The 111,750-nt window shown below is 58.9% G+C and carries 88 protein-coding genes, 2 tRNA genes and 1 other RNA gene (1 of these 91 cut by a window edge); 45 read left to right on the top strand and 46 right to left on the bottom strand.

From position 1 onward, the window contains the following. Positions 1–321, top strand: a 321-nt coding sequence (locus tag NPS46_RS21580; RefSeq protein WP_274110819.1) for a DUF4124 domain-containing protein, incomplete at its 5' end; no start/stop codon positions are given. 17 nt (positions 322–338) lie between these two features. On the opposite strand, the gene NPS46_RS21575 is transcribed toward NPS46_RS21580, so the two are convergent. Genes NPS46_RS21575 through mrcB form a run of 3 tightly spaced genes read right to left on the bottom strand, consistent with a single transcriptional unit; the run spans position 339 to position 3,739 of the window. After that, positions 339–668, bottom strand: coding sequence for a YqcC family protein (locus tag NPS46_RS21575; protein ID WP_274110817.1), 330 nt, complete (start codon positions 666–668; stop codon positions 339–341). Continuing rightward, positions 668–1,399, bottom strand: coding sequence for a tetratricopeptide repeat protein (locus tag NPS46_RS21570; RefSeq protein WP_274110815.1), 732 nt, complete (start codon positions 1,397–1,399; stop codon positions 668–670). The genes NPS46_RS21575 and NPS46_RS21570 overlap by 1 nt, the downstream gene beginning before the upstream one ends. Before the next feature lie 15 nt (positions 1,400–1,414). Further along, positions 1,415–3,739, bottom strand: coding sequence for a penicillin-binding protein 1B (mrcB, locus tag NPS46_RS21565; protein WP_274110813.1), 2,325 nt, complete (start codon positions 3,737–3,739; stop codon positions 1,415–1,417). Between the two features lie 116 nt (positions 3,740–3,855). On the opposite strand from mrcB, the gene NPS46_RS21560 reads away from it, so the two are divergent. The 4 genes from NPS46_RS21560 (at position 3,856) to NPS46_RS21545 (ending at position 7,130) form a co-directional block, all read left to right on the top strand. Continuing rightward, positions 3,856–5,412 carry a bifunctional aminoglycoside phosphotransferase/ATP-binding protein gene (locus NPS46_RS21560; protein ID WP_274110811.1) on the top strand — a complete coding sequence of 519 codons (1,557 nt, stop codon included), beginning with the start codon at positions 3,856–3,858 and terminating at the stop codon, positions 5,410–5,412. 89 nt (positions 5,413–5,501) lie between these two features. After that, a complete protein-coding gene (locus NPS46_RS21555) occupies positions 5,502–5,846 on the top strand; it encodes a pentapeptide repeat-containing protein (protein WP_274110809.1) in 345 nt (114 codons plus the stop codon). A 195-nt stretch (positions 5,847–6,041) separates the two neighbouring features. Then, positions 6,042–6,314 (top strand): TfoX/Sxy family protein, encoded by a 273-nt coding sequence (locus NPS46_RS21550; protein ID WP_274110808.1) that lies wholly within the window; start codon positions 6,042–6,044, stop codon positions 6,312–6,314. 15 nt (positions 6,315–6,329) lie between these two features. Then, positions 6,330–7,130 carry a Crp/Fnr family transcriptional regulator gene (locus NPS46_RS21545; protein ID WP_274110806.1) on the top strand — a complete coding sequence of 267 codons (801 nt, stop codon included), beginning with the start codon at positions 6,330–6,332 and terminating at the stop codon, positions 7,128–7,130. A gap of 214 nt (positions 7,131–7,344) precedes the next feature. Here the strand turns inward: NPS46_RS21545 and NPS46_RS21540 are convergent, their stop codons facing one another. Genes NPS46_RS21540 through NPS46_RS21530 form a run of 3 tightly spaced genes read right to left on the bottom strand, consistent with a single transcriptional unit; the run spans position 7,345 to position 10,030 of the window. Then, positions 7,345–8,112 carry a heme ABC transporter ATP-binding protein gene (locus NPS46_RS21540; protein ID WP_274110804.1) on the bottom strand — a complete coding sequence of 256 codons (768 nt, stop codon included), beginning with the start codon at positions 8,110–8,112 and terminating at the stop codon, positions 7,345–7,347. Beyond that, the gene (locus NPS46_RS21535; protein WP_274110820.1) at positions 8,112–9,095 is read right to left on the bottom strand and encodes a FecCD family ABC transporter permease; all 984 of its coding nucleotides are present in this window, start codon (positions 9,093–9,095) and stop codon (positions 8,112–8,114) included. Before NPS46_RS21535 ends, NPS46_RS21540 begins: the two co-directional genes overlap by 1 nt. A 47-nt stretch (positions 9,096–9,142) precedes the next feature. Continuing rightward, positions 9,143–10,030, bottom strand: coding sequence for a heme/hemin ABC transporter substrate-binding protein (locus NPS46_RS21530; RefSeq protein ID WP_274110802.1), 888 nt, complete (start codon positions 10,028–10,030; stop codon positions 9,143–9,145). Between the two features lie 199 nt (positions 10,031–10,229). Between NPS46_RS21530 and NPS46_RS21525 the strand changes: the two genes are divergently transcribed. Beyond that, a complete protein-coding gene (locus tag NPS46_RS21525; protein WP_274110800.1) occupies positions 10,230–10,547 on the top strand; it encodes a Rieske (2Fe-2S) protein in 318 nt (105 codons plus the stop codon). On the opposite strand, the gene sfsA is transcribed toward NPS46_RS21525, so the two are convergent. Both sfsA and NPS46_RS21515 read right to left on the bottom strand, forming a co-directional pair. Next, on the bottom strand, positions 10,544–11,251 hold the full coding sequence (sfsA, locus tag NPS46_RS21520) for a DNA/RNA nuclease SfsA (RefSeq protein ID WP_274110798.1): 708 nt from the start codon (positions 11,249–11,251) through the stop codon (positions 10,544–10,546). The genes NPS46_RS21525 and sfsA overlap by 4 nt on opposite strands. Beyond that, a complete protein-coding gene (locus NPS46_RS21515; protein ID WP_274110797.1) occupies positions 11,251–12,423 on the bottom strand; it encodes a pyridoxal phosphate-dependent aminotransferase in 1,173 nt (390 codons plus the stop codon). Before NPS46_RS21515 ends, sfsA begins: the two co-directional genes overlap by 1 nt. 296 nt (positions 12,424–12,719) lie before the next feature. Between NPS46_RS21515 and dksA the strand changes: the two genes are divergently transcribed. The 17 genes from dksA to NPS46_RS21430 all read left to right on the top strand — a co-directional run bounded on the left by dksA (position 12,720) and on the right by NPS46_RS21430 (position 34,528). Then, complete coding sequence (dksA, locus tag NPS46_RS21510) at positions 12,720–13,163, top strand: RNA polymerase-binding protein DksA (RefSeq protein WP_274110795.1); 444 nt, start codon at positions 12,720–12,722, stop codon at positions 13,161–13,163. A 102-nt stretch (positions 13,164–13,265) separates the two neighbouring features. Then, positions 13,266–14,162 (top strand): tRNA glutamyl-Q(34) synthetase GluQRS, encoded by an 897-nt coding sequence (gene gluQRS, locus NPS46_RS21505; RefSeq protein WP_274110793.1) that lies wholly within the window; start codon positions 13,266–13,268, stop codon positions 14,160–14,162. Between the two features lie 113 nt (positions 14,163–14,275). Further along, a complete protein-coding gene (locus tag NPS46_RS21500) occupies positions 14,276–14,452 on the top strand; it encodes a hypothetical protein (RefSeq protein WP_003176118.1) in 177 nt (58 codons plus the stop codon). Continuing rightward, positions 14,436–17,390, top strand: a complete 2,955-nt coding sequence (locus tag NPS46_RS21495; RefSeq protein ID WP_274110790.1) for a sensor histidine kinase — start codon at positions 14,436–14,438, stop codon at positions 17,388–17,390. Before NPS46_RS21500 ends, NPS46_RS21495 begins: the two co-directional genes overlap by 17 nt. Before the next feature lie 22 nt (positions 17,391–17,412). Next, positions 17,413–18,846 carry a sigma-54-dependent transcriptional regulator gene (locus tag NPS46_RS21490; protein ID WP_274110788.1) on the top strand — a complete coding sequence of 478 codons (1,434 nt, stop codon included), beginning with the start codon at positions 17,413–17,415 and terminating at the stop codon, positions 18,844–18,846. A 746-nt stretch (positions 18,847–19,592) separates the two neighbouring features. Further along, complete coding sequence (locus NPS46_RS21485; protein ID WP_274110786.1) at positions 19,593–20,987, top strand: polynucleotide adenylyltransferase PcnB; 1,395 nt, start codon at positions 19,593–19,595, stop codon at positions 20,985–20,987. 4 nt (positions 20,988–20,991) lie between these two features. Then, positions 20,992–21,483 (top strand): 2-amino-4-hydroxy-6-hydroxymethyldihydropteridine diphosphokinase, encoded by a 492-nt coding sequence (folK, locus tag NPS46_RS21480; protein ID WP_274110784.1) that lies wholly within the window; start codon positions 20,992–20,994, stop codon positions 21,481–21,483. 247 nt (positions 21,484–21,730) lie between these two features. Continuing rightward, positions 21,731–22,531, top strand: coding sequence for a 3-methyl-2-oxobutanoate hydroxymethyltransferase (panB, locus tag NPS46_RS21475; RefSeq protein WP_274110782.1), 801 nt, complete (start codon positions 21,731–21,733; stop codon positions 22,529–22,531). Further along, complete coding sequence (gene panC, locus NPS46_RS21470) at positions 22,528–23,388, top strand: pantoate--beta-alanine ligase (protein WP_274110780.1); 861 nt, start codon at positions 22,528–22,530, stop codon at positions 23,386–23,388. The genes panB and panC overlap by 4 nt, the downstream gene beginning before the upstream one ends. 107 nt (positions 23,389–23,495) lie before the next feature. Beyond that, the gene (gene panD / locus NPS46_RS21465; protein WP_274110778.1) at positions 23,496–23,876 is read left to right on the top strand and encodes an aspartate 1-decarboxylase; all 381 of its coding nucleotides are present in this window, start codon (positions 23,496–23,498) and stop codon (positions 23,874–23,876) included. A 203-nt stretch (positions 23,877–24,079) separates the two neighbouring features. After that, positions 24,080–25,744, top strand: coding sequence for a glucose-6-phosphate isomerase (gene pgi / locus NPS46_RS21460; RefSeq protein WP_274110777.1), 1,665 nt, complete (start codon positions 24,080–24,082; stop codon positions 25,742–25,744). A 121-nt stretch (positions 25,745–25,865) separates the two neighbouring features. Beyond that, a complete protein-coding gene (gene acs / locus NPS46_RS21455; RefSeq protein ID WP_274110775.1) occupies positions 25,866–27,803 on the top strand; it encodes an acetate--CoA ligase in 1,938 nt (645 codons plus the stop codon). A gap of 48 nt (positions 27,804–27,851) precedes the next feature. After that, a complete protein-coding gene (locus NPS46_RS21450) occupies positions 27,852–28,724 on the top strand; it encodes an oxygenase MpaB family protein (protein WP_274110773.1) in 873 nt (290 codons plus the stop codon). A gap of 137 nt (positions 28,725–28,861) precedes the next feature. Beyond that, complete coding sequence (locus NPS46_RS21445; RefSeq protein ID WP_274110771.1) at positions 28,862–30,043, top strand: acetyl-CoA C-acetyltransferase; 1,182 nt, start codon at positions 28,862–28,864, stop codon at positions 30,041–30,043. Between the two features lie 130 nt (positions 30,044–30,173). Beyond that, on the top strand, positions 30,174–31,190 hold the full coding sequence (locus NPS46_RS21440; protein WP_274110770.1) for a class I SAM-dependent rRNA methyltransferase: 1,017 nt from the start codon (positions 30,174–30,176) through the stop codon (positions 31,188–31,190). Between the two features lie 105 nt (positions 31,191–31,295). Further along, positions 31,296–34,229, top strand: coding sequence for a DUF748 domain-containing protein (locus NPS46_RS21435; protein WP_274110768.1), 2,934 nt, complete (start codon positions 31,296–31,298; stop codon positions 34,227–34,229). Then, positions 34,226–34,528: a DUF2845 domain-containing protein gene (locus NPS46_RS21430; protein ID WP_274110766.1), complete on the top strand. Its 303-nt coding sequence runs from the start codon at positions 34,226–34,228 to the stop codon at positions 34,526–34,528. The genes NPS46_RS21435 and NPS46_RS21430 overlap by 4 nt, the downstream gene beginning before the upstream one ends. A gap of 170 nt (positions 34,529–34,698) precedes the next feature. Here NPS46_RS21430 and NPS46_RS21425 read toward each other — a convergent pair whose 3' ends face one another. The 16 genes from NPS46_RS21425 to rlmE form a co-directional block, all read right to left on the bottom strand. Next, on the bottom strand, positions 34,699–35,052 hold the full coding sequence (locus NPS46_RS21425; RefSeq protein WP_274110764.1) for a BON domain-containing protein: 354 nt from the start codon (positions 35,050–35,052) through the stop codon (positions 34,699–34,701). 310 nt (positions 35,053–35,362) lie between these two features. Then, positions 35,363–37,468 carry a polyribonucleotide nucleotidyltransferase gene (pnp, locus tag NPS46_RS21420; protein WP_274110763.1) on the bottom strand — a complete coding sequence of 702 codons (2,106 nt, stop codon included), beginning with the start codon at positions 37,466–37,468 and terminating at the stop codon, positions 35,363–35,365. Between the two features lie 178 nt (positions 37,469–37,646). Further along, positions 37,647–37,916 (bottom strand): 30S ribosomal protein S15, encoded by a 270-nt coding sequence (gene rpsO, locus NPS46_RS21415; RefSeq protein ID WP_002555121.1) that lies wholly within the window; start codon positions 37,914–37,916, stop codon positions 37,647–37,649. Between the two features lie 117 nt (positions 37,917–38,033). After that, the gene (truB, locus tag NPS46_RS21410; RefSeq protein WP_274110728.1) at positions 38,034–38,951 is read right to left on the bottom strand and encodes a tRNA pseudouridine(55) synthase TruB; all 918 of its coding nucleotides are present in this window, start codon (positions 38,949–38,951) and stop codon (positions 38,034–38,036) included. A 3-nt stretch (positions 38,952–38,954) separates the two neighbouring features. Further along, positions 38,955–39,341: a 30S ribosome-binding factor RbfA gene (rbfA, locus tag NPS46_RS21405; RefSeq protein WP_274110726.1), complete on the bottom strand. Its 387-nt coding sequence runs from the start codon at positions 39,339–39,341 to the stop codon at positions 38,955–38,957. A 158-nt stretch (positions 39,342–39,499) separates the two neighbouring features. Further along, positions 39,500–42,016, bottom strand: a complete 2,517-nt coding sequence (gene infB / locus NPS46_RS21400) for a translation initiation factor IF-2 (RefSeq protein ID WP_274110725.1) — start codon at positions 42,014–42,016, stop codon at positions 39,500–39,502. A gap of 27 nt (positions 42,017–42,043) precedes the next feature. Beyond that, on the bottom strand, positions 42,044–43,525 hold the full coding sequence (gene nusA / locus NPS46_RS21395; RefSeq protein WP_274110723.1) for a transcription termination factor NusA: 1,482 nt from the start codon (positions 43,523–43,525) through the stop codon (positions 42,044–42,046). A 47-nt stretch (positions 43,526–43,572) separates the two neighbouring features. Beyond that, the gene (rimP, locus tag NPS46_RS21390) at positions 43,573–44,031 is read right to left on the bottom strand and encodes a ribosome maturation factor RimP (RefSeq protein ID WP_274110721.1); all 459 of its coding nucleotides are present in this window, start codon (positions 44,029–44,031) and stop codon (positions 43,573–43,575) included. A gap of 130 nt (positions 44,032–44,161) precedes the next feature. Beyond that, a tRNA-Met gene (locus tag NPS46_RS21385) sits at positions 44,162–44,238 on the bottom strand. Positions 44,239–44,335: 97 nt separating this feature from the next. Continuing rightward, positions 44,336–44,421: transfer RNA gene (locus tag NPS46_RS21380), tRNA-Leu, on the bottom strand. A 28-nt stretch (positions 44,422–44,449) separates the two neighbouring features. Next, a complete protein-coding gene (gene secG, locus NPS46_RS21375) occupies positions 44,450–44,833 on the bottom strand; it encodes a preprotein translocase subunit SecG (RefSeq protein ID WP_274110719.1) in 384 nt (127 codons plus the stop codon). Positions 44,834–44,837: 4 nt separating this feature from the next. Beyond that, entirely contained in the window at positions 44,838–45,593 is a 756-nt protein-coding gene (gene tpiA / locus NPS46_RS21370; protein ID WP_274110718.1) for a triose-phosphate isomerase, read from the bottom strand. Positions 45,594–45,659: 66 nt separating this feature from the next. Further along, positions 45,660–46,997 (bottom strand): phosphoglucosamine mutase, encoded by a 1,338-nt coding sequence (gene glmM, locus NPS46_RS21365; protein ID WP_274110717.1) that lies wholly within the window; start codon positions 46,995–46,997, stop codon positions 45,660–45,662. A 16-nt stretch (positions 46,998–47,013) separates the two neighbouring features. Further along, positions 47,014–47,865, bottom strand: coding sequence for a dihydropteroate synthase (gene folP, locus NPS46_RS21360; protein ID WP_274110715.1), 852 nt, complete (start codon positions 47,863–47,865; stop codon positions 47,014–47,016). Between the two features lie 8 nt (positions 47,866–47,873). Further along, on the bottom strand, positions 47,874–49,778 hold the full coding sequence (gene ftsH / locus NPS46_RS21355; RefSeq protein WP_274110713.1) for an ATP-dependent zinc metalloprotease FtsH: 1,905 nt from the start codon (positions 49,776–49,778) through the stop codon (positions 47,874–47,876). Positions 49,779–49,987: 209 nt separating this feature from the next. Beyond that, on the bottom strand, positions 49,988–50,614 hold the full coding sequence (rlmE, locus tag NPS46_RS21350) for a 23S rRNA (uridine(2552)-2'-O)-methyltransferase RlmE (RefSeq protein WP_274110711.1): 627 nt from the start codon (positions 50,612–50,614) through the stop codon (positions 49,988–49,990). 106 nt (positions 50,615–50,720) lie between these two features. Here rlmE and yhbY point away from each other — a divergent pair, with 106 nt between their 5' ends. Beyond that, positions 50,721–51,029 carry a ribosome assembly RNA-binding protein YhbY gene (yhbY, locus tag NPS46_RS21345; protein WP_274110709.1) on the top strand — a complete coding sequence of 103 codons (309 nt, stop codon included), beginning with the start codon at positions 50,721–50,723 and terminating at the stop codon, positions 51,027–51,029. A 12-nt stretch (positions 51,030–51,041) separates the two neighbouring features. Here yhbY and NPS46_RS21340 read toward each other — a convergent pair whose 3' ends face one another. The 8 genes from NPS46_RS21340 to grpE all read right to left on the bottom strand — a co-directional run bounded on the left by NPS46_RS21340 (position 51,042) and on the right by grpE (position 61,531). Then, complete coding sequence (locus tag NPS46_RS21340; RefSeq protein ID WP_274110707.1) at positions 51,042–51,446, bottom strand: MFS transporter; 405 nt, start codon at positions 51,444–51,446, stop codon at positions 51,042–51,044. Between the two features lie 28 nt (positions 51,447–51,474). After that, the gene (gene greA, locus NPS46_RS21335) at positions 51,475–51,951 is read right to left on the bottom strand and encodes a transcription elongation factor GreA (RefSeq protein WP_274110706.1); all 477 of its coding nucleotides are present in this window, start codon (positions 51,949–51,951) and stop codon (positions 51,475–51,477) included. After that, positions 51,948–55,169: a carbamoyl-phosphate synthase large subunit gene (gene carB, locus NPS46_RS21330; protein ID WP_274110704.1), complete on the bottom strand. Its 3,222-nt coding sequence runs from the start codon at positions 55,167–55,169 to the stop codon at positions 51,948–51,950. The genes greA and carB overlap by 4 nt, the downstream gene beginning before the upstream one ends. 121 nt (positions 55,170–55,290) lie before the next feature. Beyond that, positions 55,291–56,427 carry a glutamine-hydrolyzing carbamoyl-phosphate synthase small subunit gene (gene carA, locus NPS46_RS21325; RefSeq protein WP_274110702.1) on the bottom strand — a complete coding sequence of 379 codons (1,137 nt, stop codon included), beginning with the start codon at positions 56,425–56,427 and terminating at the stop codon, positions 55,291–55,293. Between the two features lie 258 nt (positions 56,428–56,685). Then, positions 56,686–57,492 (bottom strand): 4-hydroxy-tetrahydrodipicolinate reductase, encoded by an 807-nt coding sequence (dapB, locus tag NPS46_RS21320; RefSeq protein WP_274110700.1) that lies wholly within the window; start codon positions 57,490–57,492, stop codon positions 56,686–56,688. A gap of 10 nt (positions 57,493–57,502) precedes the next feature. Beyond that, positions 57,503–58,627 carry a molecular chaperone DnaJ gene (gene dnaJ / locus NPS46_RS21315; RefSeq protein WP_274110698.1) on the bottom strand — a complete coding sequence of 375 codons (1,125 nt, stop codon included), beginning with the start codon at positions 58,625–58,627 and terminating at the stop codon, positions 57,503–57,505. A gap of 319 nt (positions 58,628–58,946) precedes the next feature. Further along, positions 58,947–60,863, bottom strand: coding sequence for a molecular chaperone DnaK (gene dnaK / locus NPS46_RS21310; protein WP_274110697.1), 1,917 nt, complete (start codon positions 60,861–60,863; stop codon positions 58,947–58,949). Between the two features lie 101 nt (positions 60,864–60,964). Next, positions 60,965–61,531 carry a nucleotide exchange factor GrpE gene (gene grpE / locus NPS46_RS21305; protein ID WP_274110696.1) on the bottom strand — a complete coding sequence of 189 codons (567 nt, stop codon included), beginning with the start codon at positions 61,529–61,531 and terminating at the stop codon, positions 60,965–60,967. Positions 61,532–61,782: 251 nt separating this feature from the next. Here grpE and recN point away from each other — a divergent pair, with 251 nt between their 5' ends. Next, positions 61,783–63,456: a DNA repair protein RecN gene (gene recN / locus NPS46_RS21300; RefSeq protein WP_274110694.1), complete on the top strand. Its 1,674-nt coding sequence runs from the start codon at positions 61,783–61,785 to the stop codon at positions 63,454–63,456. A gap of 88 nt (positions 63,457–63,544) precedes the next feature. Here recN and fur read toward each other — a convergent pair whose 3' ends face one another. Then, the gene (gene fur / locus NPS46_RS21295; RefSeq protein WP_274110692.1) at positions 63,545–63,949 is read right to left on the bottom strand and encodes a ferric iron uptake transcriptional regulator; all 405 of its coding nucleotides are present in this window, start codon (positions 63,947–63,949) and stop codon (positions 63,545–63,547) included. A gap of 98 nt (positions 63,950–64,047) precedes the next feature. Here fur and NPS46_RS21290 point away from each other — a divergent pair, with 98 nt between their 5' ends. Next, entirely contained in the window at positions 64,048–64,575 is a 528-nt protein-coding gene (locus NPS46_RS21290; RefSeq protein ID WP_274110690.1) for an outer membrane protein assembly factor BamE, read from the top strand. Positions 64,576–64,637: 62 nt separating this feature from the next. Here NPS46_RS21290 and NPS46_RS21285 read toward each other — a convergent pair whose 3' ends face one another. From NPS46_RS21285 to NPS46_RS21275, 3 genes are read right to left on the bottom strand one after another with little or no spacing between them, the layout of a single operon-like run. Next, the gene (locus tag NPS46_RS21285; protein ID WP_274110688.1) at positions 64,638–64,952 is read right to left on the bottom strand and encodes an RnfH family protein; all 315 of its coding nucleotides are present in this window, start codon (positions 64,950–64,952) and stop codon (positions 64,638–64,640) included. Then, the gene (locus tag NPS46_RS21280; RefSeq protein ID WP_274110686.1) at positions 64,945–65,379 is read right to left on the bottom strand and encodes a type II toxin-antitoxin system RatA family toxin; all 435 of its coding nucleotides are present in this window, start codon (positions 65,377–65,379) and stop codon (positions 64,945–64,947) included. Before NPS46_RS21280 ends, NPS46_RS21285 begins: the two co-directional genes overlap by 8 nt. 7 nt (positions 65,380–65,386) lie before the next feature. Continuing rightward, positions 65,387–66,790 (bottom strand): sodium-dependent transporter, encoded by a 1,404-nt coding sequence (locus NPS46_RS21275; RefSeq protein WP_274110684.1) that lies wholly within the window; start codon positions 66,788–66,790, stop codon positions 65,387–65,389. A 118-nt stretch (positions 66,791–66,908) separates the two neighbouring features. Between NPS46_RS21275 and smpB the strand changes: the two genes are divergently transcribed. Then, positions 66,909–67,391: an SsrA-binding protein SmpB gene (gene smpB / locus NPS46_RS21270; protein WP_274110682.1), complete on the top strand. Its 483-nt coding sequence runs from the start codon at positions 66,909–66,911 to the stop codon at positions 67,389–67,391. Positions 67,392–67,452: 61 nt separating this feature from the next. Here the strand turns inward: smpB and NPS46_RS21265 are convergent, their stop codons facing one another. Continuing rightward, the gene (locus NPS46_RS21265) at positions 67,453–68,220 is read right to left on the bottom strand and encodes an FCD domain-containing protein (protein ID WP_274110680.1); all 768 of its coding nucleotides are present in this window, start codon (positions 68,218–68,220) and stop codon (positions 67,453–67,455) included. A gap of 260 nt (positions 68,221–68,480) precedes the next feature. Here NPS46_RS21265 and NPS46_RS21260 point away from each other — a divergent pair, with 260 nt between their 5' ends. The 8 genes from NPS46_RS21260 (at position 68,481) to NPS46_RS21225 (ending at position 78,564) form a co-directional block, all read left to right on the top strand. Next, positions 68,481–70,175 (top strand): lactate permease LctP family transporter, encoded by a 1,695-nt coding sequence (locus tag NPS46_RS21260; RefSeq protein ID WP_274110678.1) that lies wholly within the window; start codon positions 68,481–68,483, stop codon positions 70,173–70,175. A gap of 258 nt (positions 70,176–70,433) precedes the next feature. Continuing rightward, positions 70,434–71,258, top strand: a complete 825-nt coding sequence (locus NPS46_RS21255; RefSeq protein WP_274110676.1) for a (Fe-S)-binding protein — start codon at positions 70,434–70,436, stop codon at positions 71,256–71,258. Further along, positions 71,255–72,712: a LutB/LldF family L-lactate oxidation iron-sulfur protein gene (locus NPS46_RS21250; protein ID WP_274110674.1), complete on the top strand. Its 1,458-nt coding sequence runs from the start codon at positions 71,255–71,257 to the stop codon at positions 72,710–72,712. The genes NPS46_RS21255 and NPS46_RS21250 overlap by 4 nt, the downstream gene beginning before the upstream one ends. After that, positions 72,712–73,383 (top strand): LutC/YkgG family protein, encoded by a 672-nt coding sequence (locus NPS46_RS21245; RefSeq protein ID WP_274110672.1) that lies wholly within the window; start codon positions 72,712–72,714, stop codon positions 73,381–73,383. The genes NPS46_RS21250 and NPS46_RS21245 overlap by 1 nt, the downstream gene beginning before the upstream one ends. After that, positions 73,380–76,190 carry an FAD-binding and (Fe-S)-binding domain-containing protein gene (locus tag NPS46_RS21240; protein WP_274110670.1) on the top strand — a complete coding sequence of 937 codons (2,811 nt, stop codon included), beginning with the start codon at positions 73,380–73,382 and terminating at the stop codon, positions 76,188–76,190. The genes NPS46_RS21245 and NPS46_RS21240 overlap by 4 nt, the downstream gene beginning before the upstream one ends. 179 nt (positions 76,191–76,369) lie before the next feature. Continuing rightward, positions 76,370–76,642, top strand: a complete 273-nt coding sequence (locus tag NPS46_RS21235) for a hypothetical protein (RefSeq protein WP_274110668.1) — start codon at positions 76,370–76,372, stop codon at positions 76,640–76,642. A 95-nt stretch (positions 76,643–76,737) separates the two neighbouring features. After that, positions 76,738–77,126, top strand: a transfer-messenger RNA (tmRNA) gene (gene ssrA, locus NPS46_RS21230). Between the two features lie 184 nt (positions 77,127–77,310). Then, the gene (locus NPS46_RS21225) at positions 77,311–78,564 is read left to right on the top strand and encodes an integrase domain-containing protein (RefSeq protein WP_274110666.1); all 1,254 of its coding nucleotides are present in this window, start codon (positions 77,311–77,313) and stop codon (positions 78,562–78,564) included. 31 nt (positions 78,565–78,595) lie between these two features. On the opposite strand, the gene NPS46_RS21220 is transcribed toward NPS46_RS21225, so the two are convergent. Both NPS46_RS21220 and NPS46_RS21215 read right to left on the bottom strand, forming a co-directional pair. Next, positions 78,596–78,886 (bottom strand): hypothetical protein, encoded by a 291-nt coding sequence (locus NPS46_RS21220; protein WP_274110664.1) that lies wholly within the window; start codon positions 78,884–78,886, stop codon positions 78,596–78,598. Between the two features lie 84 nt (positions 78,887–78,970). After that, positions 78,971–79,318 (bottom strand): DUF1413 domain-containing protein, encoded by a 348-nt coding sequence (locus tag NPS46_RS21215; RefSeq protein ID WP_274110662.1) that lies wholly within the window; start codon positions 79,316–79,318, stop codon positions 78,971–78,973. A gap of 274 nt (positions 79,319–79,592) precedes the next feature. Between NPS46_RS21215 and NPS46_RS21210 the strand changes: the two genes are divergently transcribed. The 4 genes from NPS46_RS21210 to NPS46_RS21195 are packed head-to-tail and all read left to right on the top strand — an operon-like array spanning position 79,593 to position 83,350. After that, positions 79,593–80,198 (top strand): hypothetical protein, encoded by a 606-nt coding sequence (locus tag NPS46_RS21210; protein ID WP_274110660.1) that lies wholly within the window; start codon positions 79,593–79,595, stop codon positions 80,196–80,198. Continuing rightward, positions 80,198–81,571 (top strand): 7-cyano-7-deazaguanine synthase, encoded by a 1,374-nt coding sequence (locus NPS46_RS21205; RefSeq protein WP_274110658.1) that lies wholly within the window; start codon positions 80,198–80,200, stop codon positions 81,569–81,571. Before NPS46_RS21210 ends, NPS46_RS21205 begins: the two co-directional genes overlap by 1 nt. After that, entirely contained in the window at positions 81,568–82,737 is a 1,170-nt protein-coding gene (locus tag NPS46_RS21200; protein WP_274110656.1) for an XRE family transcriptional regulator, read from the top strand. The genes NPS46_RS21205 and NPS46_RS21200 overlap by 4 nt, the downstream gene beginning before the upstream one ends. Next, positions 82,712–83,350 carry a hypothetical protein gene (locus NPS46_RS21195; protein ID WP_274110654.1) on the top strand — a complete coding sequence of 213 codons (639 nt, stop codon included), beginning with the start codon at positions 82,712–82,714 and terminating at the stop codon, positions 83,348–83,350. Before NPS46_RS21200 ends, NPS46_RS21195 begins: the two co-directional genes overlap by 26 nt. 49 nt (positions 83,351–83,399) lie before the next feature. On the opposite strand, the gene NPS46_RS21190 is transcribed toward NPS46_RS21195, so the two are convergent. The 5 genes from NPS46_RS21190 to NPS46_RS21170 form a co-directional block, all read right to left on the bottom strand. Then, a complete protein-coding gene (locus tag NPS46_RS21190) occupies positions 83,400–85,499 on the bottom strand; it encodes a UvrD-helicase domain-containing protein (protein ID WP_274110652.1) in 2,100 nt (699 codons plus the stop codon). Next, on the bottom strand, positions 85,496–91,828 hold the full coding sequence (locus NPS46_RS21185; protein ID WP_274110650.1) for a DEAD/DEAH box helicase: 6,333 nt from the start codon (positions 91,826–91,828) through the stop codon (positions 85,496–85,498). Before NPS46_RS21185 ends, NPS46_RS21190 begins: the two co-directional genes overlap by 4 nt. A gap of 2 nt (positions 91,829–91,830) precedes the next feature. Continuing rightward, on the bottom strand, positions 91,831–93,504 hold the full coding sequence (locus tag NPS46_RS21180; RefSeq protein WP_274110648.1) for a DUF262 domain-containing protein: 1,674 nt from the start codon (positions 93,502–93,504) through the stop codon (positions 91,831–91,833). Positions 93,505–93,689: 185 nt separating this feature from the next. Further along, positions 93,690–98,357 carry an Eco57I restriction-modification methylase domain-containing protein gene (locus NPS46_RS21175; RefSeq protein ID WP_274110645.1) on the bottom strand — a complete coding sequence of 1,556 codons (4,668 nt, stop codon included), beginning with the start codon at positions 98,355–98,357 and terminating at the stop codon, positions 93,690–93,692. A gap of 305 nt (positions 98,358–98,662) precedes the next feature. Continuing rightward, a complete protein-coding gene (locus NPS46_RS21170; RefSeq protein ID WP_274110644.1) occupies positions 98,663–101,527 on the bottom strand; it encodes a DEAD/DEAH box helicase in 2,865 nt (954 codons plus the stop codon). A 655-nt stretch (positions 101,528–102,182) separates the two neighbouring features. Here NPS46_RS21170 and NPS46_RS21165 point away from each other — a divergent pair. Both NPS46_RS21165 and radC read left to right on the top strand, forming a co-directional pair. After that, positions 102,183–102,512 carry a hypothetical protein gene (locus tag NPS46_RS21165; RefSeq protein ID WP_274110642.1) on the top strand — a complete coding sequence of 110 codons (330 nt, stop codon included), beginning with the start codon at positions 102,183–102,185 and terminating at the stop codon, positions 102,510–102,512. 118 nt (positions 102,513–102,630) lie between these two features. Next, a complete protein-coding gene (gene radC, locus NPS46_RS21160; RefSeq protein ID WP_274110640.1) occupies positions 102,631–103,128 on the top strand; it encodes a RadC family protein in 498 nt (165 codons plus the stop codon). Positions 103,129–103,227: 99 nt separating this feature from the next. Here radC and NPS46_RS21155 read toward each other — a convergent pair whose 3' ends face one another. After that, entirely contained in the window at positions 103,228–103,884 is a 657-nt protein-coding gene (locus NPS46_RS21155) for an inovirus Gp2 family protein (protein ID WP_274110638.1), read from the bottom strand. A 358-nt stretch (positions 103,885–104,242) separates the two neighbouring features. Next, on the bottom strand, positions 104,243–104,437 hold the full coding sequence (locus tag NPS46_RS21150) for a helix-turn-helix transcriptional regulator (protein WP_274110636.1): 195 nt from the start codon (positions 104,435–104,437) through the stop codon (positions 104,243–104,245). A gap of 398 nt (positions 104,438–104,835) precedes the next feature. Between NPS46_RS21150 and NPS46_RS21145 the strand changes: the two genes are divergently transcribed. The 4 genes from NPS46_RS21145 to NPS46_RS21130 all read left to right on the top strand — a co-directional run. Then, positions 104,836–105,675: a hypothetical protein gene (locus NPS46_RS21145; RefSeq protein ID WP_274110634.1), complete on the top strand. Its 840-nt coding sequence runs from the start codon at positions 104,836–104,838 to the stop codon at positions 105,673–105,675. A gap of 286 nt (positions 105,676–105,961) precedes the next feature. After that, positions 105,962–108,235: a dynamin family protein gene (locus tag NPS46_RS21140; protein WP_274110632.1), complete on the top strand. Its 2,274-nt coding sequence runs from the start codon at positions 105,962–105,964 to the stop codon at positions 108,233–108,235. A gap of 20 nt (positions 108,236–108,255) precedes the next feature. After that, complete coding sequence (locus NPS46_RS21135) at positions 108,256–111,519, top strand: ATP-binding protein (protein ID WP_274110630.1); 3,264 nt, start codon at positions 108,256–108,258, stop codon at positions 111,517–111,519. Between the two features lie 101 nt (positions 111,520–111,620). Next, on the top strand, positions 111,621–111,750 hold the 5' portion of the coding sequence (locus tag NPS46_RS21130) for an HNH endonuclease (RefSeq protein ID WP_274110628.1). The gene runs 620 nt beyond the window's last position; only the first 130 of its 750 coding nucleotides appear in the window; its start codon is at positions 111,621–111,623; its stop codon lies off the right edge, out of view.

Raw genomic sequence — 111,750 nt, 5'->3', positions numbered from 1 at the left:
GACGCCCAACCGCCCGCCGGGGGCCAGGCCGCCCAGGTGACGCTGCCGGCGCCGCCGCCCACCGCAGCACCCACGCCCAAACCTGCAAGCACGGTCGACCGCGAACAGTTGGCCGTCGATGCCAAGGTGAAGCAGCAGGTTGCCGAGCAGGAGAAACAACGCAAGGCCTACTGCGACAGCGCCCGGACCAACCTGGCGCAACTGCGCAATAACCCACGGGTCATGGAGAGTGTGGCCGGTGAACTACGGCGCATGAGCGAAGAGCAGCGGCAAGCGCGGATCAACGAAATGCAGAAAGCCATCGATCAGAACTGCCGCTGATGCGAGCGTGACAGGCCTCAGACCGCCTGTGCGATCAGCCGATCGAAGTGCGCCAGCAACACTTGCAGTTGCCGGCCTTCTCCCGGGCGCGCCGCATAGACCATTTCGGCCATGGCCAGGATGCCGGAGGCATTGGGCAGCGGTAGGTCCTGCTCGAGAATGACCTTCATCCGCGGCAGAAAAATCCACTGCAACCACTGCTCGAAACCCAGCGTATCGACACTGAACGGCTCTTGACTGGCCAGGGCCTCGGCGCTTGGCGGCACCTCGTCCCACCAGCCCTGCTGGCGCAGTTCACGCTCGATCAGGAGCAACTGTTCGGCTACCTGGGAGAAACGCGCATCCATCAGAGACTCACCTTGGCTTTCTGTCGAGCCAGTGCGGCACCGGCGGCATCGCCCTGACGCTCACGCGCTTGCGCAATCAGCTCCCACAGGCTCGCCTGCAACGCCGGACGACCACTGGCAAAGCCCAGTCCGCGTCGTGCCAACTGCTCGGCCTGAGGCGCATCGCCCTGAGCCATGCGCACTTGCGCCAGGCGGTAGAGCACCTGCGGTTCGCGCGGCGCAACACGCTGGGCACGCTCAAGGCTCGAGGACGCACCGTTCAGATCGCCCCCGGCTTGCTGCTGCTGGGCAGTGGTCAGCAAGGCCAATACCGGACCATCGAGCTGTTCATCCGCGGACAAACCACCACTGCTGGCCGATGGAATACCGCTCGGCGCGCTCGGAATGCTGTAGCTGTCCTGGGTAATCGGCGCCGTCTGGATCGGCGCGTTGTTATAGGGGCCAGGCGTAATCGGCCCCGGAGTAAAAGGCTCGCTGCTGATCGGAGCGGAAGTGGCGGCGCCACCGCCTGGCACCATGACCACAACACCTGAGTCCTGAGGGATTGTCTGGGCCTGGCTAGCGGCCGGACGCGTGACCGTCGTCTGGCGAAATCCGCCATTGGCCGACACCCGCTCGCTATTGGAAACCGCTGTGCCCGAGTCGACCACCGGGATCGAGCCGCGCGGCACACTGGCGCAACCGTTGAGCAAAGCCAGAGACGTTAACGCTGGAATCAACCACTTGTTCACTGCACACCTCATTGCTTAATTCAGCCAGCCCTTGACCCAATCCATGACTTCTTCGCCAGGCGTGGGGGTCGCACCACCACAGGCAGCGCCCGGGGCCGGTTCGCTGCCGCGAATATACGGCATCTGCACGGCACCCGGGCAATTGGCATCGGAACCCTGCCCGGTATGGGGATCGATCCAGGCCTGCACCACGTTATCCGGCATTGGCATGTCCAACGGCAGCGGATCGGCCTTGCTCATAAACTGGGTCCACACCTGCAACGCACCGGTGGCACCGGTAAACGGCGTCTTGCCGTTATCGTCGCGGCCGAGCCAGACCACCGCCAGCAAATCCTGGCTGAAGCCGGCAAACCAACTGTCGCGTGAATCGTTACTGGTCCCGGTCTTGCCCGCCAGCACCAGACTGCGCGGCAACACGTTGTAGACCGAACTGCCGGTCCCCTCGCGCATGACCCGCTGCATGGCCGTCTGGATCAGGTAGATGGAGCCCGGATCAAAACGCTGCTGGATCTGGAACGGATAGCGCTTGAGCGGCTCGCCCTCGGCGGTCAACACGCTGCGAATACCGCGCATCGGCGTATTGAACCCACCATTGGCCAGGGTCTGATACATGGTCGCCACTTCAATCGGGCTCATGCCCCCGGCCCCCAGCAGCATCGACGGGAAGGCTGGGAACTCTCGATTGACCCCGAGGCGCCCGAGGGTCTTGAGCACATTCGGCACACCGACCTCCAACCCCAGGCGCGCGGTGGACAAATTGTAGGAGCGCGCCAGCCCCTGATACAGGAAGACCGTGCCATGGGAGCGGCGGTCGTAATTCTGCGGTTTCCAGACCTGGCCATCGGCACCCTTGACCGAAAGCGGCTCATCCGACAGCCAACTGGTCAATGTGTACTGGCTCGGTCTCTCCAGCGCCGTCAGGTAGACCGCCGGCTTGATCAGCGACCCGATGGGCCGCACGGCGTCGAGCGCCCGGTTGAAACCGGCAAAGCCGGCCTGCCGGCTACCGATCATGGCCTGGACTTCTCCGGTCTCCGGATTGGTCACGACCATCGCCGCCTCGACCTCGTCCGCCCCCTTGCGCCCGGAGAGGCGCTTGAACGTCTCATTGACCGCCGCTTCGGATTTCATCTGCAGGATCGGGTCGAAACTGGTGAAGATCCGCAGCCCTTCTTCGGTCAAGTCTTCGTCGCGGTAGTCTTCACGCAGTTGGCGCTTGACCAGGTCGAGGAAGCCGGGGAACGAGCTGTCGGCCAGACTGCCGCGCTTGGTCACGCCCAGCGGCATCTTCTTCGCGGCGGCAACCTGCTCGGCGCTGGCTACGCCTTGCTGCTCCAGCAGGTCGAGGACCAGATTACGCCGCACCAGGGCCCGCTCCGGATAACGACGCGGATTGTAGGCCGACGGCCCCTTGACCATACCGACCAGCAACGCGATCTGATGCAACTTGAGCTCGGACAACGGCTGGCTAAAGAAGAACTGACTGGCCAGGCCGAAACCGTGTACCGCACGTTGGCCGTCCTGCCCGACAAACACCTCGTTGAGGTAAGCCTCGAGAATCTCGCGCTTGTCGTAATGCAGCTCCAGCAGCAACGCCATCATCGCTTCGGTCAGCTTGCGGCTGAGACTGCGCTCGTTGGTCAGGTAGAAGTTCTTCACCAACTGCTGGGTCAGGGTACTGCCGCCCTGGCGCATCTGGCCGGAGGAAGTATTGACCCAGATGGCACGCGCAATGGATTTGGGTGACACACCGTGGTGCTCATAGAAATCCCGATCCTCGACCGTCACCAGCGTTTCGAGCAGGTAAGGCGGCACCTGATCAATCTTGATCAGGATACGATCTTCAAGGTTCTTCGGATAAAGCCCACCGATCAGCAATGGCTCCAAGCGTACCACCGCCAACTTGGCACCGTTGAGAGCACTCAACTGCGCGACATAGTCGCCGGAGAAACGCACGCGCACCGGCTGCGCCTTTTCCATGCCCTCATAAAACTGGAAGCCACGCGTATTCAGATCAACGGTATTACCGTTAACCGAGGCCGCGCCCGGGCCATTGGCCACGCTTTCGCGGCGATAGCCAAGGGCATCCAGTTCAGTGAGGAAATCCTGCCTCGAGAGTTTTTGTCCGACGAACAGCTCCAGCGGACGGGCATAGACCTTGGCCGGGATGGTCCAGCGCTTGCCGGAGAACTTCTCCTGAACGATGGCATCGAGGTACACCGCGAAGCCGGCGAGCAGCACAAAGCCCACCAGGCTGAGCTTGAGAATCCAGCCTAGCCAGGGGCGCACGCGGCTAGCAGGGCGTTTGGAACGGGAACGGGGGGATCGGGTACGAGTCATGGCGGCGGATTATACGCACTTTGCTCATGATCAACATGTGCCCCCGGCGGTTTGCACTGGGGGCAACAGTCGCCATAATGGCCGCCATGAAATTCCCCGACTCCGAAGGATCGTCCGTGAGCCAGTCCCTGATCGCCGCCCTGCAAAACCCCGCCCTCTACCCGCACCCGGTCGATGGATTCCAACTGATCGAGACCCATATTTCCTGGGTCCTGCTGACCGGTCCTTATGCTTACAAGATCAAGAAGCCGGTCAATTTCGGCTTCCTCGACTTTACCGAGCTTTCCGGTCGCGAGCATTTCTGTGGCGAAGAGCTGCGCCTGAACCAGCGGCTGACCGATGATCTGTATCTGGAAGTCCTGCCGATTACCGGCAGCGCAGACGCGCCCCAACTCGGCGGCGAAGGCCCGGCAATCGAATACGTGCTGAAAATGCGCCAGTTCCCGCAAAGCCAGTTGCTCAGCACACTGCAAGCCAATGGCGAACTGACTGCCGAGCATATCGACGCGATGGCCGAGCAGATCGCCCGTTTCCACCTCAACGCCCCCAAAGTCGCACAAGAACACCATCAAGGTACGCCGCAGGCGGTGATGGAGCCGGTACTGCAGAACTTCGAGCAGATTCGCCCGTTTCTCAGCGACAAGGCCGACCTGCTGCAACTCGACGCCCTACAGGCGTGGGCGCAAAGCAGCTTCGATCGCCTCGAACCACTTTTCGCTCGCCGCAAGGCCGAAGGCTTCATTCGTGAGTGCCATGGCGATATCCACCTGGGCAATGCCACGATCATCAATGGCAAGGTGGTGATTTTTGACTGCATCGAGTTCAACGAGCCGTTCCGCTTCACCGACGTCTATGCCGATACCGCGTTCCTGGCCATGGACCTGGAAGACCGCGGCCTCAAAAGCCTGGCCCGGCGCTTCCTCAGCCAGTACCTGGAGCTGACCGGCGACTACCAGGGCCTGGAACTGCTGAACTTCTACAAAGCCTACCGCGCCCTGGTGCGTGCCAAGGTCGCCCTGTTCAGCATGCCGGCCGAAGCCAGCCCGGTGCAGCGTGCCACTACCCTGCGCCAATACCGCAACTACGCCAACCTGGCCGAAAGCTACAGCACCATTCCTTCGCGCTTCATGGCGATTACCCACGGCGTCTCGGCGGTGGGTAAAAGCCGCGTGGCCTTGCGCATGGTCGAGGCGCTGGGCGCGATTCGCCTGCGCTCCGATGTCGAGCGCAAGCGTCTGTTCGGCGAGCAACAAGGCAGCAACAACCTGGGCGACGGCATCTACAGTGCCGAAGCGAGCGTGGCCACCTACGAGCGCTTGCATGAGATCGCCACGACGATCCTGCGCGCCGGTTTCCCGGTCGTGATCGACGCCACCTACCTCAAGCGCGAACAACGCGACGCCGCCGCCAAGACCGCAGAAGCCACTGGCGTGCCGTGCCTGATCCTCGACTGCAACGCGCCACAAGCCGTCATTGCCAGCTGGCTGGCACAGCGCCAGGCCGATGCGACCGATCCGTCCGACGCCACCCTGGCCGTTATCGAAGCCCAGCAAGCCAATCGTGACCCATTGAGTGCCGAGGAAGTACTGCGCAGCAAGCGCGTGCAGACCAACGAAAGCGGTAGCGTGGATACCCTGATCGAGCAAATCCGGCGCCGCCTGCCAGGCCTGTGAGAAGTATTTCGGCCGTGAAGCATTAAGCACTTCACGGCCGAAAAACAGTGGCACTATACTGGCGTCATAAAACCAGCAGGAGACGCGACATGAGCCAGCCGAAACTTCTCGATAGTCCGCTATATGCACTCCTGCGCAAGGACGACATTGCCGGTTTCAACCAGCAACGCCCCAAGGACGGCATCATCGACATGCGCGGTGGCGACTTCCGCGGGCTGGACTTGCGTGAACTCAACGCCGAGGGCATCGACTTTACCGACGCCTACTTCCGCTCCGCGGATCTGCGCGGTGTCGATTTGCGCCACAGCACGCTGGAAGGCGCCAGCGTCGCCCATGCCCAGATCTCCGGGGCTTATTTCCCTGCCGAGCTGGGGGCTGCCGAGATCCTGATGTCCATGCAGTTCGGAACACGCCTGCGCTACAACGTCCGCTGAATCCCGCTGTCTCTCCGCCAGGTCAGGTCCTGCACGACTCCTGGCGGCTTCCCCACGCCCTCTTCAAGCTTTGTCTTAGAAGCATTTGGTTCTGTTCGTAGCAAAGAACTACGTTTTTCCTACTGAGCGCTACACTCCTTCCAACGCTGCCATATTCAAGGTTTTCGCACCGTTCGGCCGTCGCAAGGAGGCTCAATGAACGATGAACTGCAACACCTGAGAAACCTGGGGAAGACTTCCGCCCAATGGCTGCATGCCGCCGGGATCCACAGCGCGTCGGATTTGCGCCGGCTAGGCGCTGTAGATGCCTATCGGGCCGTGCGCACCCGCGGCTTTCGGGCATCCAAGGTGTTGCTGTACGCCATTGAGGGGGCGTTGCTGGACATGCACTGGAACGACATTCCGTCGGAGCGCAAAGAGGCTTTGAATAAGCAATTGGAAGCGATATCGTCACGGCACAAAAACTGATTTGCAGGCTTGCATATGTATCTACTTGGGGAGCAACCGGCCTACGCCGACGAACTGATCAACCGTTTGCAGAGTATCCCCGCGCAGTTGCTCGATGGATTAAACCCCAGCGGCGAGCCTGTGGAACTGGAGGAAAGCCAGGACCTGGCGGCGCAACTACTCGGCAGCCACTTGTATCTGCTGGAAAACGGGTTGATCCACGGCCGTATTGACGACCGCGAGCTGTTCTTTCTCCATGAAGGCGACCTGGTGGGCCTGCGCCAAGGCATCGACCTGCCCCGTTGCCTACTCAGCTGTGACGCGCCCTTGCGCCTGATCCCCTACCGACGCAGTGAAGTCTTCCAGCATATTTATGCCAGCGAATCGCGCGCCGAGTTATTCCTGCAATACCTGGTGGGCCAAACCGCGCTGCTTTCGGATGCAGTCACGCGCCTCAAGCAGCCGGAATTTCGCAGCACCAATGGCTTCCAGCAAGTCGCGGCCGGCGATGTGCTGATTCGCCAGGGCGACGATGCCGACCATGTCTTCATCATTGTCGAGGGCCATGCCGAAGCTTTCGTCGACGGCCATAAGGTCGGCGATGTGCCCAAGGATGAGATCTTTGGCGCCATGGCCGTGTTTACCGGCGAGAAGCGCAGCGCCAGCGTGATTGCCAATGTCCCCAGCACCGTGGTGCTGATTCCCAAGGACCAGTTCCTCAGCCTGACCCAGAGCAACCCGCGCATCGCCCACAGCCTGATCGAAAGCATGGCCCGGCGCATTGAACTGCTGAACAAGGAAGTCACGCGGTTGAGCGCCCAGCACAACCCGACATAGCCCAGCGAAGCGTTTGCCACCCGGTCTCGATTTTTTTTTGTGAAACGCCTGTTGACTTAGAAATGAGAATCGTTATGATTATCACAACTGGTCGCGAGATCAGCCGATATCTGAAAGGCCCTTGGTTCGGACTCTCAGATTATCTCCTCATCAGGCTAATCACGGTTATTTGACCCGGCTAATCGCCGGGTCTTTTTTTGCCTGTAGAAAAGCCCTAGCGGGCAATGATCAAGGGATGCCCGCGCTCCGGGTGCGCCTGCACCAGCACATCAAGACCGAACAGCGCCTTGAGTGGCTCAGGGCGCAGGACGGCGGCCGGGCTATCCAGGGCCTGGGGGCGTCCGTTGTGCAACAACAGCAGGCGGTCGCAATAGCGCGCAGCAAGATTCAGGTCATGCAGGATCACCAGGACCGCCGCCCCCCGATCGGCAAATTCGCGCACCGCCTGCAAGGTGGTGTGTTGATGCAACGGGTCGAGCATTGAAGTCGGCTCATCGAGCAGTAACGTTTGCCCGCCCTGCCCCGGCCAGAGCTGCGCCAGGACGCGCGCCAGATGCACACGCTGACGCTCGCCGCCCGAGAGGGACAGATAGCCGCGCCCCTGTAGATGCCCGACATCTGCCGCCGCCAATGCCGCTGCAATGATTTCCTCATCGCGCACCCGGCCGCTTTGGTAGGGCAAACGGCCCATGCCCACCACTTCTTCGACCAGGAAAGCAAAGTCGAGGGTTGAAACCTGCGGCAATACTGCCAACCGCTGGGCACGCTCGACACCGCTCCAGTCGGCCAACGCGCGCTGCTCCAGCCACACCTGCCCGCTACTGGGCTGTAAGTCCCCGCACAACGCCCCCAACAGGGTGCTCTTGCCCGCGCCATTGGGGCCCAACACGCCGAGCACTTCACCAGGGCGCACATCAAGATTGATCTCGGCCAGCACGACTTTCTGCCCGCGACGAATCTGCAGGTTTTCCACACGCAGCATCAGGTACGCCCTCGGACCAGCAAATAGAGAAAGAACGGGGCGCCGATAAATGCCGTGACGATACCGATCGGCAATTCGGCGGGCGCCAGGACCAGACGAGCAATCAAGTCGGCAAATAGCAGCAGGGCGGCACCGGCCAGCAGGGAAGCCGGCAGCAGTACGCGGTGATCCGGCCCGACCAACAGGCGTACCAGATGCGGTACGACCAATCCGACAAAACCGATCAATCCCGCCGCAGCCACCGCCGCCCCCACGCCAAGGGCGGTGCAGAACACCAGTTCGCGCTTGAGCCCTTCGACATTGATGCCCAGGTGACCCGCCTCCGACTCGCCCAGCAACAGCGCATTCAACGCCCTCGCCCGACGCGGCAGCCATAGCGCGACGGCCAGGCTGACCAGCAGCAACGGCCAAAGCCGCGCGTAGCTGGCGCCATTGAGGCTCCCCAGGTTCCAGAAGGTCAGGCTGCGCAACGTGGCGTCATCCGCCAGATAGGTAAACAGGCCGACCGCCGAACTGGCCAGGGCAGTGAGCGCGATCCCCGCCAGCAACATCGTCGCCACGCTGGTCTGACCATTACGGCGGCCCAGGCGATACACCAGCGCGGTCACCCCCAGCCCACCGAGAAACGCACACAGCGACAACAGGTAGGGTTGGATAAAATCCGGCACGCCGCCCCAGGCGGAGCCGCCGACAATCGCCACTGCCGCCCCCAGCGCAGCGCCGCTGGACACACCGACCAGCCCCGGGTCTGCCAGCGGGTTGCGAAACAGCCCCTGCATCGCGACCCCGGACAACGCAAGCACGGCCCCGACCGTCAGCCCCAGCAGCGTACGCGGCAAACGAATCTGCCCAAGAATCAGCTCGGCCTGCTCCAGGCCTTCGCCCGAAATGGGCAGGCCCAGCAGCCGCAAGCCGGCCCGCAGGGTATCGAACAGCGGCAGGCTGACCGGTCCCAGGGCCAGCGACAGCCAGATAGACAACACACACAGCAGGCCCAGTCCGATAAACAGCGAACGCGGTTTCAGCAACTTCATGGAGTCGGCGCCACCGGCGGTGCGACCTCAGGATAGAACTCGGCCGACAACTGACGCAGCCGTTGCGGCAGGCGCGGCCCCAGGCCACCGACCAACAGCGTCGGGTCCAGCTCAAAAACCTTGCCGGCCTTGGCCGCTCGCGTCGCGGCGAGCACCGGGTTTTCCTTCATCAACGCCTGGCGCGCGGCCTCCCCACTCAGGCTGCGATCAGCGAAAACCAGCACATCCGGATCAAGCCCCGCCAGCGACTCCAGCGAAAACGGCTTGTAGCCTGAATGAGTGGCCAGGTTGCGGCCGCCCGCCTGAACCAGCATCCAATCGGCCGCGGTGTCCTTACCGGCAATCAACGGCTTGCCACCGGCATGCCCCAGCAACAGCAACACGCCCGGTGCCGGGTGGTCCTTCGCGGTCTGCTCAAGCCAGGCTCGCTGCTGCTCAAGCTGCTGTTGATAGCCCTGGAACACCTGCGTGGCCACGGCATCACGCCCCAACAACTGCCCCAGGCGCTGCAAGGTGTTTTGCAGGTTCGCCAAGTCGGCACGGGCATCAAACAGTTCCACCTGCACGCCCGCGCTGCGGATCTGTGCCAATACCGGTGGCGGGCCCATTTCTTCGGTCCCAACCAGAATCTGCGGGCGCAGGCTGAGAATGCCTTCGGCCGAGAGCTGGCGCTGATAGCCGATACTGGGCAGCGCCTTGAGCGACTCGGGGTGCTGGCTGGTGGTGTCCACCCCAACCAGCTTCGCTTCGCCGCCCAGGGCACTGACCCACTCGGACAACGCCCCGCCCGCGCTGACCCAACGCTCTGGCAATGCCTGCGCCAAAGCCACATGATTGATCAACAGTCCGGCACACAGCGCGACAAGACGCACACTCAGGCGCATGGCAAGCTTCCTTCAGGTAAGTGAGTCGACCTTTGGGAAGGCCGATGTGACAAGCCCGAGGTCACTGACATCGAAACAACACCAACCACCCAAGGCGCCAGCATTTGATAATTGTTTGCATTTAAACGTCAAGCCGCCATGACCACTGCGATACCGTCGGTATCCCTGAACCCGGCAGAAGTCGCCGCCGAGAGCCTCCATGAAATTTCTTTGCTCCTCCCAGACACTTGCCGAAGCCGACAGTCGCGGCTTCAGTATCGAGGGCTGCCCGGTCTTTGCCGTGCGGCGCGAGGGCGAGGTCTTCGTCTACCTCAATCGCTGCCCCCATCGAGGTGTCGCCTTGGAGTGGCAACCCGACCAGTTTCTCGACCCCAGCGCCAGCCTGATCCAGTGCGCCACCCATGGCGCACTGTTTCTGATCGAGAGCGGTGAATGCGTGGCCGGGCCGTGCGCCGGGCAATCTCTGCGGGCCATTCCCAGCCGCGAGGATGCCCAGGGCATCTGGGTCCAGCTCTAGAACTGGACGTCGAGACGGCGCTCGACCCAGATTTCCTCGGGCGTCAGCCGCACACCGTAGGCCAGCACCTCGACCCCGGCCGCCACCGCTTCACGCAATGCCGCCGCGTAACCCGGGTCAATCTCCACCGCCGCACGCACGGCATCGATATCGGACAGGTTGACGCAGTACAACTGCACCGCGCGCACCCCATCACGGGCCAATGCCGCCAATTCGCGCAGATGCTTGGCCCCACGCAGGGTCACGGCATCGGGAAAGGCCGCGACCCGGCTGCCATCAAAGCCCAGGGTGACGCTTTTGACCTCAACGAACGCTGGGCCCTGGGGATAGTCCAGGCGAAAATCCACCCGGCTGTTTTCCACCCCGTAAGGCACCTCGCGCTTCAATGCACTAAAGCCATTCAACTCAGTGATCACTGCGCCAAGCAAGGCCTCCTCGACCAGGGCATTGGCCCGCGCCGTGTTCACGCAGGCCAATCGCCCTTGCGGGGTTTCACTGATTTCCCAGGTGCCTGGCAACTTGCGCTTGGGGTCGTTGGAGCGGCTGAACCAGACTTGCCCCCCTTCAACCATGCAGTTGAACATCGAACCGGTATTGGGGCAGTGAATGGTCAGCAACTCGCCGCTATCAGTCTCGATATCCGCGAGAAAGCGCTTGTAACGCCGTATCAGTCGTCCGGTTTCGAGAGGAGGAGAAAAGCGCATCAGCCTTGCCAACTCTTGAGGCCACGGGCAATGCGTTCAACCGCCTCCTGCAGACGCGGCAGGCTCTGGGTGTAGGCAAAACGCACATGGTGGGAAGCCTGGTGGCGACCAAAATCCAGGCCGGGGGTGAACGCCACGTGTTCGGTCTCCAGAAAATGCCGACAGAAGGCAAACGCATCGCCGCCCAGGGCACTGATATCGGCATACAGGTAGAACGCGCCTTGGGGTTCGACGGCAATGCCGAAACCCAGCTCGCGCAATGCCGGCAGCAGGAAGTCACGGCGTCGAGCAAATTCGGCACGGCGCTCTTCGAGAATCGCCAGGGTCTGTGGTTCGAAGCAGGCCAGCGCCGCGTGCTGGGCCATGGTCGGGGCGCTGATATAGAGGTTCTGTGCCAGCTTCTCCAGATCGGCCACCGCCTGGGGCGGCGCAACCAGCCAACCGAGGCGCCAGCCGGTCATTCCGAAATATTTAGAAAAACTGTTTAGGACAAACGCACTGTCATCGACTTCCAGCACGCTGGTCGCATCGCAACCGTAGGTCAAGCCGTGATAGATCTCGTCGACCACCAGGTGGCCGTTGCGCGCCTTGATCGCCGCCGACAAGGCGGCCAGTTCGTCACGACTGAGCAGGGTGCCGGTCGGGTTCGCCGGCGAGGCGACCAGCGCCCCGACACTGTCCTGATCCCAGTAGCGTTCGACCAGATCCGCCGTCAGTTGATAGCGCACATCCGGTCCGACCGGCACCAGTTGCGCGGCGCCTTCGACCAAGCGCAGAAAGTGCCGGTTACACGGATAACCCGGGTCGGCCAACAGCCAGTGCTTGCCCGGATCCACCAGCAAGCTGCTGGCCAGCAGCAGCGCGCCAGAGCCACCCGGCGTAATCAGAATCCGCTGCGGATCGATGTCCAGCTGGTAGCGCTGCTGATAGAACGCACTGATCGCCTCACGCAACTGCGGCAGGCCACGGGCAGCGGTGTAACGCGTTTCCCCGGCGGCCAGGGCAGCCTGCCCGGCCGCGACAATCGGCGCGGCCGTGGTGAAATCCGGCTCGCCGATCTCCAGGTGGATCACGTCGTGCCCCGCCGCTTGCAGCTCGTTGGCCCGGGCCAGCAGGGCCATGACATGAAAGGGTTCGATCGCACGACTGCGAGCACTGTAGGACTGGGTCATCAGCCTTCCTTCAGGGAGAACAAAGGCATGATTCTACCCAACCGCGCGACAAATAAGCGGCCCGGGCATCACACCGCCCAGGATTGACTAAAATCACCTATCAGACAGGCCAGTGGGCTCTGCGCTCTAGCCTTTACACGCTGCGCGCAGGCCCCACCGGTGCAGGCTCGACAACCGGGAGTGGCGTACCCCGATTCGATCTGGTAAGTTCGCCCGCTTGCAGCCGCAGGGCCGGCAGGTGTCGGTGATGGAGCAATCCTGCGCAATGGATTAGAAGAGTGAGAGGCGGTCCATTCATGCCCACCAAAGCAAAGCAACAGAGCAGCCAGTTGATCAGCGGCTTCGAACCCTACGTGGAAACCAAGGGCGAGGAGTACATGGGCGAGCCCATGCGCAAGCACTTCACCAAGATCCTGAACAAGTGGAAACAGGATCTGATGCAGGAAGTCGACCGCACCGTTGACCATATGAAGGATGAAGCGGCCAACTTCCCCGATCCAGCCGATCGCGCCAGCCAGGAAGAGGAATTCAGCCTCGAACTGCGCGCCCGCGACCGCGAGCGCAAGCTGATCAAGAAGATCGACAAGACCCTGCAACTCATCGAAGACGAAGAGTACGGCTGGTGCGAATCCTGCGGCGTCGAAATCGGCATTCGCCGTCTGGAAGCCCGCCCAACCGCCGATATGTGCGTTGACTGCAAGACGCTGGCGGAAATCAAGGAAAAACAGGTCGGCAAGTAATCACTTGGCCCACCCAACGAACGGGGCGTGAAAACGCCCCGTTTTCGTATCCGGCATTTGGCGCGCGCCATGAAGCCAGCCGTTTCCAGTAGTATCCGTACCATGAAAGCGTCCCCTCCTACCCCCTATATCGGGCGTTTCGCGCCCACGCCCAGCGGCCATCTGCATTTCGGCTCCCTGGTCGCCGCCCTCGCCTCCTATCTCGACGCCCGCGCCGTAGGCGGCCGTTGGCTGCTGCGCATGGAAGACCTCGATCCGCCACGCGAAGCGCCTGGCGCCCAGGCAGCGATCCTTCAAGCGCTGGAAAGCTACGGCTTTGAGTGGGATGGCGAATTGGTCCGCCAGAGCGAGCGGCATGAAGCTTATGCCCAAGAGCTCAATCGCCTGTTCAGCCTTGGCCTGGCCTATGCCTGCACCTGTTCACGCAAACAGCTGGAGCCCTACCACGGCATCTATCCCGGACTGTGCCGCAATGCCGGGCACGGGATGCACGACGCGGCGATTCGCCTACGCGTACCGGAGCTGGAATACCACTTTACCGACCGCGTGCAGGGCGAGTTCCGTCAGCACCTGGGCCGTGAGGTCGGCGACTTTGTGATTCGGCGCCGTGACGGCCTCTACGCCTATCAACTGGCGGTGGTGCTCGATGATGCCTGGCAAGGCGTGACCGATATCGTGCGCGGCGCCGACCTGCTCGACTCCACGCCGCGCCAGCTGTACCTGCAGGAATTGCTCGGGTTGCCGCAGCCGCGCTACCTGCATGTCCCATTGATTACCCAACCGGACGGCCACAAGCTCGGCAAATCCTATCGTTCCCCGCCGCTGGTCGCCGACCAGGCCACTGCGCTGCTGCTACGCGCCCTGCGTGCACTGGGCCAGCCGACCGACACCGACCTTGACGACGCCAGCCCGCGACAAGTGCTGGACTGGGGTATCCGCCACTGGGACGCCACCCTGATCCCACGTACCCCGACCCTGCCGGAAGCGGCACTGGTCTGACCCAGCAGGCAAGTGCAAGTGCCACTATCCGCAGCTGGCACTTGCAGGTTCGTATCCATCCGTTACCATCGCCGCACGTTTTCGGGCATGCGCACAATAAAAGAGAGGCCGGGATGTACATCTATCGTTTGGTCCTGCTCCTGGTAGTCGGGATCTATCTGTTCTCCCCGGCGATCATGGACTGGTGGATCGACGCGACAGGCGCCTGGTACCGACCTTATCTGCTCTGGCTGATTCTGATCGTGGTGACCTTTATCCTGCAGAGCCAAAAAGATGCCGATGAGCTTTAGCCTGACCCAGATGCTGCTGATCAGCGCCGCGTACCTGCTGGCCCTGTTCGGCGTGGCCTGGATCAGTGAACGCGGGCTGATCCCGCGCTCAATCATTCGCCACCCCCTGACCTACACCCTGTCGCTGGGCGTCTATGCCAGTGCGTGGGCCTTCTACGGCACCGTCGGCCTGGCCTATCAATACGGCTACGGCTTTCTGTCCAGCTACCTGGGGGTATCGGGCGCCTTTCTGCTGGCGCCGGTGCTGCTGTATCCGATCCTGAAAATCACCCGCACCTACCAGCTTTCGTCCCTGGCCGACCTCTTTGCGTTTCGGTTCCGCAGCACCTGGGCCGGGGCGCTGGCGACCATTGTCATGCTGGTGGGCGTGCTGCCGCTGCTGGCCTTGCAGATCCAGGCCGTTGCCGACTCAATCGCGATCCTGACCCGCGAACCCATGGAACACCGGGTGGCCCTGAGTTTCTGCGCGCTGATCACCCTGTTCACGATCTTCTTCGGCTCGCGGCATATCGCGACCCGGGAAAAGCACGAGGGCTTGGTCTTCGCCATTGCCTTCGAGTCGGTGATCAAACTGATCGCCATCGGCGGTGTCGGTCTTTATGCACTCTATGGTGTGTTTGACGGCCCGCAACAACTGGAACTCTGGCTGCTGCAAAACCAGACCGCACTTGCCGCGCTGCACACGCCCTTGCAGGAAGGTCCCTGGCGCACCCTGCTGCTGGTGTTCTTCGCCTCAGCGATCGTAATGCCACACATGTATCACATGACCTTTACCGAAAACCTCAATCCGCGCGCGCTGGTCAGCGCCAGCTGGGGCCTGCCGCTGTTCCTGCTGCTGATGAGCCTGGCCGTACCGCTGATTCTCTGGGCCGGCTTGAAGCTCGGCGCAACCACCAACCCGGAGTACTTCACCCTCGGTATCGGTATCGCCGCCAACAGCAAGGCCCTGGCCCTGCTGGCGTATGTCGGCGGGCTATCGGCGGCCAGCGGGCTGATTATCGTCACCACCCTGGCGCTTTCCGGCATGGCCCTTAACCATCTGGTGCTGCCGCTCTACCAGCCGCCCGCCGAAGGTAATATCTACCGCTGGCTTAAATGGACGCGCCGGGCGCTGATCGTCGCGATCATCATGGCCGGCTATGCCTTCTACCTGTTGCTCGGCGCCGAACAGGACCTGGCCAATCTCGGCATCGTCGCCTTCGTCGCCACACTGCAGTTCCTGCCTGGCGTGCTTTCGGTCCTGTATTGGCCGACGGCCAATCGCCGCGGCTTTATCGCGGGCCTGCTGGCCGGGGTGCTCGTCTGGTTGGTCACCATGCTGCTGCCGCTGATCGGCAATCTGCAGGGCTTCTATATTCCCCTGCTGAATATGATCTATGTACTCGATGACACCAGCTGGCATATGGCGGCGATTGCCTCGTTGGCGGCGAACGTACTGCTGTTTACTCTGGTTTCGCTCTTCACCAATGCCAGCCCGGAGGAAACCAGCGCCGCCGAAGCCTGCGCCGTGGACAACGTCCGCCGTCCGCAGCGACGCGAACTGCATGCCGCCTCCCCCCAGGAGTTCGCCACTCAACTGGCCAAGCCACTGGGCGCCAAGACCGCACAGAAGGAAGTAGAGCAGGCCCTGCGCGACCTCTATCTACCCTTCGATGAACGTCGCCCCTATGCCCTGCGCCGCCTGCGCGACCGCATCGAGGCCAACCTCTCGGGCCTGATGGGCCCCAGCGTGGCCCAGGACATGGTGGAAACCTTCCTGCCCTACAAGGCGGGCGGTGAGAGCTACGTCACCGAAGACATCCACTTTATCGAGAGCCGGTTGGAGGACTACCACTCGCGCCTAACCGGCCTTGCGGCGGAACTCGATGCCCTGCGTCGCTACCACCGCCAAACCCTGCAGGAGCTGCCGATGGGGGTCTGCTCCCTGGCCAAGGATCAGGAGATCCTGATGTGGAACAAGGCCATGGAAGAGCTCACCGGCATCGCCGCCCAACGGGTGGTCGGTTCGCGCCTGAGCACTCTGGTCGACCCATGGCGCAGCATGCTCCAGGGCTTTATCGACTGCCCCGATGAACACCTGCACAAACAACTGCTGAACATCGACGGCCAGACCCGCTGGCTCAATCTGCACAAGGCCGCGATCGACGAGCCGCTGGCACCGGGCAACTCCGGGCTGGTGCTGCTGGTCGAGGACCTGACCGAAACCCAAGCGCTCGAGGACAAGCTGGTGCACTCCGAACGCCTGGCGAGCATTGGGCGCCTGGCTGCCGGGGTAGCCCACGAGATTGGCAACCCGATCACCGGCATCGCCTGCCTGGCGCAAAACCTGCGTGAAGAACGCGAGGACGATGGCGAGCTGACCGAGATCAGCAGCCAGATCCTCGAACAGACCAAGCGCGTCTCGCGTATCGTCCAGTCGTTGATGAGCTTTGCCCACGCCGGCAGCCACCAGCACAATGACGAACCGGTCTGCCTGGCCGAAGTCGCCCAGGACGCCATTGGCCTGCTGGCCTTGAACCGGCGCAATTTCGAAGTCCAGTTCTATAACCTCTGCGACCCGGAACACTGGGTCGACGGCGATCCACAGCGCCTGGCGCAAGTACTGATCAACCTGCTGTCCAACGCCCGCGATGCGTCACCGGCCGGCAGTGCCGTACGGGTCAAGAGCGAAGCGGGCGAGCACACCGTCGACCTGATCGTCGAGGACGAAGGCAGCGGCATTCCCAAGAACATCATGGATCGATTGTTCGAACCCTTCTTCACCACCAAGGACCCGGGCGAAGGTACCGGTCTGGGCCTTGCGCTGGTCTATTCCATCGTTGAAGAGCATTATGGACAAATCACCATCGACAGCCCGGCCGATCCACAAAGCCAACGCGGCACCCGTATCCGGGTGACCTTACCGCGTCATGTCGAAGCGACGTCCGCTGTGAACTGAGACCGTCGAGAGAACCGAATCAATGCCGCATATTTTGATCGTCGAAGACGAAACCATTATCCGCTCCGCCTTGCGTCGTCTGCTGGAACGTAATCAGTACCAGGTCAGCGAAGCCGGCTCGGTGCAGGAAGCCCAGGAACGCTTCAGCATTCCCTCCTTCGACCTGATCGTCAGCGATCTACGCCTGCCAGGCGCTCCCGGCACCGAACTGATCAAGCTTGGCCAGGGCACCCCTGTGCTGATCATGACCAGCTACGCCAGCCTGCGCTCGGCGGTGGACTCGATGAAGATGGGCGCGGTGGATTACATCGCCAAACCTTTCGATCACGATGAAATGCTCCAGGCCGTGGCGCGGATCCTGCGTGATCGCCAGAACCCGCAAAACCAGGCGAACGAACGCAGCACCGGCAAGAACGGCGCGGCGGAGAAAGCCGGTATCGACAACAGCAACGGCGAGATCGGCATTATCGGTTCCTGCCCGCCGATGCAGGATCTGTACGGCAAGATCCGCAAGGTCGCCCCCACCGATTCCAATGTACTGATCCAGGGTGAGTCCGGCACCGGCAAGGAGCTGGTCGCCCGCGCCCTGCACAACCTGTCGCGCCGGGCCAAGGCCCCGATGATTTCGGTGAACTGCGCAGCGATTCCCGAGAGCCTGATCGAGTCCGAGCTGTTCGGTCACGAGAAAGGCGCCTTTACCGGCGCCAGCGCCGGCCGCGCGGGTCTGGTGGAAGCCGCCGACGGTGGCACCTTGTTCCTCGACGAAATCGGCGAATTGCCACTGGAAGCCCAGGCACGGCTGCTGCGCGTGCTGCAGGAGGGCGAGATTCGCCGCGTGGGCTCGGTTCAGTCGCAGAAAGTCGATGTCCGCCTGATCGCGGCCACTCACCGGGACCTGAAAGGTCTGGCCAAAGTCGGCCAGTTCCGCGAAGACCTTTATTACCGCTTGCACGTGATTGCCCTGAAATTGCCGGCATTGCGCGAACGTGGGGCAGACGTCAACGAAATCGCCAACGCCTTCCTGGCTCGCCAGAGCGCACGGATCGGGCGCGACGACCTGCGGTTCGCTGCCGATGCAGAGCAAGCGATTCGCCACTATTCATGGCCAGGCAACGTGCGCGAGCTGGAAAATGCCGTCGAGCGCGCGGTGATCTTGAGCGAGAGCCCGGAAATATCCGCCGAGCTCTTGGGTATCGATATCGAACTCAGCGACCTGGAAGACGATGAATTCATCGGCCTGGCACCGCAACAAGGTGGCGCCAACAGCACCAGCCACGAGCCTACCGAAGACCTGTCGCTGGAAGACTATTTCCAGCATTTCGTCCTCGAACACCAGGACCACATGACCGAGACCGAACTGGCTCGCAAGCTGGGCGTCAGCCGCAAGTGCCTCTGGGAACGCCGCCAGCGCCTGGGCATACCGCGGCGCAAGACCGGCGTTGCCAGCGAAAGCTGAGCAAGCACAGTCCGGTTAAGCTGCCTTCGCCCGCCGCTTAGCCGCCCAGGTAACACCAGTAGATGTGAAAAAACTGTTACCTCTACCATTTCACGTAACAAAAGCCGGGTCTTAAGGTAACGACAACCCGGCTTTTTTGTGCCTGAAATTTGCCCTAAAACCGCTCTACCTCCTGGTTTTACTGGGTCACGCAAAAGTTGGCACGGCTTCTGCTATATGTTCGGTACAAGAACAATAACAAGTACCGCACACCATAATAAAAACAAGACGAATCGACTCACGCACAATAAAAACAACACGGCGGAGGCGCAGCTAACTGATTCTTTTGGAGAGGCGTTGTATTTGGGGCTTGCCCCACGACCAGGCCGAGAACAACAAAAACTGCCCTAAGGCAGAGCCTGAACTGGTTGGACCCTAGGGTCACTGCAACACAGCGATCAAAGCAATCCGTTTGCTCTTATCTCCCGATTGGGAGGGTTCACGAAGGGAAACCTTGGTGACTAGGGCGATCAATAAAAACAAAAAGCCCGAACCCATAATAAAAATAGAGCACGCAACTACTTCTGGGGGAGCTTCGGCTCCCCTTGTAGTTTCCGCCGTTCCGGCCCCCTGCCCCGCTTGAACCCGCCACGTACAAATCGTACCGCGCAGCTTCCTACACCATCCCCCGACTAAATGCTAGAATCCCCGCCCATCATGCGGTCATTCTTCGTTATGGCCGAACATTCCTTCAAACAGTGCATCCCATGCTGAAGAAGCTGTTCCAGTCCTTCCGTTCTCCCTTGCGTCGTACGCAACACTTGCGCAGCACGCCTGAAGTGCTCAACAGCGGTCAGCATTCGCTGCAGCGAGCGCAGTTCAGCCGCTACGCGGTGAACATTGTTGAGCGCCTGCAGAACGCCGGCTACCAGGCCTATCTGGTCGGTGGCTGCGTGCGCGACATGCTGCTCAATATCACGCCCAAGGATTTCGACGTCGCCACCAGCGCTACCCCCGAGCAGGTCCGCGCCGAGTTTCGCAATGCGCGGATCATCGGCCGACGCTTCAAGCTGGTCCATATCCACTTTGGTCGCGAAATCATCGAGGTCGCGACCTTCCGCGCCAATCATCCGCAAGACGACGAAGAGGAAGACAGCAACCAGTCCTCGCGTAACGAGAGCGGACGCATTCTGCGCGACAACGTCTACGGCACCCTCGAAGACGACGCCCAGCGCCGCGACTTCACGATCAATGCCTTGTATTACGATCCGGTCAGCGAGCGCATCCTCGACTACGCCAATGGCGTTCACGATATTCGCAATCGCCTGATCCGCCTGATCGGCGATCCGACTCAGCGCTACCAGGAAGACCCCGTGCGGATGCTGCGGGCCGTACGCTTCGCCGCCAAGCTGAACTTCGGCATCGAAAAACACACCGCCCTACCGATCCGTGGCCTGGCGCCCATGCTGCGGGAAATCCCCTCGGCCCGGTTGTTCGAAGAGGTACTCAAGCTGTTCCTTTCCGGGTACGCCGCGGACACCTTCGAGATGCTCGTTGACCTGGAACTGTTCGACCCGCTGTTCCCAGCCAGTGCCGAGGCCCTCGAACACAACCCAACGTATACCCACACGCTGATCAGCGAGGCCCTGATCAATACCGACCTGCGTATCAAACAGAACAAACCGGTAACCCCGGCCTTCCTGTTTGCCGCCCTGCTCTGGCCCGCCCTGCCGGCTCGCGTACTGCGCCTGCAGGCACAAGGCATGCCGCCGATCCCGGCCATGCAGGAAGCCGCCCACGAACTGATCAGCGAACAGTGCCAGCGCATTGCTATTCCCAAGCGCTTCACCCTGCCGATCCGTGAAATCTGGGATATGCAGGAGCGCCTGCCGCGCCGCAGCGGCAAGCGTGCTGACGCGCTGCTGGACAATCCACGCTTTCGGGCCGGTTATGACTTCCTGCTATTGCGCGAAAGCGCCGGCGAGCAGACCGATGGCCTGGGCGAATGGTGGACGGACTACCAGGACGCCAATGACAGCGAGCGCCGCGAGATGATTCGCGACCTTGGCAGCAAGGACGACGGCGGCTCTGGTGCACCGCGCAAACGTCGACGCAGCAGCGGTGCCAAGCGCAAGCGTGGCGCGGACGGCGCAGGCGAGTAAACCGATGGAACGCATCTATATCGGCATGGGCAGCAACCTCGCGGAGCCGGCAGCGCAACTGCGCCACGCTCTCGCGGCCCTGGAGCAACTGCCTGAAACCCGGCTGGCGGGTGTTTCATCCTTCTACCAGAGCGACTCCCTGCTGCCCGGCCAGCCGCGTTACACCAACGCGGTCGCCGCCCTGGACAGCAGCCTTGAGCCACTGGCGTTGCTCGATGCCTTGCAAGCCATCGAAAACGACCAGGGCCGCGAGCGACTCGAGCGCTGGGGCCCGCGCACGCTGGACCTGGATATCCTGCTGTTTGGCGAGCGCCTGATCGATGAATCACGGCTCAAGGTGCCGCACTATCAACTGCACGCTCGCGCCTTTGTCCTCTACCCGCTGGCCGAACTGGCCGGCACCGATGTGTGCCTGGCCGACGGCCGGTGCCTGAGCGACCTACTCGCCGCCTGCCCCTTTGTTGGCCTGGAACGCATCGACGCTGCAGCGACCTGAGTGCCGACGCGTGCTGAATCGCATCCGTAACGCCGGTAACACTGCCAGCGTAACAAAGCGGTAACACACTCAATTGACTTCCAGAGTTCTCCTCACGACTATAGGCGTCCCGTTACCGCCCGAGCGGTACACCCGGGCGCAAATCAGGCCATAAAAGCATCGCCGAAGAGGGTGCGCCTGTATTTACCGATGAATCACGCGCGTTGCCCGCAGCAGTTTTCACAGCGCCTGACCGAGGATCATTTTCATGCCGGATATCACTCTGACCACCTTGCAGAGCCTCAAGCAGAAAGGCGAGAAGATCGCCATGCTGACCTGCTATGACGCCACCTTCGCCCACACCTGCTGCGAGGCCGGTGTCGACGTACTGTTGATCGGCGACTCACTGGGCATGGTTCTGCAAGGGCATGACAGCACGTTGCCAGCCACCACCGCTGACCTGGCCTACCACACGGCCAGCGTCAAACGCGGCAACCAGGGCGCACTGATCGTCGCCGATCTCCCATTCATGGCCTACGCCACCGTCGAACAGACGCTGAACAACAGCGCCCAGTTGATGCGGGCCGGCGCCCACATGGTCAAACTCGAAGGCGCCGCCTGGCTGGCCGACTCGATCCGCCTGTTGGCCGAGCGCGGTATCCCGGTCTGCGCCCATATGGGCTTGACCCCGCAGTCGGTGAACATCCTCGGCGGCTACAAGGTCCAGGGCCGCAATGAAGCCCAGGCCCGGCAGATGCGTGCCGACGCCATTGCCCTGGAGCAGGCCGGCGCAGCCATGCTGCTGCTCGAGTGCGTACCGCGCGAGCTGGCCCAGGAGATTACCCAGGCCGTGAAGATCCCGGTCATCGGTATCGGCGCCGGCAACTCGACCGACGGCCAGGTGCTGGTACTCCACGATATGCTGGGCCTGTCCCTGAGCGGCCGCGTGCCGAAATTCGTCAAGAACTTCATGACCGGCCAGAGCAGTATCCAGGCGGCCATCAGCGCTTATGTCGCGCAAGTCAAAGCGGGCACCTTCCCAGCCACCGAGCACGAGTTCAGCGCATGAATACCGTCAAGACCGTCCGTGAACTGCGCGCTGCCGTTGCGCGTGCGCGCAGCGAGGGCAAGCGCATCGCGTTCGTGCCAACCATGGGCAACCTGCACAGCGGCCACACCGCCCTGATCACCAAGGCCGCCCAGCGCGCGGACTTTGTCGTGGCGAGCATTTTCGTCAACCCGCTGCAGTTCGGCGCCAACGAAGACCTCAACACATACCCGCGCACCTTGGCCGCCGACCAGGAAAAACTGCTCCAGGCCGGCTGTAACCTCCTGTTCGCGCCCACCGTTGAGGAAATGTACCCCGACGGCATGAGCGGGCAGACCCGGGTCAGCGTGCCGCAATTGACCGATGGTCTGTGTGGTGCCAGCCGCCCGGGGCATTTTGAAGGCGTGGCGACCGTGGTCAGCAAGCTCTTCAATATGGTCCAGCCCGATCTCGCGGTGTTCGGCCAGAAGGACTACCAGCAACTGGCGGTGATCCGTGCGCTGGTCCAGGACCTGAACATGCCGGTCCAGATCATCGGCGAACCCACGGTCCGAGCCGAAGACGGCCTGGCATTGTCCTCGCGCAATGGTTTTCTCAGCCCCGAGCAGCGCGCGCTCGCCCCGCAGTTGTACCGCCATCTGAGCCAGATCGCCGAGGCCATTCGCCAGGGCGAGCGTGACTACCCCGCCCTGCTCGCCAGGCATAACCAGGCCATCGCCGACGGCGGCTTTCGCCCGGATTACCTGGAAATCCGCCACGCGATCAACCTCAACACCGCCGCTCCGGCAGACCGCGATCTGGTGATCCTGGTCGCGGCCTTCCTCGGCACGACACGCTTGATCGACAACCTGCATCTGAACCTCGACGAGCCGGCTTAACAGCCCGATTGCCCGGGCCTCTGGCTTCGGGCAAACTGCCGCCGCCCTGGAGGGCTGGCAGTGTGCCTGCGGCCTTCCGTTCGAGGATTCGACCGAGGAAGCACCCCATGCACGCCATCATGCTTAAAGCCAAATTGCACCGGGCGCAAGTGACCCACGCGGTGCTCGACTACGAGGGCTCCTGCGCCATTGATGGCGAGTGGCTGGACCTGGCCGGGATTCACGAGTACGAACAGATCCAGATCTACAACGTCGACAATGGCGAGCGTTTCACCACCTACGCCATTCGTGGCGAAGAAGGCTCGCGCATGATCTCGGTCAACGGCGCCGCCGCACACAAGGCCACCGTGGGCGACCGGGTGATCATCTGCGCCTACGCTCATTACAGCGAAGCCGAGTTGCTGAATTTCAAGCCACGCATGCTCTATATGGCACCGGGCAACGAACTGAGCCATACCAGCCATTCGATCCCGGTCCAGGTGGCCTGAGCCAGACGTACCGGCGGCAATGAAACCGAAGATTGGCGGTCAGACAAAGCGCAGACACAAACGTGCGCTAGGTTTACTGTAGTCGCGCCCACACAGCCCTGATAAGCCCCGTGGACGTTCCGGTTAGAGCCGAGCTTCAGCGCAGGACGTTTCGCAAGATCTCGTGTCCAAAAGGCAGTTCAAGTTAAAGGAAACCCGCAGCGATGGCGTACTACCGCACTCCTCATGACGTTACCGCTCTGCCCGCCTGGCAAGCGCTGAATCAACACCGCGAAAACATGCAGCACTTCAGCATGCGCGAGGCCTTCAATGCCGATCCGCAACGCTTCAATCAGTTCACCCTGAGCAGCTGCGGGTTGTTTCTCGATTACTCGAAAAACCTGATCACCAGCGAAACCCGCAACCTGCTGGTCGGGCTGGCCAACGAAGTCGACCTACAGGCCGCCATCAAGGCGCTGTTCGCCGGCGAACTGGTCAACGCTTCCGAAGGCCGCCCGGCCTTGCATACGGCCTTGCGCCGCCCGGTGGGCGACAAGCTGTCGGTCAATGGCGTCAACGTCATGCCGGATGTCCACAAGGTGCTCAACCAGATCACCGAGCTGGTGGGACGTATCCACGACGGTCTATGGCGCGGCTACACCGAGAAGCCGATCACCGATGTGGTGAACATCGGCATCGGCGGCTCCTTCCTCGGCCCGGAACTGGTGTCCGAAGCCCTGCTGTCCTACGCCCAGAAAGGGGTGCGTTGCCACTACCTGGCCAATATCGACGGCAGTGAATTCCACGAACTGTCGGCGAAAATTCGCGCCGAGACCACCCTGTTTATCGTCTCGTCGAAGTCCTTCAACACCCTGGAAACCCTGAAGAACGCCCAGGCAGCCCGCGCCTGGTACCTGGCCCAGGGTGGCTCGGAAGCCGAGCTGTACCGCCACTTTATCGCGGTCTCGAGCAACAACGCGGCAGCGGTGGCCTTCGGTATCCGCGAAGAAAACATCTTCCCGATGTGGGACTGGGTCGGCGGGCGCTACTCGCTGTGGTCGGCCATCGGCTTGCCTATCGCGCTCGCCATCGGCATGTCGAACTTCAAGGAGCTGCTGTCCGGTGCCTACACCATGGACCAGCATTTCCAAAACGCGCCGTTCGAACAGAACATGCCTGTGCTCCTGGCCCTGCTGGGCGTCTGGTACGGCAATTTCTGGGGCGCGCAAAGCCACGCGATCCTGCCGTACGACCACTACCTGCGCAACATCACCAAGCACCTGCAGCAGTTGGACATGGAATCCAACGGCAAGAGCGTGCGCCAGGACGGTTCGCCCGTGTCTACCGACACCGGTCCGGTGATCTGGGGCGGCGTCGGCTGCAACGGCCAGCACGCCTACCACCAGTTGCTGCACCAGGGCACCCAGCTGATTCCGGCCGACTTTATCGTGCCTATCGTCAGCTTCAACCCCGTGGCCGACCATCATCAGTGGCTGTATGCCAACTGTCTGTCGCAGAGCCAGGCCCTGATGCTCGGCAAGACCCGCGCCGAAGCCGAGAGCGAACTGCGCGAAAAAGGCCTGGCCGAAGCCGAGGTGCAAAAGCTCGCCCCGCACAAGGTGATCCCGGGCAACCGTCCGAGCAATACCCTGGTGGTCGAACGCATCAGCCCGCGTCGCCTGGGTGCGCTGGTCGCGCTGTATGAACACAAGGTGTTTGTCCAGAGCGTGATCTGGGGCATCAACGCCTTCGACCAATGGGGCGTGGAACTGGGCAAAGAGCTGGGCAAAGGCGTCTACAACCGCCTGACCGGCAGTATCGAAGAGCCGGCCGACGACCCGTCGACCCAGGGCCTGATCAACTATTTCCGCGGCCGTCACCGCGGTTGACCCTCCTCTCGCGAGCGGAACAGGCCGTCTGTATCTGCTCGCGTTAACGCCCCCCTCTTGAACCCTCACGCTGCTGGGCGCACCCTTAGGACTTGTCGCAGAACAAGAACAAGGAACCGCCATGTTCGATATCCGCACATTTCCCCACGCCGACGCCGTACGCCAGGCCGCTCAACTGAGCCACGACGACTACCTGCGTCTCTATCGCCAATCCATTGAACAACCCGATACCTTCTGGGCCGAGCAGGCCACGCGCTTTCTCGACTGGTCCAGACCCTGGGACCGCGTCCAGCAATGGGACCTGAAGACCGGCGAAGCCCGCTGGTTCGAAGGCGCGCAATTGAATGTCAGCTACAACTGCATCGACCGTCATCTCGCCGAGCGCGGCGACCAGATCGCCCTGATCTGGGAAGGTGACAACCCGAGCGAATCGGCGCAAATCACCTACCGAAAACTCCATCACAACGTGTGCCGACTGGCCAATGTGCTGAAAAGCCGGGGCGTAAAGAAAGGCGATCGGGTCTGCATTTACATGCCGATGATTCCCGAAGCCGCCTACGCCATGCTCGCCTGCACACGGATCGGCGCCGTGCATTCGGTGGTCTTCGGCGGTTTTTCCCCCGACTCCCTGCGTGACCGGATCCTCGATGCCGACTGCCACACCGTGATTACCGCCGATGAGGGCGTGCGCGGCGGCAAATACGTCGCCCTCAAGCACAATGTCGACAAGGCGCTGCACAGCTGCCCAAAGGTCACGACGGTGCTGGTGGTCGAACGGACCCAGGCCGATGTGAGCTGGGTGGAAGGCCGCGATATCTGGTATCACCAGGCCATGCAGTCGAGCAGCGGCGACTGTCCGCCCGAGCCCATGGCCGCCGAGGATCCGCTGTTTATCCTCTACACCTCCGGCAGCACCGGCAAACCCAAGGGCGTGCTGCACACCACCGGCGGCTACCTGCTGCAAGTGACGATGACCTTCCAGTACGTGTTCGACTACCGCCCTGGCGAAGTCTTCTGGTGCACCGCCGATGTCGGCTGGGTTACAGGCCACAGCTACATCGTCTATGGGCCGCTGGCCAATGGCGCCACCAGCCTGATCTATGAAGGTGTGCCCAACTACCCGAGTCCCGCGCGTTTCTGGGAAGTGATCGACAAACACCAGGTCAATATCTTCTACACCGCGCCCACCGCCCTGCGCGCCCTGATGCGCGAAGGACCCCAGCCGCTCCAAGGCACTTCGCGTGAAAGCTTGCGCCTGCTGGGAAGCGTCGGCGAACCCATCAACCCGGAAGCCTGGGAATGGTATTTCCATCAGGTCGGCAAACAGCGCTGCCCCATTGTCGATACATGGTGGCAGACCGAAACCGGCGGCATCATGATGACGCCCCTGATCGGCGCCAGCCGGGTCAAGCCCGGGTGCGCCACCCAGCCGATGTTTGGCGTACAGCCGGTGCTGCTGGACGAGCAGGGCCAGCTCATCGAAGGCGCCGGCAGTGGCGTACTGGCCATCAAGGCCAGTTGGCCTGGACAGATACGCAGCGTGTATGGCGATCCACAGCGGATGGTCGAGACCTACTTCAAGCCTTACCCCGGCTATTACTTCACCGGCGACGGGGCGCGCCGCGACGAGGATGGCGACTACTGGATCACCGGGCGGATCGACGATGTGATCAACGTCTCCGGCCATCGCATCGGCACCGCCGAGGTGGAAAGCGCCCTGGTGCTGCACGACAACATCGCCGAAGCCGCCGTGGTCGGTTATCCCCACGACCTCAAGGGCCAGGGAATCTATGCCTTCGTCACCCCCATCAAAGGCATCGAACCCAGCGAAACGCTTAGAAAAGAACTGTTGGCCCATGTCAGCCAGGAAATCGGTAGCTTCGCCAAGCCGGAACTGATCCAGTGGGCATCCGCCTTGCCCAAGACCCGTTCAGGCAAGATCATGCGTCGTATCCTGCGCAAGATTGCCTGCAATGAACTGGACAGCCTGGGCGACATCTCGACGCTGGCCGATCCCAGCGTCGTCGAAGGACTGATCGACAAGCGCCTCAACCGTTGACCCCTGGCGGCGAAGTCTCGGCTTCGCCGCCTTACTGCCCGAGTTCTCATGGAATTTATCCGCCACCGCATTGAAACCCAGATCATGAGCCTGACGGGCCTGTCCCTCGGCCAACTCGACCTGGAAAACCCCAAGGGCGACCCCGGACTGTTCGGGCCGGACTCGATCAGTTGGCAGGTGCACGGCGATTTCAGCAGCATGCTGATCGGCGGCATCAGCGCCCTGATGTTGCAGGCCCTGCATCCACTGGCGCTGGCCGGCGTATGGGACCACTCGAATTTTCGCGAAGACATGCTCGGCCGCCTGCGTCGCACCGGGCAGTTTATTTCCGGCACCACCTTCGGCTCGACCCGCGATGCCGACTGGCTGATCGACAAGGTGCGCACCATTCACCTGCAAGTGACCGGCACCGCCGCGGATGGCCGTCCCTATGCCGCCAGCGACCCGCAGTTGCTGACCTGGGTGCATGTGGCCGAGGTCAGCAACTTCCTCGCCGCCCACCTGCGCTATCGCAACCCTGGCCTGTCGCCTGCCGACCAGGACCGTTACTACGAGGAAATCGCCGTGGTCGCCGAGCGCCTCGGCGCCCGGGATGTCCCGCGCTCGCGCCAAGCCGTGGCCGACTACCTGCAAGCCATCCGCCCGCAACTGCAGTGTGATGAACGCAGCCGTGAAGTCCTGCGCCTGCTCCTGGCCGCCCCGGCCCCCAGCCGCCTGGCCAAGCCCTTCGGCGCCCTGATGATGCAGGCCGGCATCGACCTGCTGCCCGACTGGGCCAGCGCTCAACTCGGCCTGTCGCAAAGCCCGCTGCAACGGCAGATGATCCGCGCCAGCGTCAAACGCAGTGCGCCGCTGTTGCGCTGGGCCGTGCGCAATGGCTCGGTGCATCGCGCACGGCGACGTATGGGCCTGCTGAGCTAAGCCGCAGAGCAGACTCGTCGAACACATTGCGACCGCTCGGTTCACGATTGGAGCCCGCGGCGAATTGTATGCAAACATGCGCCCATTCGCGGTCGGTGCTCGCGCTGACCGTCGCCCCCTGACCTTGAGGACCCGCCATGCAAGATGTCGTAATTGTCGCCGCTACCCGTACTGCGGTCGGTAGCTTCCAGGGTTCGCTGGCCACTGTGCCGGCGGTCGAGCTCGGCGCCGCCGTGATCCGCCAACTGCTGGCCCAGACCGGCCTCGAGGGGGCCCAGGTCGACGAAGTGATCATGGGCCAGGTGCTGACCGCCGGCGCCGGGCAAAACCCCGCACGCCAGGCCGCGATCAAGGCCGGCCTGCCGTTTGCCGTACCGGCCCTGACCCTGAACAAGGTCTGCGGCTCGGGGCTCAAGGCCCTGCACCTGGGCGCCCAGGCCATTCGATGCGGCGACGCCGAGATCATCATCGCCGGCGGTCAGGAAAACATGAGCCTGGCCAACTACATCATGCCCGGCGTGCGCACCGGCCTGCGCATGGGCCATGCCCAGGTCATCGACAGCATGATCAGCGATGGCCTGTGGGATGCCTTCAACGACTATCACATGGGCATTACCGCCGAGAACCTGGTGGCCAAGTACGACATCAGCCGCGAAGCCCAGGACGCTTTTGCGGCCGCTTCCCAGCAAAAAGCCGTGGCCGCCATCGAAGCCGGGCGCTTTGTCGATGAAATCACCCCGGTCCTGATTCCCCAGCGCAAAGGCGACCCGCTGGCCTTCGCCACCGACGAGCAGCCGCGCGCCGGGACCAGCGCCGAATCCCTGAGCAAACTCAAGCCGGCCTTCAAGAAGGACGGCAGCGTCACGGCCGGCAATGCCTCGTCCCTGAACGACGGCGCGGCGGCGGTCCTGCTGATGAGCGCCGCCAAAGCCAAGGCCCTGGGCCTGCCGGTACTGGCAACAATCGCCGCCTATGCCAATGCCGGCGTTGATCCGGCCATCATGGGCATCGGCCCGGTCAGCGCCACACGCCGTTGCCTGGACAAGGCCGGCTGGAACCTGGGCGACCTGGACCTGATCGAAGCCAACGAAGCCTTCGCCGCCCAGGCCCTGGCGGTTGGCCAGGAGCTGCAGTGGGATGCCAGCAAGGTCAACGTCAACGGTGGTGCCATTGCCATCGGCCACCCCATCGGCGCCTCAGGCTGCCGCGTGCTGGTGACCCTGCTGCATGAAATGCTCAAGCGCGACGCCAAAAAAGGCCTGGCAACCCTGTGCATCGGCGGTGGCCAGGGCGTGGCCCTGGCTCTGCAGCGGGACTGATCGGCGCCTCTGCCTGACAGCAGTGAACCGGCTCGCGATCGAGGCCCTGCATACGGTCCTCGATCAAGAGCAGGTCCGCGCGCCCTGGTCTGATAAACTCTCGCGCCCGATCCCACCCAAGGCGCCGTGCATGTCCTCCTTGAATCAGGCGCTGCGCGCCGCCCTCGACCAACGCCAGGCGCTGCTTGCCGAACTGCATCAGCAGGACACCGACTGCTATCGGCTGTTCCATGGTAGCCAGGAAGGTTGTGGCGGCCTGACCATCGACCGCTATGGCCCGCAACTGCTGGTGCAGAGCTTTCACCAGACACTGGAGCGCGAAGCCCTACTGGCGTTGCACGGCCAGGTCAATGCCCATCTGGGCCTGGATCTGCTGCTGGTCTACAACGACCGCTCGCGTGGCAACTCGCGCATCGACCGCGATGATCCGGTCTACCGCGCCGAAGACGCCGCACTGGTCGATCTGGTCGGCCGGGAATGGGGCTTGAACTACCGCGTCCGCGGCCGCCACCCTGGCCAGGACCCCCTGCTGTTCCTCGACCTGCGTGCCGCTCGCGGCTGGGTCAAGCAACACAGCGCCGGGAAAAGCGTGCTCAACCTGTTTGCCTATACCTGCGGCGTCGGCCTGAGCGCGGCCGCTGGCGGTGCGAGCGAGGTGTGCAACGTCGACTTCGCCGAAGGCAACCTGGCCGTGGGTCGCGAGAACGGGAGGCTGAATCCCGCGCTGCCGACCATGGACTTTATCCAGTCGGACTACTTCCCCGCCATCCGCCAACTTGCCGGCTTGCCGATTACCCAGCGCCGTGGCCAGAAGCTGCCCAGCTACCCACGACTGGACCCGCGCCAATACGATCTGGTTCTGCTCGACCCGCCCGCCTGGGCCAAAAGCGCCTTCGGCACGGTCGACCTGCTGCGCGACTATCAGAGCCTGCTCAAACCAGCCCTGCTCGCCACCGCGGACAACGGCGTGCTGATTTGCTGCAACAACCTGGCAAAAGTCGCCATGGACGATTGGCGTGAGCAGGTCCTGCGCTGCGCCGAGAAAGCCGGACGTCCCGTACGGGACTGGCAGGTACTCGTGCCTGCCGCCGACTTTCCGTCGCAGGATGGCCAACCACCGCTGAAGACCTTGATTCTTCAGCTATAAACCTACCTGGATAGGCACGTCAGGCGAATAGCGCCAGGGTGTTTCGCAACCGCCAAGGCGTGCCATACTCCAGAGCATCTGTGACCGAGAGAGACGACGCCTCACATGCCCAAAGGATTGATACGCGCCCTCGGCGCCTTGCTGACCGTCCTCGCGCTATATAGCTTGCTGGGATTTCTTGTTTTGCCGGGCATCGCCCTGCGCATCGCCAACCAGCAACTGGCGAACTACGCCACGGTGCCCGCCCGCATCGAGCGCCTGGAGCTCAACCCCTTCAGCCTGGAGCTGACCCTCTGGGGGCTGAATATCGGCGAACCGGGCAAGGAGCAGATCGCCTTCGAACGGCTCTACGCCAACCTGCAAATCGATAGCCTGTGGACCCGAGCCCTGCACCTGGCCGATGTCCAGCTGGACAAGCCGCGCACCGAACTCCTGTTCGGCAAGGACGGCAAACTCAACCTCGCGCAGCTGTTCAAACTGCCGGCCAGCGAACCCACGCCGGCCAACCCGGACAGCCAACCGTTTCCCCTGCGCATCGACCACATCAAGCTGGCCGGCGGCTACCTGCATTTTGAAGACCTGCGCCCTAGCGAGCCCATCGAATTTCTCTACGACGCCCTGGACCTGGAGCTGAAAAACCTCAGCACCCTGCCCGAGGACAACGCCGACATGACCCTGGTCGCGGCCGGGCCCGAGGGTGGGCGCATCGACTGGACCGGCAATCTCAGCCTGGTCCCCATCGCCTCCGAAGGCACACTGAAGGTCACCGACGGCAAAATGAAAGCCTGGTGGCCCTATGTACGCGATGCGGTGCCGCTGGTCCTCGAAGAGGGCGTCCTGAGCTTCAGCACCGACTACAAGCTCAACCTGGCCAAAGAAACCGAGATGCTGCTCAGCAACACCTCGGCCAGTATCGCGCCCTTTGCCATCAATGCCCCGGATGGTCGCCCGCTGGCGCGGCTGGAACGTCTGGACGTCAGCGAGACCACGATCGACCTGGCCAAACAGCACGTTATCGTCGGCAAAATCCGCAGCCAGAAGCTGGAAACCTGGGCCGGCCTTGAGGCCGATGGCCAACTCGACTGGCAGAAGCTGTTCGCCAGCCAGCCAGCCAAGCCTGCTGCGAAGGACGCCGCCAAGGAAGAGCCACCGGCCACTGCCGACACACCGCCCGCCGAGCCCGCGGCTCCGGCCAAGCCCTGGCAGGTGCTGCTCAAGGATGTACAACTGCGCGACTATCGCGTTCACTTGGCCGACCGCTCGGCCAAGCCTGCCGTCGCCCTGGATGTCGGCCCGCTGAACCTGGATCTGCAGAACTTCGACAGCCTCAATCAGTCACCCTTTACCCTCAAGCTCGACAGCGGCGTGGGTAAACAGGGCAAGGTCAGCGCCACGGGCGAGGTCAATCTCGCCCCGGTCAGTGCCCAGCTCAAAGTCACCACCCGGGACATCGACCTGCGTGTCGCCCAGTCCTATATCAGCCCCTTTATCCGCCTGGAACTGCGCAGCGGCATGCTCGGCAGCGATCTGGACGTCAACCTGAAAAGCACCGAACCCCTGGCACTGAGCGTGACCGGCCGGGCCCAGGTCGATCAGTTGCACACGCTGGACACCCTCAAGACCCGCGACTTCGTCAAATGGCAGAAGCTGGTGGTCGAAGGCTTGAGCTATCAACATGGCAACAGCCTGTCGATTGACCGCGTCAACCTGTACCAGCCCTATGCACGCTTTATGATCAACGACGACCGCACCACCAACGTCGATGACCTGTTGATCCCGCAACCGGCCGGCAACAGCAAGGGCTCGGCCAAAAGCGCACCGGCCAATGACAAGCCGCTGGCCATTCATATTGGCGGCATTGCCATCAATGACGGCTCGGCCAACTTTGCCGACTTCAGCCTGACCCCCAACTTCGCCACCGCCATCCAGCAACTCAACGGCCAGATCGGCACCATCGACAGCCGCCAGGCCAAGCCGGCCAGCGTCGATATCAAGGGTAAAGTCGACCGCTATGCGCCGGTGACCATCAAGGGTGCGCTCAACCCCTTCGACCCCATGGCAAGCCTGGATATCGCCACCAGCTTCAAGCGTGTCGAGCTGACGACCCTGACGCCCTACTCTGGCAAGTTCGCCGGTTATCGCATCCGCAAGGGCCGCCTGAACCTCGACCTGCACTACCTGATCACCCAGGGCCAGCTCAAGGCCGAGAACAAGGTGGTGGTCGAGCAACTGCAACTGGGTGAGAAGGTCGACAGCCCGGATGCGGTGGACCTGCCGATCAAACTGGCAATCGCCCTGCTCAAGGACAGCGATGGCAAGATTTCCATCGAGCTGCCGATTTCCGGCGACCTTAACAACCCGCAATTCAGCGTGATGCCTATTGTCTGGCAGACCCTGCGCAACCTGGTGGTACGCGCGGCCACGGCGCCCTTCAAGTTTATCGGCGGCCTGGTCAGCGGCGGCGATGCCCAGGACCTGGGCACGGTGTCCTTCGCCCCCGGCTCCAGCGAGCTGAGCAAGGACGCCCAAGCAGCGCTGACGACGCTGGCCGCTGCTTTGAAGGAACGTCCCAACCTGCGCCTGGAAATCGAAGGCACCAGCGCCCAGGCCGTCGACGGCCCGCTGATTGCCCAGCAGCGCCTGGAGCGTGAGTACCAAAGCACCTACTACAAGATGCTCCAGCGCCGTGGCGACAAGGTCCCGGCCCAGGCGTCCTTGCTGCAGGTCCCGGAAGACGAGAAGGCGCCGATGCTCGAGGGCATCTATCGCGCGCGCCTCAAACAGCAACCACCGGCCGAGTGGACGCAGCTCAGTCGTGACGAGCGCACAGCCAAGCTGCGTGAAGGCGTGCTCAAGTCGTGGAGCGAAAGCACGCCGCTGTTGCGCCAACTCGGGCAGGATCGGGCCAGCAGTATCAAGGACTTCCTGGTCGACCAGGGCCAACTGGATGACGACCGCGTCTACTTTATCGACGCGACCCTTGGCGAGGCCGAAAGCGACGGCCGGGTGATCACCCCCCTGCACCTGGACAGCGAATGAGCCTACTACCGCGCCTTATCCTGAGCCTTGGCCTGGGGCTGACAGCGCTGGCGACGCAGGCCGCCGATACCTTGCGTTGCGGCAGCCAACTGGTCAGCTTTGGCGACCGCGCCTCGGAGGTCCTGCGCAAATGTGGCGAGCCGCGGTTCAGGGATACCATCGGCTACAAGCGCAGCGCCAACTGGCGCGAGGAAGTCCAGGTCGAGGAGTGGGTCTATGGACCCACCAATGGCATGTACCAATACCTGCGCTTTGAAGGTAACCGCCTGGTCAATATCGATAGCAAGCGCGGTAACTGAACCAGCCGCCCCTTTTCCCCTTCCCAATAGAACAGGCCCCGACGCAAAGCATCGGGGCCTGTAATGGCTACATCCTTGTGGCCTTTCGCATGAACCTTCAGGGCCGCTGAGCAGACAACTCTGTTATCTGCCCGGCAACCGACTCCCGGTTCCGGCGAGTGAGATCCTGGTTATTCGGATTTCAGCCCATCAGCCGATACGGCTTTCACACCTTTGACTTTCTTGGTGATGGCCACTGCCATCTCTTTCTGGGCATCGGTGATCGCGACGGTGGAGGACAGGGAAACCACGCCTTTGTTGGTTTCTACTTTGATATCAGTGCCTGGAATGCCTTTCTCGGTAACCAGGTCAGCTTTGACCTTGGTGGTGATCCAGGTGTCAGAGGTCGCTTCCTTGGCCTTGGTGACTTCACCCGTGGCAACCATCAGCGGTGCCTGAGAAGCCGGCTGGGCAGCAAACGCTGCGTTAGCCATGGTCAGGGTCAGAGCAGTAGCAGTTGCGGCAGCGATAGCGAACTTCTTCATACGAGTAACTCCTGTTCTTCTGGAAAGCCTGCGCCGTGTCCTGGCCGCAGGGTTAACCGTACTATTGCAGGCGCCGTGCCAATCTTTTTATAAAATTAAATACTTTAAAATCAATAACTTACAAACACACCCAAAATTGCTGATCGTGCACTTTGCATGACCCCTCGGCAATCGGCATGCAAGTTGCAGTATTTGCGACGGTCATTTCCCCGCACGCCCAACAGTGATTCGCCACGCAATGACGGCTGATTGGCACGCCCATAAAAAAAGGACCCCGAAGGGTCCTCTCTCTAGCGCGGCTAAGGGGTCGTTAAACGCCCGAAGCCTTGGCTGCTGCAACGTCTTTGATCGACAGCTTGATACGGCCGCGGTTGTCCACGTCCAGTACCAGTACTTCGACTTCCTGGCCTTCTTTCAGGATGTCGGTCACTTTCTCAACGCGAGCATCGCTCAGCATGGAGATGTGAACCAGACCGTCCTTGCCCGGCAGGATGTTGACGAAGGCACCGAAGTCAACGATACGCTCGACCTTGCCGATGTAGATCTTGCCGATCTCGGCCTCAGCGGTGATACCCAGTACGCGCTGGCGAGCTGCCTCTGCCGCTTCCTTGGTTTCGCCGAAGATCTTGATCGAACCGTCGTCTTCGATATCGATCGAAGCCTTGGTTTCTTCACAGATCGCGCGGATGGTGGCACCGCCTTTACCGATGACATCACGGATCTTGTCGGTGTCGATCTTCATCGCGATCATGGTCGGAGCGTTTTCCGACAGTTCGGTACGCGACTGGGCAATGATCTGGTTCATCTGGCCGAGGATATTCAGGCGCGCTTCCAGGGCTTGGCCCAGAGCGATCTCCATGATTTCTTCGGTGATGCCTTTGATCTTGATGTCCATCTGCAGTGCAGTAACGCCCTGGGCGGTACCCGCAACCTTGAAGTCCATGTCGCCCAGGTGGTCTTCGTCACCCAGGATGTCGGTCAGGACAGCGAACTTCTCGCCTTCCTTGACCAGGCCCATGGCGATACCGGCAACCGGCGCTTTCATCGGTACACCAGCGTCCATCAGTGCCAGGGAGGCACCGCAAACCGATGCCATCGAGCTCGAACCGTTGGATTCGGTGATTTCCGAGACCACGCGGATGGTGTACGGGAACACGTCGGCGGCTGGCAGCATGGCCTGAACCGAACGACGGGCCAGACGGCCGTGACCGATCTCGCGACGACCCGCGCCGCCCATACGGCCACACTCACCCACCGAGAACGGCGGGAAGTTGTAGTGCAGCATAAACGGGTCTTTTTTCTCGCCTTCCAGGGTGTCCAGCAGCTGTGCATCACGGGCAGTACCCAGAGTTGCAACGACCAGAGCCTGAGTCTCGCCACGGGTGAACAGCGCCGAACCGTGAGTCTTGGGCAGCACGCCGACTTCGATATTCAGCGGACGCACGGTGCGGGTGTCACGGCCATCGATACGCGGCTTGCCGTTAACGATGTTTTCGCGAACGGTGCGGTATTCGATCTCGCCGAATGCGGCTTTGACGTCGGCAGCCGAAGGCTGGCCTTCTTCACCGGACAGTTTGGCAACGACCTGGTCTTTCAGCTCGCCCAGACGCGCGTAACGGTCGGCTTTGACAGTAATGGTGTAAGCCTGGGAGATCGCTTCACCGAACTCGGCACGGATCGCGCCCAGCAGTGCGGTGGCTTCCGGGGCAGCAGCCCAGGTCCAGGTTGGCTTGGCCGCTTCGGCCGCCAGTTCTTTAACGGCGTTGATCACGACCTGGAATTCGTCGTGAGCAAAGAGTACCGCGCCCAGCATCTGGTCTTCGGTCAGCTCTTTGGCTTCCGATTCAACCATCAGTACGGCTTCCGAAGTACCGGCTACGACCATGTCCAGGCTCGAAGCTTTCTGTTGTTCGTAAGTCGGGTTCAGCAGGTAGCCGGTGCTTTCATGGAAAGCCACGCGAGCGGCGCCGATTGGGCCGTCGAAAGGAATGCCGGAGATCGCCAGGGCAGCCGAAGTACCGATCATCGCAGCGATGTCCGGATCGGTTTTCTTGCTGGTGGAAACCACGGTGCAGACAACCTGCACTTCGTTCATGAAACCTTCTGGGAACAGCGGGCGGATCGGACGATCGATCAGGCGCGAAGTCAGGGTTTCTTTTTCGGAAGGACGGCCTTCACGCTTGAAGAAGCCGCCAGGGATCTTACCGGCAGCGTAGGTTTTTTCCTGGTAGTGCACGGACAGAGGGAAGAAGCCCTTGCCCGGATCAGCTTGCTTGGCGCCAACTACAGTCACCAATACGCTGACGTCGTCGTCAACAGTGACCAATACTGCGCCGGAGGCCTGACGGGCGATACGGCCAGTCTCGAGGGTGACGGTCGACTGACCGAACTGGAATTTTTTGATTACCGGGTTCACGGTGTCCTACCTTCTTTGTGGCTCTTGGGGGAACTGGTTTCTTGCGAATTCTTGGGCAGTGCCGGGATTCGGCCCGACTTCGACTGTCCAGATAAAACTTGAGGCTGGGAGCCTGCCATGCGCCGGCGGGAAACCCGCCAACGCACAGCAAACAACCAACCTCTAGCGCAATCGCTGATTAGCGACGCAGACCCAGACGACCGATCAGGGCGCTGTAACGACTTACGTCCTTACCTTTCAGGTAATCCAGCAGCTTACGACGCTGGTTTACCATACGGATCAGGCCACGACGCGAGTGGTGGTCTTTACCGTTGGCCTTGAAGTGACCCTGCAGCTTGTTGATGTTGGCGGTCAGCAGTGCAACTTGCACTTCTGGCGAACCAGTGTCACCTACAGCTTGCTGGTAGTCGGTTACGATTTGAGCTTTTTCTTCAACGCTGAGTGCCATGTGGGCAATCCTTTTATCAGGAAACCGCTCCGAAGAACGATTTCAATAGGCCGAGGGCAAACCCTCGTATTTAAAAATGAGAAGTGACCGTGCCTATTAACAGCCACCCTCGTTCGGTCATTCTGACCGAATCAGTCGACGTGGCGCGATGCGCCCGTCCTCGCTCACTTCACCGATACCGATAAAGCGACCGTTGTGATCCTGTACGCGGACCATGCCGAACTTCGGTGCATCCGGGGCACGTACGGGCTGGCCATTGAGCCAGTAGAACGCACTGTGTTCCGAGAAGTGCAGCAGCGGCCAATCCAGCAGGCCGCTGTCCGATGGCATCAGGAAGCGGTCGACCGCCTCGTTGCCGCCTTCGGCATGTACCTGTTCCAACTCTTCGAGCGTGACCGTCTGGGCCAGGCTGAAGGGACCGGCCTGGGTCCGTCGCAATTGTGCAACGTACGCACCGCAGCCCAGGGCTTCGCCTATATCTTCGACCAGAGTCCGAATATAGGTGCCTTTGCTGCAATCCACCGCCAGGCGGGCGGTCTCGCCTTCACAGGCGAGCAATTCCAAGCGCGCAATAGTAACAGAACGCGGTTCGCGCTCCACTACTTCCCCGGCCCGGGCCAGCTTGTAAAGAGGTTGGCCATCACGCTTGAGCGCCGAGTACATCGGCGGTATCTGATTGATTTGACCGCGAAATCTTGGCAAAACCGCTTCAATATCGGCACGACCGACGGTCACCTCACGGGTTTGCAAAACCTCGCCTTCAGCATCTGCCGTGGTGGTGGTCTTGCCCATCTGCATCAGGGTTTCATAACCCTTGTCAGAATCGAGCAGGTACTGGGAGAACTTGGTGGCCTCACCGAAACACAGCGGCAACACACCAGTGGCCAGTGGGTCGAGGCTGCCGGTATGGCCAGCCTTCTCGGCATTGAGCAGCCAGCGGACCTTCTGCAGGGCCGCATTGGACGTAAAGCCCAGGGGCTTGTCGAGCAGGATGATACCGCTGACGTTTCGACGGATACGCTTGACCTGAGCCACTCGTTACTCCTTCGAGTCTTCTGCGTGCTGGCTGTCTTCAGCCACCGCTCGCTCGATCAGCGCCGACAGATGAGCACCGCGCACTACGCTTTCGTCGTAATGGAAATGCAGCTGTGGAACGCTGCGCAGCTTCATTTCACGGGCCAACTGCATGCGTAGGAAGCCTGCGGCGGCATTGAGCACCTTGATGCTTTGCGCGATATCTTCGGCGCTGTCCTGCCCCATCACGGTGATGAAGATCTTGGCGTGACCCACGTCACGGCTGACTTCAACAGCGGTGATGGTCACCAGGCCAACGCGTGGATCTTTGACTTCACGACGGATCAGTTGGGCCAGCTCACGCTGCATCTGATCGCCGATACGCTGGGTACGGCTGTATTCTTTTGCCATGTCTTGTTACCTGTTACTGCCCCATGGGAAACCCATGCGGTCTGAAAGCGGCAAACGCCCGGCCTGGCAGAAGCCGGACCGGGCGTTGCGTTTAGAGTCCAGAAGCAGCGCGATGCATGGAAATGCGTCGACCCTTCATGGCTCTTGAAGCTCGCGACTTAGAGGCTGCGAGCCACTTGGACCTTCTCGAAGACTTCGATCTTGTCACCGACCTTGACGTCGTTGTAGCTCTTGACGCCGATACCGCATTCCATGCCGGCACGTACTTCGGAAGCGTCGTCCTTGAAGCGGCGCAGGGATTCCAGCTCGCCTTCGAAGATAACGATGTCTTCGCGCAGTACACGGATCGGACGGTTACGGTGCACAACACCTTCGAGCACCATGCAGCCGGCGATCGCGCCAAACTTCGGCGAGCGGAACACATCGCGAACTTCGGCGATACCCAGGATGTTCTCCCGGACGTCGCTACCAAGCATACCGGTGAGGGCTTTCTTGACGTCTTCGATGATGTCGTAGATGACGTTGTAGTAACGCATATCCAGACCTTCCTGCTCGACGATCTTACGTGCGCCAGCATCGGCACGCACGTTGAAGCCGAACAGTACAGCGTTGGAAGCCAGGGCCAGGTTGGCGTCGCTTTCGGTGATACCACCGACGCCGCCGCCGACTACGCGCACTTGCACTTCGTCGTTACCCAGGCCGTTGAGCGCGCCCTGCAGAGCTTCCAGGGAACCACGGACGTCGGATTTGAGGACGATGTTAAGCGTCTTCTTCTCTTCCTGGCCCATGTTCTCGAAGATATTTTCCAGCTTGCCGGCGTGAGCACGGGCCAACTTGACTTCGCGGAACTTGCCTTGACGGAACAGAGCCACTTCACGGGCTTTCTTCTCGTCGGCAACCACGCTCATCTCGTCGCCAGCGTCCGGGGTACCGTCCAGGCCGAGAATCTCGACCGGAATGGAAGGACCGGCTTCCTTGATTGGCTTGCCGTTCTCGTCGAGCATGGCACGCACGCGGCCATAGTTCGAACCGACCAGGACCATGTCACCCTGACGCAGCGTACCGTCCTGAACCAGAACGGTCGCAACCGGGCCACGGCCCTTGTCGAGACGCGACTCAACCACAACACCACGGCCTGGAGCCGAAGGGGTTGCCTTGAGTTCCAGAACTTCGGCCTGCAGCAGGACCGCTTCGAGCAGCTCGTCAACACCGGTACCGACTTTCGCCGACACTGGAACGAACGGCGTATCACCGCCCCACTCTTCGGAAGTCACGCCGTGAACCGACAGTTCGCTACGGATGCGATCAAGATCAGCGCCCGGCTTGTCGATTTTGTTGACTGCCACGACCAGAGGAACGCCGGCAGCCTTGGCATGCTGGACTGCTTCAATGGTTTGCGGCATCACGCCGTCGTCTGCCGCCACAACCAGAATCACGATATCGGTCGCCTGGGCACCACGGGCACGCATGGCGGTAAACGCGGCGTGACCTGGGGTGTCGAGGAAGGTGACCATGCCGCGTTCGGTTTCAACGTGGTAGGCACCGATGTGCTGGGTAATACCACCGGCTTCGCCAGCCGCTACCTTGGCACGACGGATATAGTCGAGCAGCGAGGTCTTACCGTGGTCAACGTGGCCCATTACGGTCACAACCGGTGCACGGGAGAACGTCTCGCCTTCAAACTTCAGCGACTCGGCCAGGGAATCTTCCAGGGCGGTATCGCTGACCAGGGTCACTTTGTGGCCCAGTTCTTCAGCAACCAGTTGGGCAGTTTCCTGATCCAGCACCTGGTTGATGGTCACCGGAGTGCCCAGCTTGAACATGAACTTGATGATTTCGGCAGCCTTCACCGACATCTGCTGCGCCAGATCGCCGACCGTGATGGTCTCGCCGATCTTCACATCACGCACCACAGGGCCGGTAGGGCTCTGGAAACCGTGTGCATTGCGCTTCTTCAGCTTGGCCTTGCCGCGACCACCGCGACGGAAGCCATCGCTTTCTTCGTCGGTAGTACGTGGAGCAACGCGTGGCGCTGGCGCCTTTTCCTTGACCGAAGCACGATGCGGAGCGTTCTTGCGATCGCCCTCACCGCCGCCGCGACGATTGTTATCGTCAGCGCGTGGCTTGTCGGGACGACGCTGTTCGTCACGCTTGCGCGCATCGGCAGCTGGCGCTGCGGCGGCAACCGGGGCAGCTTCGCGCACAGGCTCGGCGACCGGAGCCGGAGCAGCAACCGCTGCACCAGCAACAGGTTCTGCTGCAGGCTGGCGGCGCGCATCTTCTTCAGCGCGACGCTTGGCTTCTTCTTCAGCCTTCTGACGAGCAGCGTTTTCTACCGCACGGCGCTCATCCAGCTCACGCTGACGCTCGGCTTCGATTTCTTCCGGGCTACGCTGTACGAAAACTTTCTTCTTACGAACTTCAACGCTGATGCTCTTGCTGCCAGCAACGCGCAGGGTACTGGTGGTTTTACGCTGCAAAGTGATCTTGCGCGGTTCTTCCACTTTAGCCTTGTGGCTGCTTTTCAAGTGAGTCAGCAGAGCTTGCTTCTCACTGTCGGTCACATTCTGCTCGGCGGCGTTGTGCGGCAGACCTGCCTCACGCATCTGCTGCAACAGGCGCTCTACCGGTGTTTTGACCTCATCGGCCAGTTGTTTCACCGTGACTTGCGTCATGCACTTCTCTCCTCAGGCCGCGCCTAATTACTCGAACCAATGGGCTCGGGCGGCCATGATCAACTTGCCGGCACGATCATCGTCAATGCCGTCGATGTCGAGCAGGTCGTCAATAGACTGCTCGGCCAGGTCTTCGCGGGTAATTACGCCGCGCACCGCCAGTTCCATCGCCAAATCCTTGTCCATACCCTCAAGCGAGAGCAGGTCTTCGGCCGGATGGGCGTCTGCCAGCTTTTCCTCAGTAGCGATGGCTTTAGTCAACAAACGATCCTTGGCCCGAGCGCGAAGCTCGTTGACGATTTCCTCGTCAAAGCCGTCGATGTTGAGCATTTCTTCCAACGGTACGTAGGCAATCTCTTCCAGGCTAGTGAAGCCTTCATCGACCAGTACCTGCGCCAATTCTTCGTCGACTTCCAACTCTTCGATGAAGTTGCGCAGGATGTCGCCGGTTTCAGCTTGCTGCTTGGCCTGGATGTCCGATTCGGTCATCACGTTCAGGGTCCAGCCGGTGAGCTGGCTGGCCAGACGTACGTTCTGACCACCGCGACCGATGGCCTGAGCCAGATTGTCTGCGCCAACGGCGATGTCCATGGCATGGGCATCTTCGTCAACGATAATTGCCGCGACTTCCGCCGGCGACATGGCATTGATCACGAACTGGGCAGGGTTATCGTCCCACAGGACAATATCTACACGCTCACCACCCAGCTCGCCCGATACCGCCTGGACGCGCGAACCGCGCATGCCGATGCAGGCACCTTGCGGATCGATGCGCTTGTCCTTGGAACGGACGGCAATTTTAGCTCGCGATCCAGGATCACGAGAAGCGGCCATCACTTCGATCAGACCTTCGGCAATTTCCGGCACTTCGATGCGGAACAACTCGATCAGCATCTCAGGCGCGGTGCGCGAAAGGATCAATTGAGGGCCACGGTTTTCCGTGCGAATTTCCTTGAGCAGTGCACGCAGACGCACACCCACGCGGAAAGTCTCACGAGAAATGATGTCTTCACGCGCCAACAGCGCCTCGGCATTGTTGCCCAGGTCGACAATGACGTTGTCGCGAGTGACTTTCTTCACGGTGCCGGAGATGATTTCTCCCAGGCGCTCGCGATAGGCATCCACGACCTGAGCCCGCTCGGCTTCGCGCACTTTCTGCACGATGACCTGCTTGGCGGTCTGAGCAGCGATGCGGCCGAATTCGATGGAGTCGATTTTGACTTCAACGATATCGCCGGCCTTCGCGCCTGGCTGTTTTTCCTGGGCCTGGTCGACGGCCAATTCGATGGCCGGATCATCAAGATCCTCGTCCTCGACCACAGTCCAGCGACGGAAAGTTTCATAGTTACCGGTGTGGCGATTGATTTCCACACGCAGATCGACTTCGTCTTCAAAACGCTTTTTAGTAGCGGTGGCCAGAGCCAGCTCCAGCGCTTCAAAAATAACGTTTGCCGGTACGCCCTTTTCATTGGATACCGACTCAACAACCAGCAGTACTTCTTTGCTCATCGTACGCCTCGCCTTTCGCAAGCCATTGGATCCGCGGGATCCGCGTCTCAGTCAAAACTGGGAATAATGTTGGCCTTGTCGATCAAATCGATCGGCAACAGGAACTCGTGGTCTTCTACCTGCACCACGACATCCTGCTCTTCCACTCCGCGCAGAAGGCCCTGAAAGTTGCGTCGACCTTCAAAAGGCGAGCGCAGCTTTATTTTCACTTGTTCCCCGGCATGCGAGGCAAACTGTTCAAGGGTGAACAGCGGGCGTTCCATGCCTGGAGAAGAAACCTCAAGGGTGTATTCAGAGGTGATTGGATCTTCGACATCCAGCACGCCACTGACCTGGCGACTGACAATCGCGCAGTCGTCCACCAGGACACCCTCTTCTTTATCGATATAAATACGCAGCAGTGAATGTCGACCCTGGGAGACGAACTCGATCCCCCAACATTGATAGCCAAGAGCCTCGACCACCGGGGCCAACAAGGCCTGCAACTGTTCTAGCTTGCTCGACACATGAACCCCCTCGTGCATGCTTTTGCAAATAAAAAATGGGCGAAGCGCCCATCCCTGATACGCCGTCGAACAACGGCGTCATAAAGTGTCCAGCTAACAAAAAGCCCCTGAAAAGGGGCTCCGCTAAAACTGGTTGCGGGGGCCGGATTTGAACCGACGACCTTCGGGTTATGAGCCCGACGAGCTACCAGACTGCTCCACCCCGCGACAAAGCTGGGGCGGAAGTATACGACTGATCCCCTACAGGGTCAATCCAACCTTCCACCTGCAAGAAAGCCCGCAATCGCGGGCTCTCCTGACTAATTGGTACCGAGAAGGGGACTCGAACCCCTACACCCTATGGGCACAACCACCTCAAGGTTGCGTGTCTACCAATTCCACCACCTCGGCAATACAACATTTACAGCCTTGGACCTTCTTACTTCTGCTCAGGAGCTTGAGGTACGTCAGTCACATCAGTAGCCGACTTTTGCTCTTGAAGCACCGGAACATCATCAGAAGCCGGTTGTTGCTTTGGAACTTCCAGAACTGCTGGATTTGGCAAACCTACTTGAGTCAGCTCTTGAGCTTTCTCTTTAGCAAAGTAACCTAACCCCAAGCTGGTTATGAAAAAACCTGCGGCAAGTATAGCAGTAAACTTACTAAGAAAGGTAGAGGAACCTTGGCTTCCGAACACAGTATTTGATGCACCTGCTCCGAAAGACGCGCCAGCGTCCGCACCTTTGCCCTGTTGCAGCAATACCAAGGCGACAACGCCCAGAGCACCCAACAGATGAAAAACGACTACGACTGTTTCCAGCATTTTCTCAGTTTCCCGCGGCGCGACAAATCGCACCGAACTCATCTGCATTCAGGGAAGCTCCACCAATGAGCCCCCCATCGATATCCGGCATGCCGAACAGTTCGACCGCATTGGCCGCCTTCACGCTGCCGCCGTATAGAAGCCGCACACCTCGTGCCACTTCAGAATTCTCTGTCGCCAACTGCGCGCGGATGGCGGCGTGCACATCCTGCGCTTGTTGCGGTGTTGCTGTCAGTCCAGTGCCAATGGCCCAGACCGGCTCGTAAGCGATAACCGCCTTGGCAAAAGCACCTACACCCAACTCTTCGATGATGCTGCCCAACTGACGCCCTACAACCTCGAGCGTCTTGCCGGCTTCGCGCTGCTCCAGCGTCTCGCCAATGCAGAGCACCGGGGTCAGGCCACAAGCCTGCGCAGCGGCAAACTTGCGATTGAGCATTCCATCACGTTCGCCCATCAGTTGGCGGCGCTCCGAATGCCCAATCAGAACCAGCGAGCAACCGGCATCAACCAACTGACTCGGCGCAATCTCACCGGTCAGTGCGCCCTGCATCGGCTCTACAGCCGAGTTTTGCGCACCGACCGCAATCGACTTGCCTTTAAGGCCGTCAATCACTTGAGTGATGTACAGACATGGCGGGAAAACCGCGACATCGACACCGCTCGGCAAAGCCAGACCACGAAGCCCCTTGATCAGCTCAGCGACGCTGGCGCGGGTACCGTGCATCTTCCAGTTACCAGCAACCATAGGGCGACGCATGCTGTACCTCGTCGGTCAAAGTGGGCGCAGATGTTACCCAACCGCATCATCACTGGCAAGCCGAAATCAAGCGCAAACTTCAGCAACCAGTTTTGCCAGCTCTTGTGCATGAGCACGAACCACCGCCTCATCGTCACCTTCAACCATCACACGCACCAGCGGTTCCGTGCCCGACTTGCGCAACAACACCCGGCCACGCCCAGCCATTGCCTGGGTAACACGCTCACAACCTTCCTTCACGGCCGGATGATTGATCGGGTCGACACCCCCGGCAAAGCGCACATTGACCAACACCTGCGGGCATTTGCGCAACGCCTGCCGAGACTGGGCCAAGCCTTCGCCGCGACGACGCAGCGCCATAAGCACCTGCAGCGCAGCCACAATCGCATCGCCCGTGGTGGTGTTGTGCAAACACAGGATATGCCCGGAGTTTTCACCGCCGACCATCCAGTTGCGCTCCATCAGCTCGGCGATCACATAACGGTCACCGACATTGGCCCGGACAAAGGGAATATTCAGCTCAGCCAGCGCCAGTTCCAGGCCCAGGTTACTCATCAGCGTCCCGACCACACCACCGTGCAGCTTGCCGCGTTCAGCCAGGTCGCGCGCAATGATGAACAGCAACTCGTCGCCATCAACGACCGCACCGGTATGATCGACCATCAGCACGCGGTCACCATCGCCATCGAAGGCGATACCCAGGTCCGCCTGCTCAGCCAACACAGCCGCCTGCAACGACGCCATATGGGTAGAGCCGCAGTTGTCGTTGATGTTCAGGCCGTCAGGAGAGGCGGACAGAACAACGACCTGGGCACCCAATTCACGAAATACGCTAGGTGCCACCTTGTAGGTCGCGCCGTGTGCGCAATCGAGCACGATTTTCAGCCCGGCCAGATCAGTTCCGGTCGGCACGCTGCTTTTGCAGAATTCGATATAGCGACCTGCCGCGTCATTGATTCGCGACACCTTGCCCAGCTGGCTGGACTCGACGACGGTCATCGGCGCCTCAAGCAGCTCCTCGATCATCAACTCGACCTCATCCGGCAGCTTGGTACCCTGGCCAGAGAAGAACTTGATGCCGTTGTCATCATGAGGGTTGTGCGAGGCGCTGATGACAATACCCGCCTCAGCATGGAAGGTGCGCGTCAGATAAGCGATTGCCGGGGTCGGCATAGGCCCGAGCAACATCACGTCGGCACCTGCGGCGGAAAGACCTGCCTCCAGCGCGGACTCAAACATGTAACCGGAAATTCGCGTGTCCTTGCCCACCAGGACACGGCAAGTGCCCAGCTTGCGGAATGCCATACCGGCAGCCCAGCCAAGCTTGAGCATAAAGTCGGGGGTAATGGGATAAACACCAACCCGACCGCGAATGCCGTCGGTTCCAAAGTACTTCTTAGTCATAAGAGCTCCATCTTTCTTATTCAGCAGCCTCGACGGCCTCGATCATCCGCACGACATCGACCGTCTCGGCCACGTCATGCACCCTGAGAATTCGCGCCCCCTTGCTCACGGCCAACGCTGCAAGCGCCAAGCCGCCGTACAGGCGCTCCCCCACCGGGCGATTCAATGCCAGACCGATCATGCTCTTGCGCGAGACACCCACCAAAAGCGGGCACCCCAGATCCAGCAAGGCATCCATTTGCCTGAACAGACTTAAATTGTGTTGCAGGGTTTTGGCAAAGCCAAAACCAGGATCAAGGATAATGCGTTCTTTAGGAATGCCCGCCAGGTCACACTGACGCATGCGCTCCCTCAGAAAGCCGGAGACCTCACCCAACAGGTCGTCGTAATGCGGACTGTCCTGCATATCTCCAGGCTCGCCCAGCATATGCATCAGGCATACCGGCAGCCCGGTAGCCGCCGCGGCGTCCAACGCACCGTCACGCTGCAGGGAACGCACATCGTTGATCAGCCCCGCCCCCAGCCGCGCTGTTTCGCGCATGACCGCTGGCGTGGACGTATCCACCGAAATAATCACATCCAGCTCGCGAGCGATAAGCTCGACGACCGGCGCCACACGCTCCAGCTCTTCAAGGGGCGAGACCGCACGAGCACCTGGACGGGTCGACTCACCGCCGACATCGATCAACGTAGCACCGGCAAGTACCATCGCTTCAGCGTGGCGCAAAGCTGCGTCCCGCTGGCTGAAACGGCCGCCATCGGAGAAGGAATCAGGGGTGACATTAAGAATGCCCATAACATGCGTATGGGCCAAATCAAGAACCCGGTTGCCGCAAGGCAACCGGGTCAGGGACTGTACAGAAGTCATCTCAAGCCTTAGTGATCAGCTGCTGGGCCACCGATCGGTGTTTCCGGCCGCTCATTCTGAACAACCGGTGGCGGCGTTCCCGAACCACCCTCCCAGTCACGCGGCTCGCGCGGCGTACGACCGGCCATGATGTCGTCGATCTGCTCGGCATCGATGGTTTCGTACTTCATCAAGGCATCAGCCATGGCATCGAGCTTGTCGCGGTTTTCCGTCAGGATCTGCTTGGCGGTGCCGTAGCACTGGTCAATGATGCTGCGCACCTCGGAGTCGATCAGCTTCGCCGTCTCGGCCGAGAGGCTTGCATGCTGGCTACCAGCACTGCGCCCCAGGAACACCTCACCTTCTTCCTCAGCGTACATCAACGGCCCGAGCTTCTCGGACAGCCCCCACTTGGTCACCATGTTCCGCGCAATCTGGCTGGCGCGCATGATGTCATTGGAGGCCCCGGTGGTCACACCGTCGAAGCCCAGGGTCATTTCTTCAGCAATACGGCCACCGTACAGCGAGCAGATCTGACTGATCAGCGCACGCTTGGACAGGCTATAGCGGTCTTCTTCCGGCAGGAACATCGTCACACCCAGCGCACGTCCGCGCGGGATAATCGACACTTTGTAAACCGGATCATGCTCAGGCACGACGCGCCCAACAATGGCGTGGCCTGCTTCATGGTAAGCCGTGTTGCGTTTTTCCTTGTCGGACATGACCATCGATTTGCGCTCGGCGCCCATCATGATCTTGTCCTTGGCCAGCTCGAATTCCTTCATCTCGACTATGCGCTTGCCGGAACGGGCAGCGAACAGCGAAGCCTCGTTGACCAGGTTAGCCAGGTCGGCACCGGAGAAACCCGGAGTACCGCGTGCGATAACCGCCGGAGCGACATCGTCACCCACTGGCACTTTGCGCATATGGACCTTGAGAATCTGTTCCCGACCGCGGATATCCGGCAAACCCACGACAACCTGACGGTCGAAGCGGCCCGGACGCAGCAGCGCAGGGTCAAGTACGTCCGGACGGTTGGTGGCGGCAATGACGATGATGCCATCGTTCATTTCAAAACCATCCATCTCTACCAGCAACTGGTTGAGGGTCTGCTCGCGCTCGTCGTGACCACCGCCCATGCCCGCACCACGATGGCGACCGACCGCGTCGATCTCATCGATAAAGATGATGCACGGCGCATGCTTCTTGGCCTGCTCGAACATATCGCGAACACGGCTGGCACCCACGCCGACGAACATCTCGACGAAGTCCGAACCGGAAATGGTGAAAAATGGCACTTTGGCTTCGCCCGCAATGGCTTTGGCCAACAGGGTTTTACCGGTACCTGGCGGGCCAACCATCAACACGCCACGAGGGATACGACCACCCAGGCGCTGGAACTTGCCTGGATCGCGGAGGAACTCGACCAACTCGCCCACTTCTTCCTTGGCCTCGTCGCAACCTGCGACGTCAGCCAAAGTGGTCTTGACCTGGTCCTCCGACAGCAGGCGCGCCTTGCTCTTGCCGAAACTCATCGGCCCGCCCTTGCCGCCCGCACCGCCTTGCATCTGGCGCATGAAGAACATGAACACGGCAATGATCACCAGAATCGGGAAGCTGGCGACCAGCAACTGCGTCCAGATACTTTGCTGCTCAGGCTGCTTGCCTTCAACCACGACATGGTTTTCGACCAGATCGCCGATCAACCCATTGTCCTGGATTGCCGGACGAATGGTCTTGAAGCTGTCGCCATCGTTGCGCTTGCCAGTGATGACATAGCCATCGACCGCGACGCGCTCGACCTTGCCATCCTTGACCTGCTGAATGAAGTCGGAATAAGCGAGGGTCTGCGGCTCGTTTGGACTGGAGAAGTTGTTCATCACCGTCACCAGGACAGCCGCGATGATCAACCACAGGATCAAATTCTTTGCCATATCGTTCAATTAGCTACCCTCTGAAGCCAGCTCCGCTACTGGAGCGTGCTTCGCATGATATTCACCGACCTAACTTACTACATTACGTACAGCTCTGGCAGGCGCTGTCTGTAACCCTTTGTGAAATTAGACTACACAATTTTCTTCATAATCTGACGAACGGCCCTATTTAAAAAACCTATCGCAATGATCAGGAGCCAGCGAAGCCTTCACTCCGCGCCGCGAAAGCCCCGTGCCAACAAATACTGCTCACGGGAACGGTCACGCGATGACAGAGGCTTGCGCATCTGCACCTTCTCGAACATCTGCCGAACGGTCTTGTGATAGACATCGAACCCTTCGCCCTGGAAAACCTTGATCAGGAAGTCGCCCCCCGGACGCAACACTCGCCCGGCCAAATCAAGGGCCAGCTCGCAGAGGAACATTGCACGCGGCATATCCACTGCAGCCAATCCACTCATATTGGGGGCCATATCGGAAATCACAAGGTCTACTTGTGTATTACCGACAGCGTCGAGGATCTGTGCAAGCACGGCATCTTCAGTGAAGTCCCCCTGAATAAAGGTGACATCAGGGATGCTGTCCATTTCCAGGATGTCGGACGCAATGAGACGCCCCTGCCCACCAATCAGACGACTGGTCACCTGGGACCAACCACCTGGCGCGGCACCCAGGTCGATAACGCTCATGCCAGGGCGGATCAGTCGATCCTTCTCCTGGATCTCCAGCAGCTTGTAGCTGGCACGTGAACGATAGCCATCCTTTTGCGCCATTTTGACGTAAGGATCATTGAAGTGTTCTTTCAGCCAGTTATGACTTGTCTTGGAACGGGCCACGGGCCACCTCGAAAAAATTGTCGAATCGCGATTAACTGGGCGGTCCCGGACTCGCTCGGGTAAACTGGCCGCCGCTTTTTACAAGATCAGACGCAGGGGTCAGATTATGCCGCTCACTCAAGAGCAGAAGAAACAGTACAAATCCATTGGCCACCATCTGAAACCAGTTTTGACTGTGGCTGATAACGGTTTGACTGAAGGTGTGTTAGCCGAACTCGAACGCGCATTGAGCGATCACGAACTGATCAAGATCAAGCTCAACATCCTCGATCGCGAGTCCCGCCTGGAAGCCATTGCACAGCTGTGCAAGGCCGGCAAAGCGGATCTGGTTCAGGTCATCGGCAAGATGGCACTGATCTACCGCAAAAATTTCAGCGCCAACAAGCAACTGTCGAACATTCACCGCTTCAAGTGATGTCGACGAGACTCAAGGGCACGCCTGGCGCGCCCTTGAACTCTTTTGCGGCGCCGGCTGCAAAACCAGCACCAACCCGGAAAAAGCCAGGATCAGGTAACTGAACAGCTGCCAGCGCAATGCTTGCGGCACGCCATAGCGCACCAGGAAGTACATCCCGCACGCATACAACGCCATTAACAATAGCTGCCCGCGCATATCGCGCCACAGGCTCGCGAGCCCTTGCGCCCGCACCAACAGGCCGATCTGCAGCAGCACTCCGACGCCAGCGAGTGCGACCAGCACCCCACCCATCAGGCTAGCCACCTCCTCTACGAGCAAAGGCGCCAACCCGATCTGTTTCAGCACTGGAAGCAGAACGATGTGCAACAACCACAGGCTGCCAACCCAGAACACCTGGGTCAGCTGCCAAGCCATCGCACCGAACCGCAACGGCGGCCGGTTTTCAGATGTGGCGGACTTCGACAATCTCGTACTCGATAACACCACTGGGCGTCTTGACCGTCACCACATCACCCTCTTCCTTGGCAATCAAGGCGCGAGCGATGGGCGATCCAACCGAAATCTTGCCCGACTTGATGTCCGCTTCATCCTCACCCACGATCTGGTAAGTGACGCTTTCATCCGTTTCGACGTTGGCAATTTCAACGGTGGTACCGAAAATCACCTTTCCGGTATGAGGAATCGTGGTGACATCGATCACGACCGCATTCTGCATGCGCCCTTCGATATCACGGATCCGCGCCTCAACCATCCCCTGCTGCTCACGGGCGGCGTGGTACTCGGCGTTTTCCTTGAGGTCGCCCAGTTCACGCGCCGTACCAATGTCCTGGCTCAGCTTGGGCCGCACGACTTTGGTCAGGTGGGTCAATTCTTCCTCCAGGGCGCGAGCGCCCTGGACTGTCATCGGGTATTTGATCATGCCTTCAATCCTGCATGTAGATCCTGCAAGCGGCGTACGGTCTTTTCCGGACCGAACTTGAGTGCTTCGCAGATCGCTTCGCCAGCAGCAATGGTCGTGGTGCAGTAGATCTTGTGCTGCAGGGCGTTACGACGGATGGAGTAGGAATCAGCGATCGACTGACGCCCTTCGGTGGTGTTGATGATCAGCGTGACTTCGTCATTCTTGATCATGTCGACCACGTGCGGACGGCCCTCGGTCACCTTGTTCACGCGGCGTACTTTCAGGCCTGCCGCTTCGATCAGCTTGGCAGTACCGGCGGTCGCGACCACTTCGAAGCCCAAGTTGATCAGATCACGGGCGACACCCGCAACCAGTGGCTTGTCATCGTCACGCACGCTAATAAACGCAGTACCGCCGGTTGGCAGCACTTCGCTGGCACCCATCTGGGCTTTGGCGAAGGCCTCGCCAAAGGTATCGCCAACGCCCATCACTTCACCGGTGGACTTCATCTCTGGGCCCAGGATCGGGTCAACACCAGGGAATTTGGCGAAGGGGAATACCGCCTCTTTCACGCTGTAGAAGTTCGGAATGATTTCCTTGGTGAAACCCAATTCCTTCAAGGTTTTACCCGCCATGACGCGTGCCGCGATCATTGCCAGGGAAACACCGATGCACTTGGACACAAACGGTACGGTACGCGAAGCACGCGGGTTGACTTCGATCACGTAGATCGTTTCACCCTGCAGCGCGAGTTGCACGTTCATCAAGCCGACAACACCCAGCTCCAGCGCCATCTTCTTGACCTGCTCGCGCATTTCGTCCTGGATATGCGCTGGCAGCGAGTAAGGCGGCAGCGAGCAAGCGGAGTCACCGGAGTGAACGCCTGCCTGCTCGATGTGCTGCATGATCGCGCCGATCACCACGTCGGTACCGTCGCAGACCGCATCCACGTCCATTTCAATGGCGCAGTTCAGGAAGTGGTCAAGCAGCACCGGGCTGTCGTTGGACACCTGGACCGCTTCGCGCAGGTAGCGCTTGAGCTCTTCTTCCTCGTAAACGATTTCCATCGCCCGACCGCCCAGTACGTAGGACGGGCGCACGACCAGCGGATAACCGATCTTGCTTGCCGCACGAATCGCTTCGTCTTCGCTACGCACGGTGGCGTTAGGCGGCTGACGCAGATTCAGACGCTCGACCATTTGCTGGAAGCGCTCACGGTCTTCGGCACGGTCGATGGCATCCGGGCTGGTGCCGATGATCGGCACACCGGCAGCTTCCAGAGCACGCGCCAGTTTCAGTGGGGTCTGGCCACCGTACTGGACGATAACGCCCTTGGGCTTCTCGACCCGCACGATCTCCAGCACGTCTTCCAGGGTCACGGGTTCGAAGTACAGGCGATCGGAGGTGTCGTAGTCGGTGGATACGGTTTCCGGGTTGCAGTTGACCATGATGGTCTCGTACCCGTCTTCACGCAGCGCCAGCGCCGCGTGAACGCAGCAGTAGTCGAACTCGATACCCTGGCCGATACGGTTAGGACCGCCACCCAGGATCATGATCTTGTTGCGATCCGAAGGCGCCGCTTCGCACTCTTCCTCGTAGGTGGAGTACAGGTAGGCAGTATCGGTCGCGAACTCGGCCGCGCAGGTGTCGACGCGCTTGTAGACCGGGAACACTTCAAGCTTGTGACGGTGGGTACGCAGGTTCTTCTCGGTCACACCCAGCAGCTTGGCCAGACGCTGGTCGGAGAAACCCTTGCGCTTGAGGCGGAACATCAAGTCCTTGTCGATCGCCGACAGGCCCAGGGTCTTGACCTTCTCTTCTTCCTTGATCAGATCTTCGATCTGTACCAGGAACCAAGGGTCGATCATGTTCATGCCAAAAATATCTTCGACCGTCATACCGGCACGGAACGCGTCGGCCACGTACCAGATACGCTCGGCGCCCGGCACGGTCAGCTCGCGCTTGAGCACGCTCATGCTTTCCGGGTTGCTCAGGTCAAGCTTCGGATCCAGGCCGCAAACCCCCACTTCCAGGCCGCGCAGGGCTTTCTGCAGGGACTCCTGGAAGGTCCGGCCGATGGCCATGACTTCACCTACCGACTTCATCTGAGTGGTCAGGCGCGCGTCAGCCTTGGGGAATTTCTCGAAGGCGAAACGTGGCAGCTTGGTGACGACATAGTCGATGGCCGGTTCAAACGAAGCCGGGGTCTTGCCACCGGTGATGTCGTTCGACAGCTCGTCGAGGGTGTAGCCGACCGCCAGCTTGGCCGCGACCTTGGCAATCGGGAAACCGGTGGCTTTCGAAGCCAGTGCCGAGGAGCGCGATACCCGCGGGTTCATCTCGATCACGACCATGCGGCCAGTGTTCGGGCAAATACCGAATTGAACGTTGGAGCCGCCGGTTTCAACACCGATCTCGCGCAGGACCGCCAGGGAGGCGTTACGCAGGATCTGGTATTCCTTGTCGGTCAGGGTCTGGGCTGGCGCGACAGTGATCGAGTCGCCAGTGTGCACGCCCATCGGGTCGAAGTTCTCGATGGAGCAGACGATGATGCAGTTGTCCTTTTTGTCGCGGACCACCTCCATCTCGTACTCTTTCCAACCAATCAGCGATTCATCGATCAGCAGTTCCTTGGTCGGCGACAGGTCGAGGCCACGGGCGCAGATCTCTTCGAACTCTTCACGGTTGTAGGCGATACCACCACCGGTGCCGCCCATGGTGAAGGACGGACGAATGATGCACGGGAAGCCAAGACGCTCGAGGACCGCATTGGCCTCTTCCATGCTGTGGGCAATCCCCGAACGCGGGCAGTCCAGGCCGATGGATTTCATCGCCTTGTCAAAGCGCGAACGGTCTTCAGCCTTGTCGATGGTGTCGGCGTTGGCGCCGATCATTTCCACGCCGAACTTTTCCAGAACGCCTTCGCGCTCCAGGTCCAGGGCGCAGTTCAATGCCGTCTGGCCACCCATGGTCGGCAGCAGTGCATCGGGACGCTCTTTCTCGATGATCTTGGCAACCGTCTGCCACTTGATCGGCTCGATGTAGGTGGCGTCCGCCATGGCCGGGTCGGTCATGATGGTGGCTGGGTTGGAGTTCACCAGGATGACGCGGTAACCCTCTTCGCGCAGAGCCTTGCAGGCCTGGGCGCCGGAGTAGTCGAATTCGCAGGCCTGGCCGATAACGATCGGGCCAGCACCAAGAATCAGGATGCTTTTAATATCTGTACGTTTTGGCATGGGTGGTCACTCAAATCCTGGGTCAGTCGGCAAGCCGTCTTGAACAATCTTTGCTGCGCCTGAGGGGCTCCGCCGGACTTGCCGGGGCCACCCTCGGGCGCTTTCTTTTCAAAACAACCGATCAGCGGCGCTTGGCCATGGCGTCGATAAAGCGATCGAACAACGGGGCGACGTCGTTCGGGCCCGGGCTGGCCTCAGGGTGACCCTGGAAGCTGAACGCGTTCTTGTCGGTCAGCTCGATACCCTGCAGGGTGCCATCGAACAGCGACTTGTGAATCGCCCGGACGTTGCCCGGCAAGCTGGCTTCGTCGACAGCAAAGCCGTGGTTCTGGCTGGTGATCATGACGACGCCGGTGTCCAGATCCTGGACCGGGTGGTTTGCACCATGATGGCCATGGCCCATTTTCAAGGTCTGAGCGCCGGCAGCCAGTGCCAACAACTGATGGCCCAGGCAGATACCGAAGACCGGGATTTCGGTCTGCAGGACGTCCTTGATGGCCTGGATCGCATAGTCGCAAGGGGCCGGATCGCCCGGGCCGTTGGACAGGAACACGCCGTCTGGCTGCATCGCCAGGACGTCGCTGGCCGGGGTCTGCGCCGGCACCACGGTCACGCGGCAACCGCGCTCTACCAGCATGCGCAGGATATTGAGCTTCACACCGTAGTCGTAGGCCACGACGTGATAGGGCAGCTCGCTGGCGTCGATGGTTGCATGGCTGTCGGTCTTCAAGTCCCAGACCGTCGAACGCCACTCGTAGCTTTCCTTGGTGCTGACGACTTTCGCCAGATCCATGCCTTTAAGGCCCGGGAAACCACGCGCGGCGGCAATCGCCGCTTCTTCAGAGATATTGTCGCCCGCCAGGATGCAGCCGTTCTGCGCGCCTTTTTCGCGCAGGATGCGCGTCAGGCGGCGGGTGTCGATACCGGCGATTGCCACGACATTGTTGGCTTTCAGGTAGTCCGACAGGGACAAGGTATTGCGCCAGTTGCTCGCCACCAGCGGGAGGTCACGAATGACCAGGCCTGCGGACCAGACGCGATCGGATTCGGCATCCTGCGGCGTGGTACCCGTATTGCCGATATGCGGATAGGTCAGGGTAACGATTTGTTGGGCGTAGGAAGGATCGGTAAGGATTTCCTGATAGCCGGTCATGGCCGTGTTGAACACCACCTCACCAACGGTTTGACCGTCGGCTCCAATGGCTTCGCCGCGAAAAATGCTGCCATCAGCAAGGGCGAGTATGGCTGGCTTAGTCAAGAAGACCTCCCGTAAATAAAGCCTGAAAGGGCGTTCGCAGGTTGTAAAAAAGCGGAGTGACGTATGGACACGTCACCCCGCTTCTTCATCGAATTATCTGCGCGCTTTTAGTGGACACACTAAAGCTGTAGCTTACAGAAAAAGGCTTTTTGGGTCCACCGCTAATGAGCCTAAAAGGCAGGGGAATGCGACAGGACATCGCTAAGCGGCTAAAAACAGGGTCGGCACTGGGTGTGCCGACCCTATTCTAGAGGTTTTTCAGCGCAGGTCGAGGACGTCTTGCATATCGTACAAGCCCGCCTCTCGCCCTTCGAGCCACAGCGCAGCACGCACCGCACCCTTGGCGAAGGTCATACGACTGGAAGCCTTGTGCGTGATTTCGACGCGCTCGCCATCGGCGGCGAAGAGCACCGTATGATCACCCACCACGTCGCCCGCGCGAACGGTGGCAAAACCGATGGTCTGCCGATCACGCGCGCCCGTCTGACCCTCACGCCCGTACACCGCGACTTTCTGCAGATCGCGATCCAGCGCCGCCGCAACCACTTCACCCATGCGCAACGCCGTGCCTGAAGGCGCATCGACCTTGTGCCGATGGTGCGCCTCGATGATCTCGATATCGACATCATCACCCATGACCCGGGCGGCAGTGTCCAGCAGCTTCAGGCAAAGGTTCACACCCACACTGAAGTTGGCAGCGAAAACGATCGGAATGTCCTTGCTCGCCTCAGCCAGCAGCGCTTTTTCTTCAACGCTGAAGCCCGTGGTGCCAATCACCATGGCCTTGCCGGCTTTACGGCAAAAGGCCAGGTTCTTCAGGGTGACGCTTGGGTGGGTGAAGTCGATCAACACATCAAACTCATCCGCCACTTTCGCCAGATCACCGGACAAGGGCACACCAATGCGCCCCAGTGCCGCCAGCTCACCCGCATCGGCACCGACCAGCGTGCTCTCTGCGCGATCAATGGCTGCCGTCAGCCCGGCGACTGGCGCCTGCTGGTGAACCGCCTCGATCAGCGTCTTGCCCATGCGCCCTGCAGCGCCCATCACAGCTATACGTCGCATGCCTAACTCCTTACAGGTCGCCGAAGAAACGCTTAACGCCTTCGAACCAACCGCTCGCTCGCGGCGAATGAGAATTGTCGCCCTCAAGCGTGGTGCGGAACTCTTCGAGCAGCTCACGCTGACGACGGCTAAGGTTCACGGGGGTTTCGACCGCCACACGACACATAAGGTCGCCAGCACCGCCGCCACGCACCGGTGCAACGCCCTTGCCGCGCAAACGGAATTGCTTGCCGGTCTGCGTACCTTCCGGGATCTTCAGCTTGACCCGGCCATCGAGGGTCGGCACTTCCAACTCGCCGCCCAGCGCTGCATCGGCATAGCTGATCGGCACTTCGCAGAACAGGTGCTTGCCGTCACGCTGGAAGATCGCGTGCTCGCGCACGTTGATCACCACATACAGATCACCTGTAGGACCACCCTGTGCGCCCGCCTCGCCTTCACCGGACAGGCGAATGCGATCACCGGTATCCACACCCGCCGGCACTTTCACCGACAGGGTCTTGTACTCTTCGACGCGACCTTCGCCGTGGCACGAATCGCAAGGATCGGAAATGATCTTGCCCTGGCCATGGCAACGCGGGCAGGTTTGCTGCACCGAGAAAAAGCCCTGCTGCATCCGTACCTGACCAATACCACCGCAGGTTGGGCAGGTGATCGGCGAAGAGCCTTTTTTCGCGCCCGAACCGTCACACGGCTTGCAGTTGACCAGCGTCGGTACACGGATATTCACGGACGTGCCGCGCACCGCTTCTTCCAGGTCCAGCTCCAGGGTGTAACGCAGGTCGCTGCCACGCTGGGCGCCGCCGCGAGCACCGCCACGGCCACCACCAAAGAAGTCGCTGAACACATCGCCGAAAATATCGGAGAAGTTCTGCCCACCGAAACCCGCACCGCCGCCACCCATGCTGGGGTCGACGCCGGCATGGCCGTACTGATCGTAGGCCGCACGCTTGCTGGAGTCGGAGAGGACTTCGTAGGCCTCGTTGGCCTCTTTGAACAATTCTTCCGAAGCCTTGTCATCCGGATTGCGGTCCGGGTGATGCTTCATCGCGAGACGACGATAAGCCTTTTTCAGCTCCGCTTCGCTGGAGCTACGCTCAACGCCTAGAATTTCGTAATAGTCACGCTTTGCCATAAGTCTTTGCACTCTTTAGGAACGTTCGACAACGCCCGTCCAGGCCTTGCCAAACTTGTTGAGCCTCGCATTGGCCCGGCTCAACTCACGTTATTTCAACGATCTGGTTTCTGAATAACGACCACAAGAGAGGTCGACAGGAGCGGCCATGATCGACAAGAGAGCCTTGGCCCACCTGCCTTGCCGCCAGCATTCGAGCACTGTCGGATGCCGCAAGAATTCGCGTATCCCAGACACGCCAACGCGGGGGCAAGCCCCCGCGCGGCGACATCCTACCAGTCACCACTCGAAAGCAGTCAACCGGCCGACAACAAGAGTCTTACTTGTTGTCTTTTACTTCTTCGAACTCGGCATCGACAACGTCGTCAGCCTTCTCGGCCGAATCCGCTGGCTGTGCCGCTGCGTCTGCAGGGTTGGCCTGCTCGGCATACATCTTCTGAGCAACAGGTGCCGAGACCTTGGACAGCTCTTCGATCTTGGCTTCGATGGTGGCCTTGTCGTCGCCTTTTACAGCAGCTTCCAGTGCAACCACGGCAGCTTCGATCGCGGTTTTCTCGTCCGCGGTCACCTTGTCACCTGCGTCCGCGACCATTTTACGGGTCGAGTGAACCAGCGCGTCACCCTGGTTACGGGCCGCCGCCAGCTCTTCGAACTTGCGGTCTTCTTCGGCGTTGACTTCAGCGTCGCGAACCATCTGTTGAATTTCTTCTTCAGACAGACCGGAGTTGGCCTTGATCACGATCGACTGAGTCTTGCCAGTCGCCTTGTCTTTCGCGCTCACGTGCAGGATGCCGTTGGCGTCGATGTCGAAGGTCACTTCGATTTGTGGCACACCGCGTGGAGCAGGCGGAATGTCAGCCAGATCGAACTTGCCCAGCGACTTGTTCTGCGCAGCTTGCTTACGCTCGCCTTGCAGCACGTGAATGGTCACGGCGCCCTGGTTGTCATCGGCGGTCGAGAACACCTGGGATTTCTTGGTAGGAATCGTGGTGTTTTTCTCGATCAGCGCAGTCATCACGCCACCCATGGTTTCGATACCCAGGGTCAGCGGGCTGACGTCCAGCAGCAGCACGTCTTTCACGTCACCAGCCAATACCGCACCCTGGATAGCAGCACCCATGGCTACAGCTTCGTCAGGGTTGACGTCTTTACGCGCTTCTTTACCGAAGAAGTCCGTTACCAGTTTTTGCACCAGCGGCATACGAGTCTGGCCACCGACCAGGATCACGTCGTTGATCGCGCCCACATCGATACCGGCATCTTTCAGCGCGATACGGCAAGGTTCGATCGTGCGCTGAACCAGGTCTTCAACCAGCGATTCCAACTTGGCACGCGAGATTTTCACGTTCAAGTGCTTAGGACCGGTCGCATCTGCAGTGATGTACGGCAGGTTGACGTCGGTCTGCTGGCTCGACGACAGCTCGATCTTGGCTTTCTCGGCCGCTTCTTTCAGACGCTGCATGGCCAGGGGGTCGCCCTTGAGGTTCATGCCGCTTTCTTTCTTGAATTCGTCGACCAGGTAATCGATCAGACGAATGTCAAAGTCTTCACCACCCAGGAAGGTGTCACCGTTGGTCGCCAGTACTTCGAACTGGTGCTCGCCATCGACTTCAGCGATTTCGATCACGGAAACGTCGAAGGTACCGCCACCCAGGTCATAAACGATCACGGTGTGGTCGCCTTTGGCCTTGTCCATGCCGTAAGCCAGGGCCGCTGCGGTCGGTTCGTTGATGATCCGCTTAACGTCCAGACCGGCAATACGACCGGCGTCCTTGGTCGCCTGACGCTGGCTGTCGTTGAAGTAGGCCGGAACGGTGATCACCGCCTCGGTCACAGGCTCGCCGAGATAGTCTTCGGCGGTCTTCTTCATTTTCTTCAGAATTTCAGCCGAGATTTGTGGCGGAGCCATTTTCTGGCCGTTCACTTCTACCCAGGCGTCGTTGTTGTCAGCTTTGACGATCTTGTAAGGGACCATCTGAATGTCTTTCTGTACAACTTCCTCGTCAAAACGACGACCAATCAGACGCTTCACCGCGTACAGGGTGTTATGCGGATTGGTCACAGCCTGACGCTTGGCCGATTGGCCAACCAGGATTTCGCCATCGTTGGCATATGCAACGATCGACGGCGTAGTACGCGCGCCTTCGGCGTTCTCGATAACTTTTACTTTGCCGTTTTCCAGAATGGAGACGCAGGAGTTGGTGGTCCCCAGGTCAATACCGATAATTTTGCCCATGTTATCTCTCCCGAAACTTGAATTTGGTGACCGCAGCCTTGTTTGAGAACTGCGGCAGTACTTAAACGCTTGACTTATAGATGGGGGCCTTGCGGCCGATTTCAAGCCTGCTCGTCAATCGATGGCGAAACCGGTGCAGGCGCCTTGCTAACCACGACCATCGCCGGACGCAGCAAGCGACCATTGAGCTGATAGCCCTTTTGAAACACCTTGAGCACGCTATTGGGCTCAACGTCGGCGCTTTCCTGCATGGCCATTGCCTGATGCAACTCGGCGTTGAACGGCTCGCCGTGCGGATCAATGGCTTCCAGGTTGTAACGCTTGAGCGTGTCGCCAAACATTTTCAGGGTCAGTTCGATCCCTTCGCGCATCGGCCGGATGCTTTCGTCATCCGCGCTCGACAGCTCCAGGCCTCGCTCCAGGCTGTCGATCACGGGCAACAGATCGCCGGCAAATTTTTCCAGGGCGAACTTGTGCGCTTTCTCGACATCCTGCTCGGCACGGCGACGGACGTTCTGCAGATCGGCAGCAACCCGCAATGCCTGATCCTGAGCCCCGGCCAGTTGCTCTTCGAGCACTTGTACGCGAGCCACCAGGTCATCACTCGAAGCCTCGGCGGCCTGATTAGCATCCAGATTTTGCGAATCCAGAGTCTGTTCGTCAGCCATAAAATTCTCCTTTCTATATCGTCCGCGAGCTGGACTCGCGCTTCTGCCCCCGTATATGGGGTCGCAATTTCAGGGTTCAAGGGCAGCCACACAGCAAGTGGGGGCAATCTTTCCCAAAAGACCCCAGGCGACGATTCCCGGGAGCACTAAAAAATAGGTAAAACCAAGCAAATCGAGCTAAGAGGGAGCATTGTCAGCCCTGGATAAAACACTGTATAAATAACCAGACCTAAAGCCTGGGAGCGGCCTTTATGCTGGTGCACCTGTCCGTACACAACTACGCCATCGTTGAACACCTCGATCTGGAACTGGATCGCGGCATGAGCGTTATCACCGGTGAAACCGGCGCCGGCAAGTCGATCATGCTCGACGCGCTCGGGCTGACGCTTGGCGATCGCGCCGACAGCGGCGTGGTACGACCAGGCGCAGACAAGGCCGACATCCTGGCGACCTTCGACCTCGAAGACATCCCTGAAGCCCGCTCCTGGCTGGCGGAGCGCGACCTGGACCTGGACGGCCCGTGCATCCTGCGCCGCGTCATTACCGCCGAAGGGCGCTCGCGCGGCTATATCAATGGCTCGCCCTGCCCACTGGGCGACCTGAAAGCCCTTGGCGAATTGCTGATCGATATCCACAGCCAGCACGAACACCAATCCCTGCTTAAAACCGACACCCATCGCCGCCTGCTCGATGAATACGCCGGCGCGACCGATCTTGCCCGCCAGGTCCAACTGGCCGCCCAGCGCTGGCGCCAGACTCGCCAGGAGTTCGAACGCCTCTCTAACTCCGGCGACGAACAACGCGCCCGCCATCAATTACTCAGCTACCAAATGGAAGAGCTGGAAAACCTTGGCCTGGGCGAGAACGAACTGGAACAGCTCGAACAGGAACACAAGAACCTGACCAATGCCGAGACCCTGCTGAGCATCTGCCGCCAGGTTGTCGAGCAATGCAGCGAAAACGACTCGGGCAATGTCCTCAACGCCCTGACCGCCAGCCTCAATCGACTGTCGAGCATCAACAGTGGCAGCGGCTCACTGGACGAAGCCACCAACCTGCTGGCCAGTGCCCAGATCCAGGTCGAGGAAGCCGTAGGCGAACTCAACCGTTTCCTCGATCACTTCGACGCCGACCCGGCGCGCCTCCAACAACTGGAGGAGCGCCTCGACACCATCTACACCCTGGCGCGCAAGCACCGGATCCAGCCGACCGAAGTCGCCGGCCTGCAGCAAAAACTGCTCGATGAAATCGAGACCCTCAACGCCAACGACGAAACCATCGAACGCCTGGGCGCAGAAGTCGCCGCCTACGCACGTCATTATCAGGAGCGGGCCCGGGAGCTCAGCGAGCTTCGTCAGCTGGCGGCCACAGGCCTGGCCAGCGCGGTCGAAGGGGAAATCCAGCGCCTGGGCATGCCCGGCGGCCGCTTTGCCATCGAACTGCCGGCCAACCCCAGCCCCGAGCCACACCCCAATGGCCTGGAACAAGTCGAACTGCTGGTCAGCGCCAACCCTGGGCAACCGCTCAAGGCACTGGCCAAGGTGGCGTCCGGTGGCGAGCTGTCACGGATCAGCCTGGCGATCCAGGTCATCACCGCGCAGACATCACGGGTGCCGACGTTGGTCTTCGACGAAGTCGATGTGGGCATCGGCGGCCCTACGGCGGAAATCGTCGGCCAGCTACTGCGCCGGCTTGGCGAACGCGGGCAAGTATTGACCGTCACGCACTTGCCGCAAGTCGCTGCGCAAGGCCATCACCATTTGTTCGTGCACAAGGTACGCGGCGCCGATGCCACCCATACGGCAGTGTCTAAGCTCAGCAAAAACGAGCGCATCGAGGAAGTGGCAAGGATGCTGGGCGGTATCGACCTGACCAAGGAATCCCTGGCCCACGCGAAGAAAATGGTGGTGACGGCCAAGGCCTGATCACGCGTTTTCAGGTAGTGCAGAAAGCACGAAGGCGACCCTAGGGTCGCCTTCGATCGTTTCGCGGGCCGTAGCTCGCGCGACATGCTTACTTTTTCTTGCGTACGTACAGCACCAAGTTGTGATCCACCAACTCGAAGCCATGCTTCTCGACGATTGCCTTCTGAAGCTTCTCGATTTCTTCGTCGAAGAATTCGATGACTTCACCGGAATCCACCATGACCATATGGTCGTGGTGCTTGCCGTTGTCCAGTTCGAATACCGCGTGGCCACCGTCGAAATTGTGGCGAACCACTAATCCGGCAGCTTCGAACTGGGTCAGTACACGGTAGACCGTGGCCAGACCGACATCCTCGCCAGCTTCCATCAACGCCTTGTAAACATCCTCGGCGCTCATGTGACGCTGCTCGGCGGAATCGAGCATCTGAAGAATCTTGACCCGTGGCAGGGTCACTTTAAGTCCGGCTTTACGTAGTTCGCTATTTTCAACCATGGTCAGCTTTCTCGCGGATGCTGCTTCGCAGCTTCTCTTAATGCGGGTATGATCGGGGTTTACGTTGTCCCAGCCAAGATAGTGGAAGTCGCCCACCGATGCAAAACACCAAGCTCTTGCTAACCAGCCTCACCTTTGTGGGACTGCTCGCACTCGCCGGTTGTTCATTCCCCGGGGTTTACAAAATCGACATCCAGCAGGGCAATGTCGTCACGCAGGACATGATAGACCAGTTACGGCCGGGAATGACCCGCCGACAAGTACGGTTTATCATGGGCAACCCCCTGCTGACCGACACGTTCCACGCCAATCGCTGGGATTACCTGTATAGCCTGCAGCCTGGAGGCGGTGAACGCCAACAGGAACGGATCAGCGTTGTATTCAATGCCGATGACCAACTTGTGAGCCTTTCCGGCGACTTCATGCCCGGTGTCAGCCGCGATCAGGCCATTCTTGGCCAGGAAAGCAGCAACAGCGTGAACGCCCCAACCCAGGCCGTCGAAGCGCCGAAACCTGAGAAGCCAGCCAAACCCGGCTCGCTGCTCGACCAGATCCAGAAAGATGTGGATGGTGTAAAAACCGTGCCAGTCCCAACGCCACAACCGCTGGACACTGATCCGCAGTAACCTGGCCGCACAAAAAAACCCGGAGATCCCGGGTTTTTTTGGCCTGGGCATTGGCCCAATCGCTACGGCTGAGCGGCTCTGGCCAGGGCCGCCTTCGCGGCGCGCAGCCGACGAATCTCCTTGGGGTCCGCCAGCAGGGGTCGATAAATTTCAACCCGCTCCCCGGCACTCAGTACTCGCCCAGCCGGATCGGCGACCACCTTGCCGAAGATTCCCAGCGGACATTGCTGCAGATCCAGCTCGGGAAACACCTCGCCAATCCCGCTGGCCAACACCGCCGCCCGCATATGGGTACCTACCGGCACGCTCACCTTGAGCAAACGCTGGCGATCGACAGCGGCATACACCACTTCGACCTCGATCATCGCCTCAGCCATACAGCTGCTTGGCGCGCTGGCAGAAAGCATCCACCAGGGTATTGGCCGCCTGATTGAACAGCGGCCCCAGGGTCGCTCGAACAATCGGCCCGGCATAGTCGAAGGCCAGGTCCAAACTGATCTTGCAGGCCTTTTCACCCAGCGGCTTGAACACCCAGACACCGTGCAACTGGGTGAAAGGCCCTTCTTCGAGGTTCATCTCAATGGACTGCCCGGGCACCAGCGTATTGCGCGTAACGAAATGCTGGCTGAATCCGCCCTTGGCCACTTCAAGACTGGCGCGCATCGCCACCTCCGAGCTTTCCAGCACCTGGCTGGACGAGCACCACGGCAGAAACTGCGGGTAGCTGGCGACATCATTGACCAGGTCATAGAGGGCCTGTGCCGGATAAGGCAGCAAGGCCGAGCGTTGAATATGCGTAGTCATATAGACGTCATTTCCACAGCTGAGCAGCAAACACGATAAGAATGCCGATCGGCGCCACATAGCGCATCAAGAATAAAGTCAGGGCAAACAGCACCGGACGGCGAATCGACAGCTCATCGCGAACCGCCTCACGCCCCATGACCCAACCCGCGAACACCACGAAGCACAGACCGCCGAGGGGCAGCATGATACGCGAGGTGAAGAAATCGATGACGCCAAAGAAATCCAGGCCCTTCTGCGCGCCCCATTGATAAAGATGGAAAACGCCGCCGTCGTTCACGAAGAACTTGGCCTCTTGCCAGATATTGAACGAGAACACCGTCCCCAGCCCGACAAACCAGCAACTGAAGGCCAGCCAGAACGTCACCCACCCACGGCGAACCCGCGTGCGCTCCACAAGATAGGCAACCATGGGCTCAAGCAAGGAAATCGCCGAACTCCACGCCGCAATCGCCACCAGTACAAAGAACACCACCCCCATGACCTGGCCAAAGGCAACGTTGCCAAAGGCATACGGCAGGCTGACAAACATCAGGCCCGGGCCTTCGCTCGGGTTCAGCCCCGCAGCAAAGACAATGGGGAACAGCGCCAGGCCCGCCAGCAGCGAAACAAAGGTATCCAGCAGCGCCACACCGACCACGGTGCCCGACAGCGAGGTGTTTTTGGGCATGTAGGCGCCGTAGATCATGATTGACCCCACTCCGACGCTCAGCGAGAAAAACGCATGCCCCATGGCCGCCAGCAAGCCATCGAGCACCTTGTCCGGGTTGAAGTCGAACATAAAATGCACGCCTTCCATAAAGTGCCCGGTGGTCATGCTGTAACCCAGCATCACCAGCAGCATCACGAACAGCAGGGGCATCATGATCCGCAGACTGCGCTCCAGGCCGCCGACCACGCCCTTGGCGATCACCAGCGCCGACAGCGCCATAAATGCCGTATGCCAGAACACCAACCGCCACGGATCAGCTATCACCCCGCCGAAATAGGCGCCGACCTGATCGGGCGACACGCCCTGGAAGTCGCCACGGCCCATATTAATGATGTAGTCCAGCGACCAGCCGCCCACCACACTATAAAACGACAGGATCAGCAGCGCCGTGATCATCCCGGCGAATGCGCCCCAAGACCAACGCCCCGAATGCCCGGCCTCCAGCGCCAGAACCTTGAGGGCATTGGCCGGGCTTTGGCGGGCACGGCGACCGATCAGGGTCTCGGCCATCATCACCGGCACGCCGATCAGCGCGATGCAGGCCAGGAACACCAGGACAAAGGCTCCACCGCCATAGACGCCGACCATGTAGGGAAACTTCCAGATACTGCCCAAACCCACGGCCGAACCAGTGGCCGCGAGAATGAATATCCAGCGGCTAGCCCAACTACCGTGGACAGAAACCTTGTCTGTCGACATCTCTTGCACGCCCAACCGATCAAAAAAGAGGCCGCATTGTCCGGGATTCACTCAACCTGCTCAAGCACGCAGCTTCACCGTAGCCGACTCGCGCGCAACTCCCTATAATGCCGCCCCTATGGCTAAACAGAAGAAACACCCCGAAGGGACCATCGCGCAGAATAAAAAGGCGCGTCACGATTACTTCATCGAACATCGGTTCGAGGCTGGTCTGGTCCTGGCCGGCTGGGAAGTAAAAAGTCTGCGTGCTGGCAAGGCGCAGCTGGTCGACAGCTACGTGCTGCTCAAGGATGGCGAAGCCTGGTTATTCGGCAGCCATATCTCGCCACTGACCACCGCCAGCACCCATGTCATTGCCGATCCAACGCGTACGCGCAAGCTGTTGCTCAACCAGCGCGAACTCGAAAAGATCTACGCCGCGGTGCAGCAGAAAGGCTATGCCTGCGTCTGCCTGTCGCTGTACTGGAGCAAGCACTTGATCAAGTGCGAGATCGCTCTGGGCAAGGGCAAGAAGGAATACGACAAGCGTCATACCGAACGCGAACGCGATTCCGACCGCGAATTGCAGCGCGCGGTGCGCACCAAGGGCAAGGAGGACTGATCAGTCCTTCGACCTGTCGCCACGGGCAAGCCAGGCTACCACCTGACTGCCCGCGGTCGCGCTAGAAAGCGTTGCGCCGCTCGGCCCGAGCCGTACGCTGAACTTCCTGACGCACTTCTTCCAGCACTTCCTGCACATACAGGATATGCCGGCTGGACACCTCACGAGCATCCTCCGCTCGACCTTCGATAATCGCCAGGTACAGCTCCCGGTGCTGACTGATCAGCATGTCGCGGGTTTCCGTGCGCTGTTTGTACATGCCGCCGATATTGGTCACGACGTTGCGCTTGAGCAGATCGAACAAGCCACGGATGGTATGCAGCAACACGGCGTTATGACTGGCCTCGGCAATGGCCAGGTGAAAGCTGGCATCGGCCTCGCCCTCTTCCGCACGACTGACTTCATCGACCCGTGAATAGCAGCTCTGAAGCAACTCAAACGCCGTGCGCAGTCGCTCCCGGTCGACCTCGGTCGCGCGCAGCGCCGCGTAGTAGGCACAGGAAGCTTCCAGGGTATGCCGAAATTCCAGCAGGTCGCGCTGGGCTTCCGGGTTGCTCTCCAGCAGGTGCAACAACGGATCGCTAAAGGTCGAACCCAGCGACTCCACGACAAAATTACCGCCGCCCTGGCGGCTGACCAGCAACCCTTTGGCGGCGAGCTTCTGGATCGCCTCGCGCAACGAAGGGCGGGAAACCCCGAACTGCTCGGCCAGAACCCGCTCGGCAGGCAAGCGCTCACCGGACTTGAGCGTGCCCTCGAGAATCATCCCCTCAAGCTGCTCGACAATATCGTCAGACAAACGGCGCTGACGAACCAGATCAAACCCCATCACTTACTCCTTACCACCCGAACGCCTGCCGGGGCGCCTATTCTGGCCTATTGGCAGCCTGAGAACACCAGGCAGACGCGCACAAAATCACCCGCTCAGTCGACGCTTGGCCCGCGCACAAGACAAAAGTTTTAAAGCGGCAAATTGACACATGACCCGCAAGGCTTTTAACCTAGCGTCCAGCGATTGTAAATTGGTATTACCAATTATCCAAGACCGCTTATCAGCGCCTGACCAACAACAATTAGGGGCCACCCCATATGCAAACCTGGCAACAGCTCTACAGTCCGCTCGGCAGCCTCGGCCTGTCCGCACTCGCGGCCGTGATTCCCATCGTATTTTTCTTCCTGGCCTTGGCCGTGTTCCGTCTCAAAGGGCACGTCGCCGGGAGCATCACGCTGGCCCTGTCCATCCTGGTGGCGATCTTCGCCTTCCAGATGCCGGTCGACATGGCGTTCGCCGCCGCCGGCTACGGTTTTGCCTATGGCCTTTGGCCCATCGCCTGGATCATCGTCGCGGCGGTGTTCCTCTACAAACTGACGGTCAAGAGCGGCCAGTTCGAAGTCATCCGCAGCTCCGTGCTGTCGATTACCGATGACCAGCGCCTGCAAGTGCTGCTGATCGGTTTCTGCTTCGGCGCCTTCCTCGAAGGGGCCGCCGGTTTCGGTGCGCCGGTGGCAATCACCGCAGCCTTGCTGGTCGGCCTGGGCTTCAACCCCCTGTACGCCGCCGGCCTGTGCCTGATCGCCAACACCGCGCCGGTGGCATTCGGCGCCCTGGGCATCCCGATCATCGTGGCAGGCCAGGTGACGGGCATCGACGCGTTCAAGATCGGCGCCATGACCGGTCGCCAGTTGCCATTGCTGTCGCTGTTCGTGCCGTTCTGGCTGGTGTTCATGATGGACGGCCTGCGCGGCGTCAAGGAAACCTGGCCGGCCGCTCTGGTCGCGGGCCTGAGCTTCGCCATCACCCAGTACTTCACCTCCAACTTTATCGGCCCGGAACTGCCGGACATCACCTCGGCCCTCGCCAGCCTGATCTCCCTGACCCTGTTCCTGAAAATCTGGCAACCCAAGCGTGCCGCAGGTACCCAGATTGCCGGCGTCACCGGCGGCGCAGCCGTCGCGGCCAGTGCCGGCGGCTTCGGTCTGCCGCGCAGCACCACGGCGTCGCCCTACTCCCTGGGTGAGATTTTCAAAGCCTGGTCGCCGTTCCTGATCCTGACCGTGCTGGTCACCATCTGGACCCTCAAGCCCTTCAAGGCCATGTTCGCCGCCGGCGGCTCGATGTACAGCTGGGTGTTCAACTTCGCCATCCCGCACCTGGACCAGATGGTCATCAAGGTCGCGCCGATCGTTGCCGCACCGACCCCGATTGCGGCCGTGTTCAAGCTTGATCCGATCTCGGCCACCGGTACCGCGATTTTCTTCTCGGCCCTGCTGTCCATGCTGGTGTTGAAGATCAACGTCAAAACTGGTCTGACCACCTTGAAGGAAACCTTCTACGAACTGCGCTGGCCGATTCTGTCCATCGGTATGGTGCTGGCCTTCGCCTTTGTCACCAACTACTCGGGCATGTCGTCGACCATGGCCCTGGTCCTGGCCGGCACGGGCGCTGCCTTCCCGTTCTTCTCGCCGTTCCTGGGTTGGCTGGGCGTATTCCTGACCGGTTCGGACACCTCGTCCAACGCCCTGTTCAGCTCGCTGCAGGCCACCACGGCGCACCAGATCGGCGTCAGCGACACCCTGCTGGTCGCGGCCAACACCAGCGGCGGCGTCACCGGCAAAATGATCTCGCCACAATCGATCGCCGTGGCCTGCGCCGCGACCGGGCTGGTAGGCAAGGAATCGGACCTGTTCCGCTTCACCCTCAAGCACAGCCTGTTCTTCGCCACTATCGTCGGCCTGATCACCCTGGCCCAGGCCTACTGGTTCACCGGCATGCTGGTGCACTAATCAGCACACGCACTACCGTATAAACCGACCCCGGCCACGACCGGGGTCGGTTAGGCAATACGAGGCAACAGCCGTTGGCCGCGACCGAATCCGGTCGCGGCCAACGGCTGTTTCCACGCCAGTTTGTGCCGTTAACTGACCGATGCCCCTGAGGCATCTGTTACTCACAACCCGGTCTGCAAGGTTGCTGAAAGCTTCAGGTTCTATCTTTCAGCAGCTGGCCAGACGGATAACCGGGACCACCCGGAGACACGCCTGATGAGCGAGCTTTTCTACAACGCCGTGCCTAATGCGACACGCGTCGCCCCGCCCCTGCCGCAACCCCGTCAGTACCCCAGCGAGAAACCGCGCCGGGTCTACCTGTTCGGCACCTGCGTGGTCGACCTGTTCTATCCCGAAGCCGGGATGGATGCCATTCACCTGCTCGAGCGCGAAGGGATTCGGGTCGACTATCCGCAGGGCCAGAGCTGTTGCGGACAACCGGCCTACACCTCGGGCTACACCGATCAGGCGCGGGATGTCGCGCGCGCGCAACTGGCGCTGTTTGCCGAGGACTACCCGGTGGTCGTGCCTTCGGGCTCCTGCGCCGGCATGCTGCGCGAGCACTACGCCGACCTGTTCAAGGACGAGCCGGACACCCTCGAACAGGTGCGCGCCCTGGCCGCACGCACCTACGAGCTGGCCGAGTTTCTGCTGTTTGTCTGCAAGGTGCAGTTCAATGACAGTGGTGCACCGGTCAAGGTCGCCCTGCACACGTCCTGTTCGGCGCGGCGGGAGATGAACACGCACCTGCACGGCCGTGAGTTGCTGGCGCAATTGCGCAATGTAGAGCGGGTCGATCACAGCCACGAGAGCGAATGTTGTGGCTTTGGCGGGACATTCAGCGTCCGAATGCCAGACATCTCCGGGGCTATGGTCGCGGACAAGACCCGGGCCTTGAAGGCATCCGGCGCCCATCAGGTACTCAGTGCCGACTGTGGCTGCCTGATGAATATCAACGGAGCGCTGGAGAAACAGCAGGAGGCGTTGCGCGGCCAACACTTGGCCAGCTTCCTCTGGCAGCGTACCGGAGGTGCCCAATGAGCACGCCGACGCTGATTCCTACAGTAGAAGTACAGGAAGATTTTCGCGCCCGGGCTCACGAGGCACTGGGCGACAGCCAACTGCGAAACAACTTTCGCAGCGCCATGGATTCACTGATGACCAAACGTGCGGCATCGTTCAGCGATGCCCACGAACGGGAACATCTACGCGCACTGGGCAATGCCATCCGTGCGCGCGCGTTATCCAAGCTGCCCGAGTTGCTCGAGCGCCTGGAACAGAACCTGACCCGCAACGGTGTGACAGTGCACTGGGCGGAAACGGTGGACGAGGCCAATGACCTCGTCTTCTCGATCATCCGCGCTCACGAGGCGCGGCAAGTGATCAAGGGCAAATCGATGGTCAGCGAAGAGATGGAGATGAACCATGTCCTCGCGGCTCAAGGCATTGAATGCCTGGAGTCGGACATGGGCGAATTTATCGTCCAACTCGACCACGAGAAGCCTTCACACATCATTATGCCGGCGATCCACAAGAATGCCGCACAGGTCGCGTCCTTGTTCCACGACAAACTTGGCGTGGAATACACCAAGGACGTGGACCAACTTATTCAGATCGGGCGCAAGGTCCTGCGCCAGAAGTTCTTTGAAGCGGATATCGGCGTGTCCGGTGTCAACTTCGCGGTAGCCGAAACCGGCACCCTGCTGCTGGTTGAAAACGAAGGCAACGGGCGCATGTCGACCACCGTGCCGCCGGTGCATATCGCCGTGACCGGGATCGAGAAAGTCGTCGAGAACCTGCGCGATGTCGTGCCGTTGGTGTCCCTGCTGACCCGCTCGGCCCTCGGCCAGCCGATCACCACCTACGTCAACATGATCTCCGGCCCGCGCAAGGCCGACGAACTCGACGGTCCCCAGGAAGTGCACTTGGTGCTGCTGGACAACGGCCGCAGCCAGGCCTTTGCCGACAGCGAACTGCGCCAGACCCTCAACTGCATCCGCTGCGGCGCCTGCATGAACCACTGCCCGGTCTATACCCGCATTGGCGGCCATGCCTATGGCGAGGTCTACCCAGGCCCGATCGGTAAAATCATCACCCCGCACATGGTCGGCCTGGCCAAGGTCCCGGACCATCCGAGCGCCTCGTCGCTCTGCGGCGCCTGCGGTGAAGTCTGCCCGGTCAAGATCCCGATCCCGGCCCTGTTGCGCCGGCTGCGCGAAGAAAACGTCAAGGCACCCGACAGCCCGCATCAGGTCATGCGTGGCCAGGGCAGCAAATATTCGCGCAAAGAGCGCTTTATCTGGAATGCCTGGGCCAGGCTCAACAGCTCGCCGACCCTGTATCGCGCCTTCGGTTTCGCCGCGACGCGCCTGCGCGCCCTGATCCCGAGTAAGGTCGGCCCCTGGACGCAGAACCACAGCGCACCGAAACCCGCCGCCCGCTCGCTGCACGACCTGGCCCGCGAGCATCTGTCGAAACAGTCGGGAGACCAATGATGAGCGCCAAGCAGAGCATTCTCGCCAAGCTGCGCAAAAGCCTGGAAGGCACCACGCCGGTCGCCGACAACTTCGACGAGGCGCTGGTCACCGAACCCTGGACCTACGCCCCCGAGCAGCGTATCGCCCAACTGCGCAAGCAGATGGAAGCGGTGCACACCGAAATCCATCTGAGCACGGAACAGGCCTGGCCCGAACTGCTGGCCCAGCTGGTGCGCGACCGCCAGTTGCCCAGCCTGCTGATCGCCCCGGGCACGCCCCACGGCCAGCGCGTGGTCGAACATTGGGCCGGGCACCCCGAACTGCCCGCGCTCAAGGCCTATGACCGGCCCGTGGAAGAATGGAAAGCCGAGCTGTTCAACGAGACCCCGGCCAGCCTGACCACCACCCTGGGCGCCATCGCCGCCACCGGCAGCCTGATTGTCTGGCCAACCCGTGAAGAGCCGCGACTGATGAGCCTGGTGCCGCCCGTGCATTTCGCCCTGCTCAAGGCCAGCGAGATTCACGACAATTTCTATCAAGTCCAGCAGCGCCAGAACTGGGCCGCCGGCATGCCAACCAATGCCCTGCTGGTGTCCGGGCCGTCGAAGACCGCCGATATCGAGCAAGTCCTGGCATACGGCGCCCACGGGCCGAAAGACCTGGTCGTCTTGATCCTGGAGGACCAATGAGCCTGCCCGCCGCTTTCCTACGCGATGCCGAGCGCCTGATTCCCCAGGACCGGCGTTTCGATGATCCACTCTCGACCCTGGCATTCGGCACCGACGCGAGCTTCTACCGACTGATTCCCAAGCTGGTGATCCGCGTCGAATCCGAAGACGAAGTCGTCGCGCTGCTGACCCTGGCCCAGCGCCATCTCGTGCCGGTGACCTTCCGCGCCGCCGGCACCAGCCTGTCCGGCCAGGCCATCAGTGACTCGGTGCTGATTGTCCTGGGCGACAACTGGAACGGCCGCGAGATTCGCGGCCAGGGCACGCAGATCCGCCTGCAACCCGGGGTGATCGGTTCCCAGGCCAATGCCTGGCTGGCACCGTTCGGGCGCAAGATCGGCCCGGACCCGGCCTCGATCAATGCCTGCAAGATCGGCGGGATTGTCGCCAACAACTCCAGCGGCATGTGCTGTGGCACCGCACAGAACACCTACCACACCCTGGCCGGTATCCGCCTGGTGCTGGCCGACGGCAGCCGTATCGACACCGAGGACCCAGCCAGTGTCGCGGCCTTCCGCCAGAGTCACAGTGCACTACTGGAACAACTGGCCCGCCTGGGGCGCGAAACCCGCGCCAATAGCGAACTCGCCGCCAAGATCCGGCACAAGTACCGTCTGAAAAACACCACCGGCCTGTCCCTCAATGCCCTGGTGGACTTCGACGAGCCATTGGAGATTCTCAGCCACTTGCTGGTCGGCTCCGAAGGCACTTTGGGCTTTATCAGCGCAGTGACCTACGACACCGTGCTCGACCACCCACACAAGGCGTCGGCGCTGATCGTCTTCCCGGACGTGGAAACCTGCTGCACCGCCGTGACCGTGCTCAAAAGCCAGCCAGTCTCGGCCGTGGAACTGCTCGACCGGCGCAGCATGCGTTCGGTCCAGGACAAGCCGGGGATGCCAAGCTTTGTCCGGGAACTCTCCGACACCGCCTGCGCGCTGCTGATCGAGTCGCGCGCGGCCTCGTCCAGCCTGCTGCATGAACAGCTGCAACAGATCATGGCGTCGCTTGCGCCGTTCCCGGTGGAAAAGCAGGTCGACTTTACCGAAGACCCAGTGGAAAACGCCCGCCTCTGGGCGATCCGCAAGGACACCTTCCCCGCCGTCGGCGCGGTGCGCAAAACCGGCACCACGGTGATCATCGAAGACGTCACCTTCCCCGTCGAGCAATTGGCCATCGGCGTCAATCGCCTGATCGCGCTGTTCGACAAGCACCAGTACGACGAAGCAATCCTGTTTGGCCACGCCCTGGAAGGCAACCTGCATTTTGTCTTCACCCAGGGGTTCAACAGCGCTGCGGAAGTCGCCCGCTACCAGGCCTTTATGGACGATGTGGCCCAACTGGTTGCCGTGGAATTTGGCGGTTCGCTTAAAGCCGAGCACGGCACCGGCCGCAATATGGCGCCCTTCGTCGAGCTGGAATGGGGCCACGATGCCTATCAACTGATGTGGCAACTCAAGCGCCTGCTCGACCCCAACGGCATTCTCAACCCGGACGTGGTGCTGAGCGAAGATCCACAGATCCACCTCAAGCACCTCAAGCCACTGCCGGCTGCCGACGAGATCGTCGACAAGTGCATCGAATGCGGCTTCTGCGAGCCGGTCTGCCCCTCCAAAGGGCTGACCCTCAGCCCGCGCCAGCGCATCGTAATCTGGCGCGATATCCAGGACCGCAAACGCGCCGGCGTCGACACCCGCGAACTGGAAGCGGCCTATCAGTACTACGGCCTCGACACCTGTGCGGCCACCGGTCTCTGTGCCCAGCGCTGCCCGGTCGGGATCAATACTGGCGAACTGGTGAAAAAACTTCGCGGGCAGAACGCCCATCACGCCAAGACCGCCGACTGGCTGGGCAATCACTTCCAAACCGCCTTGCAAGGCGCCCGCCTGACCCTGCACGTGGCCAATGGCGCGCGCATGCTGCTGGGTGCGCCACGCCTGGCGAAAATCTCGGCGACGCTCAGCAAGCTGTCCAAGGGCCGTGTACCCCAGTGGACGCCGGCCATGCCCCAGCCCGAACGGCCGATCCGCTTTAGCCCGGCAGTGCAGGACGAACGGCCACGGGTGGTCTACCTGGCCGCGTGCGTCTCGCGGGTCATGGGCCCGGCGGCGAGCGACAAGGAACAGATGTCGCTGCTCGACAAAACCCGCGGGCTGCTGGAGAAAGCCGGCTTCCAGGTGGTCTTCCCGGACAATCAGGACAACCTGTGCTGCGGCCAGCCCTTCGCGTCCAAAGGCTATGCCGAGCAGGCCGAACACAAGCGCCAGGAGCTGATTGGCGAACTCCTGCACGCCAGCCGTGGCGGCCTCGACCCGATCTACTGCGACACCAGCCCCTGCACCCTGCGCCTGGTCCAGGACCTGGGTGAAAGCCGGCTGGACTTCTACGACCCGGTCCGGTTTATCCGCACGCACCTGGTCGACCGCCTGGACTTCACCCCCCAGGACGCGCCCATCGCCGTGCATGTCACGTGCAGCACCCAGCACCTGGGCGAAAGCCAGGCGCTGATCGACCTGGCGCGGCGTTGCAGCAAGACCGTGGTCATCCCCGAAGGCATCCACTGCTGCGGCTTTGCCGGCGACAAGGGCTTCACCACCCCCGAGCTCAATGCCCACTCGCTGCGCAGCCTTAAGGATGCGGTGCAGTACTGCGAAGAAGGCATCTCCACCAGCCGCACCTGTGAAATCGGCCTGAGCCAACATGGCGGGATCGACTATCACGGCTTAGTCTATCTGGTGGACCGCGTCACCCAGGCCAAGGCGCTCTAAACCAGCAGTCATGAATAAAGGGCTTATGGCCCTTTTTTCATCTTTGTCGCCACTAAACCGAACGCCTGGGCGCGCCCGCAGTCCATCTGAATAAGCCACGAACACCCGTGGCCTAAACCTACTCGGCGGGCCATTCCCACTGACCGGTATTCCGAGTCTCGATAGGCAAGGAGATCCCTATGAAGCGTTCCGTACTGGCTGGACTGTTGATCACTGGCGCCCTGCTCGCCTCGCCCGCCTTCGCGGCCGAGGACCTGTGCGATGTAAACCTGCAGAAGGTCAAGGACGGCATCACCTCGGCCGGCACCATCGGCGAACCGGCCCAAGGCGAACTGCTGGCAGCCCAACGGGCAGCGCAGATGGCCAAGGACAATGGCGACGACAAGGCCTGCATTACCGAAAGCCAACGGGCCATCCAGATCCTCGCTGACGCGCAAAAAGGCAAGGGCTGATCCCCGCAACGCCATAAGGCCGCGCTTCGGATTGGCCTTATGGCGTACATTGCCGTACACTGCACGAACCTGCTGGTTTGTCGCCAGCATGCTTCGGGGCCGTTTAGGATTCGACGCCGGTTGCGAAACTTTAGGTGCATGCCGAGTTGGTAACAGAACTCGTAAATCCACTGTTGCAACTTCTATAGTTGCCAATGACGAAAACTACGGGGCTTCTCTCGCTGCGTAAGCAGCCTTAGATCGCTCTTCTGGTACCTTCGGGTCCAGCAATCATCAGGGGATGTCTGTAAACCCAAAATGATTGTCATATAGAACAGAATCGCCGTGCAGTATGTTGTGGACGAATCGGCTAAAACTTACACAACTCGCCCAAAGCACCCTGCCCGTCGGGCGGCCGCGGGTTAACTCAGTAGACACGGCTAAGCATGTAGTACCGACAGCGGAGTACTGGCGGACGGGGGTTCAAATCCCCCCGGCTCCACCAACTTTACATCTAAAGACGTCCAAGGACGTCTTTTTTGTGCCTGCAATCCAGCAAAATCAAGGCTTTAGCGTCTATTAGCGTCTATGGGCGTCCGACACAATCCACGTAACCCGGTATTCCAGATGGTATTCCAAGCCCTTCAGTGGTAATTTTTGGAATACCAATCGATGTCATGGAACACCTCATGTGCGCCCAAGCCACCCGCCTCTCTGACCGCCAGCTCAAAGCGGTAAAGCCGAAAGACAAGGACTACGTCCTCAGCGATGGAGACGGCTTACAGCTGCGCGTGAGGATCAATGGCTCTACGCTATGGAACTTCAACTATCGGCAGCCGGTTACCAAGAACCGTATCAACATGGGCCTCGGCACCTACCCAGAACTTTCGCTCGCGCAAGCCAGGAAGAAAACGGTCGAAGCCAGAGAGCTTCTCGCGCAAGGCATCGACCCGAAGGAACATCGTAGTGCGCTGGAGCAGACAAAAAGGCAGGCAACTGAGCACACACTCGAGAACGTGGCGTCCGCTTGGTTTGAACTGAAAAAAGATTCCGTCACCCAGGCTTATGCCGAAGACATCTGGCGTTCACTCATACTGCATGTTTTTCCAACGCTAGGAACAAAACCTATCTCGCAGATCAATGCCCCGACGGTCATCGCACTGCTGCGCCCCCTCGAAACCAAAGGCAGCCTGGAGACAGTGAAGCGACTGACCCAACGGCTCAACGAGATCATGACCTACGGTGTGAACTCGGGAATGATCTTTGCCAACCCGCTCAGCGGCATCCGAGCTGTTTTCAAAAAGCCGAAAAAGCAGAACATGGCCGCCCTCCGTCCCGAAGAGCTGCCAGAGCTAATGGTTGCCATCGCTAATGCGAGCATAAAAAGAACAACACGCTGCCTAATCGAATGGCAACTCCACACCATGACCCGTCCTGCGGAAGCCGCCACGACCTCCTGGGCTGACATCGATCTCGACAAGAAAACTTGGACGATCCCAGCAGAGCGGATGAAGAAGCGGCGTGCTCACGTCATACCACTGACCGAACACGCACTTGCTCTGCTTGAGACAATAAAACCCTACAGCGGTCATAGGGAGTTCGTGTTCCCAGCAGATAGAGACCCACGAACTCACTGCAACAGCCAGACCGCAAACATGGCCTTGAAACGTATGGGCTTTGAAGGGCGTTTGGTGAGCCACGGCATGCGCTCCATGGCCAGTACTATCCTGAACGAACAGGGATGGGACCCGGAGCTAATCGAGGTCGCACTTGCGCATGTGGACAAAGACGAGGTGCGTAGCGCCTACAATCGTGCGGATTATATTGAGAGAAGACGCCCAATGATGACCTGGTGGAGCGACCACATCCAACAAGCCGCCACAGGAAGCTTGTCAGTTTCAGCCATCCAGAGGGTTTCTCAACTAGGTAGAAACCCTCTGTGAGGCTTGGCTCTAACAAGCTAAACCTACGCGGTTAACGCACAATGCGGATATGCGAATTGCCGACCCGTTCCGCATACCCCTCAAGCAAAATTGGCCCCACATAAGAAGCGATCGACACCGGGGTGATATTCGCCTGAATCCAAGCACCAATACTGTCAGCATCGGCGCTTGTCCGAGATGCCCCAATAGGCACCGCACGGTTAAGGAAGGTATTTCTCAGTGCCGCATACTGCTCGGCACTGACATGGATCTTTCTATTTTTGCCATAGGTGATAGTAGTACCGGTCAGTACCGTGCCCTGGTAGTCGAAATTGCTACGCATTCCCCAAGTCTTCATAGAGCCCCCCATATCTAGCGTTCCAAGCACTTTAATTGTGCTACTCGACGTTGCCTGCAGGTTGAGTCGTCAGCCTGCAACGACCCTTTTTTTGTACACCGCATGACGGGAAGCCGTGGTGCGGATGAATTCCAATCCGAAATCCGCTGCTTCACGTTTTACCTGCTTACCAAAAGTCACCCGGCTGGAGCGATCAAGGGTCTGCCAGACCTCTTGGCCGATGATCTGAGGTATCTCGAACTCCATGCCCTCGGGCAATTTCAGGACGTTTTCTTTTAGGACGGCGGCGGCGCGATCTGCAGGGGTATCCGTACTTTTCACGTGCGCTTGCAACAAAGCTAGAATCGTTGCCGATACGTCGGGCTGTTTTTGTGCCCAGGCAGCGAGCTCAGGGGTAAGCATGAGGGAGATAACCATGGAAGCTCCTAGTGCGCGCATTGCAAAATGCAATTAACAACCGCAAATACAATTGCATTTAAAAATGCAAAATACAACTCGGATATGCAATTTATTTGGGTGACGTAATTCCCTATTCGCCCGCCCACGCAGCTGGCGAGTGACAATCGGGGAGCTGCTCCCGCATCGTTGACAACCGATTTAGCTATGCAAGACCGGGATACCCGATCGCTTACCCCCGTTCGTTCTGATTACGACTTTGACATTGTCAGATTTTTAGTACTAATATCTGACAATGTCAAAACCGGTATTCACTGGGGGGCTGGACGAAATGAGCGATGGGCCACATAGAAGCTTGAAGCTGCGAAAGCCATGGAAAGAACTGGCAAAACGTGCGGACCAAGACACCTACGACGCCTCCCAGATCGCAGAGGCAACGACGCACGCAGTTGCCAGCGACTTCAAAATGGAGGTCTCGTGGCATCTGATGGAAGCCTTGAAAGCAGTCTTTACCGGCTGTGATAACTCTCTGGAAATGCCGGAACTTGCGCTGGATCAACTTGAAAATGCGAAAGCCCTAGCAGCAGCCTCCGTTTTTGGAACGAATCTTGTGGAATGGAGCATCACTCTTATCCATGAAGGCAAATTTGGAATTGAAGCATTCCATGAGGCGGTAGGCCTCGCCGCTAAAGACCGCTGCCACGCAAACATACGGTCGATCGAAGAACACTACCTTCGCGACTCGAATGAGCAAAGAGCAGAGTACGTGAGTAAGAGACTCCAGAATGCCATTTCTACTCTATCGAGCACCCAACTCGGTCTGGATCTTGTGGGTCCAGAGCCCGCTCGAATCCTCCCACCTAGGAAGATGGAAGGTCTTGATGACGGGGTATCGTTGTGATGAACACCTTGCCGCCTAAGGAAATAGCTGTAGATATACTTGAACCTGGCGCCCGCAAAAGAAACGGTGTGGTCCCGTGTTACATCGAGAAGAACATCGAGTTCGACCTTGAGGCTCTCGCATCCTTCTCATCCCATGACAAATGGGAGCCCGTAACTCATGACGCACTACTCATAGCCGCTGCAGTCGAGTTCTGTGATCGCATCCTTGTCCGCAGCACCATGAGTTGGGGCAGGCGGTTCATCGTGCATGTTCCAGTACACGACGTTGAACGGTGGTCGAGTAACAAGGTAGATCGAGCGCTCGTCAACGCGCTGAACCTCCTGACCGGCGACGACTGGCATTTCAACTTTCGATCTCGAAAACAAGCCGCACAGAGACCGCCACAAGGCCAAATAGCTTTTCCTTCCGATGCAGAGGCGGTCATTGCTTTCAGTGACGGAATGGACTCCCGTGCGGTCTCTGAGCTTGAGAGCAAACGCCTAGGTAAACGCCTGATTCGTCTTCGAATAGGGAGCAAACAACACGACATTTCAAAGAAGGAACGCCAAAGGATTCCATTCACGGCCATCCCATATTCAGTCAAGCTCGATGATGCAAGAAGCGCCGAGAGAAGTGCGCGCAGCCGCGGATTCAAGTTCAGCATCATATCTGCAATTGCGGCGTATTTAATTGATGCTCCAATGGCCATCATCCCCGAAAGCGGACAAGGTGCACTTGCACCTGTGCTCCTTCCTGTTGCACATGGGTATGAGGACTATCGAAATCACCCCGTCTTCACCAAGCTGATGGAGTGCTTTATCGAAGCACTTCTAGGCTATCGATTCCAGTACACCTTTCCCAGGCTTTGGATGACGAAAGGCGAGACCCTACGCGAGTTTGTGGAAACCTGTGGCCCTAGCGCGAATTGGATAACGACCAGGTCGTGCTGGCAGCAATCCCGACAGGTAGCCGTTTCAGGCGCAAGAAGGCAGTGCGGCATATGTGCCGCGTGTATGCTTCGCCGCCTTAGCGTTCACGCTGCAGGATTAGAGGAGCCACCAACGAACTATGTATGGGAATCCCTAGACAGCCCGACCTGGGAAACAGGCGCAGCAAAAGAATTCACCAGTTTTACTAAAGCCTTGCGACAATACGCTATCGCAGGGGTGCTTCATTTCGAACACCTTTCTTCGATTCGGGAATCTTCGCAGTACGAACTGATCAAACGCCGCAGAACGAGCGAACTGGCTCGAGCTCTGGCCGAGTCGCCACATGCCGTGGCGCAGAACCTTGACAGGCTCCTGCAACAACATGCCAAGGAATGGTCAGCGTTCACGAGCGATATGAGATCAGAGTCGTTCGTGAGAAAGTGGATAGATGGCGCATCATGACCAAACCAGACTTTGAACTGAACCCAGCTGAACTGGGTGAACGACTTAAGGTCGCGCGCGAAACCGCGGCCATGACCCAAGACGCAGCGGCCAAAGCAGTTGGCTTTGCTCGAACCACTCTCGTGGCCATTGAAAAAGGGCAGCGCTCTGCAAGGCTTGACGAGATCCAGATGCTTAGTCGCTGTTATGGAGTATCTGCTAACTCTTTGCTACGCCGAGAAGCGGTCCATGTGGATCTTGTTCCTCGTTTCCGCTCACTCCCAGACACTGGTGATGCAGGCATCGACCAAGCTGCTCGGATGCTGAATGATCTCGTCAGGGCGGAAGTAGAACTTGAGAACATTTTAGGTGTTCGGAAAACCTCGAATTATCCGACCGAAAAAAGCATCTTACCTGGCGATGTACGCAAACAAGCGGAGCACGATGCACATAGCCTCCGAAGCTGGCTAGGGCTCGGCGAGAGCCCGATTCAAGATCTGTTTTCGCTCATAGAGATGCAACTTGGAATTCGTGTCTATAGCCGGAGACTTGAATCGAAAGTGTCTGGGCTGTTTGCCTATGACGACGCCGTTGGCGCCTGTATGCTAATAAATGCAGTACATCGGAAGGATCGTCAAACTCAGACTGGCGCCCACGAGCTCGGGCACTTTATAGCGACGCGGCGTCAGCCCGAGATCTATCAAGCCGAAAAGTATGAGAACTCGCGTGAAGAGCGTTACGCGAACGCTTTCGGAAGCGCGTTTCTAACGCCAGCCCGTACTGTCATGGAAAAGTTCAAGGAAGTGACCATTGGATCAACCCACCTCACTCGTCGGCACATCATCCTGCTCGCTAGTTTCTTTGGTGTTTCACGCCAGGCGATGGTGATGAGGCTTGAAGAATTGGACCTGACGAAAAAGGGTACTTGGGATTGGTTCATGGATAATGGCGGTATAACCGACGACCAAGCCCAACAGGTACTAGGCCCGATAGCTCACGATTCCACGCCTGTGGAAGGCGCGCAATCAACGAGGCTTTTTTTGTTAGCTATCGATGCGTGGAAGAAAGATCTAATCAGCGAAGGGCAAATGTCGGATTTGCTTAAGCTCGATAGGGCGAAAGTACGCGAGTTGCTTGATGAGGCAGAAGAGGATGAGGTTGATGACCTTTTCAAGCTGTCTCACTGATCGAAATAGCATTCTCGTTCTCGACGCCAGTGTCATCATAAACTTGCTGGCGACCGGTTATGCAAGCGCAATCCTGCAAGCAGTTCCGACTCCAATTGTCGTCACCGACAATGTAATACGGGAGATTGAGCTAGGAGCAGTAAACGGCCGGCCTGAGCCCAAACAGCTTTCGGAGCTAATCCATAATCAAATTTTAAAGAGAGAAGAGCTTTCTGGCATTGCACTAGAGCACTTCTTTGACTTGGTATCCGGATCCACAGCGGCCTCGCTCGGAGACGGAGAAGCCGCGACACTCGCGCTTGCACATAGCAACGGGTTCACGGCTGTCATTGATGAAAAAAAAGCAACTCAAATTTCCTCCCAACGCTTTGAAACACTCAAACTTATTACTACAGTCGATATTCTTGCTTACGAACCCGTGCGTATTTCAATCGGAGATAAAGCTTTAGCCGATGCAACGCTTCAAGCGCTGAAATACGCCAGAATGCAAGTCCGAGACAGCCAATTCGACTGGATTGAAAAGGTGATCGGATGCGAAAACGTAGGTTTATGCCCAAGCCTTAGGAGGCTTGCAAAGCTTAAGCTGACAGAGCGCCGCAGTGTTAACCAGTAATGCTGGACCAACTTATACAGCTAAAAATTAGCTGTATAAGTCTGAGAATTCAGTCACCAGAGGGCCGCACTAGGAGAAACAAATTTCTCTTTGCTCGAGTAGCAGCAACGTGCAGCAGGCATCTTTCAGAAACTTCAGTATCTTCGGTTACCCCTGCATCCTCATCACGGCTTAATTGGTCGGCGTAGGAAGCGGCTCCTCTGTAGGCGGCAACAATCACTACGCTAAACTCAAGCCCTTTGATGCGGTGCATGGTGGCAAGGCGAACGCCCGGCTGTGCCGAATCGTCAGAGGTAGAGTTGTCCAGTTTCAAGTGAACAATACCTGCCTGCTGCAGAGCCCGAGCGACATTATCCAGATCGTCATTGGTACGCGCAGTGATGCAAACCTGTCGAGGCTCCATCCCATCGTCCTGCAACTGTTTAAGGATCGCCTTTATATGCGGCATATCTTCGTGCGCGGAAGACGACTCGATGATATCTGGCACATCACCATGTGTCAGAGACCGATAACCGCGCAGAGAGTCCACGTTGCCATCCAAGTCATCGACAGCACATCCTTCGAGTTGAGCGCAGGCCCATTGACGGATTTCGTCGGTGGTTCGGTAATTCACCTTCAGGTTATGGCTGCGGCCGCGAACCTCGATACCCACCCGGCTAAGCACAACTTTGTGCCGGTAGATACGTTGGTGGGCATCGCCAACAATAAACAGGTCGTTTTCGGCTTCCTCTACTGCCGTACGAATTAGCTCAAAGCCCGCGTTGCTAATGTCCTGAGCTTCGTCCACCACCATGCAACGAACACCGAGTACGGGCTTCTCCTTTCTTAACAACTGACAAGCTTCACGAAAGGCCTCTTCAGGCTCGCGCAAATTGGCGGCTTGCAGTTGGGCACGGTATTCGGCAAACACCGGCCAAATAGACTTACGCATTGCACGGCCAAGCTGACCGCCGCGGCCCACTCGACTGGCACGCATATAGTCGTCAGCAGTTTCGCAGGCTTGAGGAAGCACAACCCGCTCATATTCGGCACGCATGAACGGCAAACTGAGATCAACCGATGCCGGCATCGCCGACAGGGCTGCTTGCCAGAAACGGCGACGGTCGCCTTCGTTGTACAACAGGTTATGTGAGTAACCAAAACGACGCAGGAGGCTGGAAGCCCACTGATCCAGGTTCACCACCTGAATTTTCTCCAGCTCCTGCGGTGTGCACAGCAGAGCCAAATGCTGGCGGATGTCCTCAGCCAGAGTTTTGGTGAAAGTGGTAAACAGCACAGGACGACCAGGCAAGTCCGCGTATTGTCGTGCAAGTCTTGCAGCGCGATGCATGGCTACAACGGTTTTACCAGTACCTGCGCCACCGGTCACCTTCACAGGACCATTCCAGTCGCGCTCCACCAACTTACGCTGGCTTGGGTGCAGAAAGACCCTCCAGTGTTCAAGAGGTGCGGCCAGTAAAGCTTCCAGATCGCTGTCGTCAGTAAGCACCACAAAATGACGACGTGAGCTATCACGCTCCAGCGCAGCACCGAAGTCTGTAGGGTCGACCGCCGCTGGCGCGGATTGATCACTGATGATTTTGTCAAAAGGCTCGCCGGCAGCAAACAGATACAACGCTTCGTATGCCTCATCGGGCAATTGTGCCTCCAACACCTCAAGCTCGCGTTCATTAGTAACGGCACGCACAGCTTCCAGCCGGTCGTCAGGTACGCCCAGGCGGCGAATTTCACGGTCTTTGAGTGCATCGAACAAACCTGCTGCTCGCACTTCAGCCGGTATGTCAGATACCGTCGCATAAGCCGTCTCCTGCACTGCATAAACCTGAATACTACCAACATCCGGGTGGATCGCGACTCGATGGCGACGCGCCCAGTGATAGGCATCGTCATGCTGATCGACCCACAGTAGGCAATACACGTTACCCACATCAGGCTTGAGCACGATGCCGCGCATATTGTCGTTGATCCGTACCGAGCGCATGTTCGGATCGGCAGCATCACGAATGCGTTCGTAATTGATGCCGCTTGCCATCGGGTTCTGACGAAACTTGGCGACGAAGGTCAGCACCGCCTGCTGGTGAGAGCGAGGAACTGCTGAAAACGACTTTAAGAAGTCATCGGACATTGCAATCTTGAGTGCCAGCGTCATGCCAGTGTCTCCATCAAAAGGGTTCTCAGCTCATCAGGCAACTCACTGCCGTCAGCGGTAAAAGAATGCCAACCTTGGCCAGCAAAAAGCGCAGCCTCTGCTCCAGAATCTGGCAGTAGTACGGCGGTACGAACATCTGGCCAAGCCAATTCAGCTTCGGCTATTACTCGACCTTTTTCGTCCATCAACTCATAGCCCACTTCCGGGGCGGTCACGTCCAAACCAGCCAGAGCCAAGCCCCAAGTCTGTACTTCATGAGCAGCCAGACTCAGCGCTTCCTGCCAGGCTACAGACAGCCCGCCTGATTTCGCTTTGAGCGCAGAACAATCCCGCAGCGCAGGTAACCCTGGCATTTCAGCGTTGCCAACCCAAATCTGACTCAGCGGCAACAATAAGTTAAGTGCCTGCCAAAGTTGCTGCCAGCGTAACTGGAGCTCGCTTTCGGGCAGGCCATCTTCTTTCCACTCGCCAACCAGAACAGGCTCAGAGTCCGCAGAACCATTGCCGGTCATCACTTGCTTCATATGCTCCGGGTGCATGGCAATGCCCAGCATCCAGGCCGTACCGAGCTGACGCACGCTCAACCTATGAAATTGCAGGTCTGCTAGCAGGCCCAGCTCATCCAAGCGGTTCCAGAAGGCCCCTTCGCGCAAAACTTGAAGCGCGGTGGCATCCCCCGAAGGCATCAACATTCCCGCAGCCAAGGAGACAGCCAATTTTCCGAGTGCTTGGTGTTGCCCATGGGCCAAACGCTGATGCAGCTGGGTAAAGGACGGCAACGATTTGAAATTGGAGAGTGTTGCGATGCCCTGTGCCGCGCACAGCTTCTGCACTACCTGCTGCGGATCATCATTAAGCAAAGTTGCCCAAGGCGATGGCGTAGGTAATACCAGGTTTTGCAAAGCGCATTCGACATCATCCCAGGTCAGCGTCCAGACTGAGAACTTCCCGCTCTTGGCCACCGCCATACGTTTGGCCATATCTGTAGTAATTATGTCTTTGTGGTACTGCCAACCATCAACAAAGACCGCCACGGGCAGGTCGGCGGCGGCATCGTCTGGCCAGAACACGAAGTCAGGCTTGCACGGAATCAACACACCTTCGCTGGCTCCCAGATTGACCTGCAACTCCATCCGCCAGCGACGCGAGCCAGCCTGTATCTGATAGCCCGCCTTGCCCTTGAACAACAGCTCACTCAGCTTGAACTTCTCACCTTCATGCTCACGGCGCAGCGCTTCGACAAACCGCTTCTCCAGCATGCTATCCAGTAACTGGTTAGCTGGCTGGGCGTCGGCCAGATGGGTAACTGGCTTCAGTGCTCCCTTGTACTGCATCACCTCACCCAACAACTTCTGAGCTGTACGTCGCGAGATAGACTTACGATCATGGCTGTTGTGATAGCGGTACACGCAGCGATAACAGCCATCGGTGTCCGCATTCTGGTTGCAAGTACAGGTATTGAGGGCTTGCAGTGCAATGTCGAATACTTCCAACAGCGGTTCGGGCACGCGCATCAATTCCTTGAGATAGCCGGTGCCACCTGGCACGCTGTCGTAGATCACCAGATAACAACGCGGCGTATCTGAGCCCGCAGCCATACGCATATCTAGAGCAATACGCAGATGGTCCACGGCTCCCCTAAACCGCCGCGCCAACCCCAACTCCAGAGCCGACACAAAGCTCAGCAGGGCCTCGTTGGTATCAGCAAAACCCACCTCAGGCAAAAACAGACGTATGCCCTCACTAGTGAACTCGCGGTAGAGGAACACGCATTGCTGCGTGCTCGCCTCGGGGTTCTTGCGCTTCCCACACCAGGACGAATGGTTGCGATACAGCTCCTCGGCCTTGCGCTTGCGCTGCAAGGTGCCGCACTCGGGGCAGATGCTAAAACCAGGGCGACTGAGTTCCTTCCCGCCGATCTCCATCGGCATGCCTTCCGCTGACTGCTCGCCAAAGTTCACCTCGCGAAAAGTCACCCGATCGAGAAACTCGAAGCCGAAAGGAAATGTCTGCTCGTCAATCACAAAGGCCTGACGCACCGCATCAGGCGGGCTATCCACCAAAGCTTGGCGCACATAAAAGCCGCGCTGACGCTCGTCTGAGTCGTCAGCAATACGGCTATCGCGATCCAGCGTGCGGGCAAATACCGTGGTCAAGCGCAGCATTTCGTGTACGCGTCCACTGTCCCGCCACAGCGTATCACCACACCGTGGGCAGTTAGGGTGTTGATCACCTGACGACAGCGGCTCGGTATAGGAGCACTGCCTACAGAAACGCCAGTGCTCCGGCTTGATCTTCGATACGTCGATCTGGTTGATCACCACCCGCCTGCCTTCGGCATAAAAGGTGTTGTTCGGTGCCAACTCAGTGATGGCCGTTGATCCAGGACGCTCATATTCGAAGGTCAGAGGATCAGGAGCGGATGTTCCAGGCTTTGAATCGCGCACAATGATCGAGCGCAACAGTACACCTTGCTCCGGGAACGCATAGTTGGGTAGCAAGCCCTCATCAGTCAGCACATTGAGCGTAGCCTTACCCTCAATACTGCCAATCAAACGCGAAAGCGCAGTTCGATCTTGAAGCAGTCGTGCCAGCTCCAGATCCTGATCCTCACCACGCACCGTCAATGCCTGCAGCTTATCGATCTCCTTCACTGCGGCCTCACGCTTGCGCTTGATGCTTTCAACATCACTTGCAATGCCCTGCAAACGGTTGACGATCTTGTACGCCAACGGGCTGCTATCACCGTTGCTGCCCTGAATGAAATTAGCCAACCATTGGCACGTACCGTCGCTCAAAGGGCACATATCCCCCTGATTGAACAAGCGCAAGAACCGTTCAAGAAGCGACGCCTGGTGCTGTTCCACATAACTCAACCAAGGGTAAGGAAACTTGCTGTTGGTCTGATTATTGATCGCAGTGAACACCCCACGAATTTCCTGAGGGATCTGCGCCGCCCGCCCGTTCTCATGCACCCAGCAATCCAAAGTGAACGCTGTAAGTTGACGTTCAAGTACCGCAGAGGCGTTAAGGAAAACCCCAGGTGCCTGCACGGAACCTGCAATCATAGTTTTCGGGTCATCCCAGAAATACAGGTCATGCGGCTTGCTGGTCGCCATGCTCATCAGCAACGCATTACCCGTGCTACGCCCTGCCCGTCCTGCTCGCTGAATGTAGTTTGCCTGCTGTGGAGGAACCGAACATTGCAGCACACTGGATAAATCGCCGATGTCGATGCCCATTTCCAGCGTGGGTGTTGCGGAGAGCACATTGATGCCGCCAGGGCGATCACTGTTGGATTTGAAGTTACGTTCTACCGCCTCGCGTGTCTCGCGCGGCAGCAAGCCGGTATGCTCATGCGCTACCACCCGCTGAATGTCCGCATTCAGGTAAAGCTTGCGATAAAAATCACCGGATAACTCAAGTGCCTGCAACTCACCCCTGCAATCAACGCGGCGACACGCTTGCTCAGAAAAGTCATCCTCTGGGCCAGAGTGTGTGGTGCTATGGCAGCTGGCACACCGCCACACCTTGCCCCCCAAGATAACGTGGAAAGCAGAGGGCTCCAGCCCCCATACACGGATATCCGGCTTCTCGGTGGCCTCCTCAAAACCTGCTAAGCCAACGCTTTCCAATGCCTCAAGAGCAAGCCGATAAAGCGGTGCAATCAAGGCATTCGTGCCCAGCGCCAGATCATGCAAAGCAGGCAATGCCTTAAACGCCCAGTCGCTAAACAAACGGGCATGGCTCTTAGTGATACTGACGCAGCGACCAAACTCTCCCAGTGTCAAAAACCTCGGAGGCCGCGGGCTGGTTAGAAGCTTGAACTGGCTTGGATTCTTCTTATATCCCCAAGGGCTGCTACCCATTCGCGCATAAAACCCTAGCTCCTGATCACGCCAAGCCCCGATGCGCTGCATGTTTTCCAGTAGCCCGCGCAGTAAAACAACAACTTCGGCCAGCTGCGCGGCGGCTAACGGTTCAAGCGTGTCACGTAGACGTGGCATCAGCCATTGAGCGGCTTCGTCTAACTTGCCTGCAAGAGGCACTACGCAAGCAGTTCCCGTCGCCACCAGAGTGCGACCAATATGAGCATCCTGGCCAAATTCTGCATTGAGCACCCAAGGCAACACCCTCGCCAACTCGCCAGGTAGGTTGCTGCTTTCAGGCAGCGCCCCCTCTTCCATCAGGGTCTCGTAATCACGTAGCCACTGCATTTGCGGCGGCAGGAAGTTAGCAATGTAATGACCATCGCCTAGCGCAGTGCGCCAACGTTGCGCGAATGCTGTTGGCAAATTTTCCAATGTCATAGGTCGCCCAGCTGCATAGGCATCAGCAATTACCTGCGCCAACGCCGGGCGTAAGTTCATTCGCCAGGTTCGCGCGGCAAGGAACCCTGCACGATGCGCGGCATCCTGTACCGAGTCAGAGAAAGCAATCAGCTTCTTGTCCGGGTTGAAGCGCGTTGCAAACAGCTGTCCCACCATTACCGCCGCCAGACTGGCCGCTTGCGAACCAACAATCGTCAGCGTTTTATAACCGGCACAGAAAGGACAATCATGGTGCGACTTGGTGTACTTCGCGCCATTGCGCGTACCTTCACGCAGGTTGCTGGCAATATCCACGGCCAGCAAAGGCTGATCCTCACAGTGTGAGCATTCGGTTTGCGATGCCTGATGCAAGGTGCCGCACGCAGGACATGCCTGCTTGCGCTGGAACACTGCGGGGTTCGCCCCCACGCTGGAAGGAAAAATAAAACGGGTGGTCACATCCTCGGCGAAGAACGCGCTGTAAAACGCCTGGAGGTCATGGGTCAGTTGATTGGGACTGATCTTTTGTTGCGTAGAACCCCAGCCGGTGGCGTGGCACTCGCGGCAATGGATCACCGGCAGATGCAGCCGCTCCATATCGGCTTTACGTAAGTCATCGTGATGCCGAAGCTGCGGCTCAGCATCCAGCACAGCCACCATGCGGCGCAACTCACGTAGCCAGATTTCCACCTTCACCTGCAAGAAAAAGTTCTGATGTGCATCCTGGCGTGCATGCGCTACCAACGACAGCAGGCTAGACAACCAAAGTAGCGCAAAGCGCTCATCATCGCAGCTCGGCAAACGGCGTTTGAGCAGCACTAACAGGTCATCCAGCAACACGGACTTTGGCCCAAGACGCTCCAAATCCCGCAAAAGATTCTGGAAGGCAAAGTGGCTCTTCAGGTCCTTACCTAAGCCACAGCGCCAAGCAAAATTCTCTGCCTGCGTGACCGAGCAAGGCTCACCGAACCACAAGGGTGCTTGGGCCGCCAGATAGGTATGCAGGTCGTCATAGTTCTCGGGGGCCAAGGTATGCAGATCACTGGGCTGCGGGCTTTGGGTGAACTCAACCAGGGCTTCAGCGAGATAATCCCCAACCGACTCGCGGTCCTCGGAGATAACCGCACTGTCATCCAGCACTTCACCAAACACATCACCGGCAAAGTCCAGCAAATCGCTAACGCCGTCATCGCCCAACGTTGCCGAAGTACCGACGCACACCAACTGGCCCGGCGGCGCATTCAGCCGCCCCTTGAGACGGCGAATCAGACAAGCCAGATCAGTACCCTGCGCGCCATCAAACGTATGCAGCTCATCCACCACCAAATAACGCAGCGTGTCTGGCAACTGATGCGCCCACAAAGGGGCATCAGCTGCACGTAGCAGCAAAAAATCCAGCATTTTGTAGTTGGTCAGCAGAATATCCGGCGGATTTTCACGCAGGGCATTGCGGTCGGTAATCACCGAATAACTGCCGTCGCTCAATTGGGCGACCGTTTGCGACTCGACAGCCGGCGCATCGCCCACATACAAGCCTGCACGAATCCCACTAAGGCCAGCAGCCTTAACGATTTCCTTGGCCACGCGCCCGGATTGGTCGCTGGCCAAGGCATTCATGGGATAAAGGATGATCGCCTTGATGCCACGCCGCCCCTCGGCACGCGCCACACGACAATGCTCAAGGATCGGATATAGAAAGCACTCGGTCTTACCCGACCCCGTACCCGTTGCCACCAACGTGGATTGAGCCTCGGAAACCGCCAGTCGCGCAAAAGCCTTGGCCTGATGTGCATGGGGCACAAAGCTGGCAGGTAACCAAGGGAAAGCCGATAGACCGCCATTCAGCTGCTTGCGAAATGGCAGTGGCAACGTCAGATACGGCCCTTTGAAGATATTGCTGCGCTCAGCCAAAAAGCGCTCCAGCAAGCCCTCAAAACCTGAAGTAGTGGACGGGAATGCGGTACACAGAAAGTCTGCGACGCCTTGAGTGACCTGCTGGGAAACGATCAATGGCTGCATGATCAGATTGCCTCATCCACGGATGTTACTACCGTCAGCCCGTAGAGGCTTTCCAATGCTGCCAACATCTGCTGCCTTCTCCAAGCAAAAAATGCTAGTGGATCACTCCAAAGCAAATTTTTGGGAACGGGAATGAAATCGTAGGAGCTCCAATACTTACTGCCGTCCGAACTTTGAAAGAACTCACTCGGGTGACGTGCTCGCTTGTAGTTATTGACCTCAGCTGGCATAGGCTGGAAGTTCCACAGCACGTCGACAGTTTCTTGATAAGCCTCATCCGCCCCAACTAATTTTAGCGGAAATATATGATCAACCTGAGGCTTACTGTCATGAAAAACGTAGCTCCGACTGGGCATAAGCACCTTGGTAGCCAACCAAGTCTGGCTCAACAGCTGGTATTCGTTGAGCTCTCCAGTTCGGTTTTTCTCGACCGCGATCTTGCGAATGGCTTCAAGCGGGAATGACTCATTTTGCCTTCCTGCTTCCATAGCTTCGCGCGCGAAACCATTGACCATAGTCTGGGTATTCCAGTCACACATCTGAGAAAGTAAAAAGTACTGGTGAATGAGCTGTACCTCTGACTCATCCCAGGTGCGGATACGCCATTCATGACCGTGGCGCTTGAGCTCCGTCAGGTAAGCTGCAATCGGTAAGACGGCCAACCAGCGAGGCACGATGGAGGCATGATTGATATTCAGCAACCCCTTTAAATACCCCCTAAATAGCTCTAACAATGGCTCACGATCACTTTCCAAAGCGCTCTGGAACGCTTGGATGTCGTTACCATTCAGCCGTCCCTCATCAATGCGGATGGTGCTCTTAACCAGCAAATGAAAGAACTGTAGGATCGATGTAGACGAAAAATCGATACCGCCACTCTGCTTTGCAATCTCATCAGACAAGGCCCAGAGTTTCTCCTCATAGTCCGACTGGACCGCCTTGATCTTCCCGAGCACCAGCTCCAACTGAGTCAACGCCACCCCGCCGGTGTTGAGCCGTCGAAAAACCTCATTTACTTCGTTAGGGCTATCGGCTTTGACCGAAAAATAGGCTATCGACTTATGATTGGTGTCGACAAATATGTCCCACAACGCGCTCAGATTTCTACGCACGCGAAGCTTGGCGCTTTTATCATCACCGACGGCCGTGAGGGCGCGATCCTCAAGATCAACCTTCTCGTCCTCACTGCATCGCAAACAGGACAACTCCGTCATGCGCAAATAACGTGGCTCGGCTGCCGCACTAGCATCACGAAACAGAAAGCCCGTTTCATCCGACTCCGCAGTGGTTGGATCGAACAGCAAATCAAAGTGCAAAGCCCTTCCATTGAAACGATGACGAAGCACTGAATAAAGCGTCTGCAAGCGTTGCTGACCGTCATATACCAGCGCCTTGGAGGCGCCCCACAACCCCTCATCCACCTGCCGCGCGTGATGACCCGGGGCATAGTCCCCAACAAAGCAGCGATAAGGAACTTTCTGTTCAGTTTCCCACAGCACCACACCACCGATTGGGTAGCGTTTAAGCAGTGAGTCGAGCAACAAGCACACGTAATCTTCCGACTCATGCCGTGCGCCCCACACGTACTGGCGCTGTACCTGCGGCAAATACCAGCCGTTATTGGGAGCATTCAGCTTCTCCAGCGCTTCACGAACGGAAATTCCTGCATACGACATAATTTTTCTTCCCTGAGGGGTCGTAACGTTAACGTGCTTTCAGCACCGTGTAGGGAAAAGCCATACAAGCCTCACACCAATTGAATAACCAGGACTGCCCGGTACTCAGGGATCAGCTTTTTAAACTCTTCTTCGGCGCTGTACGACATGCCGTCTCTCCCTCGCCATTCCTCATCGAACATTCCTCAGTCATTCAACTGCTCCGATTCAAACTTCGCCCAAGCCACACGGTAGTCGGCTTCGCGGTCGGCTAAGGTAAAGGGGGCGGTGTATTGGATGGTGCGTGGTATCGGGCCGCCGGGTTGGGTGTCGTCGAGGATAGGACGCTCGATGATGGTGCCGTCTGGGACTTGGGGATGACCGTCCTTGGGTTGTATATCTTCCCATCCCAGACGAGAGGTTCTGGTGCTGCCATCAGGCAGGCGAACGGTGCAATCGGCATCGCGCTTACCGGCCTTGCGCGGTAGGCCAACGCCGACCAGGCCCTTGCTGGCGGTGAAGGCGATGCGCCCCTTGGCGTCGTACCAAGTGTCACGCTCGTAATGGCGCATCACCGGGAACTGTACGCGGTAAATAGTAAGAAGCTCTTCGAGGGTCAGGCCCAGTGCCTGCGATGTGAGCACGTCGATTTCCACCAGCGCATGACGGCGGGCGAACTCGCTGCGCAAGGCGCAGTGGCGCTGCCATTCGGGAGTAAGGTTGGCGAAGCAATCCCTCGGCAGGCGCGGGTCTGTGCTAGCCCAACAGTCTTGGCGGAACTCGGGTTGCCAACAATCGCGCCAGAGGTCGGCGTAGTGGGTAGTGAGGCAATTAAGCTGTAATGCGCGTAATAACAAAGGTTTGAAAGCAGCAGAATCCGAGCCAAGCAGCGAGAAATCGTCAAGCATGGAGTGCAGATTTGTCCTCCCGCTACTCCGAATTCTGTAGTCGGTGACAATGGAAAAAGATAGCGCACCAAAAACTATCAGTTCATTCAAATGATCGGGGGAAACCGCATACGTGCGGCACCCATTTGTGTGCGTCAGGCCCGGGGGAATAATAGCGCCAAACAATGTCCTCTCGTTTGAGGGGGGCAGCATTCCGCGGTAGGCCACCCTGTAATAATCTGTCACCGCCCTCGCCTCACGCCTACCCATTTCAACCCAGCTAACCTGAGGCACGCGGCGGGAGTATTCGACGGCGTCACATGCGGGCAAGTAGTTGCTACGCGGCAGGTAGTCATCGGGCAGGGTTTCGAGGTCGATCACATCATAGTGGCTGTTTTGGGTGCAGGCCGTGCGCGGGGTTTTGTTGATCGGGTTGCCGACAAAGAAATGCGGGCCGGAAAGTACGAATTCATTTGGGGCAGCGACAAAACCCTGCTCGCTAGCGCTACGACGGCGAATAGTGCCGTCCTTCTGCGCACCGGTTTCGTGCCACATTTCCAGGGTGAAGTAATCGCCCTGCAAATCACCCAGACGGCGCGGCACGCTAGTGAACTTTTTCAACACCGAAACCAGTTCGCGGCTGTGCACTGCTGGCAGTCGCGCCTGAAGGGCCGGGGTTCCAGGTGCGTCGTACAGTTGCGCGAAGGTGGCCAGCAAGGCCTCATCCACTTCAATCACACGACTGGCGTGGCCGGCAATATTCCAGCCTCCTTCGTCGCGTTTAATACCCGGTGTGACTCCGCCACCGGGGTGGTCGAGGCTAGCTCGGATGGTCTCCGGCCAAAATAGATTCGACATAGATTTGAAAAAAATCTGACCCTGTGCAGAACCATAGATGTGTAAGCCAAAGCGCATCCGGCCGTGATCGTTTGTTCCCTCGAATAGCGCAAATTCGTTCTGGAATTGGTAGTGCTGACGAAGCCGTGGATAAATCGCTTGCCGTAGTTCGCCGCCCTTGGGGTCGTCATACACTCCTTCAGGATGAACTAACGCCTGTACACCACTGCCAATATTCCATACCAGCGGCAGGAAGCACTTGTATAGGTTACTCTGCTGGCCCTTCAGCAATGGGTAGTTCTGAATGGCATTGAGGAACTGGCCCATACCCTCGGTGGCCACGCATTCGGCCAGGTAATCCGCTTGCGCCTGCGGCAGCACAGCAAACACTGCCTCGCGCTGATCCGCCGTCTGCTTGGCGCTGAGCTTGCGAATGACAAAGCGCGGGTCAAAGTCCGACAGCAGCGACTGCTCATTCCACTCCACCTTGATCCACGGCGGATTACCGAGGACCACATCGAAGCCACCACGGGCTTTGAATACATCAGCAAACTCCAGCGCCCAATGCATAAAGTGCTGCTGCCCGGCCACCTGGTGAGCCACCTGCAATTGCGGCAGGGCTTCGACCAGTGCGGCGATGTCCACATGGCCATAACGGTCTCGCTCGGGAGCAAAATCCAGCCCCTGCTGCGGCTGGGTTTCCGGGAACAGGTCATCCGCCAATGCGCTGCTCAGGCTGGCATTGCCGAGCAGCACGGTTTCCAGCACAAACCACCAGTGTTCACGGCTGGGCAACTCGCTGGCTTTGTCCAGCGGCCAAAACCACAGGGCGCACCACGCATCCATCACTAGTTTGAGGCGGCGGTATGGGCTGGCATTTTTCTGCGCTTCGCTAAGCATTTCCCGCTGGTATGCGGCGTCTTTCTGCGCGGTGCTAGTCGGAGCGCGGTTGGCGGCCGGGTCGGGCCACACATGCAGTTCATCGCAGGTGGCGGCACGCACACGGGCCAGCTCCTGGGCGTGTTGCTGCCAGAGCTGCTCGGTGGCGGCACTCAGCGCCTGCACTCGCTTGATTTCATCGCGACTCAGCGGCGCAGTAAAGGCTTTGCGCCATTGTTTAAACTGCTCGAAGGCGGCTGGCTCCAGCTCCTTGACCACCTTGTCGCTAACCATGCCCATGCCTTCAGCAGGCAGCAAAAAGTGGAACACATCGGTAGCCGTCAGTGTTTGCGTCAGCGGCAAGGCACGCGGTGCGGCGGCGCGCCAGTCTCTTTCAGGCAGGCCGTTTTCGCCTTTGCCCGGGCTGAGCTGGGCGGTGCTAAACAGCTCACGCCGCGCACCCACCAGAGAATTACCGTTATACAGCTGCAAGCCAAACCACGGCACATGGCTGCCTTTGAAAATGGCGTTAAGCCACAAGGAGACTTCGGCCAGCTCCACCGCGATGGGGTTAAGGTCCACACCGAAGACATTGCTGTCGGCGATGTACATTTTCACCCGCTGCTTTTCTTCGGTGTACTGCTCGTGCGGGATGGTGCGACCTAGCTCTTTCTGTTTGGCCTGCAAATAGGCTTCGGCCAATTGACTGACAGCCTCGTTCAAGAACGCCGCACTGCCCATGGCCGGCTCGCACACAGTGAGCTTCAGAATTTCGTCCGCCGTTTTACCGGGCAGGATTTCCTTGAGCGCATGCTCGACCAGGCATTTGGTCAGCACTTCAGGGGTGTAGTAACTGGCCGACTTCTCGCGGGCACGACCGGCCAGGCGATAGATAAAGCTGCCCTTGGAATGAATCTTGGTATTGCCGCCAAACAGGCGTTCGGCGTCGGTGTACTGGCTAATGCTACTGGCAGGTACAAAGTACGCAGCATCCAGCGGGTTGACCTCGGCGTCTTTTTTCTTCTCGGCCGCGCTGGGGGTATCGAGGCTTTCCTCGCTGTCCGTATTGCTCTCGCTTGAGTCGCCTTCTTCACTCTCGTCGCCATCATTATCAGCAGAGGAGGCCTCCCCACCCTTGGGGTCAGGGCGCACCTCGTACAAATCTTCTTCAGCAAAAAAGCCGCGGAAGGACAACAGCGATTCGTACACTGCACCTAGCTGGTTGATACCGAGGGTGCCATAGCTGATACGCCCACGGCGACTCTTGCCACCACCACGGGACAGTGACATTCGCTCGATGACCTTCTGAAGCACCGAGTTACGCAACTTGACGCTACCCAGCAGCGGTGTGCGCGCCGGGTCAAACAGGTGGCCTTGCAGCGGCGCAATGGTGAAGCCGTTATCGAGCAAGCCGTCATGGCTGCCACTCAGGTCGAGCTGACTCGCTGTGGCATCCCGGCGCGGATAGCCTTGCCAGATCAGGCCAAAGAGTTGCTTGAGGCTATCGTGAAAATAGAAACCTTCCTGGGCTTCGCTGGTGGTCAGCGGGGTTTGTTCCAACTCGCGCAGGTGCTCGATGCTGTAGCCCTTGAGGTAGGCCTCGGCATCGATGGGCGCATAGCCCAGCTCGGGCCGCGCTTCGATATAAAACATAAACAGCAGGCGGTACATATAGCGCAGGCTTTCACGGCTGAGCTGGTCAGCCAGGTCGGTGTCGTTACGCTCGAACACCTTCTCCTTGGCAACCGTGCGCTTGTACCAGATGGCCTCGTTGGCAATCAGCTCGATGCATTCACGCAGGGCGTACTTGAGATCAGTTGATACCTCAAAGGCATGCTTGTGCGAGCTGTCATCCAGGCTATCGAGCAGCGCCACGCCACCTTCCACCGGCAGCACCGATTGGCTGCCCAGCAGAGCCGCCATGGCGCGGAATTGCTTGTCGTCACGCGGGCCGAATAGCTCCGGCAGGTTGAAGCGCAGCAGTGCCTTGCGCCCCCATTTGCTGCGCTCGATCAGCAGCCACTCTTCATGGTGCAGCAGCAACACCCAGCGTGGCGGGTGGTCGTCGGCAAACAGACGCTTGCTGAGGGTTTCTTCCCAGGCGCTGTGGGCATATTTACCTTTGCCTTGCTCACTGGCCGCTGGCGCAAGCAATTGCAGCGGGCTGCTGTCGTCGTCATCCGCATTAGCAATAGCTGCCGCAATGACCAAAAGCGGCTGGTGTTTGGCATCGCGATACACCGCGAGCACCGGCAATTCGCCTTCGGCCAACGTCAGGTTCTGCGGCGCTAGCTCGTAACCCAGGGCGGCGAGCAGAGGCTGCACCAAGTCAATAAACAGGCTGGAGCGCTCGCTGGTTTTACGCTCATTCAGAAAGCGCTCGCGGGCACGGAAGTAACCATTTGCCCCCGCCGCAGTGCGCAGACGAGCGACAGGGCTTTGCGCGCCCTGCTCTTTCCATTGGTCAAACAGCGGTTTGAGGTCTTTTTCGAGGATCTCGTCCAGGTAGTGCTGGCTGTAGAACTCGTTGGCATTGGTGAGGCCGGTGATGGCAAAACTCATGCTGTATTCCTTCCTTAAGCCATCAGTGCAGCGACAACGGTGAACTGAGCGCGGTCATCCAGTTGCAGGGTGTCGCGAATCCATTGTTGGTAGTTGCTGAACAGGTCTGCGGTGGCGCTTTCTTTCTGCTTACGTTTGGCCGCGATGACCTTTTCGATACCTTTGGCGAAATCGATTTCCAGCTGTTCGTTGTGTTTGAGCTGCAGGGTTTGCAGCTTGGCCAACTCGCGTTCCAGACGCTCGCGGCAGCTGGCATCGAAGGCCTGCTTGATCGGTTTGATGTGTTTCTCAGCAGCCTGAATAACCGCGGGTAGTGCACTTTGCAGGGCATGGCTGTTGGGCGCCTGGCCATTGTTGGCTTGGGCTTTTCCGGTGCTGTTCAGCCCTGTGCGATGCAGTGTTTCCGCCAGGCTGAGTACGCCCTGTACTTGCCCAGCAGCATTGAGCTGTACACCGAGCCACTCGGCTAGCACAGCTTGACCACGGCGGTTGGGCACCTGAGCCAGCACCAGTACGATGGCTTCGCCTGAGGCCAGCCCCTGTGCGACGCGTAGCAGCGGCGCACGCTGACGACGGAACAGAGCCATAAGTTTGTAGTCGAGCCACTGGGCAATGGGGTTGAGCGCCCAGAGGTAATGCAGCTGCGGCCAGGCATTGGTGTCGCGTGCCTGTTTAATCGCCTCTTCAACCACGGTTTTGTCGGCGCTCAAGGCAAAGGTGTTATCGGTCGGCCACATTTCGCTGGCCAGATCACGCTTCAGCACCTGGGCAAGGTCGCGACTGGGCTGGAAGCTTAGCGTGCGGCTGGCATCATCCGTTTTGATTTCAGCATGTTCGCGCGATGACTGTTTCGCCAGCCAGCGCAAGGCATCGCGAAGGTAAATGTAGCTGTCGCTAAACAGACTGGTGAGTTCAGCAGTGGACGCCATGAACGCTGCTGTGCTGGCGGGCACAACGTTATCGTTGCTGGGTACGTTCGCGCCCCATAAGGCCTCGAACGGGTCGATATCATCCCCAACCAGTAGCGCGGCGAACTCATCGGCAGTGCGGTTGCCTTCAATGGCCTTGGCCACTTCGATGGTTTCCAATTCCTCGTCATACAGTCCCATAAAGGCTGATGGGTCGCCGATATTCTTTGCCGCCTGCTCGTCCTTATCGATCAGAATTTCCAGGTAGCGCAAGTCACCGCGAATTCTTTCGTGGCGCGGTTCGGTCAGCAGGTAGCCGATTTTCGGGGCATGCAGTTGACCATAGCGATCCACACGACCATTGCGCTGCTGGAACACCATCAGCGACCAGGAAATATCGAAGTGGATCAGCCGATGAGCTTGGTAGTGCAGGTTAAGACCTTCGGAGGCTACATCCGAAGCAATCAGCAGGCGCAGGGGCGAATGGGTTTTGCCGAAATCTTCGACCGTTTGCTGGATGTCCTGATCAGGCAATTGGCCGTGCAGAATGGCTACGGCGATATCTTTTAAACCCAGGGCCTTGGGCAGCTCAAGCTGGAGGAATTTCAGTGTTTCCACTCGCTCGGTGAAGATCACCAGGCGGTCACTTGGATCTTTGCCATCCCAACGCCAGTGCTGACCTTGTTTGAGCTGGTTAATGAGGTGCTGCAATTTGCTGAATTTTTCGGCACTGATGCCCTGCACCAGAGCGTGAAGATCACGCAGCCCCTCAAGATCAGGATGGCGTGCGTCTTTTACCTCAAGCTTTCGGATGCGCTCTTTTAGCGTTTGTAGGCAGGCTGCCGGGGAAGAGAACAGCGCCTTTTCCAACACAGTGCGAAACAACATGGCACCGTCGCGCGCACCGGTCCCGTCGCTATTAAGTTTGAGCTCGGCTAGCGCATCGAAGGCGAGGTTTTCCGCCGGGCTTGCGGCGCAGGCCAAACGAAACACTTCTCGCTCTGGGAACTCTTGCTTCATCTGCTCGCGCACGTCTTTCTTGAAACGTCGAACAAAAAGGTGATCGACATCCTCGCGGGTGTAATCGGCCCCTGCTGGCAGCACCGTGGGGTCGAGCATGCGCACGAGGCTGGCGAAGCTGTCCTTTTTGCCGTTGTGTGGCGTGGCGGTGAGCAAGATCAGTGCATCGGAGCGTTGCGAGAGTAACTCGGCCAAGCGATTGCTCTGGGTGCGATTGCCTTTGTAGGAAACGTTGTGGGCTTCGTCGATGATAATTAGATCCCACCAGGCGCTTTCCAGGTAGTGCCGGTACTCGCTGTCGCGCTTCAAGGTATCGACCGAGATGATGGTGCGGTCGTAGTAGTTAAAGGGATTGTGATTGGCTGGGATATCGCGACGAATGCGCTGAATACCGGCTGAGTCCAGGCGGGTGAGCGGGATGGTAAAGCGGTTCCAGAACTCCTGCTGAAACTGGCGCATCATACTTTTGGTAGTGACCACCAAAATGCGACGGGCTTTACCCCTGCGCATCAACTCGGCGGTAAGGATGCCGGCCTCAAGGGTTTTACCCAAACCTACTGTGTCCGCAATGAGCAAGCGCGGGCGCAGCTGCTGCAAGACCTGATGAGCAGGCTGCAACTGAAACGGCAGCGCATCCATCACCCCATGCTGACCAATCACTACCGATTCGCTTTGCAGCGCCGACTGACGCAGACGCGCCTCGATAAACAGCCGCGAAGCAATAAATGTGGGCGAGTCGTCGTACACCAGCTCAGTTTTTGCTGGATCAATCAGGGTAACGTCTTCGAGCTGAGTGAGGAAAAGAGCATGACGATTGCGCACGGTTTCCGACACGCCAATACACGAAAGCTGCCACCCGCCAAGATTACATTGGTCTGCATTCTGGATAATCCACTCTTCATCGCGGATTAGTGCACGGGCACCGGGGGCTGGGGCTTGGGTCAGTTGCATGGTGCAATCCTTGTCAAGGCTTTAGGTGCGCAGCGAGCACTGGAAAACGGAAGGCAATCACCACATGGGCCTACCCGGATCGGCACTGCCATCGATATTGAATTAATCGTCTGTCGTGTGGGTAGTTATGTCACCCAAGGGGGGCATCACGAGGTATAGGACACAACGCATATTGCCCCAAGCAATCGGCTTTAAGATTTTCACCACAGCGATGCGGCGGGTGGCACTTTACCAGCTTTTTAACCCAGAATTGGGCGAATGAGTTATGACGGACGTACTCATCCCAACACGCAGAGCCATGCAATACAGTACATACGGCTGGACTCGAAGCTACCGTTACGCCAACAGATGCAGACCATTTCCCGTAGCAGATCTGACATTTTTACGCGCGAGTAATAGATGGAGTGGCTACCCGCCAAATGCTGGAGTAGCCGTCCTACATACCTTGCGTGGTCAAACGGGTGCCATCTGTGCGACAGCGACTGGTAACGCCTAAAAAATATCGATTTGCCGCCTTCTTTTACATGTTGAGATCGATTTAAGAAAATCTCAGACCTATATCACCTCTATGAACGCCCGCCTGTATCGACTGCAGTTGGGATTTTGGCGTGCCTGCACTTCGCTTAGCACGCTCATCAATTGAGAGGATCTGCGCATGTATAGCCCTTGCCCAAGTTGTAACTCTGGACGCATCGTCACGAAAAATATCGGTAAGCAAACAGGTGGATTATTAGGCGCCGCTGGCGGTGCAGCCAGTGGAGCCGTCGGCGCCCTATCAGGTGCTGAAACCGGAGCGGTGCTCGGTGTGGCCGGTGGGCCCGTGGGGATCGCTATTGGCAGTATTGCTGGGGCTCTTCTCGGGGGACTGTTTGGCGGAGTGGCAGGAGGGATCGCGGGCGCAACCATTGGCGAACAAATGGATGAAAAAGTCCTTAACAACTATCAATGCCTGCAGTGTGGTTGCAGCTTCAGCGTCAACCGTTAAGCCGTTGTGTATTGGCGTCGCCTCATTCAAACGCCCCCCCTTTCCACTCAACCCTCAGGAGTTCTACCGCGGCTCATCTCGTTGAAAAAATTGCTTACGCTCGTTCAGGACAACCCATATGAAATATCACAAGCTGATTGCCGGTGAAACAACCGGTACCTATGTCATGGAATCTCCGGTCACCGAAGCTGACATCCTGCAAATGGCGCAACAACTAGCAATGAGCCGCCTATCCAAAGGCCGGGCATTGACTGAGCCAAAGCAGGTTTTTAGCCACCTGCAAACACTGCTGCAGTACCACGAGTACGAAGTCTTTGCGCTACTACTGCTGGACAGCAAACATCGAGTGATCGCCTTCAGGGAGCTATTCAGAGGCACGCTGGATTGTGCCAGCGTGTACCCGCGAGAAGTGGTCAAGATTGCGTTGGAGCTTAATGCTGCAGCGGTAATTCTGGTACATAACCATCCATCCGGCGATCCGGAACCCAGTCAAGCCGATCGCACGATAACCCTGGCGCTCAAGAACGCCCTCAGCATGATTGGCACCCAGACGTTGGATCACATCGTTGTTGGTCATGAAGGCTGCGTATCGCTGGCTGAACGAGGTTACCTTTAATTCCTATATGCATACTGCCCGATGGACTGCCCTGGTGTTGCCAGGGTGTCCATCGTCACGGCTCCCTTTTCATTTTTTTGTCGTGATTCAGCGTTGTGCTCAGCTTCTACTGCATCCGAAACCGTGGGAACCTCCACCAAAAACCTTCGTGCTCGACTTACACAGATAGCTCGCACGATAGAAGAAGGCTGCCTGTCCAGCTAGCTCATTACGATGCAGGTGGTAGTAGGGATTATCTGGAATCTCGACCAACCCCTTGACAGCTTCTACTGGCAACCCTAAAGCACTTGCCCACGCGCCTTCCAAGCGATTAAACATATTGTCCCTGCCTGATTCGATCCTACCCAACGCATTGAAGGCATCATAATTGAGCAAAATCGCGAAGTGATGATGCGGTCGCCCTTGCTGTCCTTGCTCCTTAGCCCAGACGTAACGCACCTTCGTGTCATGTGCGTGCTTATTCACTAGTTTCGCCATCTGGCGATTGTGTTTGATCTTGGCCTTAAAGGATTCGATGAAACGGTCAACGACCTCGTTCGTGAAAGCATAATCGGGTAACTTAATATCAGCGGGCAGCCGTAGATCAAATCTGAATGCAAACACACGAGGGTATTGGTTAAGCGATCGAGCGACCGTCTGGTGAAGACGACATAGGTACTCCTGAATAAAGGGTGCCTTATCCGCCTGCACGGCCAAGCCTTCATAAACACCTTCATAGTGAAGGGTGAGATTGGTGTTCTTAGGGTGTCTAATCATTTTAGAGCTCCGGCGCTTAGTTTCATATACTCAGCACCTCAAGTAAAATTTTATTTATCACCTTCGCACATCAACACTACCCCCATACAAATAGACCCCTTACAACCCCCCTACATACCAACCAAAACCAATAAGACATAGCATGCACATCAACACCACCCATTACTAAGGCATATTACCAATACCGACAATACTCAGAGTCATTCACTCAACTAACAAGCAACAGAATCAGCATAAGCTCAACATATTCCACATCAACTTCACTCTGGAAAAACACCATGAATGAAAAACACGCCATCATGGTGCCTCCTCAAAATCTGCTTAACATTTATGGCATCACACTGAAGACGAATTTACATCACGCCCCCGTGCTCAGATCACGCTCTTTGACTTTACCCAAGATCCAATCTTGAACCTCACTCTCCAGCCATCCGACACAGCGATCACCTAGCGAAATAGGTTTTGGAAACACTCCAACGGATACAAATTTGTAAATGGTCGACCGAGCCAGACCTGTAGACCCTATAACTTCTTTTAGACGAATTATCCTCACGAACGGAACTCCTCTTGTACGTTCAGAGGATGGGGGTGCCAGGTAAAAATTAATCGTCCCAAGTGAACATAAAGCGGCCGAGAGCCTTTTCTTTCGCGTTAGATTCTCTATGCCTTCTTCTAATCACTCTTAACCTTTGATTGCTCTATAGGGGGGGGGCCAATGACCATCGAAAGCGACTGCCTCGTTCGGTACTCATTGTGCCCACCACCAAGCTGGCCTTCCTCAAGCTCTATTCAGAATCGTGTCAACCTTCCGCATCCATGCCGAGTAGAACCGGCAAGAATAGATAAAATCATCTACTAGAGACAATCTAGAGTGAAGATAAAATAACCGTAGATCCCTTCTAAAAAAATAATAAAAATGCTATAGATACCTTCTGGACATCGGAGGACCCTATGACGGTAATCACTGATCAGCTATCACAAATACTTAATGAAACCAATAACAACTTCAGACATGACATTTGGCTTTGGCTCCACCTAAACCAAAACAACGCAGGCCTACAGTTCGGGGAACCAAACAGTGTGAGCATGCGCCCCAAAATGGCGAATTTTCTATCTACCAGGCTTCAATTTGTCGAAACCATAAAAACAATAAGGCGAGATCAATTACTTCCTGAAAAATCCTTTGAGTGGATAAATGAAGGCAAGCGGCAAATCGAATGGTTAATTATAAAAGTCGGAAAGCACGGAGTTTTCCCAAACTTCTTACCATTACCGGGCCTACACGGAAAATATGCATTAATAGCCGCCATTGATCAGTGGAATGTTGACGCCACTGAAAAACAGCTATCTCTAAACGAATTAGAAAACGACTGGATCAACCATAAAAAAGGAGACAAGCCTTTCCTATGGTTCGCGGATGACAACCAGAAATGCGTGCTTGCATGGGAGTGGCTAAATAAAAACCTCACCAACTTAATACCTCACCCTCCGTTTGACGACTACCAAGACCTGATGATTTTTTTTGATCAAGCCAATTTAATCCCAGATCAAAAAAAGTTTTATATTGAAAAAATAAAAAGAAAATGGAGCCAGCAAAAATATCGCGAAGGACTGACCGGGAAATCCCAATACAACTTTATTTTGTCTGACACAGCTATAAAACACCTAGACCAACTCGCCAACACATACGAGCTTAGTCGAGCTAAAATTCTGGAAGTGCTGCTACAGATGGAGTCTGAGAAAAATCTCTACATACCCGAAAAGGTCAATCTATTTAGATTGACCAACTAATAAAATACAACTCCCCCTTGCGGAAAAAAGGTCATCCGCCCGAGGGGTATTAAAGAAGGATCGGCGATCGCTCACAACATCAAGGCTTCGCTTGATGGGTCGAGAAGTGCTCGCTTTGAAATCCCGCCGGGTGGGCAAGGCATACTCTATTTATGAGAAGGGCGGCGTTGAAGCGCCAACAACATCAAAGTCACCGAGCATGGCCGAACTGTTCACTCAGCGTGACAGGAGGTAGCATCCCTAACTTTGCCGTAGGCCTTTACTCCATTTCGGGCGGCTTTTGTACATGATCCAGATAACCCTCTGTCACAACGCTTTCCTCAACGACACCACCCTGAAAATTGATAGCCAGCCAATAGCGGAAAAAACCCGCCTGGCAGAACGTCTGAACGCGCCGATGCGTCGCTGGGTGGACGACCTTTTTATCCTACTGGGAGAGCAACTGAATTGGCCTGCAGCTCTAGAACTGCACTTCACCGGACTCAAAGCCGACTTTGACGACATTGTCCAGGCTGCCAGGGTCTGCGAGCGAAGCCATAACTTGGGGATCCGACTGAAGCATCAACCTGTTCGCGCCGCCGTCGATCGTCTGGAAGCACTGCAACAGCTATTTATCGACGCCGTCGATGGTCCCCTGTCAGCCTTGCGTAGCGATGACTTCAAGAAGCGCTTCGAGGCCGAAATCGAACCAAACTTCGAAGTTAACGTGATTGCCACGATGTCCTCTGGCAAATCAACGCTGATCAACAGTCTGCTTGGCCAACAGCTGTTACCAACTAAGAACAACGCCTGCACGGCAACCATCGTGCGGATTTACGATCGCAAGGGTGGTCAGGGCTTCGAAGGACAACCGCTGAGTATCGAGGGACGCGAGCTGGCGCCACGTGGGCCAGTCGACTCTGCACAGTTAAAACGCTGGAACAGTGACCCGCAAGTACACCAGATAGATCTCAGCGGCGCGATCGCTAATGTGACCGCCAACCCGCACGCCAATTTGGTATTAGTCGACACCCCCGGTCCGAACAGTAGCCTTAACAGAGAACATGGCGCTGCCACGCGCCGGGCGATCAAAGACAGAGCTCTGCCATTGGTGCTGTATGTGCTTAATGCCGACCAGTTGGGTACCACCGACGACCAAAGTCTCCTCGCACTGGTGCGCGAAGAAATGCGTAAAGGCGGCAAACAGGCACATGACCGTTTTGTATTTGTGCTGAACCGGATCGACTCCATCGACCCTGAGGAGCAAAGTATTGAAGAGTCTTTGCAAGAGGCCCGCGCGCATTTACGCGACAATGAGATTATCGATGCGGTGCTGTTGCCGGTTTCCGCGCGGCTGGCAAAACTCGTGCGCCAGCAGCGCGGCGGTTACCCGCTGACCGATACAGAACGCGACGATTACCTTCCCTCATTGAGCCGGCGCTTCAGCCAAAGCACCGAGCTACACATGCTGCAGTACATGAACGTATCAGCCAGCGTTCGCGATCAGGCTGAAGCGCTACTCGCCAAGGCGGAAAGAAGCCATCACGAGCATGCCTTGGTGGAGCAGCATAGCGGCGTACCGGTGCTGGAGCTGGTGATCGAGGAATATCTCGATAAGTACGCACTTCCCGATCGGGTTTACCGCACCCAGCGACTGCTTGATGTTGCGCTGCAACAGGCCGAGGAAGAAGCGCGCGCCATCGAAGATTTGAAGCACAAAAGCCAGGCCGAGTTGCAGGCGCTACAAGCTGAACTCCAGCGCATCGAGGCATCGATCCGGCAGGGTGACGACCTGAAGGCCTTGAAAGAGACGCTGCGCACCGAACACCTCGGAATGCCGGCGACAGCGCGCGGATTACTGCATGAGGGCCAGCACCTTTTCGACACGCGCCGTCAGGCACTGATCCAGACGTTGATAAAAGGCAGCGACGATAAACACCTGGCGGCCCAACAAGCCCGCATGGCGACCGCTCAGGCAACCGAGCTGCTGCTTACGTTGATCGCCACTATCGAAAAAGCTCTCGAACAAGCGGTACAGGACGATCACGAGCGCTTGGGTAAAGCGTTTCAAAGCTATATCGACCGACTGTTCAACAACGAGTCTGGCTTGGTCCGATTGCCTTCGATGAAGAGCTTCAAAGGCGTAGCATTAACGCTGCCGAGCATCGACCGATTGTTGGAAAAACACACCCAAAACGAGCTGGTGGGGCACCGGCTTGTCAGTACTAGAGTTTTGTATAAACCCTGGACCTGGTTCGATGACGATATAAAGGTGCCGATATATCAAACCAAAACCAACCTCGCGACATTGGCCCGTGACTTCGATGCTGAACTGAGGAACCGCTGCGAGCGGTTGCTCGAGGAGGCCAGCAAAGCCATCGCCGATCAATCTAAAGAAACCATCGCCGATTACATTGAAGCGATAGAGGTGCGTATCAGCCAGGAATTGCCTCATCTGCTGCACAAGGCTGCCGAAGCCGCCGGCGATACCGAAATTCGCCAGTTGCGCATCGCCGAAGCCGAGCGCAGCCTCGCCTGGATTGCCAACTTCAAAGACAAACTCGCCAGTATTCTTGATTGACGCCGCGACAGGACAAATACATGGACGACCAAACTGACTCCCCACTCCAGCACCCTATCCAGGCACAAGATCCGGCTTTCGTACTGGAAGCCGCCGCACAACTGATTCACCGCAGCTATTTGGGCAGCCTCGCCGAGTACCCGGTGGCGGCGTTGGAGAACGATGCACCACTGGATACAGCGCAAGGTGTGCGGTTGTTTCGCATCGAACGGCTCGTCAGTGAAAACCGTCTTGCAATCCTCGAAAGCCTCACGGCGATATACACCGCCTTGGGCGCCGCCGGGCATAATATTTTTTTGTTGATAGAGGCCGATGGCCGACACACCGATCTGTATATCGGCTGCCGGGCCAACACTACAGGCGATGGCATGGCCGCCGGCAACCTACTGAAAGAAGGCTTCGATGGCCATTTCCCGGGTAACCGTCTGGTTGCGCTGAACGACGCCGATACCCGCGAACGGCTACAACTGGACGGCGCGCTGGAGGATTCCGAGCGCTGCGCTATTACCGCCGTGACTGGCGTACCCACCCTGAACGTCACCCTCCGCGAACACTTCAACCAAGGGCTGGAGCGCTTTCTCGATGCGGCGAGCCAGCGCGCCTATACCGCCTTGATTCTGGCCGAACCGTTATCGCTGCAACACCTGCAGCAAATACGTAGAGGCTTTGAAGGCGTGGCCACGCAACTTGCGCCCTTGCAACATACACAACTGAGTTATGGCGTGCAGGCCTCACAGGCCGTAGGCCTAAGTGTGACTCGCGGTATCAGCACCGCGCTGGGCCACAGCTTAAGCCTGACTGAAACCATGGGTAATAGCAGCACGCAAGGCACTTCAACCGGCACCAGCGCTACTACTAGCAAAGATCCATCGATGCTACTTGGCGCGCTCGCCAGTGCCGCCGTAGTAGGAGCGGCGCTGGCCGCGCCGGTGGCGATACCCGCGGCGCTGATCGGCGGCGCAGCAATGACCGGCGGGGGCCTAGCCAGCGGCCTGAGCAGCACTACCCTCGGCAGCACCAGCAAAGGGACGAGCACCACGCAAAGCGAAAGTCTGACGCACTCAACCAGCAGTAGCCGGGCGAGCAGCGACAGTGTAACGCTGACCGACAACCACTCGGACGCACACTCCAATACCCACACCGTTGGACAAAGCGAGCAATTGAGTGTCGACTTCTGCGATAAGGGCATCGAACAGCTTCTGAAAAAAATAGACCTGCACCTGGCACGTCTTGATGAAGCACGCGCCTACGGAGCCTGGCACAGCGCCGCGTATTTCATCAGTGCCTCGACCGAAACCGCACAGTCGCTAGGCAGCCTGTATCTGGGCCTTATGCGCGGTGAAAACTCCGGCGCTGAGGACTTCGCCGTGGCTACCTGGAATCAACGCCAGGCGGGCGCTCGCGACGCTATCTTGGGTGCGCTGCGTACCCTTCGCCACCCAAGCTTCAAACCGGAATTCGCCAGCACCTTGGGAGTGCCGCAGGTAGCGCTGGCATCGCTGCTATCGGGCCGTGAACTGGCTTTGCAGCTCGGAATGCCGCAACGTTCGGTCGCGGCCGTTACCGTGATGGAGGTGCCTGCCTTTGGCCGTAACGTACGCCTGCTGGACCTAGATGCGCCCCATCCGCTACAGCCGCCCTCGGCCCAGAAGCTCACACTCGGCGTATTGCGCCATCTCTGGCGGGACAGCGAAACGCGGTTGCAGCTGGACGTACACCAGTTAACGCGCCATACACTGGTCACCGGCACTACAGGAGTTGGCAAGACGACGGCGATCATGACGCTGCTGGCACAGGTTCACAAAATGGGCATACCGTTTCTTGCTCTGGAGCCGGCCAAAGGCGAGTACCGCCGTCTGCTCGGCTTGGCTCGTCCGAACCGTCCGGTCACCTGGCTGGTTGCGGGTCGCACAGGTCCCGATGCACTACGCATCAACCCCTTGGTGTTTCCAGAAGGCATCGAGTTGAGCGATCACATCGACCGACTGGGTAATGTGTTCAATGCTGCCTTTTCGCTTTATGCCGCCATGCCGCAGATTCTTGAAGAGGCAATGTTCGAAGCCTATGAAGAGCTCGGCTGGGACCCACTGACCTCGCGCTGTATAGGTGGCGCGCGGCGTTTTCCGACCCTGCGTCGGGTCGCGGATCTAATCCCGCATGTAGTGGAACGACTGGGCTACTCCAAAGATTCCACGAGCGATTACGTGGGCGCACTGAGCGCTCGACTACGTTCGTTATGTCGCGGTTCATTGGGACTGACTCTGCTGTGCAGCACCGAGGAAGAGACCCCGGTACAAACATTGCTGGGTAGCTCCGCCGTAGTCGACATGTCGGCGATGGGCGCTACCGAACGCCGCGCGCTGATCATGGGCGTGTTGTTCATGCGCCTATACGAAACCCGTACCGTCCAGGGCCTCAACGAGCAAGACACGCTACGCCACCTGATGGTCCTGGAAGAAGCCCACGTATTGCTACGTCGTACCGATACCCTGCAAACCCAAGAACAAAGCAACCCGCGCGGGCTCGCCGTGGAAGCCTTCGCCAACGCGCTGGCAGAGATGCGCGCTTACGGGCAGGGCTTCGTAGTAGCAGACCAATCGGCATCAGCACTGGATGACTGCGTGTTGCGTAATACCAGTACCAAAATCGTAATGCGCGCGCCTTTTGCGCAAGACAGGGAAGTGCTCGGCGGTGCCCTGGCGCTGGACGACCGGCAAACCCGGCAGCTCGCGCGGCTGGAAAACCATACGGCGCTGGTACACCAGAGCCATTGGCTGGAGCCTGTGTTGTGCCACATTGAAAAATTTGACATTCCCACCCTGCAATCGCCCCCGCAGAGAGATGACCGGGGCGAGCGCCGAGAGGCACGCACTGCCTTGTTGCTTACATTATGGGGGGACCGCCACCCGTATGGGGCGCAAGGGGTTCCAACCGCCGCAGTGCTGACTGAGCGGGCGCGGCTCGCCGCGCTACCCTCCGCAGATGCTGACTGGGTGCTTGGGGCTTGCAGCCGCAGCAGCTCGCCGCAGCTCATCGACCTTGCCAACGCCTTGCCACGCTTGTTACCGCGTCTGCGGGACAGTGCCTTCGGTGCCATGGCATTGTCATTGCGGGCGCGCTGGAACAGCCTGAACGCCGTGCTGGAAGATGAGTTAGCCATCAGCGACCGGACGGTGTTCCGTGCCATGCTGATCGATGCCTTCAAAGCCCTGCACCCGCACTTGGACAAACAGACGCTGCGACAGGAAATTGCGACCTTTGAGGAGTGCATGCAATGGCTATAGCCGCTCTGGGCAATATCGAGCTGCCTCGCCAGACCCCACTGCCCGAACGGCGCCGCGATGCTGGGCTAAACGGCCCGGTGCCGGGCCCTTGGGAAGTACGCGTGAGTGAGCTGCAACAACAATTTCCTGTCCCGCGCGAGCATCAGGAAGGGCTTGAGCCCGCCCGCAGCAGCCCAGATAGCGCAATGATTCAACGAGAAGGGCAAACTCAGGAGTTGCTGCCGGTCGCCG

Source organism: Pseudomonas putida, from assembly GCF_028682395.1.
GTDB classification, from domain to species: domain Bacteria; phylum Pseudomonadota; class Gammaproteobacteria; order Pseudomonadales; family Pseudomonadaceae; genus Aquipseudomonas; species Aquipseudomonas putida_AB.
This window is presented reverse-complemented; position numbering and strand designations above follow the sequence as displayed.

Excerpts from the sequence above, each read along its gene's own strand:
- radC (WP_274110640.1), top strand. The coding sequence starts at position 102,631 with ATGAAATATCACAAGCTGATTGCCGGTGAAACAACCGGTACCTATGTC.
- NPS46_RS21225 (WP_274110666.1), top strand. The coding sequence starts at position 77,311 with ATGTGCGCCCAAGCCACCCGCCTCTCTGACCGCCAGCTCAAAGCGGTA.
- NPS46_RS21485 (WP_274110786.1), top strand. The coding sequence starts at position 19,593 with ATGCTGAAGAAGCTGTTCCAGTCCTTCCGTTCTCCCTTGCGTCGTACG.
- NPS46_RS21435 (WP_274110768.1), top strand. The coding sequence starts at position 31,296 with ATGCCCAAAGGATTGATACGCGCCCTCGGCGCCTTGCTGACCGTCCTC.
- grpE (WP_274110696.1), bottom strand. The coding sequence starts at position 61,531 with ATGGCTGACGAACAGACTCTGGATTCGCAAAATCTGGATGCTAATCAG.
- NPS46_RS21285 (WP_274110688.1), bottom strand. The coding sequence starts at position 64,952 with ATGGCTGAGGCGATGATCGAGGTCGAAGTGGTGTATGCCGCTGTCGAT.
- NPS46_RS21530 (WP_274110802.1), bottom strand. The coding sequence starts at position 10,030 with ATGCGCCTGAGTGTGCGTCTTGTCGCGCTGTGTGCCGGACTGTTGATC.
- NPS46_RS21490 (WP_274110788.1), top strand. The coding sequence starts at position 17,413 with ATGCCGCATATTTTGATCGTCGAAGACGAAACCATTATCCGCTCCGCC.
- glmM (WP_274110717.1), bottom strand. The coding sequence starts at position 46,997 with ATGACTAAGAAGTACTTTGGAACCGACGGCATTCGCGGTCGGGTTGGT.
- acs (WP_274110775.1), top strand. The coding sequence starts at position 25,866 with ATGTTCGATATCCGCACATTTCCCCACGCCGACGCCGTACGCCAGGCC.
- NPS46_RS21170 (WP_274110644.1), bottom strand. The coding sequence starts at position 101,527 with ATGCAACTGACCCAAGCCCCAGCCCCCGGTGCCCGTGCACTAATCCGC.
- gluQRS (WP_274110793.1), top strand. The coding sequence starts at position 13,266 with ATGAAAGCGTCCCCTCCTACCCCCTATATCGGGCGTTTCGCGCCCACG.
- dksA (WP_274110795.1), top strand. The coding sequence starts at position 12,720 with ATGCCCACCAAAGCAAAGCAACAGAGCAGCCAGTTGATCAGCGGCTTC.
- panD (WP_274110778.1), top strand. The coding sequence starts at position 23,496 with ATGCACGCCATCATGCTTAAAGCCAAATTGCACCGGGCGCAAGTGACC.
- NPS46_RS21430 (WP_274110766.1), top strand. The coding sequence starts at position 34,226 with ATGAGCCTACTACCGCGCCTTATCCTGAGCCTTGGCCTGGGGCTGACA.
- panB (WP_274110782.1), top strand. The coding sequence starts at position 21,731 with ATGCCGGATATCACTCTGACCACCTTGCAGAGCCTCAAGCAGAAAGGC.
- NPS46_RS21255 (WP_274110676.1), top strand. The coding sequence starts at position 70,434 with ATGAGCGAGCTTTTCTACAACGCCGTGCCTAATGCGACACGCGTCGCC.
- NPS46_RS21145 (WP_274110634.1), top strand. The coding sequence starts at position 104,836 with ATGACGGTAATCACTGATCAGCTATCACAAATACTTAATGAAACCAAT.
- greA (WP_274110706.1), bottom strand. The coding sequence starts at position 51,951 with ATGATCAAATACCCGATGACAGTCCAGGGCGCTCGCGCCCTGGAGGAA.
- folK (WP_274110784.1), top strand. The coding sequence starts at position 20,992 with ATGGAACGCATCTATATCGGCATGGGCAGCAACCTCGCGGAGCCGGCA.
- NPS46_RS21555 (WP_274110809.1), top strand. The coding sequence starts at position 5,502 with ATGAGCCAGCCGAAACTTCTCGATAGTCCGCTATATGCACTCCTGCGC.
- NPS46_RS21215 (WP_274110662.1), bottom strand. The coding sequence starts at position 79,318 with ATGGTTATCTCCCTCATGCTTACCCCTGAGCTCGCTGCCTGGGCACAA.
- NPS46_RS21205 (WP_274110658.1), top strand. The coding sequence starts at position 80,198 with ATGAACACCTTGCCGCCTAAGGAAATAGCTGTAGATATACTTGAACCT.
- NPS46_RS21210 (WP_274110660.1), top strand. The coding sequence starts at position 79,593 with ATGTCAAAACCGGTATTCACTGGGGGGCTGGACGAAATGAGCGATGGG.
- NPS46_RS21250 (WP_274110674.1), top strand. The coding sequence starts at position 71,255 with ATGAGCACGCCGACGCTGATTCCTACAGTAGAAGTACAGGAAGATTTT.
- NPS46_RS21540 (WP_274110804.1), bottom strand. The coding sequence starts at position 8,112 with ATGCTGCGTGTGGAAAACCTGCAGATTCGTCGCGGGCAGAAAGTCGTG.
- NPS46_RS21275 (WP_274110684.1), bottom strand. The coding sequence starts at position 66,790 with ATGTCGACAGACAAGGTTTCTGTCCACGGTAGTTGGGCTAGCCGCTGG.
- NPS46_RS21525 (WP_274110800.1), top strand. The coding sequence starts at position 10,230 with ATGAAATTTCTTTGCTCCTCCCAGACACTTGCCGAAGCCGACAGTCGC.
- fur (WP_274110692.1), bottom strand. The coding sequence starts at position 63,949 with ATGGTTGAAAATAGCGAACTACGTAAAGCCGGACTTAAAGTGACCCTG.
- smpB (WP_274110682.1), top strand. The coding sequence starts at position 66,909 with ATGGCTAAACAGAAGAAACACCCCGAAGGGACCATCGCGCAGAATAAA.
- carB (WP_274110704.1), bottom strand. The coding sequence starts at position 55,169 with ATGCCAAAACGTACAGATATTAAAAGCATCCTGATTCTTGGTGCTGGC.
- dnaJ (WP_274110698.1), bottom strand. The coding sequence starts at position 58,627 with ATGGCAAAGCGTGACTATTACGAAATTCTAGGCGTTGAGCGTAGCTCC.
- folP (WP_274110715.1), bottom strand. The coding sequence starts at position 47,865 with ATGACTTCTGTACAGTCCCTGACCCGGTTGCCTTGCGGCAACCGGGTT.
- NPS46_RS21245 (WP_274110672.1), top strand. The coding sequence starts at position 72,712 with ATGAGCGCCAAGCAGAGCATTCTCGCCAAGCTGCGCAAAAGCCTGGAA.
- dnaK (WP_274110697.1), bottom strand. The coding sequence starts at position 60,863 with ATGGGCAAAATTATCGGTATTGACCTGGGGACCACCAACTCCTGCGTC.
- rpsO (WP_002555121.1), bottom strand. The coding sequence starts at position 37,916 with ATGGCACTCAGCGTTGAAGAAAAAGCTCAAATCGTAACCGACTACCAG.
- pgi (WP_274110777.1), top strand. The coding sequence starts at position 24,080 with ATGGCGTACTACCGCACTCCTCATGACGTTACCGCTCTGCCCGCCTGG.
- NPS46_RS21550 (WP_274110808.1), top strand. The coding sequence starts at position 6,042 with ATGAACGATGAACTGCAACACCTGAGAAACCTGGGGAAGACTTCCGCC.
- NPS46_RS21185 (WP_274110650.1), bottom strand. The coding sequence starts at position 91,828 with ATGCAGCCATTGATCGTTTCCCAGCAGGTCACTCAAGGCGTCGCAGAC.
- NPS46_RS21515 (WP_274110797.1), bottom strand. The coding sequence starts at position 12,423 with ATGACCCAGTCCTACAGTGCTCGCAGTCGTGCGATCGAACCCTTTCAT.
- nusA (WP_274110723.1), bottom strand. The coding sequence starts at position 43,525 with ATGAGCAAAGAAGTACTGCTGGTTGTTGAGTCGGTATCCAATGAAAAG.
- secG (WP_274110719.1), bottom strand. The coding sequence starts at position 44,833 with ATGCTGGAAACAGTCGTAGTCGTTTTTCATCTGTTGGGTGCTCTGGGC.
- rbfA (WP_274110726.1), bottom strand. The coding sequence starts at position 39,341 with ATGGCAAAAGAATACAGCCGTACCCAGCGTATCGGCGATCAGATGCAG.
- ftsH (WP_274110713.1), bottom strand. The coding sequence starts at position 49,778 with ATGGCAAAGAATTTGATCCTGTGGTTGATCATCGCGGCTGTCCTGGTG.
- NPS46_RS21545 (WP_274110806.1), top strand. The coding sequence starts at position 6,330 with ATGTATCTACTTGGGGAGCAACCGGCCTACGCCGACGAACTGATCAAC.
- mrcB (WP_274110813.1), bottom strand. The coding sequence starts at position 3,739 with ATGACTCGTACCCGATCCCCCCGTTCCCGTTCCAAACGCCCTGCTAGC.
- NPS46_RS21155 (WP_274110638.1), bottom strand. The coding sequence starts at position 103,884 with ATGATTAGACACCCTAAGAACACCAATCTCACCCTTCACTATGAAGGT.
- sfsA (WP_274110798.1), bottom strand. The coding sequence starts at position 11,251 with ATGCGCTTTTCTCCTCCTCTCGAAACCGGACGACTGATACGGCGTTAC.
- NPS46_RS21280 (WP_274110686.1), bottom strand. The coding sequence starts at position 65,379 with ATGACTACGCATATTCAACGCTCGGCCTTGCTGCCTTATCCGGCACAG.
- NPS46_RS21500 (WP_003176118.1), top strand. The coding sequence starts at position 14,276 with ATGTACATCTATCGTTTGGTCCTGCTCCTGGTAGTCGGGATCTATCTG.
- NPS46_RS21235 (WP_274110668.1), top strand. The coding sequence starts at position 76,370 with ATGAAGCGTTCCGTACTGGCTGGACTGTTGATCACTGGCGCCCTGCTC.
- NPS46_RS21195 (WP_274110654.1), top strand. The coding sequence starts at position 82,712 with ATGACCTTTTCAAGCTGTCTCACTGATCGAAATAGCATTCTCGTTCTC.
- tpiA (WP_274110718.1), bottom strand. The coding sequence starts at position 45,593 with ATGCGTCGCCCTATGGTTGCTGGTAACTGGAAGATGCACGGTACCCGC.
- NPS46_RS21180 (WP_274110648.1), bottom strand. The coding sequence starts at position 93,504 with ATGTCGTATGCAGGAATTTCCGTTCGTGAAGCGCTGGAGAAGCTGAAT.
- yhbY (WP_274110709.1), top strand. The coding sequence starts at position 50,721 with ATGCCGCTCACTCAAGAGCAGAAGAAACAGTACAAATCCATTGGCCAC.
- NPS46_RS21200 (WP_274110656.1), top strand. The coding sequence starts at position 81,568 with ATGACCAAACCAGACTTTGAACTGAACCCAGCTGAACTGGGTGAACGA.
- NPS46_RS21220 (WP_274110664.1), bottom strand. The coding sequence starts at position 78,886 with ATGCGTAGCAATTTCGACTACCAGGGCACGGTACTGACCGGTACTACT.
- infB (WP_274110725.1), bottom strand. The coding sequence starts at position 42,016 with ATGACGCAAGTCACGGTGAAACAACTGGCCGATGAGGTCAAAACACCG.
- NPS46_RS21575 (WP_274110817.1), bottom strand. The coding sequence starts at position 668 with ATGGATGCGCGTTTCTCCCAGGTAGCCGAACAGTTGCTCCTGATCGAG.
- NPS46_RS21260 (WP_274110678.1), top strand. The coding sequence starts at position 68,481 with ATGCAAACCTGGCAACAGCTCTACAGTCCGCTCGGCAGCCTCGGCCTG.
- NPS46_RS21445 (WP_274110771.1), top strand. The coding sequence starts at position 28,862 with ATGCAAGATGTCGTAATTGTCGCCGCTACCCGTACTGCGGTCGGTAGC.
- NPS46_RS21425 (WP_274110764.1), bottom strand. The coding sequence starts at position 35,052 with ATGAAGAAGTTCGCTATCGCTGCCGCAACTGCTACTGCTCTGACCCTG.
- recN (WP_274110694.1), top strand. The coding sequence starts at position 61,783 with ATGCTGGTGCACCTGTCCGTACACAACTACGCCATCGTTGAACACCTC.
- dapB (WP_274110700.1), bottom strand. The coding sequence starts at position 57,492 with ATGCGACGTATAGCTGTGATGGGCGCTGCAGGGCGCATGGGCAAGACG.
- NPS46_RS21340 (WP_274110707.1), bottom strand. The coding sequence starts at position 51,446 with ATGGCTTGGCAGCTGACCCAGGTGTTCTGGGTTGGCAGCCTGTGGTTG.
- NPS46_RS21240 (WP_274110670.1), top strand. The coding sequence starts at position 73,380 with ATGAGCCTGCCCGCCGCTTTCCTACGCGATGCCGAGCGCCTGATTCCC.
- NPS46_RS21165 (WP_274110642.1), top strand. The coding sequence starts at position 102,183 with ATGTATAGCCCTTGCCCAAGTTGTAACTCTGGACGCATCGTCACGAAA.
- NPS46_RS21440 (WP_274110770.1), top strand. The coding sequence starts at position 30,174 with ATGTCCTCCTTGAATCAGGCGCTGCGCGCCGCCCTCGACCAACGCCAG.
- NPS46_RS21135 (WP_274110630.1), top strand. The coding sequence starts at position 108,256 with ATGGACGACCAAACTGACTCCCCACTCCAGCACCCTATCCAGGCACAA.
- NPS46_RS21265 (WP_274110680.1), bottom strand. The coding sequence starts at position 68,220 with ATGGGGTTTGATCTGGTTCGTCAGCGCCGTTTGTCTGACGATATTGTC.
- NPS46_RS21495 (WP_274110790.1), top strand. The coding sequence starts at position 14,436 with ATGCCGATGAGCTTTAGCCTGACCCAGATGCTGCTGATCAGCGCCGCG.
- panC (WP_274110780.1), top strand. The coding sequence starts at position 22,528 with ATGAATACCGTCAAGACCGTCCGTGAACTGCGCGCTGCCGTTGCGCGT.
- NPS46_RS21190 (WP_274110652.1), bottom strand. The coding sequence starts at position 85,499 with ATGACGCTGGCACTCAAGATTGCAATGTCCGATGACTTCTTAAAGTCG.
- NPS46_RS21140 (WP_274110632.1), top strand. The coding sequence starts at position 105,962 with ATGATCCAGATAACCCTCTGTCACAACGCTTTCCTCAACGACACCACC.
- NPS46_RS21450 (WP_274110773.1), top strand. The coding sequence starts at position 27,852 with ATGGAATTTATCCGCCACCGCATTGAAACCCAGATCATGAGCCTGACG.
- NPS46_RS21290 (WP_274110690.1), top strand. The coding sequence starts at position 64,048 with ATGCAAAACACCAAGCTCTTGCTAACCAGCCTCACCTTTGTGGGACTG.